Below are 113,362 nucleotides of genomic sequence, written 5' to 3' on the forward strand. Positions count from 1 at the left end.
CAATCTGGTCGTACGCCATGAACGTGGCGCCGCCCGTCTTCGCCAGCACCTTGGTGATGGCGGCCGTCAGCGACGTCTTGCCGTGGTCCACGTGTCCGATCGTGCCGATGTTCACGTGGGGCTTGTTGCGCTCGAACTTCTCCTTGGCCATGACCTCTCCTCACGGGGCAGCCGGTCAATGACCCGGCGCGCGTCTCAATCTCGGGAAACAACTTCGAAGGTGCTGCGTCCTGCTCCAAACGTGCCGCAACGTCAACTGAAATCGCCCGGCGAGCACTCCGCCAGACGCACCGCGGTCACCGGTTGAGCGCCGACTTCGGCGCGGGCGCGTAGTGACTGAACTGCATGGTGTACGTCGCCCTTCCCTGGCTCTTGCTGCGCAGGTCGGTCGAGTAGCCGAACATCGCGGCCAGGGGCACCTGCGCCTGGATGGCCTGCACACGGCCCGGCCTGGGCACCATCCCCAGCACCTTCCCCCGCCGGCCGTTCAGGTCGCCGATGACGTCGCCCATGAAGTCCTCGGGGGTGACGATCTCACAGCTCATGATGGGCTCGAGGAGCACGGGGGTGGCGCTGCGCACGGCGTCCCGGAAGGCCATCGAGCCGGCGATCTTGTACGCCATCTCGCTGGAGTCCACGTCGTGCATGGAGCCGTCGTAGGCCTCCACCTTGACGTCTACCATGGGGTAGCCGGCCACCGGGCCGTTCTGCATGGACTCGGCGACACCGTCCCGTACCGCGTCCACGAACTCCTTCGTCACCGCCCCGCCCGTGACTTTGTTCTCGAAGGCGAAGCCCTTGCCCGGCTCGTTGGGCATGACGCGCAGCCAGATGTGGCCGTACTGGCCGCGGCCGCCCGTCTGGCGGATGTACTTCCCTTCCGCCTGGGTGGAGGTGGTGACGGTCTCCCGGTACGCCACCTGCGGCTTGCCGATGTTCGCGTCGACCTTGAACTCACGCAGGAGCCGGTCGACGATGATTTCGAGGTGCAGTTCGCCCATGCCGGCGATGATGGTCTGCCCCGTCTCCTCGTTCGTCTTCACGCGGAACGACGGGTCCTCCATCGCCAGCCGCTGCAGCGATTGGATGATCTTGTCCTGGTCCGCCGTGGACTTGGGCTCGATGGCGATGTCGATGACCGGCTCGGGGAACTCCATCCGCTCCAGGATGACGGGCTGCTTGTCGTCGCAGAGCGTGTCGCCAGTGGCAGCGAGCTTCAGGCCCACCACCGCACAGATGTCGCCGGCGAAGCACTCGGTGAGCTCGTCCTTCTTGTCCGCGCGCATCTGCACCAGGCGGCTGACGCGCTCGCGCTTGCCCTTCACCGAGTTCCACACCGCCGTGCCCGCCTCCAGGCGGCCGGAGTAGACGCGGAGGAAGGTCAGCGTCTGCGATTGGAACGCCGGGTCGTTCATGATCTTGAACGCCAGCGCGCTGAAGGGCGCGTCGTCCTTCGTCTCGCGGATGGCGTCCTCGCCCTTGGGCGTCTTGCCATGCACGGGCGGGATGTCGAGCGGGCTGGGCAGGTAGTCCACCACCGCGTCCAGCAGCGGCTGTACGCCCTTGTGGCGGAACGCCGAGCCGCAGAACACGGGGAACAGCTTCAGCCCGACGCAGCCCTTGCGGATGGCGCCGCGAATCTCTTCCTCGGTGAGCTCCTGGCCCTCCAGGAACTTCTCCGTGAGCGCGTCGTCCTGCTCGGCCGCGGCCTCGAGCAGCTCACCCCGGGCGGCCTCGGCCGCCTCACGGTACTCCTCGGGGATGTCCACCTCGTCGTAGCGGCTGCCCTGCTCCGAGTCCTGGAACACCAGCGCCTTCATCTTCACCAGGTCGATGACGCCACGGTGCTTCTCCTCGGCACCCAGCGGCAGCTGCATGCGCACGGCGCGCGCGCCCAGCTTCTCCTTGAGCGTGCCCACGGACATCTCGAAGTCCGCGCCCACCCGGTCCATCTTGTTGATGAAGCAGATGCGGGGGACCTTGTACTTGTCCGCCTGGCGCCAGACCGTCTCGGACTGCGGCTCCACGCCATTCACGCCGTCGAACACGGCGACGGCGCCGTCGAGCACGCGCAGGGAGCGCTCCACCTCGATGGTGAAGTCCACGTGACCCGGGGTGTCGATGATGTTGACGCGGTAGCGGTTGTCGCGCCGGGTCCAGAAGGCCGTAATCGCGGCGGAGGTAATGGTGATTCCGCGCTCGCGCTCCTGCACCATCCAGTCGGTGGTGGTGTTGCCCTCGTGCACCTCGCCCATCCGGTGGATGGCGCCGGTGTAGAAGAGGATCCGCTCGGTGGTCGTCGTCTTGCCGGCATCGATATGCGCCATGATGCCGATGTTGCGGTAGCGCTCGAGGGGGTACTCACGGGCCATGACTCAATACCTCTTCAGGAAGAGGGGCGGGCCTCCGGGCCACGTCACCCACCGACCAGACGATTTCAGAGAACCTGCGCCAGCTAACAAAAAAACCGCCCGGATGCAGCATCTGCATCCGGGCGGCAACCGCGAAGCCCCGAGGGCCTACCAGCGGTAGTGAGCGAAGGCCTTGTTGGCCTCGGCCATCTTGTGCGTGTCTTCACGCTTCTTCACCGCGTTGCCGCGGTTGTTGGCGGCGTCCATGATCTCACCGGCCAGCTTCTCCTGCATGGTCTTCTCACCACGCGCCTTGGAGTAGGTGATGATCCAGCGCATGCCGAGGGCCACGCGGCGGTCCTGACGGACCTCGACGGGAACCTGGTAGGTGGCGCCACCGACGCGGCGGCTCTTCACCTCGAGCACCGGCTTCACGTTGTCGAGGGCCTTCTTGAACGTCTTGAGGGGGTCTTCCTTCGCGCGCTCCTCGATGAGGGCGAAGGCGCCGTAGCACACGCCCTCCGCGATGGACTTCTTCCCCTTCCGCATCAGGTCGTTGACGAACTTGGTGACCAGGCGGTCCTGGAACTTCGGATCCGGCAGAATCTTGCGCTTGGCGACTACGCGACGACGAGGCATCTCTTCTCTCTTCCCTTACGCCCCACTCCCACTTGGAGAGCACAATCAACGGGGCTTCATGAGCTGCTTGGAGGAACCGCACGGGACGCTCCCCAGGGTGTGGGGCGAGACGTCCGAAACACTGCGAGACGAAGGTGGTCGGCGTGACGAGCGATCAGCTCGGACGCTTGGCTCCGTACTTGGAGCGGCTCTGCTTGCGACCCGCGACGCCCACGGAGTCCAGCGTGCCACGGATGATGTGGTAGCGGACGCCCGGGAGGTCCTTCACACGGCCACCGCGGATCATGACCACCGAGTGCTCCTGGAGGTTATGGCCCACGCCGGGGATGTAGGACGTGACCTCGATCCCGTTGGTCAGACGAACACGGGCCACCTTGCGGAGGGCCGAGTTCGGCTTCTTCGGGGTCGTGGTGTAGACGCGCGTGCAGACGCCACGCTTCTGGGGGGACTCCTTCAGGGCAGGGCTCTTGCCCTTGATCACGAGCTTCTCGCGGCCCTTGCGAACCAGCTGGCTGATGGTCGGCAACTGATACCTCTTCTTCGGGGTTGACCGCCGCCGGATACACTGGGCGGCGCATATCTACCTACAGGACTACGGAAAGGGCCGCGAGTATAGGGAGGGACCCCTCCGTGTCAAGCACGGCCTGACCCTTGCCTATGAACCGGCACAGGGCCCCGGGTCCATTCCCCGACGCTCGGAGCGCCAGAGCACGGCTGGTATACGGCGGGGCGCTGCTCTACTCCGCGTGTGGCTAGAAGTCGAGGAGCATGACGATGGCGTCCTCACCCTCGTCCACGTAGTAGTTCGGCCGGATGCCCACCGGCCGGAAGCCCAGCGAGCGATAGAGCTGGAGCGCGGCCTCGTTGCCCCGGCGCACCTCCAGGGTGGCCAGGGTGCAGCGACGGGCCTTGCCCCGGGCGAGCACCTCGTCCATCACCGCCCGGGCCACGCCGCGGCGCCGGTGCACGGGCGCGGTGGCGACGTTCAGCACGTGCACCTCGTCGTGGACGATCCAGAAGATGGCCAGCCCCAGCAGCTCCGCGGGGCCCTCCGCCCTCTCCTCCTCCACCAGGAGGATGGTGGACCACTCGTGCTGGAGCTCGCGCTGGAGCAGCTCCGGCGACCAGGGGTTCTTGAAGGCCTGCTTCTCCAGCGCCATCACCGCCGGCATGTCCTCCACCATCATCTGCCGGATGATGAAGTCGTGCTTCCCGCGAGGCGCGGAATCGTCGCGCATCCGCCTCATCGCCTCGCCTCCCGCGCGAAAGGGGCCACCCGGCGCACCTGCGCCGAGGACCGCACCTGGAGCAGTTCCTCCGCCGCCAGCGCGCCGTAGCGCTCGCGAACCAGCTTCTCCCGGATGGCGGCCCGCTCCGCCTCGTAGCCCGCGGGGTGCTCCGCCTCGTGCTGCTCGAAGTAGCGCCGGACCTCCGTCTCACCCACCTGGGCCCGCAGCCGGATGCGACTGTCCAGGATGCGCTCCGCCCGCAGCCCCCGGGCCAGCACCGTCTCCAGCCCGGCCAGGTCCACGTCGTGCCGGGCCAGGAAGCGACGAAGGGCCGCCTCGCCGCCGACCCGGAGCTGGAACACGGCCAGTCGCGCCTGCACCTCGGCGGGCTCGGCGGGGAACGCCTGGAGGCGGTCCGCGTTCAGCACCTGGACGCGCTGGTTGATGATGAGCTCAAGGGCCCCCCGGAGGGTGTCCTCGTCGAGCGGGGCCTCCAGGGCCTGCATGCCCCCTCGCTGCACGAGCGCGACCCGGGCCTCGAAGCGCAGCTCGCTCAGGGTCAGCACCTGGCCCTCGATGACGGCCACGACCCGGTCGACCACCCGGCCCGTCGCCTCCTGGGAGGGCGTGGCCCGAGAGTCTGCCTGCGCGTCTGGCGGAGGCGCGGCCCGGGCCCCAGCGACGGGCACGAACAGGAGCCAGGCCGCCAGCCACAGGGTACCCGCTCCAGTCTGGCGCGGCGCTTCCATGGCCTCCCTCATCTTCCGGCGACTTTATACATCTCCCGCCAACCGGGCACTCCGTGCTGGCGCGCTCCCACCGGCTGGTTACGTTCAGTCAGGTACACCACGGCGGGAACAAATGGCGGAAGACTATTACCAGATTCTCGGAGTCGCCCGGGGCGCTTCGCCGGAGGACGTCAAGAAGGCGTACCGCAAGCTCGCGCGCAAGTACCACCCGGACGTCAACCCGGGAAACAAGGCCGCCGAGGAGAAGTTCAAGCAGGTCAGCTCCGCCTTCGAGGTGCTGTCAGACGCGAAGAAGCGCAAGCTCTACGACGAGTTCGGCCCCGACGCGGAGAAGATTGGCTTCGACGAGAAGAAGGCGGAGGCCTACCGCGCCTACAAGTCCGCGGCCTCGAGCGGCGGCACGGGCGGGGTGCCCTTCGGCGCCGAGGGCTTCGACCTGGGCGACCTCTTCGGTGACCTCTTCGGTGGACGGGGGGGCGGCGGGGGGTCGGGCGGCTTCGACGCCGCCGACATGTTCGGCCGGCGCCGGGGCTCGGGCCCGGAGCGCGGCGAGGACCTGACGGCCCGCGTCCAGCTCACCCTGAAAGAGGCCGTCACCGGCGCCGAGCGCACGCTCTCCATCGCCCGGCCCGGGCGCTGCTCGGCCTGTAGCGGCCGGGGCGATTCCGGAAAGATGGGCACCTGCCCCACCTGCAACGGCACCGGCCGGCCCCGGCGGGCGAGCCTGTTCGGCGGCAGCGGGGTCTGCCCCAACTGCCAGGGCACCGGGCGGGCCCTGGAGCCCTGTCCCCAGTGTGGCGGCGCGGGCATCAAGGAAGAGACCACCCGGCTGACGGTGAAGATCCCCGCGGGCGTGCAGACGGGCTCCAAGGTCCGGCTCAGCGGCCAGGGCGCCGCCGGCCCCCGGGGCGGCCCGCCGGGCGACCTCTATATCGAGACGGAGGTAGCAGAGCATCCGCTGGTACGCCGCGAGGGGGACGACCTGCACATCGACCTCCCGGTGACGGTGGCCGAGGCCATCCTCGGCGCGGAGGTCCGCGTGCCTACCTTCCAGGGTGAAGTCACTGTGAAGGTGCTCCCGGGCTCCCAGTCCGGCAGGCGCATGCGCCTGAAGGGTCGGGGCGTGCCTTCGCTCAAAGGGGGCTCGCCCGGGGACCTCTACCTGCACCTCCAGGTGAAGGTGCCGGAGGAGGCCTCCGAGGAGGCTCGTGCCGCCGCCGAGACACTTTCCCGCGCCTATCGCGACGATGTCCGCCGCGAGCTGACGCTCTGATCCTCTTGTCACTTGTCCCCGGCGCCGCCTCGGCATAGACGGCGCCTGCCACCTTCAACGATTCCGCAGGAAACGGAGCCGACGCACACATGGGCCTCTTCGACATCTTCACGGGCGGCTCGGGGCCCGACAAAGCCCTGAAGCTCAAGTCCAAGGTGACCCAGAAGTATGGGGACCCGTCGACACGGCAGAAGGCCATCGAGCAGCTGGGAGAGATGAAAATCCCGGAGGCCGTGGGCGTGCTGCTCGCCCGCTTCACCATCACCGTGGACCCGCTCACCACGGACGCGGACGAGAAGGAGCGCACGTTCGACCTCATCCGGAGCTTCGGCAAGGACGCGGTGCCCCCCATCACCGAGTTCCTCCAGAGGAACGAGGCGGCCACCTCGTGGGCGCTGCGCCTGATGGGTGAGCTGCTCTCGGAGGACGAGGTGCTCGGGGCCTGCGTGGGCGCGCTCCAGCACCTGTCCGCCCACTACACGAAGAACCCGGAGAAGAAGGTCGTCCTCCTCCACCACATCACCGGCAAGCAGGACCCGCGCATTCCCCCGGCGGTGCTGCCCTTCCTGGAGGACATGTCGGACGACGTGAAGATCGCCGCGCTCAAGGCGCTGGGGTCCTTCAAGTACGAGCCGGCGCGCGAGCCCATGTTGAAGCTGCTCACCGCCGACGAGACGGCCCGCCGCGTCCAGACCTCCGCCCTGGCCGCGCTGGTCGAGGGTGGATTCAACGTGGATGGCTACCGGGAGAAGGTGGAGCCGCTCCTCGTGGAGCCGTACGCCCTGGGTCAGGACGGCCGCATCCAGCGCCGGGCCTGAGGCCCGGGCTGTCGGACAGGAGACACGGCCACTGTCCTTTGGAAGGCCCTGACGCACAGGGCCGTTCCCTCGCGCGCGGCTCATGAAGCAGGATCCGACCGTGCGCTCGAAGAAGAAGGGGCCGCTGGCCGAGGTCGTGCCGCTGCGCCCCGTTATCAAGACCGTGAAGAAGCCCGCTCGACGGGCCGCGAAGCCGGCCCTGCCGGTGGACCCGGAAACCGCCAACCGCGCCCTGCTGGAGATGGCGCGTCACCTGACGGACAACGCGGGGCCCACCGAGGCGCTTCGCTCCCACCTGCAGACCATCCACACGCTGCTGAAGCCGAAGGTCTGCTACGTGGCCCGCCACTTCCCCTCGCGGGAACAGCTCCACGTCGAGCACGTGCGGGGCCGCTACGACGACCGCGTCACCGCCGCCGTCCCGGGCGAGGGCGTGGTGGGTCGCGCCTTCGCCACGAAGACGCTGCTGCGCGAGGCGGACACCGTCGCCGTGCCACTGGAGAGCCCCCACGGCGTCACCGGCGTGCTGGTGGTGCTCGGCGCGCGGCGGGAGCCCTCGGACACCCTGCTGGAGTCGCTCGCCGCCCAGCTCACCGCCGCCTACGAGGTGGCGCGCCTGCGCGACGACAGCGCCCGGCGCAACAAGGACCTCCAGACGGCCATCGCCGGCCTCAAGAGCCTGGAGCAGAACCGCGAGGAGCTGCTCGGCAACGTCTCCCACGACTTGAAGAACCCGCTCACCACCATCAAGTCCTACCTGGCGATGATGGGGCGCGAGAAGCTGGGGCCCCTGACGGACTCCCAGCGCCGCGCGGTGCAGATCTGCGACCGGAACTCGGACCGCATGCTGCGCATGGTCAATGACTTGCTGCTCATGTCCCGGCTCCAGTCCGGGAAGATGCAGCTCAACCAGCGCCCCTTCGGCCTCAAGGCCGTGGCGGAAGAGGTGGTGCGCGCGCTGGGCCCCCTCTCGGAGCACTGCAAGGTGCGGGTGGTGATTCCCCCCTGCTCCGAGGTCTTCGTCCGGGGAGACCGCGAGCGCATCTCCGAGGCCATCCACAACCTCATCGAGAACGGCATCCACCACAGCGAGGCGGAGGAGTCCGTGGAGGTGCGCGTGTCCGCCGAGGACGGGCTCGCCACGCTCACCGTCAAGGACAGCGGCGCGGGCATGTCCGCCGAGGCGCTGGAGCACGTCTTCGACGCCTTCTACCGCGCGCAGCCGGGCATGCCCCGTCCGCCGGGCGCCGGCCTGGGGCTGCCGCTGGTGGGCAAGATTGTCGCCCTGCATGGCGGGCGCATGGATGCCTCCAGCGTGCTCGGCGAGGGAAGCATCTTCCAGATGGTGCTGCCGATGTTCGCCGGGGCCGTCAGCCTGCCGGAGATGGCGCAGGCCGCGCCCAAGTCCGGCGGCATCCTCCTGGTCGAGGACGACGCGGACTGCCGCGAGGTCCTCCAGCAGGTGCTGGAGCAGGAGGGCTACCGGGTGATGGCCACCTCGGGGGCCTCGGAGGCGCGCTCCATCCTGTCCCACATCCGCCCGGCCATGGTGCTGCTGGACCTGCGGCTGAGCGAGGAGGACGGACAGTCGGTGCTGCGCTTCATCCGCGGTACCGAGTCGCTGGCCGACATCGTCGTGTACATCATCTCGGGAGCCAGCGAGGTGGCGTCCCTCACCTCGGGCCAGGGGCTGGAGCGCATCGACGGCTTCTTCGAGAAGCCGCTGCAGTTGCCCAAGCTGCTGGACACGGTTTCGGCGGTGGTGCGGCCCAGCCGCCGGGCACCGGCCATACCCTGAGTGACGGAATAGACCTGGGCGCGAACAAGAGGTGGCCGGAAGGTGCCTCGGTTTGTCTAGTATCCGCGCGTTCCCATGAGCTCCTCCGTCTACTCCCGATACCGCGCCGCATTCGCCCAGGGGCTCGCCACGGCCCTGGGTGTGCCCGCCTCCGAAATCGAAGCGCAGATCAAGCCCGCCGAGCCCGCGCACGGTGACTTGAGCTTCGCCACCTTCCCCCTGGCCAAGGCCCAGAAGAAGGCGCCGCCCGCCATCGCCGCCGGGCTCGCCCAGTCGGTCAGCGTGCCGGGGCTCGAAATCAAGGCGGTGGGCCCGTACGTCAATGCCCGCTTCGCTCCCCTGCCCTTCACGGCCGAGGTCATCGACGCCGCGCGCTCGGCGGGGCTGGCCTACGGCGGAGACCTGGACGCGGGCCGTGGGAAGACGGTGGCCATCGACTACTCGTCGCCCAACATCGCCAAGCCCATCGGCTTCCACCACATCCGCACCACGTTCCTCGGCCACTGCATCGCCAACATCTACCGCGCGCTGGGCTGGAAGGTGGAAGGCATCAACTACCTGGGCGACTGGGGCAAGCAGTTCGGCCTCGTCGCGGTGGGCTTCCAGGAGTACGGCGACCCGGCGCGCATCGACGACATGGCGCACCTGGTGGACGTCTACGTCCGGGCCAACAAGCGCGCGGAGGAGGAGCCCGAGTTCGACGAGAAGGCGCGCGACTTCTTCCGCCGCATGGAGGCCGGTGACGCCGAGGCGCTCAAGCTCTGGAACCAGTTCCGCGAGACGAGCATCCGCGGCTTCAAGAAGATCTACGAGCGGATGGGCATCGAGTTCGAGCACATCGAGGGCGAGAGCCGCTACCAGGGGAAGATGGACGCGGTCATCGACCAGATTGCGAAGAAGCCCGGCGTGAAGGAGTCCGAGGGCGCGCTGGTGGTGGACCTGCCCTACGCGGACAACGAGCCCCCCATCCTCCTGAAGAAGAAGGACGGCAGCACGCTGTACGCCACGCGCGACCTCGCCGCCGCGGAGGACCGGTACGAGCGCTTCCACTTCGACAAGTCGCTGTACGTGGTGGCGCAGGACCAGGCGCTGCACTTCCGTCAGGTGTTCCGCACGCTGAAGGAGATGGGCCACCCCTGGGCCGACCGCACCGTGCACGTGGCCTTCGGCCGCATCCACGGCATGAGCACGCGCAAGGGCCAGGTGGTCCAGCTCAATGACGTGCTGGACGAGGCGAAGGAGCGGGCCTCGGCCAAGGTTCGGGAGAACATCGAAGCCGGCCGCATCCACACAGGCGATGCGGAGCAGCTCTCCGAGCAGATTGGCCTGGGCGCCATCGCCTTCGGAGACCTCAAGCACAAGCGCGCCAGCGACTACACGTTCGACTGGGACGAGGTGCTCAGCTTCGAGGGCCACACAGGCCCCTATCTCCAGTACGCCCATGCGCGCACCGTCAGCGTGCTGCGCAAGGGAGGCAGCGCGCCCGGCAGCTACGACGCGGCCCTGCTGACGCTTCCCGAGGAGCAGGCGCTGCTGCGGGAAATCATGCGCCTGCCCGAAGTGGTCCGCGACGCGGCCGAGCAGTACGAGCCGAGTCTCGTGGCGCGGCTGCTCCTCGACGTGGCCGCCGCCTTCAGCCGCTACTTCACGGCGGGCAATCAGGAACGCGAGAAGCGCATTCTCGTCGAGGACAATGACGCGCTGCGTGCGGCGAGACTCGCCCTGACGGACGCCACCCGGGTTACGCTGGCCGCTGGCCTGACGCTGCTGGGCATTCCGACGCCGGACAACATGTAGCCGGGGGGGCTACCTTGGACACCGTGCTGACTCAGACTGGGAATCAGGGAGAAGCCTCGCTGAAGGAAGAGTTCGGCCCCATGGGCCGGGCGCTGGGAGCCCGTTACCTGGACGGGGTCCACTTCTCCGCGGAGACCGAGGACGAGCTTCGGTCCCTCCACGCGAAGGGCTTCGTGGTGCACGTCATGCGCACCACGGCGTGGGTGAACTTCCTCTATCTGACGTGGGCCATGGTGCGCCGGGCGCTGCCGCCCGTGCGCGCCGTGTCCAACCTGAGGCCGTGGTTCACCCGGCCCTGGCGGCAGACGAAGCACCGCGGCGACTACGCGCAGCGCTACGAGTACGCACGACAGAATGGCGGCAGCGGGCTCGTCTTCCTGCGCCGCACGGCGCTGCTGGCCCCGTCCGGGAAGGAGACGCGCGAGGACCCCTTCCCCGCCCTGGTCGCCATGGCGCGCCAGTCCGACCGGCCCGTGTACCTGGTACCGGAGCTGTTCATCTGGGAGAAGCGCACCGCCCGGCTCAAGCCCAACTGGGTGGACATCGTGTTCGGAAGCCCGGAGGCGCCGGGCTTCCTGCACTCGATGCTGGCCTTCTTCCGCAACTACAAGCGCGCGCAGTTCCGCGTAGGCGAGCCCATCGACCTGCGGCGCTTCGTGGAGCAGAACCCGCAGGACTCGGATGACGTGCTGGCGCGCAAGGTGCGCAGCACGCTCCATGTCCACCTGGCCCGCGAGACGCGCGCCGTCTTCGGTCCGCCCGTGAAGCCCTCGTCGCGAGTCATCGACGAGACGCTGCGGGACAGGCAGCTGCGCAAGATCCTGGACGAGCACGCCGCCGCTACCAACCGCAAGCAGGAGAGCGTGCTGCGCGAGGCCCGGCGAAACCTCGTGGCCATCGCCGCGCGGCCCAGCCCCACCACGCTGGCCTTCATCTCGCCCGTGCTCGAGTGGGTGTTCAACCGCATCTACGACGGCATCGAGGTGGATGAGGCGGGCCTGCACCGCGCGCTCAAGGCCGCCGGCAAGGCGCCCCTCGTCCTGTGCCCCAGCCACAAGAGCCACGTCGACTACCTGGTGATGAGCTGGATTCTGTGGAACCGCGGCTACACGGTGCCGCTGGTGGCCGCGGGTGCCAACCTCTCCTTCTGGCCGCTGGGCAGCATCTTCCGCCGCTGCGGCGCGTTCTTCCTGCGACGCTCGTTCAAGGACGACAAGGTCTACTCCGCGTCCTTCAAGGCCTACGTCCGCAAGCTGGTGCACGACGGCACGCACCAGGAGTTCTTCCCCGAGGGTGGCCGCTCGCGCACGGGCAAGCTGCTGACGCCCAAGCTGGGCATGTTCACCTGGCAGGTGGAGTCCGTGCTGGAGGGCGCGCGCAACGACCTCATGTTCGTGCCGGTGGCCATCGACTACGAGAAGGTCGTGGAGTCCGGCAGCTACTCGAAGGAGCTGGCCGGCGGGGAGAAGAAGCCCGAGGACCTGAAGGCGCTCCTGAGCACGCCCAAGGTGCTGGCGGCCCGCTACGGGCGCATCCACCTGGGGTTCGATGAGCCCATCTCGCTCCGGGAGTTCATGCAGGCTCGCGGCCTCAACCCCGACGAGCCGGTGACGGACGAGCAGAAGAAGGGTCTGGTGCGCGCGCTCGGCAACCGGGTGATGTACGGCATCAGCAAGGTGTCCACCGTGACGCCGCACGCGCTGGTGAGCACGTCCCTGCTGGCGCACCGGAGGCGAGGCCTCACGCAGCGGGAGATGGCGGACCGCATCAGCATCCTGCGCCGCATCGCCCTGGAGGATGGCGCGCCGCTGCCCGTCGAGCTGCGCAACGCCCCGAGCAACCCGGAGACGATGGGGCCCATCCAGGACGCCATGCGCACCTTCATCTCCGACGAGATGGTGCGTACGCAGGAAGCGCGCGGCGAGGTCATCTACCAGGTGGAGGACTCACGCCGCCCGGAGATGTCCTTCTACAAGAACACGCTGATGAACCTGGTGGCCGCGCGCAGCCTCGTGGCCAACGCGGTGCTCGCTGGCGGCTCACCGGCGCAGTACGACGCCGTGAAGGCCCGGGCGCTTTTCCTGTCGCGCCTCTTCAAGGTGGAGTTCATCTACCGGGTGGGCATCACCTTCGACACCATCTTCGCGGAGACGGTGGAGCGGCTCGTCCGCATGGGCCTGGTGATGCACGAGGGCGACACCCTCAAGGTGGCCCCCGAGCCCCATGCACGCCCGGAGCTCGAGTTCCTGGCGGACATGCTGCGCGACTACCTGGAGGCCTACCTGCTGGCCGCCCTGACGCTGGAGGACGTGGCCTCCGGCGCGACGCAGGACAAGAAGGCCTTCATCAAGCTCGCCCTGGAGACGGGCCGCGCGGAGTACCACGCGGGCCGCATCACCGCCGCCGAGTCGCTCGCCAAGGTGACGCTGGAGAACGCGGTGGCGTACCTCCAGGACCAGAAGCTCCTCGTCGAGAAGGACAAGAAGCTGGAGCTGGGCCCGGCCGCGCAGGACGCCGCCGCCCGGAAGCAGCTCGCCGACGGCATCCGCGAGTACCTGAAGCGGGCCTGATGCGGCCTCTCGGAAAGCACGGTGCGGTAGGGCGCGTTACCGTGTGAGGATGACCGGCATGCCTCGACGCATGCCGCTGCTGTCGCTCGTTCCGATGGTGCTCTGCTCCGCCGCCCTGCCCTCCTGCCGGAGTGCGCCGGCCTCGGCTCCCGAGGTCCGTGCTCCCCGCGCCTGTGGCACGTCCATCGAGGACGTGGCGTGGATGGAGGGACGCTGGCAGGGCCCGTCAGGCCCCGGGACGGTGGATGAGCATTGGACCCATGCGGCGGGGGATTCCATGCTCGGCATGAGCCGCTTCATCTCGAAGGGCCGGACGGCGTTCTTCGAATACCTCCGCATGGAGGCGCGGCCCGACGGGCTCTATTACATCGCCCATCCGAAGGCCCGCCCCGGCGTCGAGTTCAAGCTCGTGCGCTGCTCGGAGCGGGAAGTGCTCTTCGAGAACCCCGAGAATGACCACCCGAAGCGCATCCTCTACCGGCGGGAGTCGGCGGACAGGCTCACAGCCCGCATCGAGGGCGACGAGGGCGGCAAGCCCGTGTCGGAGGACTTCTTCTACACGCGGATGTAGCGGGGACTGACGCGGCTGGGGTGAAAGCGGGCGCGGGCTTGCAGGTGGAAGACGTCGCGCAGCGCATCGGCATTGGAGGACGGATGCGCCGACGCGACAGCAGCACCGGGTCCTCCGGCGTGGTGCCACGCCACGCGCGAATCTGGTACGCCTGCGCCTCGGTGCGCGCCTCCACCTGGATAGGCCCCCCCAATGCGGGCAGTTCTGCTTTTCGCGTCAAGGAGATGAACCGGTGGAAGACTCCGCTCCCAGCGACTCACAGCCGCCGCAGCCGCCCGAGCCGCCCGCGCACGGGAAGGCGCCGACGAGCCCGCGCACGCTGGCGGTGGCCGGCGCGGCGCTCGCGCTGGCGCTCTTCGTCACCGTGGGCGCCTTCGTGCAGTTCATCAACCCGTCCTTCGGCATCTGGTTCACGGAGCTGTTCGTCTTCCTGGGCCTGGGCTGGGTGATGCTGCGCTTCAGTGGGTGGCGCCCCACCGTCTACACGGGGCTGACGCCCGCGCCGCGCGCAGCCACCCTCTTCGGCTTCCTGCTGGGCGTGGCCAACTTCTTCGCGCTGGTGGTGCCCATCCAGTACGCGGCGCAGTCCCTGGCCCCCGAGTGGCTGACGAAGCTGTTCGATGGCACGCGCCTCTTCGAGGGACAGACGTCCGTGGAGCTCGCCCTCATCCTCACGGGCGTGTCGGTGGCCGCTCCGGTGTGCGAGGAGTTCTTCTTCCGCGGCATCTTCCAGAAGGGGATTACGCCCAGCGCCCCGGCCTCGCCGGTGCGCGCGCTGGTGGTGTCCGCGGTGGTGTTCAGCGCGTTCCACCTGGACCCGGTGGGCTTCGCCGCGCGCACGGAGTTGGGGCTGCTCTTCGGGTATCTCTACCTGCGCACCGGCTCGCTCTGGCCGAGCATCGGCGCGCACGCGGCCAACAACCTCGTGTCCTCCGTGCTCTTCCTCGCGGCGAAGGCGCTGGGACAGGACGCCAGCGACTCGGAGACGGACCCGCGCGCCGTGCTGGCGCTGGCGGGCGTGGGCTTCGCCGGACTGTTCGGGCTGCTCTCCGCCGCGCGCCACTACCCCACGCTATGGGGCGGGCAGGCCCGGGCCACGGAGGAGGAGGCACGAGAGCCCCTCCCACGGCCGTCCCTGGCCCGGCTGCTGCTGCCGTGGGTGGTGGGCGCCACGCTGGCGCTGGGGGCCCTGGGCGCGGTGGATGCGCGCGGCATCTCCCTCAACTTCCACGACGCGCAGTACCCGTTGCCGGACCTGGAGAAGGACGCGCCCCCCGGGCTCCTCGCGGAGCGCGAGGCCCTGCGGGTGCTCCGTGCCTCCGCGCGCCGGGGCGAGACGCCGATGGAGGCCTACTACGAGGAGCGCGACCGGCAGCGGCGTGCGCACCGCCAGGCCCTGGGCGAACCGAAGCAGCCCTGAGCCGGCGAGGCGTCCAGCCTGCCTACCGCCTCGGACGAAGCGGTAGGAGCTGACGTGGACCACAGGGGCCCCACAATCCGTGGAGCGCCCTGCCCTCCTACCGCCTCAGACGAAGCGGTAGGAGCTGACGTGGAACACCGGGCCCACCATGGCGCTGGTGAGCGTGTCCCCGTCCACACGGCCCTCGGCTTCGATGCGCTGGCCGTCCTGCTTGATCTTCCGGTCGCCGCCCGCGAGCTGGTACGTGGTGCCGTCGTCGCCCTCCAGCACCCATACGCCCGTCTCGATGTCGCGGAAGACGACGCGCCCGGTCAGCTTCACGCATCCTCCTTCTTGAGCATCGCCCGCGCGATGACGAGGCAGATGACCGTGTTGAAGCCCAGCCAGGGCTTCGCCAGGAAGGTGAACGGCATCCACGCCAGCGCCGGAGCCCCCGCCCACGCGGAGTACGCCAGGAAGCCCGCGAACCCGAGCGCCAGGCCGCCCGTGGCCGCACGCAGCCCGCGCCACTTGATGGACGGCAGCGAGAGCAGCAGCGGGATGAGCGCGCTGTAGAACAGCGGGTTCACCGTCTTGCCACGGCCGAAGATGATGCGCTCCCAGTCCGGAATCGGCAGCGAGGCCACCTGCACCACCTCGCCAGCCGCGCTATCCGAGCCGCCGAACCAGGTGCGCAGGAACCAGGCGCCCACCGTGGACATCAGCAGCGGGATGAGGAACGCGGGCTTGAACAGCACGTTGAGGAAGCCCGGCCGGGCGCCCCCGCGCATCGTCAGCAGGACGAACGCAAGCAGGGCCAGTGCCCAGTACAGCGGCGGCCACTGGGACATGCCGCCGCGCACAGACGCCAGCGAGGCCTCCGCGTTGAGCAGGCCGTGGCCGTACTGCTCGCTCCACGCCTGGTCCGCCATCTTCTTCGCGCCCGCGTAGAGCGCCTTCTCCACCTCGTCCGGGCCCTTGGCGCCAGCCGCGTACAGCATGGCGGCCACCGCGGCCACGTGCGGAGTGGCCATGCTGGTGCCCTGGTATGAGGCGTAGACGGACTGCGCCGGATTGCGCGGGTCGATGGTGTTCTGGAGGATGCCGCCCTGGTCGCCGCGGCGCTTGTCACCGCCCGGCGCGGCGATGTCCAGCTCCTTGCCGTAGGACGAGTACGGCGCCAGCACCCCGTCCGGGCCCACCGCCGACACGGCCACCGCGCCCGGGTAGGCCGCGGGGAACTCGACGCGCGCGCGACCGCCGTTGCCGGCCGCCGCCACCACGGTGACGCCCTTCTTGCGCGCGTACTCCACCGCGCTGGCCATCACCTGCGAGTAGCCGCCACCGCCCAGGGACATGTTGATGACGTTGGCGCCCTTGTCCGCCGCGAAGCGGATGGCGTCCGCGATGTCCGCCGTGGTGCCGCCACCGAAGTGGTTGAGCACCTTCACCGGCATCAGCGTCGCCTCGAAGGCCACGCCCGCCACGCCTTCGTTGTTGTTGGTGGCCTGGGCGATGGTGCCCGCCACGTGCGTGCCGTGCCCGTGGTCGTCGTTCGCGTGCTCGTCGTCGTTCACGAAGTCGAAGCCCTTCACGAACTTCGCGCCCTTGAGGTCCGGCACCTGCTTGAACTCGTCGTAGTCCTCGTAGGCAATGCCGGTGTCGAGCACCGCCACCACCACGCCCTTGCCGTGGTTGCGATCCCACGCGGTGGGCATGTTGATCATCCGCAGGTTCCACTGCTCCGAGTACTTGGGGTCGTTCGGCGTGAAGCTGGCGCGGACCTCCATCAGCGGCTCGGCGGCCTCGACGCTGGGGTGCTGACGGATGCGCGCGAGCACGCCGTCGACGTCATCGATGCCCACCGCCAGGGTGAGGGCCTCGTCGGCGCTCTCCACGGAGTTGAGCTCCAGGTCCACGCCCCAGTCGGCCTCCCAGGCGTCAAACTCGGCCTTGGTGGTGCCGTCCTTGAAGTCGACGACGATGGCGCCATCCACCACGTCCATCGGGTCTAGCGCCGCTTCGGCGGGAGGGGGCGGCTCCTGCTCAGGCGAGGGAGATGTGCACGCGGTCGCCAGCGTCACGGCCAGCACCGCGCCACCCAGGGTCCATCGCACCATCCGCATCGGGCTACTCCTTGAGGAACGAGGCTCTTCCAGAAGAGCCCTACGAACGCACGGCGAAACGATTGGGTCTGCACTCACAGTCTGTACGCCCCCTCTCCCGGCGTGCAAGGGCCCCGGGGTAAAGAAACGTGAAGAAGTCCAAAGGGTTACGCGGCATCGGTCATCCGCCCGAGAGTTTGCGCAGCCAGACGGCCACGGCCCGTCCGACCTGGGGGAGGTTGCGCTGGAAGGTGGGACCGGCATCGTCGATGACCTCTAAATCGCCTCCCGCCTGGATGACAGCAGCCGACACCTTGGCCCTGGGCAGGCGGGCGTCCTCCTCGCCCTGCACCACCAGGAGCGGACAGGTCACCCGGGACAGCACTTCCGGGGCCACGTCCGCGGGCGCCACCAGGCACAGGCCTCCGACGGCGGGGTACTTCGCCTGGAGCGCCAGGGCCACCTGGGCCCCCCCATGGAGCGCCGCCACCGCCACGGCCGACGTCCCGGCGTTCTCCAGCAGCATCCGCATGGCTGCCTCGGCGTCCTCCAGGAGCGCCAGGTCCTTGCCCCGCGTGCCCTGGCTGGCGCCCACGCCCCGGTGGTTGAAGCGCAGTGTAGGGAAGCCCGCATTGGCCGCGGCCCAGACGAGCTCCGCCGCGAGGACGTGGTCCATGCCGCCGCCCTCATCGGGACGGGGTGGGATGACCAACAGCGGCGGCGCGCGGGTGCCCCGGTGGGCGGTGCCCTCCATCACCTCGCGGCCGACCGGCACCAGCGTGGCGCGCTCCAGGAACTGACCTTTCTGGACCATGCCCCCACCTTAGAGCCCCTTCCCCCACCCCGTGACAAGCGGAACGCCCGGCGGGCGGGGGATGGTGGACGTCCGGGACGCGCGCTCAGGCCCTTCAGCACGGGAGACGCGAGACGCCGGGGCGGAGAATCGTGGGCTTCCGGTGCGAGCGGTGGGTGGCCGTGGCCGATGGACTCCCGGGACGCACGCCCGTCAGCGCCGGGCCCTGGCCACCCGCTTCTGGACCGCCGTGCGCAGCGTGCCGTCGTCGATGAGCTTGCGCAGGTTCTTTCCCGGGCAGGCCGTCTCCGCGTGCTCACCGTGGCCGAGGATGCGCTCGGACGGGATGTCGTAGCGGTATGCGAGCCACGCGCTCACACGCTCCAGCGCCTCCAATTGGGCCGCGTTCGGCTGGCGCGTGTCGTAGTTCCCGAGCAGGTGCACCAGCAGGTGCCCATCCGGGTCGTACGCCGTGTTGGTGTCCCCCACGAAGCGCTCCTCGCGGTTGACGTAGATACGGCCCTGGTAGTCGATGGTGTAGTGGTACGGAATGTCCCCCCACTTCTTGTCCCGGAGGGACCAGCCCTGCAGACCCCGGACGCGCTTCCGGGCGTCGACGCTCCCGGGGAGTTCCTCCGCGGAGTGATGCACGGTGATGGTGCGGGGCATGTCCCTGTGCGTGGGCATGCGCTCCGCCTGCGCCGGGCGGGCCCCCCACTTCGCACGCTCCTCCATCACCGGCCGGAGGCGCTCTGCCACCGCATCGGCGCGTACCCGAGCGAGCCACGCGGGGGGCGCGGTGTGCTCCCACCCCAGCTCGACATGCAGGGCGCTCGCGGTGTCGAACACCAGCCGGAAGCGGCTGGTGCCGGGAATGCTCTCGAGGAGCGTATCGCGCTCAGCCGCGGACAGCTCGGGGATGGAGCGCCACGTGTCGCCAAGGCGCAGGGCGCTGATGCGCAGCACCCGGCCATGGAGGTTCGCCACCACGCGCAGCATGTCGCGGGTGTCGCGCGAGCACGCGGGCAGCAGCCGCACCGCCTTGACTCCAGCCTTGAGCAGTGGCTTCGACAGGCTCTCCAGGTTCCGGGCCACGTCGCACGGCAGGAGCACCGAGTCGGCGCCACCGCCGTAGTCGATGCCCGCCTGGGTGGCCTTCACGCGCACCCCGGCGACGGAGGCACAGACCTCGTCACCGGGCATGGAGGGCGCCAGGGCCGCCTCGGGCAGACCCGTGCAGACCGGCCCGGCTTCCGCTGCCGACACGGAGCCCACGGGAGCGAAGGCGGCGCCCAGGACGAGCGCCAGCCCCAGCCACCCGCGGACTCGCGAGCTCGCTACTTCTTCACGACCACTTGCATCCATCGGATGTTCGCACCGTCGAACTTCTGGGTCGCATTGACCTTCTCCAGAAGCTTGCGGGCGTCCTCCTTCGTGGCGCCAGCGTAGACGGCCATGAACTCGTAGGCACGGTTGGTGTTGGAGTACGACACCACCCCGTCACAGCCCGAGCGCGAGGTGAACACCTTGTTCTCCGGCAGCAGCGCCTGGGCGGCCAGCCGCGTCTCTTCGTCGATGAAGCCCTCGCAGGCCTTGCCGTCCTCGGCGGGCTTGGACTCCTGGCTCTTCAGCAGGACGGTGTAGAAGTTGGCCGAGTAGTACGGCATGCCCGACTGGAGCGCCTGCGGCAGCTCGAAGGGCAGCTCGTGCGGGGCGAAGGAGTAGGCCGCCGGGTTGACGGTGGCGACCGGCTTGCCGTCCGGCACCTTGTTGGTGCCGATGGACCACTGCTTCGAGCGCAGGAAGCGAGCCACGGCCTGGGGCGAGTCCACCGAGGTGAACTCGTTGATGTCGTAGAACGTGCCGTTGGCGTCGATGCGGAAGAGCACCCAGAGGTTCCCCACGGACTTGGGCGTCACGTAATACACGCGCGTCAGCTTGTTGCCCGTGTAGAGGAACACCTTGGCCTGGCTCGTGGCCCACCCCTTGGACTGGCTGTTGTCCTTGTCCGAGTAGTTGTGCACCGCGTAGATGTATTCCTGGCCGGACTTGCGCTTCTCCAGGGTGATGGTCTCCGGGCCGAAGCCGTCCGTGTCATCCACGTCCAGCTTCACCTGCGCCCCCGACTTGCGCTCCCAGTAGACGTGGCCGGTGCCGAACGACAGGTGCGAGTCCAGGTCCAGCGGCTGCTCGCCCCAGGTGAGCACCACGCGGCTGTCGGTGCCCCGGGCCATCTCCTCACTGAGCGCGTACGACAGGCCCTTGCAGGGGCACTTCACCACGAGGCTGCTGAAGCCCTGCTTCTCGATGATGAGGCTGACCGAGGCGTCGTCCTTCCCGCCGAAGGGCGCGGGAGAGAAGGTGACGAAGCCGAGCCCATCCGTCTCGCCCTTCACGGACGCCTGGCCGGGGGCCTGGAGCGTCACGGTGGCGCCGGCCACGGGCTGGTTCTTCCGGGTCGCGGAGAGGAGCTTGAGCTTGAGCCCGTCCTGCGCGAGCGCCGGGCTGGAGAGGACGGTCGCCGCGATGAGCAGCGCCGCCAGAAGGTGCGAGCGTGAGTGCATGGGAATCCCCCTGAATCCGTCGCCGGGCACCCTAATGTACGGAGGTCAACACCGGCAACGCTCCGGGCCCCTCGGGTATCCGCCGGGTCCACGACGGCGGGTGTCAGTGCCCACCCTCCCCGGAACTGGAATCGTACGCCCCCACGCAACTTCCGGAGGCGGTTGGGTGACAATGCGGGGAACGACGTACCCCGCCCTCCCCCGAGCAGCACGCAGGAGCCCCCACCATGAGCCTCATCGATCGCACCCGGAACCTCTTCCAGAAGGTCGGCACCGGCGCCCAGAACACCGCCGCCAAGGTCCAGACGGGAGCGACGCAGGCCGCGAACACGGTGAAGACGACCGCGCAGGCCGTGGGGCAGAAGGTCAACACGGTGGTGGACGGCTTCGAGAGCAAGGCCGCCACGGCGGCCAACACCGTGGCCGGCGTGTTCACCGCCCCCAAGGGCGCGAAGGACAAGGTGTACGACGGCAAGCTGGTGGGCGCGGGCGGCCAGACGTTCGAGCCCGGCACGCCGCTGGACCAGTTCCCCGCCGTCACCCCGCGCAACAACCCGAACGCGACGGCCACCGTCATCTACGTGAACGGCATCGGCACGGACAAGAACGGCCAGTCCAACGAGCTGCAGGCCATCGCGGACAAGTCGGGCATGCGCGCCATCGGCATCCACAACTCCACGGAGGGCATGGTCTCCGACCTGCTCCAGTGCGTGAAGGACAAGCTGGACAAGGGCCACAACCCCGCCGTCGACACGCTGGCGGACACCGTCTACTCGGAGCTGAAGGCGGGCCGCTCGGTGCACCTGATGGGCTACAGCCACGGCGGGCTCATCACCTCGCGGGCGCTCAACGACGTGGCGCGCCGGCTGCGCATCGAAGATGGGATGTCCAAGGCGCAGGTGGAGCAGACGATGAGCCGCCTCAACGTGGAGACGTTCGGCGCCGCCGCCTGCAAGTACCCGGACGGCCCCAACTACGTGCACTACGTCAACGACAAGGACCTCGTCCCCACCCTGTTCGGCATCGGCGGCAGCGGCAAGAGCCCGCTGGACCTCCTGCGTGACGCGGGCCGCGACGCGAAGGTGCACTACTTCTCCGAGAAGAACATGTTCAGCGGCGCCCACGCGCTGGCCGATACGTACCTGAAGCACCGGGCGCCCTTCGAGGAGGCTCGCGCCGGCCGCTTCTGACCCGAGTCGTGGTATGCAGTCGCTCATGACGAGTGAAGAGGCACAGCGACTGGTGCAGTCCTTCATGCGGTCCCAGGGCGAGCCGAATAGCCCGGGACTCAACCCGCAGGGGTTCGGCGGCCTCGCCAAGGGCGAGGCGCAGCTGTACTTCGAGTTCGTTCCCGACAAGGGCGAGCTCAAGTGCAGCGCGCTCATCTACCGCTTCCGCGACGCCCCCCGGCCCGGAGTCCTCGACGGCTTCCTCGCCGAGGAGAAGGCCGGCACGGACACCGGCGGTGGCGCGGTGGACTTCGAGAAGGAGAGCAAGAGCCTCTTCCTGAGCCGGACGTACACGGCTGTCCCACCGGACCAGTCGTTCGAGCTCGGGATGACGCGGCTGATGGACGCCAGCGTCGCCTGGGGCGGCCCGGTGTTCGAGCGCGTCGCCGCGCGCGTGATTCCCGCCAAGAAGTAGGCGTGGGGCTCGCGCTCCCGGTGCTGGGTGGCGGGGAGGCCGCCACCCAGGGCTTCGGGCCTCGAGGCCCGGCTACACCGACTGGAGCACGTAGAACTTCAGGTACTTCCCTTCCGGGAACTGCAAGCGCACCGGGTGGTCCGGCGGCTGGTAGCGCTCCTCCACGAGCGCCAGGTCCACGCCGGCCTTGAAGCCCGCCTCACGCACCGCGCCCATGAAATCATTCGGACTCACGCGCGCCGAGCACGACGCCGTGGCCAGCAGCCCGCCCGGCCGGAGGATGCCCAGCGCCTGCCGGTTGAGGGATGCGTAGCCGTCGATGGCCGCCTGCACCGCGCGCTGGGTCTTCGCGAAGGCCGGCGGGTCCAGGATGATGAAGTCGAAGGTGCGGCCCTCTTCCTTGAAGGACTGGATGATCTTGAAGACATCCGCCGCCAGGAAGTCGTGCTTCTCCGCGGGCAGCCCGTTGCGAGTGAAGTTCTCACGGGCCAACGCAATCGCATCCGGGTCCTGATCCACGGAGAACACGCTGTTGGCCCCGCCCAGCGCCGCATTGACGGAGAACCCGCCGCTGAAGCTGAAGCAGTTCAGCACGTCGCGGCCCTTCGCCAGCCGCCGGATGAGGAAGCGATTCTCCCGCTGGTCCAGGAAGAAGCCCGTCTTCTGCCCGCGCCACGCATCCACCAGGAACGTGGCCCCACGCTCGCGAATGGGGATGAGCTCCGGCGCCTCCTGGCCGTACAGCATCTTCCCCGTGCCGCGGCCCTCGTCCTCGTCCACGTCGTCGCGGCCCACCTCGTCGCGGCCGAGGATGCCCTTCAAGCCGGGCACTCCCGCCTTCAGCGCTTCGATGATGAGCGGCCGGTAGGGCGTCAGGCCGGCCGAGTACAGCTTCATCACCGCCCAGCCCGCGTAGAGGTCCACCACCACGCCCGGCAGCCCGTCCCCCTCGCCGTGAATCAGGCGATAGCTGTCCGTGTCGGTCAGGTCGACGAGGGCCTGGCGCTCGGCCAGTGCCTGCCGCACCCGGCGGGTGATGAAGGCCGCGTCCACCGATTCTCGCGGGTCTCGGGTGAGCACGCGCACGGCGATGGCGGAGTGCGGGTCGTAGTACCCGCGCGCCACGAACTTCCCGTTCTCCGTCAGGTCCACCACGCAGCCGGCGGGAATCTTCGGCACGTGCTCCAGCGCCTTGCGGAACACCCACGGGTGCCCGGCGCGCAGGTGGCGCCCCAGTCCTCGCGCCAGCTCCAGCTTCACGACATTCACGGTGTCACTCCTCAAAGGGCCGCGCGGGCCCGGCGGGCGAGAATGGCGCGAGCCAGTTCCTCGAAGCCCCGCCCCTCGGCCGCCCGGGTGATGAAGGCCGGCGGCGCATCAATCCGGTCCAAGACGGAGCGAACGTTGGCCACGCCCACGCCCAGTGCAAAAGCCTCGAACATCGGGGCGTCGTTGAAAGAATCCCCCGCGTACACGTAGCGCCCGTCCGCCGGGTCCAACCGCTCGCCCCACGCCACCTTCGCGAAGCGCCGCGCCGCGCTCAGCTTGTCGAAGCGGCCCAGCCAGCAGTTGACGTGCACCGATGAGCGCACTGCCGTCACGCCGCGCGCCGTCAGCAGCGCCTCGATTCGCGACGCCCCGGCGTCCCCCAGCCGCACCTCCTCGTTGTAGTCCACGGCCAGGTCCACCTCGGTGTACGCACTGTCCAGCGACAGCCGCGCCCCGGGCACCTGCCGCAGCACCCTCCCCACCTCCGCCTGGAGCCGCTTCCGGTTGGCCACGCGCGCGGCCGGGGCCTCCGAGTACACCTTCCGCAGCCGCCCGTGCTTCCCACGCAGGAAGAACAGGCCCCCGTTCTCGACGATGACGCCGTCCACGGGGAGCTGCCGCGCCCACGCCTCACCCCACCCCGCCGGCCGCCCGCTCACCAGCACCACGCGCAGGCCGGAGGCGGACAGGCGCTCGAGCGCCCGCACCGTGTCCGAGCGCAGCCGGTGCCCCGTGGTGAGCGTGCCGTCCACGTCCGTGAAGACGCCCCCGACGCGAGACAGGTCCGCCTCGCGCAGGGGGCGCGGAAGTGCCACCTTGCTGGAGGCCGCCATCACATCACGTCCAGCTGGGCCAGCAGCCCCTGGAAGCTCTCGATGGTGGAGCGCAGGTCCGTCGGGGAGAGCTGGCCAATCTGGAGCTTGCGCGCCTTGCGCAGGAAGGCGTCCAGCTCCGAGTCCCTGCCGTACAGGGACTGGGCGCTGCCCGCGGCCTCCGCCAGCGCGCGGGCGGCACCGGCCGGGTCCGAGCCCACCAGCGACAGGGCCCGCTCCAGCCGCACGCCGCAGGAGGCCCACACCTCGCGGTCATGGATGATGAGCACCTGCCGCAGATTCACGGCGGACAGGCCGCGCACGAAGGCCTCCAGCTCCTCCACCACGGCCACCAGCTCCGGCCGGGACGGGTTGGGGAGGATGGCCAGCCGGCCCACCTCGGCGCGCATCTCCACGATGTGGCGCTTGTCCTGCGCGCGCAGGTTCCGGTACGCGGCCGTGCGGCCGAAGGCGTCCAGCTCAGTCTGGGCCTGCTGGGCGTTCCACTGCACGTCCTCGGGCTCCGCCTCGCGGACCTTCTTGAGGCGCGCGGAGATGATGCGGGCCAGGTCGGACGTAATCGCGCGCACCGTCACCGCGGCCTTCACCTCGGCCTCGTAGCCGGGCACCACCTGCGCCCGCGTCACCTCGCCCAGGGTGCTCACCGACTCGAAGACGAGGTTGCTCATCTGCTCGCGGAAGCGGGCGCGGAAGCGCTGGATCTCCGACAGCAGCGTCCACCTGTCGCTCACCACCGACGGGTTGCGCATGGCCTCGCCCAGCTGGGTGACGCCCTGGGCAATCTGCTGCATGGCCTCCTGGAGCAGGCTGACGGGGTCCGGCGCCCCACTCCGGGCCGGGCCGGCCTCGTCCGCCGCCCGGCTCAGGGTGTCGGCGATGCCGCCCAGCGGGGGCACCGGGAACTGCTCCCGGATGACGTTGAGCAGCGCGTTGACGTCCATCACCGTGTCGCGGATGACGGGCGCCATCTCCTCCCACAGCGACAGGTCCGGGGACGAGTCCACGACGGGCGTCTCGTACTTCACCAGGTCCATGTCGCTCAGCCGGGCGATGGCATGGGCCGCGGCGGCGTACACCTTGCGCAGCCGGCCGGCGAACGCGCGGTCGGGGACGGACTTGAGGATTTCTTCGAGCCTCGGCGACAGGGAGGCCGGGGGGGTCTCAGCGGCTTCAGACACGGGGCACACACTCTAGCGCTCGACTTCCGCGCGGGGGAGTTCTAGCACTCGGCTTCTGGCATGGCCGCCGATTTGGGAGCGCTACGGGATGATCCAGGTCTGTCTGCTGAAGGACGGTAAGCTCCTCACCGGGGGTGAAGAGCTCCTCGGCCACGAGGGGCGGAAGTGGGTCGACGTACAGCAGCCGACCGAGGAGAAGATGGCGCTCCTGACCGAGCGCTTCGGCCTGCACAAGCTGGCCGTGGAGGACTGCCTCCACCTGGACCAGCGCCCCAAGCTGGAGGAATACCCCAACCACCAGTTCATCGTCCTCCAGGGCTTCACCGTCGCCGGCAAGGACGTGTGTGAGCTGACGCTGCACGAGCACCACTTCTTCCTGGCCCACGACTGGATCATCAGCGTCCACGAGTTCCCCTTCGCGGGGCTCGACCAGGTGAAGAAGCGCGTGATGGACGACCCGAGGGCAACGCTGGAGCGGGGCACGGACTTCGTCCTCTACATGCTGGCGGACGGGCTGGTGGATGCGCAGTTCCCCCTGCTGGACACGTTCAGCGATGAATTGGAGGACCTGGAGGCCGCCATCTTCGAGCGGGTGGAGAAGTCGCACCTGCAGCGCATCTTCGAGCTGAAGCGGACGCTGGTGATGGTCCGCCGGGTGCTGTCGCCACAGCGGGACGTGGTGGGGCTGCTGTCGCGGCGGGGCATCGTCCACATCCACGACAAGACGACGCTCTACTTCCGCGACGTGTACGACCACCTGGTGCGGCTGTACGAGCAGATCGACGCCAGCCGGGACATCGTGGGCAACGTGATGGATGGCTACCTGTCCATGGTGGCCAACAAGACGAACGACATCACCAAGCAGCTCACCATCTTCTCCACCCTCTTCCTGCCGCTGTCGTTCATCGTCGGATTCTTCGGGCAGAACTTCGAGGCGCTCTCATCCAAGGGCAACTACTACGCCATGTGGGTGATGATCATCGGGTTCCCGGTGGGGCTCATCCTGTGGTTCAAGCACAAGCAGTGGCTCTGACGTCGCGCGGAGGAAGACCATGCTGACGGTGACGGTGGATGGAATCCCGCTGCACTACCGGGACGTGGGCCAGGGACGGCCGGTGCTGCTGCTGCACGCCTTCCCGCTCAATGGTGACGCGTTCGACCCGCAGGTGAAGGCGCTGTCGGGGCGCTACCGCTTCATCATTCCGGATCACCGGGGCTTCGGGCAGAGCCGGATTGGCGACGGGCCCACGGAGATGGCGCGAATCGCCCGGGACTCGCTGGCGCTGCTGGACGCGCTGAAGCTGGACTCGGTGGTGGTGGGCGGCGTGTCCATGGGCGGGTACGCGGCCATGGCCCTGCTGCGCGAGGACGCGGGCCGGGTGGGCGGGCTGGTGCTGGTGGACACCCAGGCCACCCCGGACGACGAGGCGGGCAAGGCGCGGCGGGAGGCGTCCGCGAAGGAGGCGCTGGAGCAGGGCGTGGAGCCACTCGTCCAGACGCTGCTGCCCAAGCTGGTGGCGGCGGGCCCGGACTCGCCGGTGGGACGCGAGGTGGCGGCGCTGATGCGCACGGCCTCGCGCGAGGGCCTGGCCGCCGCCCAGCGGGGCATGGCGCTGCGCCCGGACAGCAAGGACATGCTGGCGCGCTACGCGGGCCCGGCGCTGGTGGTGGTGGGCGAGCACGACGCCATCACCCCGCTGGAGAAGGCGAAGGCCATGGCGGACCTCGTCTCCGGCGCGAGGCTGGAGGTGATTCCCGGCGCGGCGCACCTGCCCAACCAGGAGCAGCCGGAGCAGTTCAACGCGGTGCTGGACGCGTTCCTGTCATCCCTGTGAGTTGGTGCCAGGCCCCCGGGCATGGGAACATCCACGAAGGGTGTTCCCTCCCGCCAAGGAGCTGACCGTGGAGCGCATGTACCTGAAGGACGTCGAGGCGCACGAGTCCGACGGCCACTACGGCCAGATGATTCGTCGGGTCCGTGAGCTGGGCAGTCCCGTCCCGCAGATCTGGCACCTGCTCGCCTTCAAGCCGAAGATGACGGACGCGCTGTGCCGCTTCACCCACGAGGTGATGCGCGGCCCCTCTCCCCTGTCGCCGGGCCTCCGGGAGCTCATCGCCGCGTACACCTCGCGCGGCAACGAATGTCGATTTTGAACGGGCTCTCACGCCGCGGTCGCGGCGGAACTGCTGGGCAACACGGACATGGTGCACGCGGTGCTGGAGGACGCGGGCTCGGCGCCCATCCCCGACGCCGAGAAGGCGCTGTTCGCCTTCGTGGACACGCTCAACCAACGCCCGGCGGAAGTCGGCCAGGCGGACATCGACCGGCTGAAGGCGGTGGGCTGGACGGACGAGGCCATCTATGACGCCGTGTCCGTGTGCGCGCTGTTCAACTTCTACAACCGCTGGATTGACGGCACCGGCGTCCAGGGGATGAGCGCGGAGATGTATCAGCGCAGCGGGCAGCGGATTGCCCAGGGCGGGTACGCACCGCCGGAACCACCGCCCACGCCGAAGAAGTAGCCACGCCTGGCGCGCGCGGGCTCAGCGCCCGCGCCCCTGCCTCCGGGTGGCCGCTTCGAGCACGTGCTCCTTGAGCAGGTAGCCGAAGCCCGCGTTGCGCAGGCGGAGGACCAGGTCGTCCTCGGTGGCGCCGAAGCGCTCCGCGGCGTCCCGCAGCTTCCAGCCCGACAGGGCAAGCTGCTGGAGGAGGTACGCCCGCCGCGTCTGCGCCGCGGAGAGGCGGTACGTCTTGAGGTACTCCAGCGTGCCATCCTCGCGGACGATGGCCTCGCCCAGGTGGTTCTCCGCCGAGGGCTCGAGGCTCGTATGGAAGCGCTGGAGCATGAACGGCCCGGCCTCGTAGATGCGCTCGGACGTCACCTCGGCGCCGAAGAGGCCCCCCGCCATGAAGGCGTGAAAGTCCGCCCAGTCGCTCCGCATGCGCGCAACCTCCGCGCGCAGGTCGTCCAGGCTGGCAACGCGCGCGTCGTCCAGGGACAGCCCCAGCTCCGGCGCCGCGCCGAGGAAGCCGTACTGGAGGAGCAGCTCGCCGTAGAAGTCCTCCAGCAGCGTGCGGTGCAGCACGCGGTAGTCGTCCGGGTGCGAGACGACGAAGGCGGACAGAAGCACGTCCGCGTTGAACAGCAGCACGCCCACCTGCCGCTCGTGGACCTCGAAGGTGCGCAGCGCGCCGTCCAACGCGGCGCTGGCCCAGCCGGGCACCGCGCCCTCGATTCGGGGGTTCAACCCGTGGGACAGGGCCTCACGCGAGTACTCGGCCCAGGCGATGTCCGGCCCGCCGAAGTGCAGGGACAGGAAGCCCTCCATCGCCAGGTGCAGCGGCAGCATGCGGAGCTGATTCTTGTCCTCGCGGTGCACCATGCGGTGCAGGAGGCGGATGGAGAACGGCCCCACCTTCACGCGCTTTCCCTCCGGCGCCTGGAGCTGGGTGCCATAGACGGCGTCTGCCTGCCGCTGGCCCCACGTCATCACCAGCCCATGAGGAATGTACGAGCAGTACTTGAGGCCGGGCCGCGTCAGCTCGCCCTCCAGCGTGACAATGGCGAGGGCGTCGTCGTACGTCCGCCGGTTGAAGCGCAGGTCGTCCCGCACGGAGTCCCGCAGCACGGGCACCAGCCGGATGCCGCCCCACACCTGCGAGGGCGCCAGCCGCAGCCCGGCGGGCTCCAACCTCTCGAGCAGTCGCGCGTCCACCGTCATTCCCCCTCCTCCGCCACCGCCAGCTCCACCGGGGCCGCGAGGGCCGCGTCGCGCTGCCTCCGGCGGGCATCGCGCTCCAGAATCACCTTCACGCGCGCGGACAGGTAGTCCTCCAGCTCGGCCAGCGGGGCCGCGCCCTCGGCGAAGCGCGCGAAGCCCAGCACGGTGGGCAGGTCCTCCGCGTCGCGCACCCCCACGGTGGGAACGGCCGTTCCAAAGGAGCGCGGCGCGTACTCCTCCGCGTCGAACACCGGGTTGACGTGGACCAGCGCCGTGCGCCGCGCCGGGTCCAGCTTCGAGCGGAAGACGCGCGTCAGCTCGGCCACGGCCTTCGGCGGGTCGTTGTCGTAGCCGTCGGACACGATGACCACCACGTCCGCGCCCCAGGCCAGGGCCTCCAGCAGCGGCGTGGCGATGTCCGTCTGCCCCCGCGCGGTGACGAGGAGCGGGTCCTCCACCGGGCACGTCCAGAAGGCGCGGTAGTCGCGCGACGCGGCGGACAGCAGGTAGTGCGCGGCCAGCGCCACGCCCAGCGGCCGGCGGCGCTTCTCCAGCGAACCGGAGGCGGAGTAGCTGTCGTCCAGCACCGCGGCCACCCGGCCCAGGGCCACGGGCGCCCGGCCCAGCACGCGCGCCGCGGCCCGCTCCAGCGCCGTGTGCAGCGTGTCGCGCCGCTCCCGCCGTGCCTCGGGCTTCAGCGACAGGACGTAGAGGGCCAGCTTCGTCAGCGAGGCCCGCTCCAGGTCCACCGGCGGCGGCCTGCCGCCCTCGCGCGCCGCGGACTCCTGGAGGCGCAGGCGCTCCCCCTGGGTGAGGCGCGGCTCGATTCGCTTCAGGAACACGTCGCGGGGGATGCCGTGCTTCACGGCCAGGCCCTCGGCCACCGTGTACGGCAGCGCGTAGACGGCCTCCTGCGTGTAGTGGGCCTGACGGAACGCCTCCAGCAGGGGTTGGGTGTACTCGCGCTTCTTCCAGCCGTGGATGAGGAAGGGCCTCAGCTCCCCGGCGAGCTGCACGTGCCCGTGCACCACCGCCGCGCGCAGCTTGGAGCGGTACTTCACCGCGTCGAAGGCGAGGTCCGCGCGGCCCGCCAGGTACTCACGGACGATGGCCCGCGTCCTACGGTTGTTGATGCGGCGCGCGCGCAGGGACTCCAGGACGCGGTAGGCACGAGGCGGCGGCAGCGCCCTGAGCGTGGCGGCGATGAGAGCGCCCTCCTCCTTGCGGTCCTCCTGCGACGCCGGACTGCCGCAGGCCAGCAGGTTGAGGACGATCTGCGCCTGGTTGAAGTGGTTGATGCCAGCCGCGAGCGTGCGCGCGTAGAGGCGGCGGTAGTTGCCCAGGATGTACTGGTGCAGGAACTCGATGGAGACGGACTGGCCGCGCGCGTCGCCGTAGAACTCCCGCTGCCCCGTGCAGGAGAAGCAGGCGTTGACGAACATGACCAGGTCCTCGCGGGCGACCTGCTCGATGCGGACTTCCATCACCGCGGCCATGTCTCGCACTTCCTCCCCGGGCTCCGGGGGTGTGACGGAAGCGCCGCTCGGGGAAGAGGGATACGACCAGCGTGTCAGGCTCCAAAGGCTTGAATCGGAAGTCGCATCGGAGTCCCGCGAGCGGCGCTCTCACGCTACCACACGCCCGGGAGGAACAATCCTGACGACCCGGGGCGGTGCCCCGGGCTCAGGGCACCCAGCCTCAGGGCTGGCAGGTCACCTGGTCACCATTCACCGTGCACGCCGCGCAGCTGGCCGTCTCCTCCAGCACGCCCTGGCGGCACTCCAGGACGGCCAGGCCGTCCGCGCGGCACAGTCCCCGGCCCTCGGCGGTGGAGGCGCAGGCGTCGCCGACCCGGTTGTTGGACGTGTCGCAGCGAACAGCGTCGTCCGTCTCGCGGCAGCCCAGCGGCCCGCGGCAGGGCAGCTCCCGCCAGACGCCGCCCCGGCACTCCAGTGCGAGGACGTCTTCCTGGCAGACGAAGCCACTCCCCTCACAGTTGTCTCCCGCGCTCTGGCCACAGCCAGCGAGGAGGAAGGAGCCAACAACGGACACGGCGACGAGGAAGGAGCGGATCATGGGCTGCGGCCAATATTTCGAGCGTCCCGCTCCGGGTCAACCACCCAGTGTCTCCTGGAAGAAACGCCGGAAGTTTCCACCGACGACACGTTCCACCCAGGACTCCGGATGCCGGCGCAACAGGGCCTCGGTGAGCAGATGCAGGTCCGTGACGTCCTTCATCCCCTTGGGGAGGGGCACCATGCCGTCGTAGTCCGAGCCCAGGCCCACGCCCCCCTCGCCCATGACGTCCACCGCGTGCTCGATGTGGCGGACCACGTCGTCCACCGAGTCCCCGCCCAGGTAAACGGGGGCGAAGATAATGCCCACCACCCCACCCCGGTCGGCGATGCGCCGCAGGGACGCGTCGGAGAGGTTGCGCCAGCCGCCCCCCGCCGCCCGCACGCCCGTGTGAGAACAGAAGAATCGCACCGTGGGGTGCGCGAAGAGGTCCTCCAGTGTGCTCTCCGAGGCATGCGCCACGTCCACGCTCAGCCCCAGCCGGGCCATCTCCTCCATCACCTCCTGCCCCAGCGGCGTCAGCCCCCGGTTGCCCATCATCGGGAAGGAGGAGCCGCCCAGGTTGTTGTTGGACAGGTGGGTGAGCCCCATGAAGCGCACCCCGCGCCGGTGCAGCTCCGCCAGCCGCGCCACCCGCCCCTCGATGGCATGGCCTCCCTCCACCCCCAGCACCGCGGACAGGCGCCCGTGGGCGAGGTTGTCTTCCAACGCGGCCCCGGTGGTGGTGATGCGCGCCGTGTCCCCGGAGAGTCGGCAGAACTCCTCCATGCGCTCAATCTGCCAGAGGGCCCGCGTCCACTCGCTCGCGCGCGCCTCGCGGGGCCACCCCCGCCACGCGGCGAACACCGGGAAGCCTCCAATGAAGGGGAAGCCCCGGGTGACGATGGTGAAGCACTGCAGCTTCACCCCCGCTTCCCGCAGGCGGGGGAAGTCCACGTGTCCCTCATTGGAGCGGGCAACCAAATCCCGGTTCCACATGAGGGAGTCCGCGTGCCCGTCGGCCACGCACCAGCGCTGGTGGAGCTCTTTCACGTCACCCATGCGCGGCAGTCTGCCCGTCCGGGCGCGTGAGACAAGCGCCACCCGCGCCCGGGCGCCAGTGTCCGACAGGCACGAAGGCCCCCGGGCGTGCCCGCATCCCCTTCACGAGTCCCGAGGGGGCGCGGCCTTCCCAGAGGCGTCCGGGCGCACGGAGTCGTCCCACCGGAGCACGTCCGCGGAGCGGCGCCGGGAGCGGGCGTCGCGGCGCACCTGGGTGGCCTCGCGCTCGGCCTCACGCGGGCCGTAGGCGTAGCCCAGCCCACCCAGCACGCCGCGCAGCGCGTCCCGCACCTCCAGCCCCGACTGGAAGCGCTCCGCCGGCTCACGCCGCAGCAGCCGCGAGAGGATGGCGCGCATGGGGCTGGACAGCCCCTGCGTGGCGCGCTCCACGTGCTCCGGGGCGAGGCACGCCATGCGCGCGGCCATCAGCGGCGCCGGCAGCCAGCTGGGCACCTCCGCGAGGAGCGTCTCCGCCTCCGGGAGGGGCCCCGTCACCAGCGCGGCGCGCTCCACGTCCTCCAGGTCCAGCAGGTGCAGCCCGGTGAGCAGCTCCAGGAGCACCACGCCCAGGGAGAACAGGTCCGAGCGCCCATCCAGGGGCCGGCGCGCGAGCGCTTCCGGGGAGGCATACGCCAGGTCTCCCCGGACGACATGGCCCTCCGTGCCGACGCGGCCCGGCAGCCTCGCCCACGCCATGGAGAAGTCCGCCAGCTTCACCCGCCCGTGCACGTCCAGGCGCAGCGTGCGCGGGGACACGTCACGGTGGACGATGCCCAGCGGCTGGCCCCGCGCGTCCTCCAGGGTGTGGGCGTGGTGCAGCGCGTCCGCGACCTCCGCGCCCACGTACGCGCCGAAGGCCTCCGAGAAGGGCCGGCGCCGCAGCGCCGCGAAGCTGGTGAGCGTCTCCAGGCTGTGGCCTTCCACGTACTCCATCACCAGGTGGGGCGAGCCCTCGTGCACGCGCACCAGGAACACCTGGGCGATGGCGGGGTGGCTGAGCTGCATCAGCAGCTTCACCTCTTCCCGCAGGCGCGCGCGCCCCTGGGTGTCCCCGGCGTCCTGCAGCCGCTTGACGACCACGAGGTCCCCGGGCGTGTCCGCGTAGTGCCGGCGCGCGAGCAGCATCTCTCCCGGGCCCCGGGGGCAGAGGAAGCGCACCAGCTCATAGGACGTGGCCCCGGCGGTGAAGAGGATGAAGGGCTTGGAAGAGGGGTGCTCGGGGTGGTGGGTGGCCATATGCCTCCTGGGTAGGAAGTCCTCCCCTGGGTTGGGAAGGCGTGAGAAAACCTCACAGGTCCCTCCTACCACCCACGTCCGACACACCCTCCCCACCTGCCACCACGGATTCAGGTAAAAAAGGGAACGGCCCCCGCCGAAGCGGGAGCCGTCCGAGCCGGCCCGCGAGGAAACGGACCGACCACTGCTTCCTGGCGAAGCTACTGCTTCTTCTGCACCGGCTGCGTCACGGTCAGCTCGCGGGCCACCATGTCCTTGCCCTCCATGACGTAGGAGGCGCGAACCTGGGTCCCCTCGGTGATGTCGTCCAGCTTCACCGGCGCGTTGTTCTGCATGATGCGCGTCTGGTCGTTCGTCTTCAGCTTGATCTGCTTGTTGTTGCTGGTGTCGACCAGGGTGAGCGAGTCACCGCCGGTGGAGAGCACGCGGCCCTGGACGTTGGTGGCCGCCGCGGACGCACCGGCCATGCCGGAGCCGCCCTGCGCCAGGTCCTCGTTCGCCTCACGTCGGTCCTCGGCCAGATCCTCCTGCTGGCCGCGCTGGGCCTCGGCGAGGTCCTGCTCCTCCTCGCGGACGTCCTGCTGCGCGCTGGCGACCTCCTCCTGCGCCTCCTGCTGCGCGCCGGCGATGTCCTGCTGCGCGTCCTGACGGGCCTCCGCCGTCTCCTGCGTGGCCTCCTGCTGGGCCTCGGCGACGTCGCGGCGCTCCGACTCGACGTTGTCACGCTTGCAACCGGAAACCATCGCCAGACCCGCCACCGCAGTGACCGCCATCATGAGCTTGCGCATAAGTTCCTGCTCCTTTCCCTGTGAACCAGGGGAGCATGTCCCCCGGCGTTGGGCAGAAAGTGGGCGTCGTTCCCGTCCTTGCACAGGGCTTGCAAATGGACCGCGGAGACCTAGGGGCGGCTTCCTGGGTGCGGGGCGCCCGGCTGCTCGGCCGCTTACGGAGGAACATTGGCATCTGTTGCACCCGAGTGGGAACGCGGGTTCCCACCGGGTGTCGGGCACCGCCGTCGGCGCCCCCCGCGTCCATCAGGGCCGCGTCCGTCGGGCGGACACATCCATGGGCGAGCGCGTTGACAGCGCGGGGTGCCCCTTGTAGTGCGTGCCCAGGTCCCCGTCGCAAGGAGCCGTGACGCCGTGCAGGTCTGGGTCAACGGAGAGACACGCGAGGTGCCGGAGGGCGTCACCCTCTCGGCGCTGCTGGAGTCGCTCCAGGTGGGCGGCCCCGGCGTGGCCGTGGAGGTCAACGCGGAGGTGGTGCGCCGCGCCCGCCATCCCGAGCACCAACTCCATGCGGGCGACCGCGTCGAGATCGTCACCTTCGTCGGCGGCGGTTAGGAGTCAGCCAATGAGCATCCAGGACAAGCCCTTCACCCTCGCGGGCGTCACCTTCAACTCGCGCCTCATCCTCGGCACCGGCAAGTACCCGAGCCACGAGGTCATGAAGCGCTGCCACGAGTCCTCCGGCACGGAGTTCGTCACCGTGGCCGTGCGCCGCCTCGACCTGAAGGCCACGGGTGAGGCGTCGCTGATGAACTGGATCGACCGCAATCGCCTGCGGCTGCTCCCCAACACCGCGCTCTGCTACACGGCGGACGAGGCGGTGCGCACCTGCCGGCTCGCCGAGGAGCTGGGCATGAGCAAGTGGGTGAAGCTCGAGGTGCTCGGCGACGAGAAGACGCTCTACCCGGACGTCGAGGAGACGGTGAAGGCGGCGCGCATCCTGGTGAAGGAGGGCTTCACCGTGCTGCCGTACACCAGCGATGACCCGATTACCGCGCGCAAGCTCGAGGACGCGGGCTGCGCGGCGGTGATGCCGCTGGCCGCCCCCATCGGCAGCGGGCTGGGCATCCGCAACCCGCACAACATCCGCCTCATCCTGGAGACGGTGAAGGTGCCCGTCATCGTCGACGCGGGCGTGGGCACCGCCTCGGACGCGGCCATCGCCATGGAGCTGGGCGTGGACGCCATCCTGATGAACACGGCGATTGCCGGCGCCAGGGACCCGGTGCGCATGGCGGTGGCCATGAAGAAGGCCGTGGAGGCCGGCCGCGACGCGTACCTCGCCGGCCGCATCCCCCGGAAGGCCTACGGGTCCGCGTCCAGCCCTCTCGACGGCATCCACCACCAGTAGCCCCGGTGGCACCGCTCGCCCTTCCCCGCCTCGTCGTCATCACCGACTGGCGCCTGCCCCCCGAGCGGCTGCTGGGCGCGCTCTCCCGTGCGTTGGAGGCGGGCCCGGAGGTGGCCGTGCAGCACCGCCACCCCGAGGCCACCGGACGCCGCTTCCTCGAGGAGGCCCGTCTGCTGGCCGGGCTGTGCCGCGAGCGGGGCAACCCGCTGTTCGTCAACGGCCGCCTGGACGTGGCGCTGCTCGTGGGCGCACACCTGCACCTGCCCGTCCAGGGGCCCACGCCCGAGGACGTGCGCCCCCACCTGCCCGCCGAGCGGCTCGTCAGCGTGGCCGTCCATGACGTCGCGGAGGCCCGCGCTGCTCGCGGCGCGGACCTGGCACTTGTCAGCCCGGTCTTCTCCCCTGGCTCCAAGCCCGGGGACACCCGGGCCACGCTGGGGGCCAGGGGCTTCGAGACCCTGGCGGCCACCCTGCCCTGCCCCGCGCTGGCACTCGGTGGCATCACCCCCGAGCGAGCGGCAACGGTGCGCGGGGCGGCGGGCTTTGCCGTCATCTCCGCGGTGCTGGAAGCGGAGGACCCGGCGGCGGCGGCCCGGGCCCTGCTGGCCGCGCGCGCGGCGCAGGCTATGCTGCGCGTCCCGTGAGCCCCACCTCCGAAGTCTCCGAGCTGCGCCCCCTCGCCATGGGCGAGATGATCGACCGAGCCGCCACCTTCTGGCGCTCCCACCTGAAGCCGCTCTTCGTGCTGGCCTTCGGCTTCTCGCTGGTGAACTACATCGCGACGAAGGTCACCATGCTGAGCGGCCAGCGGCTGGCGCCGACGCTCTTCGCGGGGGACGCGCAGACGCGCGCGCAGGAGGACCCCTCGCTCGTTCTCGGTGAGGCGGGCCTCTCCATGGGGCTGTGGGCGCTGCTCCTGGTGTTCCTCTTCTGGAGCTACTGGATGTCCACGATGGCGACCGCCCGGTACGTGGTGTCGATGCAGCTCGGCGAGCCCGTGCAGCCTGTGGACGGCCTGCGGCGGGCCCTGTCCCGCATGGGCGCGCTGACGGGCGCCTACCTGCTGTCCATGGCGTGGGCGGTGTTGATGACGCTGCTGCTGCTCGGGCCTGGAGCCATCATCGGCGGACTGGCGGCGGCGGCCTCGGTGTCGGGCAACGGCACGCTGGCCCTGGTGCTGACGGTGGTGGCCATTCCCCTGGCCATGCTGGGGCTCATCGCGGCGATGCTCTGGTACTTCCTCCGCTTCCTGCTGCTGCCGCCAGTCCTGGCCATGGAGGACCTGGGGTCCTGGGAGGCCTTCAAGCGCTCCGGGGAGCTGCTGTCCGGCCGCATCGGACCGGGGTTCCTGGGCCGCGTGGTGGTGCGCGCGATGATTCTCTACACGGTGATGAGCCTCATCCTCATCTCCGTGCAGCTCGTGTCCGGCATCCCGTCGTGGCTGGTGATGGCGCCGTATGGCAGCCCCTTCGACGCGGGGACCATGGCGCGCACGCCGCAGCTCCTGCTGGTGCCCGCGGAGCTGGTGCAGGTGGTGGCGCAGTCGTGCTTCACCCCCATCTACTTCGTCTTCTGCTCCGTCTTCTATCTGGACATGCGCGTGCGACGGGAAGGGCTGGACCTGGAGCGCCGACTGGAGACGCCGTCAGCCCCCACGCTGGCCGTCTGACGCCCCCTCTTCCGCGAGCCCTCCGTGCCGAGCCTGTCCCTGCTGATGCTGCTGGCCGCCCTGCCCTGCGCCGAGCGCGAGGCCACCACGCGGCTGATGGAAGAGACGGCGGCCACGCGTCCCACGGCGCTGCCCGCGCTGGTGGACGGGCTGTCCACGCGCATGGGCGGCATGCCACTGCCCCCCATGGAGCAGGACGCGTCCGCGCCCGAGCGCGCGAAGCAGCTCGCGGGCTTCCTGGAGCGGGCCTGCGCGCTGGAGGAAGCGGAGCGGAGCGCCCCGGCCGCGCTGCCCGCCAGTGAGCCTGAGCGGCTGAAGGCCATCCTCGACCGGCCGGAGTTCTCCCGGGCGCGCCAGCGGCACGGCGACCTGGTGAAGCGGCTGATGCGCGAGTTGGAAGCGTGGATGGAGAGCCTCTTCGAGTCCAGCGAGGCCCAGGGCTTCGCGGTGGCCACGCGCGCGGTGATGCTCGGGCTGGCCCTGGCGCTGGTGCTGTGGGGCGTGCTGCGGCTGAGCGCACACCGGAGGTTCAAGCCCGCCGCGCCAGGTGCGCTGACCGCGGCCGAGGCGCCGCTGGTGCTCGACTCGCCGGGCGAGCACCTGAGGCGAGCGCGGGCCGCATTGGGAGCCGACGCGAGAGAGGCCATCCGAGAGGGCTTGCTGGGCCTGCTGTCGGCGCTGGAGCAGAAGCGGCTGGCGAGGCCGGACCGGGTGAAGACGAACCGCGAGCTCGCAGCGGAGCTGCCCGGCCGGGGAGCTCCCGCGCCCGTGGTGAGCGAGGTGGAGCGGTTGGTGGGCTGGTATGACCGGGCCTTCTATTCACTCGCGCCGGTGCCGGAGGACGAGGCCGCGCGCTTCGTCGCGGCGGTGGAGCAACTGAACGGCACGCTGACGTTGGTGGGCGCGCCGTGAAGAACCTCCGGACCACGGCCGCCTTCGGAGTCCTCATCGCACTGGCGCTGGCGGTGGGACTGGCCACCCGCGAGGAGGCGCCAGAGTCCCTTCAGCCCACCGTCGAGAACACCGGCGCCCAGGGGGCCCGCGCGCTCTACCTCTACCTGCGCGAGGGCGGCAGGAGCGTGGACGCGCACACCTCCTCGCTGGAGTCGCTGCCCGACGCCACTCGCACGGTGGTGCTGGCCGCGCCGCAGGGCCGGCCGGTGTCGAAGGACGAAGTGGCCGCGCTGGAGCGCTTCGTCCAGGGGGGCGGCACGCTGGTGTACCTGTCGCCGCGAGAGCTGGGGAAGCACCAGCCCGCGCTGGAGGACTGGCTGAGCCTGGAGCAGGGCCCACTGATGCCGGCGAGCAGCCGGGGCCTGGACTCGAAGATGGCGGACGCGGGCGGCACCACGGTGGACATCTGGCTCGGCGCCGGTCCGCTGAGGGGCCTGTCCGGGCTGCGCGTGTCACAGGACCGGGGCCTGCGCCTGCACCACGACGACGCCGTGCCCCTGGCGGGCCTGGGCGGCGCGGTGGCGGTGTGGCGCTGGTCGCTCGGCAAGGGCGAGGTGTACGTGCTCGCGGGCGCGGACCTCGCGGAGAACCGCCGGCTGGAGCTGCTGGACAACCTGCGCTTCTGGGACGGGCTCGCGGCCCGGGGACCGCTGCTGTTCGACGAGTTCCACCACCAGCTCGCGCCGCCGCCTCCGCTGTCGCGAGGCATCTGGGTCTTCGTCGCGCAGGTGCTGGCGGTGGGTCTGCTCTACGCCGTGTCCCGGGGCACCCGCTTCGGCGCGGCCCGTCCGCTGCGCCAGGAGCGGCACCGCTCCGCACTTGAGTACGTGCGCAGCATGGGCTGGCTGATGCGGCGCTCGAAGGTGGAGCGCGAGCTGCTCCCCGAGTTGGAGCGCGCGCTGCGCCAGCTCATGCAGGAGCGGCTGGGAATCCCCCTCGCGCTGGCGGACGCGGATGCAGCCCGTCTCATGGAGCGAGGGGGACAGGACTACCTGGACGCCAAGGCGGACCTCACCCGGACGCACGCGCAGCCGACCGTGCGTCCGGCCGACTACGCGCGCGTGGCCCGCCGCTACGCGCACCTGGAGCGCGTGGTGACGGGCCGTGAGTCAGATGCTCGCGAGAACGCGGCCTAGAGGTCCTTCCCGTCGGCCACGAGGGCGGCGCCCACGTGGTGACGGATCTCCTCGACGCGAGCGTCCCAGCTCTCGTTGAAGATCTTGTCCGCGCGCTCGCGGCTGGGGCCGGGGCCCTCCGCGAGGCACTCGTCCACCTTGCGCACGAAGTCCTCGGTGCCCGAGGCAATCTTGCACAGGCCCACCTTGCGGACCTCGGGCAGGTCCGAGGACACCACCGGCAGACCCGAGGCGAGGTACTCGCGCACCTTCAGCGGGTTCGCGTTCAGGGTCAGCTCGCTGAGCTTGAAGGGCATCAGCGCCACGTCGAACGCCTTGCTGTAGCCCGGCAGGTCCGCGTACGGCTTGCGGCCCAGCATGTGGATGTTGGGCTCGGCGCGCAGCTTGGAGTCATCGCAGTCCGGCGTCGTCTTGCCGATGATGACCACCGAGCCCTCCGGATGGGCACGCGCGGTGGCGATGATGGCCTCCTGGTCCACCCAGTCCGCCACCAGGCCGAAGAAGCCGATGACGGGCTTGGGCAGGTTGGCGATGTCCGCCGGAATCTGCGTGGCCGGATCACACGCCTTCACGAAGTGCGTGAAGTCCGTGCCGTGCCGCACCAGCACCGTGCGCGGGTTGATCTTCGACTTGTTCTCCCGCAGCCGCTCCGCGGAGGTGATGCAGAGGTCCGCGCGGCGCAGCAGGCGCTCCTCCAGCTCCGCGATGTGCTTGCCGTTGGTGTCGCTGAAGGCGGCGAACTCGTCCACGCAGTGGTAGACGACGAACTCCTCGCCCAGCGTGCCGGACACCGGCGCGGACGCCGGCAGGAAGCTCCAGGAGATGGGCTTCTTGAAGTTCAGCTGCTTCATCGCCCGCAGGACTTGAAGGCGCAGCAGGTGCCGGTTGGCGCCGCGCACCAGCTCCGAGCCGTAGAAGGGAATCGCCAGCGGCGACAGCACGAAGAGGTTGGGCTGCACCTCCTTGATGCCCTGGGTGAACTTCTCCAGCTTGCTGAAGATGCGCTTCGCATCGTGCGCGTTCGCCTTTGGCGCGCGGTTGCCGATGCTGTTCACCCAGAGGATGCGGTTCTCCCGGGAGAGAATCTTCATGATGTGGACCTTCGACAGCGGGTCCCCATCCCAGTCGTTGGAGAACACCACCAGGTCGCGCCCACGGAGCGCCCGGCGCGCCAGGTCCATGTCATCACTGCGCCGCATGTCTCGTCTCTCCTGTATCGAAGGCTTCGTCACGTGACTGCTTGAAAGGAATCGCCGGGCCCGGGACTGCCCCGGCCAGCTCGGTGTAGAGCGCGAGCAGCGCCGGCCCGACGTCCACCGTCGGGTGGAAGGCCGGCCCCGCCGCCACGGCCTCGAGCACGACGCGCGCCAGGGACTGCTCGTCACCCGCGGAGAACACCCGCGTCCCCTGGGGCCGGGTGCAGACATCACTGGCCACGCACGGCACGCCCAGGGCCAGCGCCTCGCGGACGGAGATGGAGTCCCCGTCATGCGTGGTGGGCCGGAGGAAGGCGTCGCAGCGGGCCATCAACCCGAGCGCCGCTGGATGCTCCAGCTCGCCCAGGACTTCCAGGCGGCCCGCGACGCCCAGCTCGCGGGCGTCGCGGATGAAGTCCTCGGAGTCCGTCCCCGGCCCGAAGAGGGCGAGCCCCACGTCGGGGTGCGTCTCCGCGAGCAGCTTCAGCGCGCGGAACGCCTGCTTCCGCCCGTACACGGGCGAAGGGTGGTGCGCCATGGCCAGCAGCGGCTTGCGCCGGGCGCGTGCCGCGTCCACCACGGGTGGCACCGGCCCCGGCCGCACCTGCGAGGAGATGAAGGCCGGCTGGACGACGACCTTCGCCTCCGGCACTCCGCAGGCGACGACGGCGTCCTTCACCGCGGTGGACACCGCCACCACGCGCGCGTAGCCGGCCAGCGCCACGCGAGCGAAGTTGCGCCGGGCCCCGGACTCCGCCAGGTAGTCCGGCAGCAGTCCCGAGTGCAGGGTGATGACACGGGCCGACCGGGACCCGGGCAGCCCACCCACCATGCCCGCCAGCACCCAGGACTTCGGGTTGTTGCCGCTCGTGTGGACGTGCACCGTCCACCCCGAGGAGATGAACCCCGCCAGCCGCAGGGCGAAGTGAGCGGGGCTTCGCGTCGGGAGAACGTCCGGAGCCGGCCGGCCGCCCTTCCCGATGTCCAGCACCTTCGCTTCGACCCCACAGCCGCGCAGGTAACCGTGTAGCTGTTGCACGTGGATGGACACACCGCCGTACGGAGGCGGGTAGTCCCCGACGAGGAGCACTTTCATGGAGCCCTCCCCTACTGCCGCATGGAAGCGGGGGGTGGCACCGCCGACAGCGGAGCGCGTGGGGGCAGCAGCCCCATCTCCCGCTGGTACGTGGTGAGTGGATCCGGGTCCTGGCGGATCACCTTCGCCGGGACGCCAGCCACCACCGTGCCCGGTGCCACGTCCTTCAGCACGACGGCGTTGGCGCCAATCACCGCGAAGTCACCGATGCGGATGTTGCCGAGAATCTTGGCGCCCGCGCCGATGCGCACGTAGTCGCCCAGCACCGGCGCACCCTCCAGCCCCGAGCGCCCGCCGATGGTCACCTGCTGCGAGATGAGGCAGTTCTTGCCCACCTTCGCCGCCTTGTGGATGACCACGCCGATACCGCCGTAGCCGAGCTGCGTCCCTTCCCCGATCTCAGCGTCCTCGGGGATGTACGAGCTGTGCAGATAGTAGATGGCCTTGCGAAGCACGGCCGGAAGCAGGGGAATGCCCCGCTTCTTCAGTCCGTGTGCGAGCCGGTACAACGTCATCGCGTCGACACCCATCACGCCTCCCTCACCCCATGTCCCGACGGCGAGGAAACTAGGTACCCCACCGTGGGGAGGGAAGTGCCCTCCACGCGTCTATTTCCCGACGCTCAACCCGGCCCGGCGTGGGCGCAGCCCCGCGAGGAGGTGGAGGGGCCGCACGCCCGTCGCATACAGCGCCGCCAGGTAGCCGGTGACGAACAGCAGGCCGGCCGAGGCCAGCGGCAGCACGCGCCAGAAGAAGCCCTCCGGCAGGTGGCTGAAGGCCCCTTCCGCCGCGGCCCTGAGCAGGAAGACGCCCACCGCCGCTGCGAACGCTGCCAGCCCGGCCTTTCCCAGCTCCCGCCAGGGGATGACGTCCTTCACCCCCAGCTTGAGCCGGGGCGTGGACAGCGCCGCCGGCACCCGCGTCAGCAGCATCGCCTTGCCCACCACCTCGGCCACCGCCCACGAGCCGATGCCGCCCATGAGGCCCAGGTGCTTCACGCCCAGCCACACCATGGGCACCGTCACCGCCGCCTTCACCGCGTAGGACGCGAAGATGGCGCGCGTCTGGCCCCGGGCGCGCAGCGTGCCATCCATGGGAAGGATGGACAGCACCACGCCCAGCACGCTCACCCGGAACACCGGCACCGCGGGCAGGAACTTCTCGCCGAACATCGCCCCGATGAACTCCGGCGCCGCCGCGAAGAGGAACGCCGCGAAGGGCAGGAAGACGTAGGACAGCTTCCCCGCCGCCTCGCGGAAGGCCTCCACGCCCTCCTCCAGGCGCCCTTCCCGCTCCAGCTCGCCCAGCCGCACCATCAGCACCTCGCTGGTGGGCGTGTAGAGCAGGTCCACCACCGGGAGCTGGAAGCAGCCGACGCGGTAGAGCGCGTACAGCGCCGGCGCCACCGCGCCCGCCACCATATAGAGGTGCGCGTTCTGCTGCGGAATCGCCAGCAGCATCGCCGCGCCAAAGGGCGCCGCATACGCCAATTGCTCGCGGAAGAGCTTCCGGTCCACCAGCGGCCCGGTGACGCCACTCAGCGACACGAACCAGGTGGCCACGTAGCGGAGCGCCGCGAAGCCCGCCACCGTCACCATCATCCAATACAGGGACGCGCCCAGCAGCGGCGGCACCACCATGACGGCCGCGCGCACCGCGTCCGACACCAGGTAGACGCCCGCGGACGCCTTGGTGCGCCCCTGCGCCGTGAGGGACACCTCCAGCGGGAAGCTGCCCAGCAGGAAGGCGGTGTAGGCCGCCAGCGGCAGCCGGTACTCCGTCAGCGCCGGGTTGGAGAACCACCCGGCCACGTACCCCAGCAGCGCCCACACGCCCGCCCCGCCCACGAGGCCCGCGGCCGTCATGAACAGCAGCGTCTGCCCCAGGTACGGCCGCTTCGCCTCCGCGCGGGGCAGGAAGTAGTAGAGGCTCTGCACCACGCCGAACGGCAGCACGTAGTAGAGCGTCGTGGCGATGAGGAACAGCTGGTAGTAGGTGCCGTACTCGTCCAGGTGCAGCACCCGGGCGAGGACGAGGGGAATGGACAGCGTCAGCCCGGCGGTGAACAGCCGGGCCAACACCAGGGGGCCGGCACGCCCGAGGAACGAACCCTGGGGCGCGGCCGGCGTGGGACTGCCGCTCACGGAACCTCCTTGACCGGCGACGACGCCGCCTCCGGGGCCAGGATGTTGGCCATGACGGCCGGGTTCGCCACTGCCGCATTGGCACCCTGGTGCGGGCGCTTGCCCGGAACCGGATGGTTCATGCCCAGCACCCCGAAGCAGTCGTCGAACTGGCAGGCGGTGAGCGACGACGAGTAGTCCCCCGTCATGCCCAGGCTGAAGTTCTCCCACAGCACCTTGCGCTTGAGGGTGAACGGGTCCCCACCGATGCGGTTGGCGAAGTCCTCCGTCGTCACACCCGAGCGGAAGCCGTTGGACGACAGCACGCGGATGACCTCGTCCGAGTACCAGCCGTTGCAGTAGGCGAAGTCGCGGACGGTGATGCCCACCTCGCGCTCGATGGTGTGCTTGGACTCGAGGATTTCGCGCTCCACCACCTGCTGCGGCTCCAGCGTCAGCACGGTGTGGCCCAGGGTGTGCGCGCCGAACTCGAAGCCGTCGCGCGCCATGCGGCGCACCTCGTCCCAGTTCATGACGTCGCCCTGCTCCGGCACCAGGTCCGGCCCGCCGCCGAGCTGCTGCTCCAGCGCGTCGATGATGTCCGTCAGCACGCGCGTGGGGTGCTCGCCGATGAAGTCGTCCAGCGCCGACGACACCGTCTTCTGTCCGGAGAGGATGGGCCCGAGCAGCTCCAGCGACGGAGAGGGCAGCGTGTCGTAGACAGGGCGGAAGCGGCGCTCCTGGACGCGGCGCAGCAGGTGGAAGAGCCGGTCATGGTTGAAGCGCTTGTTGGTGCCGATGAAGGCCGTGGGCAGGTACGTGATTGCCGGCACGCCCATCTGCTTCAGGACGGGGTACGCGTACCGGTACACGTCGCGATAGCCGTCATCAAACGTCACGACACACAGGTCCTTCTTCGCGACGCGCCGGCCGGACATGACGTCCACCGCGTCGCCGATGGAGGCCAACTCGTAGCCGGCCGCGTTCGCCTCCTCCAGGTGCTTGCGGAACGTCTCCTGGGAGATGAGCAGCCCGGGAATGGAGCGCTGCAGCTCCCCCGTGAAGTCGCTCACCACGCGGTGGTAGCTGACGATGAGGATGCGCCGCCCACCGGACTGGGAGCGGCGATACGCCGCCATCGCCCGCCGCAGCCCGCTGTAGTGCATCACTCCCGCCGCCGCCGCCTTGACTGCCCTGCGTACCACCTTGCCACTCGCCATCACGCCCTCCGCGCGGAGAAGAAACCTCCCGCCCGCCTCCTCCCTCGTTGGGGAGGAGTACCCACGCCGCGCCATTGCAGGGGGAATGCCATGCCGAAAGTAGGCACCCGCGCGCCTCCGGCAGAGGGACTGCCCAGGAGGCTCGGAGGGCTGCCGGGCGGTGGACGCTCCCTCCGGTGGAAACCCGACGGAGCGCACGGGCACCTACGACCACATGCAGGGGAAAAGCTTTCCCGATCCAGTGGCCCGCTCCTTCACTGACCGGCCGGCCCTCCGGGTTTCACTGGAGGACATTTCCATTTCCGGATACGAACGACGGCGCCGATGCCTCCCCTCCCCGCCGCCGCGCTCGCGCTGCACGACGTCAGCAAGCGTTATGGGCGCCGCTGGGCCCTGGCGCGTCTGACGTACGCGCTCCCCGCGGGCCGCTCCCTGTTGCTTACCGGACACAATGGCTCCGGGAAGACCACCCTGCTGCGCCTCGTGGCCACCGCGCTGAGCCCCACTGCGGGCCGCGTGGAGGTGCTGGGCCGGGACGCGGTGGTGGACCGGGACGCGGTGCGTCGCGACGTGGCGCTCCTGTCCCACGCCAGCTTCCTCTACGAGGACCTCACCGCGGAGCAGAACCTCACCGTGCTGGCGCGGCTGCTCGGCATCTCCTCGCCCCGGGACGCCGCCAGCGCGCTGCTCACCCGCGTGGGCCTCACCCGCCGCTCGGACACCCCGGTGCGCAGCTTCAGCGCCGGCATGCGCAAGCGGCTCGCCATCGCCCGGCTGCTGCTGAAGGCCCCCTCCATCGCCCTGCTGGACGAGCCCTTCGGCGAGTTGGACCCGCAGGGCATCCGCGACATGGAGGGCATCATCGCGGAATTGAAGGCCGGCGGCGTCACCGTCATCCTCGCCACCCACCTCGTCGAGCAGGGCATGTCCCTGTGCGAGGAGCGCCTCCACCTGCAGGACGGACGGGCGGTGGCCGCATGAGCGCCCCGGCTCCACGTCCCCGCGCCATCGGCCTCGTCCCCGCCACCCTGGCCCTGCTGCGCAAGGATTTGCTCATCGAGTGGCGCACCCGCGCGCGCCTCAACGCCATCATCTTCTTCGCGCTGGCCACGCTGCTGATGTTCTCCTTCGCGCTCGGGCCGGACACGAAGCTGCTGGAGAAGAACGCGGGCGGCTACTTCTGGCTCGCCATCCTCTTCGCCAGCGTGCTCGCCCTGGGTGAGTCCTTCCGCGTCGAAGCGGAGAACGCGTGCATGGACGGCGTGCGGCTCGCCCCCGCCGACGCGCGCGCCATCTTCCTCTCCAAGGCGGTGGGCAACGCCCTCCTCCTGACGGCCCTGGGCGCCCTGCTCGTCCCCGTCATGGTGGCCCTGTACGGCGTCCGCATCGTCACCAGCGTGGCGGACCTGGGCCTCATCCTCCTGCTCGGCTGCCTGGCACTCAGCGCGCCGGGTACCGTCTACGCGGCCATTTCCAGCAACGCCCGGGCTCGGGACGTGCTGCTGCCTCTGCTATTGTTCCCGCTCGTCATCCCGGCCCTCCTCTCCGCGACCAAGGCGACCACCCTGGTGCTTCAAGGAGACCCCATGAATCAGTTGAACTCATGGCTGGGACTGTTGGGCGGCTTCAATCTGATTTACTGGGGCGTAGGCTTCCTGCTGTTCCCGCGGATCATCGAGGACTGACCGATGAACAAGTTCATCAAGTGGGGCCTGCTGGCGCTCGGCCTGGGCCTGCTCGGTTATGGCTGGTGGCTGGGCCTGGCCTGGGCGCCGCCGGACCGGGAGATGGGGGACGTGCAGCGCATCATGTACGTCCACGTCCCGCTCCAGTGGGTGGCCATGCTGGCCATGTTCATCAACTTCGTGGCGGCGGTGGCGTTCCTGCTCAAGAGCAAGGCGAGCTGGGGGCTGGACTCCACGGCGGAGGCGTCGGCGGAGATTGGCCTGCTGCTGGGCACCGCGGGCATGATTACGGGCGCCATCTGGGGCCGGCCCACGTGGGGCGTCTACTGGTCCTGGGATCCGCGCCTGACGTCGGAAGCCATCATGCTGGTGACGTACGCGGGCTACCTGGTGCTGCGGAAGTTCGTGGAGGACCCGGACAAGCGCGCCACGTGGAGCGCGGTGGTGGCCATCATCGGCGCCATCAACCTGCCGATTGTGTGGTTCTCCGTGCGCTGGTGGCGCAGCCTGCACCAGGTGCAGTCCAGCCCCCGTACGGTGGACCCGGAGATGGTGCTGCCCCTGCGCGTGTCGGCCTTCGGCATGCTCTTCCTCACCCTCTTCCTGATGGCGGTGCGCTACCGCCAGGCCCTGGCCGAGCGCCAGGCCGAGGTGGCCCTGCCGGACGCGCTGCCGGGTGACATACCCGCGTCCCTGGCCCACAACCCCTCGAAGGTGGCCTGAACATGATGACGCTCTCGACGCTGATGGTCCTGGCCCAGGCGGCCCCGGGACAGGTGGGCAGCGGCCGCATCCAGGGTGGGTGGGGCTATGTCTGGGCCTGCTACGGGATTACGGTTGCCATGCTGCTTCTCTACTCGCTGTCCCTCTGGGTGCGTCGGCCCAGGGCCTCGCCCGACGCCAAGGAGTAATCGCCATGTCGCCTGTCGCCCGGAACCGACTCATCGCCCTCGGGGCCCTGCTCGTCGCGGGGGCCGGACTGGCCTTCGTGGCCTTCGGCAACATCGGGGAGAACCTCGTCTACTACTGGAGCCCCTCGGAGATGCTGGGCCAGGGTAACAAGGCCTACTCGGCCACCATCCGCCTGGGCGGCGTGGTGCAGCCGGGCAGCATCCAGTGGAACGAGCAGCACACCACGCTGCACTTCCGCGTGGCGGACGATGTCAAGGACGGCGCGCCCAGCGTGCTGGTGCGCTCCACGGAGACGCCTCCGCAGATGTTCCGCGACAAGATTGGCGTCGTGGTGGAGGGCACCTACGACAAGTCCGGCGTCTTCAGCTCCAACCGGCTGATGGTCAACCACTCCAACGAGTACCGCGCCCCCAAGGAGGGCGAGGACCCGAACAAGTGGCGGGAGACGCTCTCCGACGCCACCACCGCCAGCGTGGGGACGAAGTGAACGGAACCGTCGGATACGGCCTGGTGCTGGGAGGGCTCGCGTTCGCGGCCTTCGGCGCCATTGTAGGCCTGGCCACCGGGATGCGCCGCAGTGAGGCGGGCTTCCCGTGGGTGATGCGCGCGGTGTGGGGCTTCGCCGCCTGCATGGTGGGCGCGAACCTGGTCATGGTGAACGCGCTCCTCACGCATGACTTCAGCGTGAAGTACGTGGCGCAGGTGGGCAGCCGGGACACCCCGGTGCTGTACACGATTGTGTCGCTGTGGAGCGCCCTGGAGGGGTCCATCCTCTTCTGGGGGCTCATCATGGCCGGGTACATCGCCGCCTTCGCCTTCATCCACCGGCGCGAGCACGCGCGGTACATGCAACTGGCGCTGGGCACCATGCTGGCGGTGGGCGTGTTCTTCGCCTTCCTCATCGCCGGCCCGGCCAACCCGTGGGGCGCCGTGTTCCCGGTGCCGGCGGACGGCCCCGGCCCCAACCCGCTGCTGCAGAACCACATCCTCATGGTCATCCACCCGCCCATGCTCTACCTGGGCTACGTGGGCATGACGGTGCCCTTCGGCGTCGCGGTGGCGGGCCTGCTGCGCGGCGAGATTGGCGAGGCGTGGATGGCGCCCCTGCGCCGGTGGACGATGGTGGCGTGGGCCTTCCTGTCCATCGGCATCATCCTCGGCGCGTGGTGGGCCTACGCCGTGCTCGGCTGGGGCGGCTACTGGGCGTGGGACCCGGTGGAGAACGCGTCCTTCCTGCCGTGGCTGACGGCGACGGCGTTCATGCACTCCACCATGGTGCAGGAGCGCAAGCGGATGCTGAAGCTGTGGACGCTCAGCCTCGCGCTCGCGTCCTTCGTGCTGACGATTCTGGGCACGTTCATGACGCGCTCGGGCATCTTCAACTCGGTGCACTCCTTCACCCAGTCGGACATCGGGCCCACCTTCCTGGTGTTCCTCGGCGTGCTGCTGGTGGTGTGCATCGGCCTGCTGGCGTCGCGAGGCCACCTGCTGGCGCCGGAAGGCCGGCTGAGCTCGCCGATGTCGCGTGAGACGAGCATCCTGGTGAACAACCTGGTGTTCGTGGCGATTACCTTCACGGTGCTGCTGGGCACGCTGTACCCGCTGGTGTCCGAGGCCGTGCGCGGCGTCCGCGTCAGCGTGGGCGAGCCCTACTTCAACAAGATGGCGGTGCCGGGCGGCATCGCCGTGCTCTTCCTGATGGGCGTGGGCCCGGTGCTGCCGTGGGGCACGCCGGACAAGGCCACGCTGCGCCGGCAGTTCATCATCCCCGCGGTGGTGGGGCTGCTGGTGACGGCGGCCTGCTACGCCTGGGGGCTGCGCGGCGTCTACCCGCTGATGACGTTCGGCCTGGCGGCCTTCGTCACCGTCATCACCGTGCGCGAGCTGGTGTCGCCGGTGCGGGTGCGCATGTCCGAGCGCAAGGAGGGCCTCTTCACCGCGCTGGTGACGAGCGCCACCAAGGCGCAGCGCCGCTTCGGCGGCTACGTGGTGCACCTGGGCATCGTCCTCATCATCGTCGCCGTGGCGGCCTCGTCCGCGTACGTGAAGCACACGTCCGGCACGGTGCGGAAGGGCGAGTCGCTGGAGCTGGACGGCTACCAGATGAAGTACCTGGGGCTGGTCAGCGGCGAGGAGCCGCACCGCACCTTCGTGGCGGCGCGCCTGGAAGTCACCGCGCCCAACGGGAGCACGCTCGAGCAGCGGCCGCGCCTGAACTACTACGAGCGGAGCACGGACCCCATCGGCACCCCGGCGGTGCGCGAGACGGCGGCCGAGGACCTCTACATCTCGCTGATGGCCTTCTCCGAGCAGTCCGGCACGGCGAGCTTCAACGTCTGGGTCTTCCCGCTGGTGGGGTGGATCTGGTGGAGCATTCCCCTGCTGGTGCTGGGCACGCTCATCTCCATCTGGCCGCGCCGCAAGACGGCGGTGGCGATGGCCACGGCGCCTGGCGTGGGCGCGTCGCCTCCGCTGGCCGGTGGGGACGCGGAGCGGGGGGCGGCTTAAATGGGACGCTGGCGCTACACCCTGGGCTTCGTGGCCCTCAGCGTGGGCCTCATCGCCGTGCTCTACAAGGGCTTCGGCCGCAACCCGCACGAGGTGCCCTTCATGATGAAGGGCCAGGCCGCTCCGACGTTCGCCCTGCGCGCGCTGGACACCGGCGAGCGGGTGAGTCTGGAAGACTTGAAGGGCCGCCCGGTGGTCATCAACTTCTGGGCGTCCTGGTGCGGGCCGTGCCAGATGGAGCACCCGGTGCTGGAGTGGGGCGCCCGCGAGTTCGGCTCGCAGGCGGTGTTCCTCGGCGTCGTCTTCGAGGACACCGAGGACAACGCGCGCCAGTTCCTCCAGCGGTTCGGCGCCAGCTTCCCGCAGTTGGTGGACCCGCGCTCGCGCATGGCGGTGGACTACGGCGTGGCCGGCGTGCCGGAGACGTACTTCATCGACCCGAAGGGCATCATCCAGGGCAAGCACGTGGGCCCCATCGACCCGCAGACGCTCGCCACGCGCATCCGCGAGCTGACGGGGAGCGCGCCTTCCACCCCCGTCGAGGCGAACCGCTAGCAACCCCGAGTCAGTGAGGACGTACCCATGCGGTGCCCGGAGTGCGGCGAGGCCGGCGATGGCCGGCTGAAGTACTGCGAGAACTGCGGCGCGAAGATGCCGGTGTCCGCCCAGGCCACCGGCTCGCGTCCGGCGCTGCGCTCCTCGGGGCCCAAGCGTGGGGCCTCGGAGCCCGCGTACGCGGCGGAGATCCTCGAGGAGGTGGACGCCCACTCCCGGCCCTACCCCGTCGGCGAGGCCGCCGCCGCGCCCGAGCTGGACCCGGAGGACAAGACGGACCCCGGGCGCTCGCGGCCCGCGTATGACGGCCCGAAGTGGCTGGCCCACGTGCCCGCGCACTCGCCCACCGTGGCGGGCGTGGGGCTGCTGGCCGTGGCGCTGGTGCTGGGCATCCTCCCCTTCTTCTCCGGCCCGGGCGTGCCCGGCTCGCTGCTGGCGCTGGTGGCCGGCGCGGTGCTGGTGGCGCGCGAGCTGCGCGAGGCCGGCGAGGCGCCCGGCTTCACCGAGCTGGTGCCGGAGGTGCTGCTGCGCCCCGAGGCCGGCGCGCTGTCCACGGTGGTGCTGGCGGCCGTCGCGGTGCGGACGCTGGGCCTGGGCCTCACCCCGCTGCTGTGGCTGGCGGGCGCGGGGCTCGTCGTCCATTCGCAGTGGCGGAAGGTCATCGTCGGCGAGGACGGCGTGGCCCACTACTTCGAGCCGCGCCAGCTGCTGCTCATGCCCCGGCTGGTGGCGCTGGTGGGCGTGACGGTGTGCCTGCTGTCGCTCTTCACACCGTGGGGCGTGCTCAACCCGTCCCTGCCCACGCTCCCGGACAACGCCCCCGTGCCGCAGGGGCCTCCGGAGCTGCGCGTCATCAACGCCCGGCGGCCGTCGGACGACGTGCTCTACGCCGGGGCCAGCCGCGTCACCCTGTCCGGCTGGGACATGCCGGCGTCGGTGGTGGCGGAGCTGGCGCTGCTGGCCGTGCTCGCGCTGCTGGCGCTGCGCCCGGAGGTGGAGCGTCCTTCCTGGGCGCGCTTCGTGCCCGTGGGCGCGGTGGGCCTGGCCCTCGTCTGGGCGGTGGTGAATATCAGCCTGCGTCCGGGCCCCATCGGCTTCATCGTGGGCCTGGGCGCGGTGGGCATACTCGCCGTCATCGAGTTGCGGGAGGGCGGCCTGGCTGCAGTGGTGCCGGAGCCTCCCCCGCCCGAGTTCGATGACTCGGAGCAGGGGTAGCCCGGCCGCCTCCGCCTTCGCTATGGCGTGGTGAACTGGGTCAGCCAGTTCAGGTTGGTGCGCAGCGACCACGGGGCGGTGCCGCTCCGCCACGTCGAGTCCAGCGTGAGGCCGATGCAGCTCCCATTGCGCATGTAGCAGTGGTCTGCGTTGCCGTCGGAGACCTGCGTGTTGTCGATGATGTACCAGCCGCTGTTGTTGGCCTGGAGGCACGACGTCGCCAGCGGGCACGAGTAGCCCGTCAGCGTGGTGCTCTGGCTGCGCACCGCGGACTCGCCCGGACCAACGAAGGTGTCCTCCTCGCCGTTCACGACGCGGAGGCGGTCGCTCGGCAGGGTGCGGTTGCCGTTCGCGACGCAGGAGCGGAGGTCATAGATGGAGTACTGGACGCCCGCGCCCAGGCCGTAGGCCGCTCGAACGCGGGAGTCATGGTTCTTCGCCAGGATGGCCATGATGGAGCCCTGGCTGAAGCCCGACACCACCACGCCCTTGGAGCAGTCCGCCTTGGCCCGCGCACAGATGCGGCTGATGGCGCTGGAAGAGCGGCTCGAGTCATAGATGCACTTCGCGCGGCCCTGGAGCGTGGTGCAGGAGCCGAAGGTGGCGTTGTCATACTCCACGGTGGCCGCCACGTAGCCGCGGGCCGCCATCTCCTCCACGGCGGCCAGGGCCGATGAGTGGTCATAGGTCTCCGTGGTGCCCACCGTGTAGATGAACACAGGGTAGCGGCCCGTCGCCGCCGGCTCCCGGCCCCGGATGTTGTACGTCGTGCCGCAGATGAGGCCGCTGCCACCGGAGTACGTCCCGGTGAAGCTGCTCAGCGTCTGCGCATCGGCCGTGGGAGCAAACGCCAGCGTCAGGAACACACCCAGAAGGAAGCTCGAACCTGCACTCTTCATGACTTCTCCTCGTCGTTGGGGGGCACTGCACAGTCGGGTACCGCCAGCGCCGCGAGAGCGCGGCGCCGTCAGCTCATCAATCCGGCGTCTGTTGATACATTCTAATTCCCCAAAAACAGATTCTTGTCCATACCCGTTTTGAAAGTTGGGCGGGTTTTTCTTGTTTGATTCCGCAATGCGAAACATCGCCGGCCATGAGCAATGAATGTGTTTCGCCGTGCGAAATGAAGCCGTGAGTCCGCCCCTGATTCCGTCCTGCGGAACGCTCCGGGGCCTGGGTTCCGCGCAGCGAAACCAACCCTGGCATTCCGTTTCGCAATGCAAAATGACGCTCACATGACAGCGATTGCCAGAGCGCGTCATCGATTGCGCGACTGATTCAAGACAGACCCCGGGCGAGCCACGAGTCACGCATGACCACGGAAAGCCGGGGCTCTCAACGTGAGGGCTGCGGCTCGCGGGAAGCCGGACGGCCGGGCGACGGAAGGTCGACGCCCGGCCCTGGAGGTCTCATCCCAGGACTGTGACTGAGCGAACGAAACGCCTCGGCGCCCGTCCGCCAGCGATCAATCCCGCCGGACGGCTGGCGGGAGCAGCGTCGCCTCCCCGACCTGGGAGGTCCGGTTGAGTTAACCCAACCAACAAAACGAAGGATTCCGCTTTTCTTGCGTGCTTGAGCTTCCCCGGTCTTCGCGTACCTTGGCGCCGCCTTCAACACGGTACCGGCACCATCGCGAGTCCAGGCACGGGGGAGCGCGGAATGGTCAGCCCTAGGACGGCAGAGATCAGGACAGGAAGCACGAGCACCTTCACGCTCAAGCAGAAGCGCCTGCACCTCGTCCTGCTGGACCCACGCGAGGCGCCCTATGCCGGCCACGAGTACGTGCTCACCGTGGGCCGGACGGAGCACCGGGGCAGGACGGCCGCGGACGGCTCGCTCTCCCACGAGGTGCCCGCCCTCCCCAGCGGTGAGCTGGTGCTGAACCTCCCCGCGCCCCCGGCGCCCCCCGGGCCCACGCCCGCCCCCGTCTCGGTGGCCCCACCCGGAGCGCCACCACCCTACCCGCCCCCCGTCTCCGACACGGACTTCCCGGACGCGAGCCCCGCCCGCTCGAAGCGGAAGTCAGGGCCAGAGCCGGTGACGCTGCGCTGGGCGCTTCAGCTTCACCCGCTGATGAGCTTCGACGCGGACGCGCTTCGCGCCGCGCAGGAGCGCCTGCACAACCTGGGCTTCCCCGCCGACGGTGAGCGTGGTGCCCCAGGGCCTCGCACCCGGGCCGCGGTCCGCGCCTTCCAGCGCAGCCATGGCCTGCCGGAGACCGGGCAGCTCGCGGACGTACAGCGCGAGCTCATCCGCCACCACGACGCCTGACGCGCCCCATGCCTCGCATCGCGCTCACGGCCAGCGTCGCCCTCGCTCCGCCTGGAGGGAACAACCGGAACCGGCTGCGGCCCGCCAGCTTCGGAGTCACGGACTTCCGGCTCTCCACTCCGGGAGGCGCCTCGTCCCGGTGCCACCTCCCCACGCCCTTTCGCGCCCCCGACGGCGGAGAGGACGGCTTCCACTTCGCGCCCGAGCTGGAGCCGGTGGAGCTTGTCTACAGGTTGACCAACAGCGCCGCCCTGGCGCGCGTGGGCAGGCTGGAGCTCTTCACGCGCCACCGGAAGGCCCCGCTGTGGTCTCGCGAGCTGTCCTCGGAGGAGGTGACGTCGGGCGACCACCGCCTGCGCTGGGACGGACGCGTGGCCGTGTGCGAGGCCTTCCCGGATGGCGTCGTCACGGTGGAGCACTCGCCCTACAAGCTGAGGCTCACGCTCCAGGGCAGCGGCTGGGCGGAGTGCCCCGTGGCCTGGACGTACTTCCACGTGCTGGTGGATGGCCTGGAGCTGGAGCTGGGAGACCCGCGCGTGCTCGCGAAACAACGGGACCGCGAGCTGGCCCAAGCAGTGGGCCGGCTGCCCGCGCCCGGAGAGAAGGCGGAGGTTCGGCTCGTCGGCAATCTCTTCAAAGCGAAGCCCGAGGAGATGGCGGACGAAACCGACTTCCTGCAGCTCCGCGCCACCTGGGGCAACGGGCCGGACATCCCCATCTTCGCGCGCGCGTGGCTGAAGGACTCGGCGGGCCGCCGTGTGGATGCGCCGAAGGCCTTGGGCCGGGTGCGCTTCCTCTGGGATTGGGAGGACGAGGCCGAGGACCTCTCCGTCCATTCTCCGCACGCGCGCACCTACCTGGAGCAGACGCTGAACCGCCAGTGCTCGGCCTCGCGGCCCACGGGTGACAACGCGCACCGGGACGTCGGCGGCAAGCGGGGGTTGCCCTCCTCGGCGGTGTTCCCGAAGCAGGCGGGGTACGCGCCGCGAGACACCCCGCGCGACGGCGTCTTCCCCTTCCGCGTCGTCACCTGCGGGAAGCGCAAGTGGGCGGCGTACACCCAGGCGTGGACGTCCGGCGCCTTCGCGGGACGGACGGGGGTGCTGTTCCAGCCCTCGCGCATCGCAGGGGATGCGTGGCGCGTGACGGTGCAGCTCGCGTACGAGCGGCGCAAGGACGGCGCCGTGGCGCTGGACGTGGAGGACGCCGCGCCCCTGCCCGCCGCCGTGCGCGCCACCACCGGCACCTTCGAGACGTGGCGTGAGGTCCACCTCTCCCGCATCGTTCGCAAACACCCCACCGTCGCCGGCTTTGCACTGGCCCCCGTGCAGGCGCAGTTCGAGCGCGCATTCCTGCGACTCGTGGACCGCAGCGGCGGCGTCACCGACCTGGATGCGGCTGACTACAACAGGCGCATCGCGGTGGCGGTGAAGACGCTCCCCTGGGAGATCCAGGTGGCCATCGATCCCTCGGTGGACCAGTACGCCGCGGGAGGCCACGCGCTCACATTCCGCACGCATGCGGAGTTCCTGGTGGAGGCAATGCGGCAGAAGGGCGGTGACGAAGCCTCGCTTTCCAAGTTCGTCTCGTCCCGCAGCAACAAGACCCTTCTGACAAAGGAGACGGTCTACAACCTGCAATGCAAGGACTGGGCGAAGGAGCTCCTCGTCACCGCGTTCGACGACACCCCGAGCCGCGAGCCGGGCATCGTGATTCTCCAGTTCGCGGGCCTCTACAACCTGGAGCGCGCGCTCGGTGGCGTCGCGGTCAACGGCTTCTCCAAGGAGCTTCCTTCAAGCACGCGGACTCGCTGCGTGGTCGTCCAGTGCGGCTCGCCCACCAACTACTCCGGCAACTCCAATTCGCTGGAACAGACAATCGCTCATGAGCTGGGCCACCAGCTCTTCCTGCCCCATGCGCCCTTCCCCGTGCATCGGCTGCCGGGCGGTGCACTCGCGGCACGACATGACCAGGACGGACGTGACTGTCTGATGGGCTACGACTACTCCACGGAGCGGCGGCTGTGCGGACTCTGCCTCCTACGGCTGCGAGGATGGGACCCACGAAGGCTGAGCAGCGACGGGAGCCGGAACACCCTCCCATGAGCACGCACGCCTTGTTCTGTCCGGTGCTGCTCATGGTCGTCTCGCTCGCGGGCAGCGCCTCGGCGCGCCCGCCCCCGAGCCAGGCCGCGACACGCCCTTCCCCCACAACCGGAGGATCTTCCGTGCGCATCCAATTCAAGCTGCCCAAGGAGCGCTTCCTCGCGGCGGAGGAACGCAGCGTACGCCTCACCCTACGGAACCAGGGCACCGCCCCCGTGGAGCTGCGGGACCCGTTCAGGGACGCGGACCAGTCGCTGACCTACACCTTGACCGGGCCGGAGTATCCCGAGGGCCGGAGCGTCAGCTGGCGCTCGTTCGCGCTGATGGATCCGGCCTACAACCTCACGATGGACGTGGCGCCGCGAATCCGGTTGGACGCCGGGCAGGCCATCGAGTTCTTCGTCGACGTGCACACGTGGCTCCCCGCTACACGCCCCGGGCGCTACCGCCTGAGCGCCCAGCTGACCCAGGAGCCCCTCACCGCGACAGCCGCACCTGTCGAGTTCGACATCGTGCCCTCCTCGGCTGGCCCTGCCTCGCTGGGGGTCGACGTGGACGGCCACTTCACGCCCGGGGTCAAGGCGGCCTGGCTCCAGGACACGGGCGGACAGCCGCTGCTCCTGGCGGGCGGCTACGACGACTTTGATGCCGTGGAAACGGGAGGAGTGACCTGGAGACCGGCGACGGTGCTGGGCCCCGTCGAGCCTGGCTCCACGGACGCGATGTACCCCTGGTCGAATGACCCCCAGGGCCTGTCCTCCGTCCGGTGGACGACGTGGCGCAAGGGTGCCTCACTGCTGGCGCTGGCCTGGCCGGCCACGACGGAGAACCCCTTCCGCTTCGACCTGGGCGAGCCTCCCGAGCGCATCGTCCGTCCTCCCGTGGCGACCGTGGCCGGAGAGCTGTTCGTCGCCATGGTGGGTGCCGGAGGGAAGAACCTGCGGCTCATCCGGTTCCAGTCCTCCTCCGATGCCACGGAAGTCACTCCGGGCCGCGAGGTTGGCCGCGTCCCCCTGCCGGGAGTCCCCGTGGCCGCGCGCGCCACGGTGCAGCCCGCGTCGGTCGGCAATGGTCTCAGCGTGCTGGTCGTGGAGGAGTCCCTCGGAGGGCTGGACCTCCACCACATCCGCACCACCAGCACCGGCCGCCTCACCCGCGTAGCCAGCACCCTGCTCCGCGGCGTGCGCGCGATGCCCCAGTCGGAGCCGGGGCTGTGGATAGACCCGGCGGGACGGCTGCACGCCGCGCTGGTGACGGCCTCGCTGAAGAACCCCCGTCAGGCCGTGCTCGCGGAGCTGCGCTACCGGGCGGACGGGAGACTGGAAGCGCCGGCCCGGTTGACGCCCCTGGGGAGGCTGCCCGTGGCTCCTCGCGCCGCGGTGGCCCGCCACCACTCCAGGGCCCAGCGAAACGGAGAGCTGTCGTGGGCCATCCTCATGGAGGATGGCAGGCTGCTGCATCAGGGCACCTGGCAGGGCCCCATGACGACGAAGCACCCCCCGGCCCTGCCGCTGGAGCTATACCTTGGCGACGGTACCTACCTGCTCACCGTGGACCCCACCCTGGGCGCCTCCTTCGAAATGCTCCGCTGACTGGACGCCCGTCTCTCATGCGGCCCGGCAGGCATGCTGGAGGCCCTGCTCCCACACCTCCAGGGCGGGCGGTGGGACAGGCGCCCGGCGCGTAGGTTTCGCTGTCCAAGGAGGGCCCGGTAGCGCTACGTAGGGAGGGTTACCGGGAGCCCGATGACCGCAGCCCTCCTGTCACTCACCCTCGCCTTCAGCCTCTTCACCGGCCAGTACGCGCCCCAGCAGGGCGGGAGCAATCCCCTCAAGCCGGAGCTGGAGGTTCGCGTCCAGGCGCTCGGCAAGCAGCTGCGCTGCGCCGTGTGCCAGGGCGTCTCCATCGCCGACAGCCCGGCCTCCATGGCGCGCGCCCAGCTCGACACCGTGCGTGAGCTGGTGGCCGAGGGGAAGACGGACCAGGAAGTCGTCGACTACTTCGTCGCCCGGTACGGCGAGTGGGTGCTGCTGGAGCCCACCGCCCAGGGCTTCAACTGGTTCGTCTGGCTGGGCCCGGTGGCGCTCGTCGCGATTGGCGGCTTCGTCATCTGGCGACAGCTCCAGCGTGGGCCTCCCGAGGCGCAGCCTTCGCAGCAGACCGCGGCCCCGGCCGACCCGGCGGGGACTCCCGCGCCGGATGACGCAGACCCGTACCTCCAGGCCGTGCGCCGGGAGCTGGAGCGCTAAGCCATGCAGCCGCAGACGACCAACTGGTTGCCCGGAATCATCGTGCTCGCGGTCGCCTTCGTGGCCGCCGCCGTCTGGCTCCTCTTCATGCGCAGCCGGGGCGCGCTCGCGACGAACGAGCCTCGCGATGGCGCGATGGATGACCTGACCCAGCGCGCGCAGACGCTCATCGACCAGCTCCGCGCGCTGGAGGCGGACAAGCACAACCTGGGCGCCGAGCAGTACGCGGCGGAGAAGTCCCGCCTGGAGCGCGAGGCCGCCTCCGCGCTGCGCGCCAAGGACGAGCACCTGAAGCGCAAGGCGTCGGGCGAGGGCGCGCGGACGCGGGCTCCCGCTCCGGTGGCCACCGGCTGGGCGGCGCGCAACCCGCAGCTCATGGGCGCCGTGTGGGGCGCGGGCATCGTGCTGTTCTTCGGCGGGCTGGGCTACCTGCTCGTGTCCGAGCAGCAGCCGCGCACGGAGGGCCGCGAGGCCACGGGCCGGGTGCCGCCGGGTGGACCGCAGGAGCAGCAGCAGGGAGACGGCATGGGCGGGCAGCAGGAGAGCCCGGACATGGTGGAGGCCCGCGCGCGCCTGCAGTCGAACGCCGGTGACGTGGAGTCCGCCGCGCTGCTGAGCCATGAGCTCATCCGCCGCCAGGAGTTCGAGGAGGCGGCGAAGGTGGCCGCGAAGGGCCTGGCCGCGGACCCGTTCCACGTCGAGCTGCGCGTGCACCGGGGCGTGCTGCGCGCCACGCAGGGCGACCTGCCGGGCGCGGAGGCCGAGCTGACGGAGCTGGTGGACACGTGGCCGGACGCGCAGGAGGCGCTCATCTTCCTGGGCAGCCTCGCGCTGCGGCGCGGAGACAAGGAGAAGGCGCTGGAGCACTTCGAGCGCTTCGCCGTCGAGGTGCCGCGCAACATGCAGCCGCCGCAGCTGGGGCCCGCGATTGCCCAGCTCCGCGCCGAAGTCGCTGGCGGCGGCCTGCCGTGAGCTGACCCGGCCGCTCAGGCGGGCTCGAGGGCTCGCGACAGGCCATTCGCCTTGATGAGCTGCATGCAGGAGATGACGGCCGCGACGAGGATGGCGCCGCCATCCAGGTAGCCGCCCAGGACGAAGGCCGCCCCTCCGATGAGGACGTCGAACGCGAAGACGAACCAGCCCACCACCGTGTTCCGGGTGAGCGCCAGCAGGCCGGCAAGCCCGAGGTAGATGGCGGCGAAGCACGCACCTCCCACGAGCGCGTTGAGCTGCGTGCCCGAGGAAGCGCTCATCGAGCCCAGCAGCCCCGTGACGACCAGCCCTCCCGCGACGGCACCGTGAACCCAGGCCATGTCGCGCACGAGGGTGCGGCGGAGCCGTACCGGGTCCACGTCCCTCTCACGCTGTAGACAGGCAGGACAGTGCGTCCGCTCGGCCTCGAGCGCCTCCGGTAGACACGCATCACAGTAGAAGCCACCGCAGCGTGGACAGGTGCGCGTCTCCTCCACCTGCACATGTCGAGGACAGCGCGGCCCTGCGTCGACGGAAGGTGCACCGTCCGGGTGCACCGCCCCGAGAACGCCCCCCGGAGCCGCATCGGACGGCAGCGCCGCCGCGGACTTCACGGCCACGGAGGCCCCCGCGAGGGACGCGAGGCAGCTCGGGCAGAACTCCGCTTCACGCGGCGCCACCGTGCCGCAGGCGCACCGCGCGCGGCGGGAATCTCCCTCGTGAAGCGCGGACGGAGTCTCACGCCACGACGTCGCATCGAAGGGCTGGATGCCCGGCTGGAGGCTTTCGTCCATGCAATGCACGGAACCTCAAACGCCCCCGTGTGCACAACCGGGTCATGCCAGACAGCGACGCGGCCACACGCCGGGTCTCACCTCCGTGCGGAAAGTCGGAGCGCGTCACGCAAAGCCATCATGCGTTAGCCGCAGCCCGCCAAGGCGCGGCCCCTGGGTTGTTTGAAGGAGCGGCGCCTCGCGCGATGCGGTGGGGCCCGCGCGCAGGTGCTGTTCTCGCCACACCGCGCAGTTGCCTGCCTCACTCCACGCTTGCGTTCTCTCCTATTTCTCTTGAAATTCTTATTTTACCAATTTCAGAAGAGAGGACCCATGAAACCTGTCCGCATGCTCGTGCCGCTATCCCTTCTCTGCGCGGCCCTCGCTGGCTGCGGGGACGGGCACTCGCCTGGCTCCGAGCCCGTTCCAGAGGAGGTCTCGCAGCCCCAGGAGCTCGCCGGGGTCTGCGATGGCGTCACGTGCGGTGGCCATGGCGTCTGCAGGGACAACGCAGGCAGCGCTCTATGTGTCTGTGATGAGGGCTTCACGGGGCCAGCCTGCGCCACGCGCGGTGCCGACTACGGCGCGCGCACGCTGCTCATGCAGTGGCTGGCCGACCCTGACGTCTACAAGGAGCACGACGACCTGTTCTTCCTCACCGGCACCGGCAACGGGGTGCTGCTGCCCCTCTACGAGTCGACCGACCTGCGGAGCTTCCACTTCAAGCGCGACTACAACCCGTCGGCGGCCGACCCCGTCTACGACTACTGCTTCCTCTGGGCGCCGGACCTCGGCAAGTACAACGGCGCCTACCAGCTCTACTTCTCGGCCCACCGGGTGCCCAACGGCGCGGCGTGCCCGCCGGCTGGCCAGGAGGTGACGACCTTCGTCGCCACGGCGCCGGATTTGAACTTCAACTTCAGCGCGCCCCAGCCCATCAACGCCAACACCACGTGGCCGCGCACCTCCACCGGCACGGCGTGCCTGCCGCAGGGCTGCAACCGGAACATCCGCATCGACTCGGCCACGTACAACGACACGTCCGGCCGCTGGTTCTTCTATGTCTGGTTCGACCGGGGCAACAACATCTCCTCCTTCAACACCGCGGCCCCCGGCACCGTCTACAACCACGCGGGCCCCGCAATCTTCGCGACGCCGGCCCACGAGGAGGGCATCAACGAGGCCCCCGAGGTCTTCAAGCGCAACGGGCAGTACTACCTGCTCCTCAGCGGCGGTTGGTACAACAGCCAGTACGCCATGTACTACGTGATGGGGGACTCCATCCCCCAGCTCACGCGGGCGCGGGCGGTGCGGCGGCTCTCGCAGCCCCTGCGTAACTCGGCGGGCCGGCTGGTGCAGAGCCACGGCCACAACGTCATCGTCGAGCGCCGGGGTGAGTACTTCAACATCTTCCACGTCGGAGCCTTCGACGCCGCGGGCAACCTCACCTCGCGCAGCACGTACAAGCAGCGCGTCGCCTTCAAGCCGGACGGGTCGATGCACTCGCTCAACCAGGTGAACCTCCGCTGGAACAAGCTCACCGGCTACAGCTACTCGCTCGACGTCGTGCTCCGCGACGGAACAGTGGTTGGCCCGTGCCTCGCGGTGGGCGTGCTCGGCCAGTCCAACAAGACAGTGTTCGACGGCGTGTGCCGCAGCGCGGGGGACCGCGTGGTGACGAAGGGCGACATCGCCGCCTTCCGCATCTTCTATTCGAACAATGGTGTCTGGGGCGCCTTCGTCGAGCGGGCCTATGACGGCATCTCCGACGACGTCACCCTGGACCTGCCGGGCGGCTACACGCCCTTCGTGGACCTGAGCTGGAGCGAGGAGGAGACCGCCGCCCAGTACTCCATCGACGTGCAGCGGCGGGACAATGGCGCGTGGATTGGCCCCTGCATCGGCGTCAACTCCGTGAACAAGAGCCTCTCGTGGACCTACCTGGGGCGCTGCGACACGCCGGGCATCAACGTGCCGTACTCCAACATCCAGGCGTTCCGCATCTGCTCGGCCGTGAATGGAAACTGGGCCCAGGCCCGCTGCGGCGCCACGGCCTACGACGGGCGGAGCCTGCACTCGCAGATTGTCATTCCCTGAGCGTACCGCCTGGGGCGCGGACCTCCCTGGCGCGAGCAGGCGCGGAAGGAACAGTCATTCCGCGGGCAAGTCGCCGCCGGGGAGCCCCCTTGTACGGCAGGGAAAGAAAAGAACAGTGACAGGGATTGGTGCGGCGCCTTGGCTCACTCCACCGCGGCCTGGCGGCGGCGGAAGCGCCGCACCTTCTCCACCAGGGTGTCGGGCATCACCGCCTTGGCGCCGTTGCGCAGCTCTCGCGCCAGCTCCTCGGAGCGGGTGAACCAGCGCCCGGCCCAGGCGTCACCGTGCACGCGCACGGACACCGTGTGCCGCTGCTTCGTCACCCAGTCGGACTTGTACGTCTCCGTGCCCCGGAGGAAGTCGTACTCGGTGAGACCGGACGCCAGCGCGTCGCGGAACGTCTCGCCCACCAGCACCAGGCCCACGCTGCGGTTGCGCCACTCCGGGTCATACCCGGACTGGAAGTACACGAAGCTGTCGCGGTGGAGAATGCCGTACACCGACGCCACGGCCCGGCCGCCCACCTTCATCGTGTACATGCGCAGCCGGCCCCGCTCGGCCAGGAACTGCGTGGCATCCCGGTGGAACGCCTCCACGCCCGTGCCCTTGATTCCCTGCGAGCCGCCGTCCGCGGCCCACCGCGCCGAGTGCAGCCGGAAGAAGTCCGTCAGCGGCCCGGCCAGCTCGCCCGGCGCCTCCGTGCGCTCAATCCGGTAGCCCTCCTGCTTCTCCAGCCACTTGCGCCGCCGCAGGAAGTTGTCGCGCCGGCCCGTGCGCTTGAGGAACGCGTCGAACGGCTCCTTCGCGTCCAACGTGTCGTACGGGCACACGTAGCGCGCCGCCACGCGGACGTCTCCACCGGAGAACACCTCGCGCAGCACGTCCACCGTGGGCGAGCCCTCACGCAGGTCCGTGAGGTCCAGCACGTCCCACTCGTCGCGCAGCGCGTACAGCATCCGCGCGAAGGCGTGGGCCACGTCCCGCTCGTGGCCGCGCTTCGCCACCACGTCCAGGTAGTCGCTGCCCACGTGCGTCTCGCCCAGGAAGCTCAGGCGCCGCACCGGCACGCCCGTCACGCCCCGGTACTCCACGGAGAGCGGCAGCAACCCCACCAGCGCGCCCGTCCTGTCCCGCGCGGTGAGCACCAGCGGACGCCGGTTCGTGGCGATGCGCCGGCACCAGGGGTAGAGCCACTCCCAGGCGTTGAAGGGGCCCGCGTCGCTCGCGTCGAGCAGTGCGTCCCACTCCGCCCGCATGCCCGCCAGCGTGGAGGGGTTGCCCACGGCCCCCACCTCCAGCCACTGCGCCGCACGCGGCCCCTGCGTCAGCTCTTCCTCGCGAATCACCGCCCGTCCTCCCGGAGGGACGGACGTCCCTCCCCTTTCCCCTGTGGCCTGCTCAACCCGCGCGCTTCTTCGTCCGACGGTCCGACTTCAGTGCCTCGCGCACCGCCGCCGCCACGTCCGCCATGACTTCCGGCGACAAGTCCTGGTGGCACGGAATCTCCACAATCGACCGCCGCAATTGCGCCACCTCGGGGAACGCCGACGCGTCACACGCCGGGTGGAAGCGCTTCCAGAAGTCGATGGCGTCGATGCCCTGCGCCCGCAGTCGCGCCAGCACCTCCGCCTTGTCCTGCACCACCATCGGGTAGAACAGCGGGCAGGCCCCCGGCGGCAGCTGGTTGAACAGCGGCGGCGACACGTCGCGCAGCCGGCCCAGCAGGAAGAAGTAGTTGCGGCGGCGCTGCTCGACGATGGATTCCAAATCCTGCGCCAGGGCGATCCGCTTCGTCAGCGGGCTCATGCCCAGGTCCACGTGCTTGCGGTCGAAGTGCTGCGTGCCCGTGGCGACGCGTTCAATGCTGGCCGCCTTCACCGTGCCGTGTCCCAGCGCGCGCACCGTGCTGCGCAGCGTGCGGCCGAAGGCCCCGCCCCGCAGCTCCAGGTTCTGCAAGAGCGCGGACACCGTGTGGCTGAAGGTGGACGCGGACGGCGGCGCCGGAGGCTCCGGCAGGCTGTACTGGCGCGGGCCATTGACGACGAGCGCGCCACCATTGGGCACCGGCAGCGTCTTGTAGAGGCAGAAGATGCCCACGTCGCCGGTGGTGCCCAGCGGCACCGCGCCGTCCGACGAGAGGAGCGACAGCGCACAGTCCTCGATGAGGATGAGGCCATGCTGGTCCGCCAGCTTGCGCATCTCCTGCACGGGGCCCGGGAAGCCCGCGTAGTGCGTGAGGTACAGGGCCTTCGTCTTCGGGCCGATGCGGCGGGCCACGTCCTCCAGGTCCACGTCCCAGCGGCTGCCCACGCGGTAGAAGCGCGGCGTGGCGCCGGCGTCCACCAGTGCCTCCACCTCCACGCCGTGGTGGTAGGCGGGCATCAGCACCTCGCCCGCGTCCAGCCCCAGCATCTTCACCGTGAGCCAGATGGCGTTGCGGGCAAAGTAGAAGTAGCGGACGTTGGGCGAGGAGAACGGGGGCAGCGCCCCCGGCTTCGGCCGCGACATCAACATGTGCGGCCAGAGCGTCGGCAGGGAGGGGACGAACAGCTTCCCTGAGGGCTTCATCGCTTCCATCTCGCCACCACCTCTTTCATCGCGGGTCCCCACCGGAACTTGGCCGCGCAGAGCGCCCGGCCGAAGGCGGAGTCATTGAATACGTAGAGCCAGGTGTGGCGCCGGACCTGGTCCGTCCAGTCGCGCTTCCACACCATGTCCGGCCCCAGGAAGTCGAACTCGCCCAGGCCGCGGTCGATGCAGCTTCCGACGACCTCCTCCACGAGGAGCTGCCCAGGGCTGCACTCACGCAGGCTCTCGTCGTAGCCGGGCTTCAGCAGGAAGTAGCGCCCGCCGTATTCCAGGCCGTAGTGGAAGGCCACCGGCTTGCCGTCCACGCGCAGGAAGTACAGCGCCAGGCGCTTGCGGTAGGCCGCATCCCGCGCCAGCTCCGTGTAGAAGCCGCGCGTGCGCGCGTCCTGCGCCATGGCCGTGCCGCGCTCGCCCTTCCAGCCGCTCTGTTCGAGGAGGAAGCCCTGCTCCAGCGTGCCCTCCAGGTCGAGCCCGCCGTCCACCCGCTCGAAGGTGACGCGGCCCCTCTCCTCCAGCTTGCGCCGCCGCCGCCGGCAGTTGGCCTTGAACTTGGACTGGAGCTTCCCCTGGTACGCGTCCCGGGTGGACGGCAGGGGGATGTAGGGCGACTGGAGCGACTCCCACTCCCCCACCGGCATTCCCGCCTCGCGTGCCAGCGCGTGGAGCCGCCAGGCCGCCCCGCCGTCCGGCACGTCCGTCAGCCGCAGCACGTCCCACCCGCCCACCGAGCGCAGGTGCGCGAGGAAGGCCTCCGCGGCCACGTCCGGCTCGCGGGCCAGCAGGTCGAAACGGCACGAGTGCGCGTTGGCCATCGCGGACAGCTGCCGCGCCGGCACGCCGTACAGCGAGGTGCGCTCCTCCCACAGCGGCAGCGCCGCCGTCAGCTGGCCCTGCGCGTCCCGCAGCGTCAGCACGCGCGGGCGCGCACCGGGCGCGAAGTTGTCCAGCCAGATGCGGAGGAACTCGTGCCGGTAGAACAGCTCGTTGGAGGTGGCCTCCACGAGCGCGTTCCACTCCGCTTCCAGGGTCATGAAGGCCGCCCGGTCGGTGACTTCCACGACGGACGGCCGGGCGATGAGGTGTCTAGCTTCCATTATCGGGCGCCAAAGGTGGTGACGAAGTCTTCCGGCTACAAGCCGCTGCGAGCCATCTTCAGCAGGCAGGAGGCAACCTTGCGGCTGTCATGTCGGATCCTCGACCCCTCCTTGAGGAGGTCGGCCTGGACCGGCACCACGCCCGCGGCAATCAAGTCCCGGCGGTCCACCGGGACGACGAAGGAGCCACGCCGGGCGTAGCGCTTCATGGACTCGTCCGAGGGCGGGGCGCCATTGACGAGCACCGCGTCCAGCACGGGGCCCACATGGTCGATGACCGCCTGCACGTGGTCCAGGCACGTCATGCCGTCCGTCTCACCCGGCTGCGTCATGAGGTTGGACACCATGACCTTCAGCGCCCGCGTCTCCTTCAGCGCCTGGGCCACGCCGTCCACCAGCAGGTTGGGCAGCAGGCTCGAGTAGAGCGAGCCGGGGCCAATGGCGATGAGGTCCGCGGTGTAGATGGCCTCCAGCAGCCCGTCCACCGGCGGCGGAGAGCGGGGGCTGAGCGACACCCGGCGCACCCGGCCGTGGGCGCGGCAGATGTTGCGCTCGCCCACGACTTCCGTGTCGTCATGCATCTGCGCCACCAGCTGCACCGAGGACAGCGTGGAGGGCAGCACCTGCCCCCGCGCGCCCAGCAGCTCGCCGGACATGCGCACCGCCTCGAGGAAGTCCCCCTTCAGCTCGGCGAGCGCGGAGATGAGCAGGTTGCCCACCGCGTGCCCCGCCAGGCCGCGCGCCCCGCCGAAGCGGAACTGGAAGACGTCCTTCAGCGCATTCTTGCCACCCGCGAGCGCCACGAGGCAGTTGCGGATGTCCCCCGGCGGCAGCGCCCCGTGCAGGCGGCGGAGGCGGCCGGAGCTGCCCCCGTCGTCGCTCATGGCCACCACCGCGGTGATGTCCACCCCCGGGTCGCCGGCCTTCGGCAGCGCCCGCCGGGCCAGGCCGCGGAGCACCATGGGCAGCCCCGTCCCGCCGCCGATGGCGACGATGCGGGTCGGCCGCTCCACGTGAGGCTGCAGCAGCTCGTTGCGCTCCCGCTCCTGCTCCAACCGGCGCCGCGTGTCCTCCCAACCCTCCGGGAGCGGCGCTTCCATGTCCATTCCCACCATGACCCTACCCCCATCCACGACGCCCGAACCCGCCCTCCCAACTCCAGGCGGGGCCCGCTGCCCCAGCCCCTTCCAAGAAAGGGGCCAGGGCCGCGGTCCATCTCACTGCCCAGCCAATACGCTATCGAATGTCCTACCGAGCCCCACGACCGAGAAGAACATGTCTCACGGTGTGGAAGATGATTCCCACATCCAGGAACAGCGAGCCGTTCTTCACGTAGTACAGGTCGAACTCCAGCTTGTTCCGCGCATCCTCCACCGAGGCGCCATAGGGGTAGCGAATCTGCGCCCACCCCGTCAGGCCCGGCTTCACCGCCTCGCGCAGCCCGAAGAAGGGAATCTGCGTCTTCAGCTGCTCCACGAAGATGGGCCGCTCCGGACGAGGACCCACGAAGCTCATCTCCCCCATCAGCACGTTGAAGACCTGGGGAATCTCGTCGATGCGCGTGCGGCGGATGAAGCGCCCCACCCGGGTGACGCGGTCATCATTCGCCTTGGCCCACACCGCGCCATCCTTCTCCGCGTCCGTCCGCATGCTGCGGAACTTCCAGAGGTGGAAGGTGCTGCCCGCCAGGCCCGTCCGCTCCTGCCGGTAGAAGAGGGGCCCCTTGGAGTCCAGCTTGATGGCCACCGCGACCAGCAAGAGGAAGGGCGCGGCGGCCAGCAGCAGCAGCGACGCCACCAGGATGTCGAAGCCGCGCTTGAGCGCCCGCCGCAGCGGCGACACCGTCAGCTCGTCCGCGAAGGCGAAGTCGCTCGCCCGGAGGAACTGCACCGGAATGCGGCGCAGTACCCGCTCACAGAAGCCCGCCGCCTCGTACACCCGCCGCCCCTGCAGCCGGCAGCTCAAGAGCGACTCCACCCAGTTGGCCCCGCGCATGTCGTCCGCGGCCTGGATGACGTAGGACGCGTTGAGCCGGGCCGCCATCTTCTCCAGCGGCTCGGAGGCGTTGTTCCGCGGGTCCACCATGCCCACCACGCGGTAGCTGCCCTCGCCGCCCGCGTCGATGGCGCTCGCCACCGCCCGGGCCTTGAGGCCGTCTCCCACGAGGAGGACCCTGTCGGGCGCTCCCACCAGGGCGCGGATGGACACCCGCACCATGAGGGTGCCGGCCAGGGCGCCCATCGCCCCGCCCAGCAGCGTGCCCGGAGGCAGCGCCACCGGCATCACCAGCGGCACCACCAGCATCACCCCACCGGCAACCATCGCGGTGACGCCGGCGGCCTTGAGGAAGCGGTAGCCCCGCTCCCGGTCCTCCGCGGCCACGCGGAGGTCATACAAGTCCAGCAGGTACAGCGTGAATTGAAACGTGACGACGAATGCGGCGCCCAGTCCCAGCAACGTGGGCCACAACTCGAGAAGAGGGGGCCAGGTCCCCTCGGGCGCGAAGAGTGCCGCGCAGGCCGCCGCGCCCATCACGCAGGCCAACGCAATCGCCGAGCTCTCGGCGAGGAAGAAAGTCAGCTTCTTTGCAGAAAAGTAGTGGTGAAAAACGCGGAGCACGTGCCCCTCCAACCAACCCGCCCGACCCGCTTCCGCCTCCAGCCCCGCCCCCCGTTGCCAGGGAGCGAGGCAGAGGCCGCCCGTTGCTACTTCTTCTCGTAGTTTTTCAGGTACGGAGTCGCCTGCGTCTCCGCGCCGTTCAGCACGCACCCGACGATGGGCGCGCCGCCCAGGCTCTCCACCGCCTGGTGCACCGACTTGCCCGGCGTGACGTTGGCGCGGATGACCATCAGCACCCCGTCCACCTGGTGGCTGAGGATCGCCGCGTCCGCGAACGGCAGCGTCGGCGGCAGGTCCACGTACACCTCGTCGAAGCCCTCGCGCACGGCCTTGAGGAACTGCTTCATCCGCGCGCTGGCCAGCACCTGCGTGGGCTCCTCCGGCGTGGCGCCCGCGGGGATGACGGCCAGGCGCGTGGAGTTGAAGCGCCGCACCACGTCCCGCACCTCGCACTCCCCTCCCAGCAGCTCCGCCAGGCCCGTCTTGTTGCGCATGCCCAGCGTGGCCGCCACCCCGCCCCGGCGCAGGTCCGCATCCACCAGCAGGATGCGGCGCTCCGGGTTCGCCCGCGCCGCGGCGAGGGCCAGGTTGACGCTCGTCACCGTCTTGCCCTCACCGGGCATCGCCGAGGTGAGCGCCACCACCTTCATCGGCCGCAGGTCCCGCATCCGCTCCAGCCGGTAATAAAGACTGCGGTACTGCTCCGCCGCCGCCGAAGCCGGGGCCGTCAGCGTCACCACCCGTCGGTCCACCACGTTCCCGCCCGACGCGTTGTCATCCACTCGGGGGAGGAAGTTGCCCGCCCGCTCCATCGTCTGATCCATCTGTTGGTCCTCCGTCCTTTCTTCGGCGACTCAGTTCAACGACGTGGGGGAAGACACATTGTTTCGAGCCCCCGAAGCCGGCATCAACATCCGCCGCTCCGTCTTGCCATGCATATCCGGGACCACCGCGAGCACCGGCAGGGTGAGGCGCTCGCGCACCTCGGAGCCGTCTCGCAGGCTGTCGTCGCGCATCTCGAGCACCGCGCCGGTGAGGATGCCCAGGCCCAGGGCCACGAGGAGGGCGATGAGCATGCCCGTCACGCGGTCCGGCCGGGCCGGAATCGCCGGCACGCCCGCGGGGGAGATGACGTTGAAGAGGCTCTTGGCGCTCCGGGCCTCCAGCTCCTGCGCAATCTCCGCTTCCACCTTGCGGCTCACCACGCTCTGGTACTTGGTGCGGGTGATGTCGTAGTCGCGGTTCATCACCGACAGCTCGTGCGCCCAGCGGGGCGTGTTGGTGAGGCGGCCCTGATAGACTTCGGCCTGCTTCTGGAGGTCGACAATCTCGCCCTGGATGGACGTAATCAGCTGGGCCACCCGGGTGCGCTCGGCGCGCTCGGCCCACAGCCGGCCCTCGGCGTCCTTGCGCTTGCTCGTCATGCCGTCGAGCTCCGTCGACAGGCGCTTGATTTCAGGGTGGTCCTCCGTCCACTGGGTGCGGGCGTTGACCAGGGCGCGGGTGAGGCCATTCTCGGCGGCCTCGAGGCGACCGGCCTCGCTGTCCACGGCGTTGCGGGCCCGGGCCAGGTCGGAGCGGCGGGCCTCGGCCACGCGGAGCTCCTCGGACTTCGTCTGGAGCTGATGCGACACCCGCTCCAGCCCGCGCATGTTCATCTCCATCTGCTCGGGCAGCTCACCCAGGTGGTCCACCTTGAACTGGGCAATCTTGCGCTCCCAGGAGGTGACGGCGGTGCCGAGCTGGTTCATCTCCTCGTTGAAGAGGTCCGTGGCGCGAGCCGCCTGCGCCTGGCGGAGCTTCAGCGTCTCCGCGGAGAAGATGTCCGGCAGCCGGTTGGCCACCTGCGCGGCCACCTGCGGATCACGGTTGGCATAGGTGAGCTCGAAGGCCGTCTCACCCTCCACGCGCACCGTCAAATCCCTGCGCATCTGGGCGACCGCGGACTCCATGCCCTTCTCGGACACGATGTCCGGGTAGAGGTTCATCTCTTCGATGGCCTTCTGGAGCACGGGGCGGGCGAGCAGCTCCTGCCTCACCGTGAGCAGCCGCTGTTCGATGAGCTCGCTCACCGTGCGCTGCACCATCTCCTCGCCCGGCCGCTGCGGCTCCACGCGGACCACCACCGACGCCTCGTACATGCTCGGCCGGGTCATCACGATGGCCGCGCCCACCGCGAAGACCGCTGCTGCGATGGCTCCCACCAAGGCCTTGCGGCGCCACAGGGCAGCCAGCAGCTGGTCCGCCGTCATCCCTCGCTCCATGTTCCGCTCCTCCTCCATCCCTCTCGATGTTGCTACCAAGGCGTCACCACCAGTCGGACCGCGAAGACATTGCGCGTCAGGTCCGCCGCGCCCGCCGAATCCGCCACACCGACCTGAGCAATCCTGTCCACCGCACCCTGCGCGGAAATGCGCCGGTCAATGCGGTACTCCACACCACCACTCACTGCATAACCCTGCGACACCGTCGGCGAGCCGCTGAAGACGCCCCAGTCCTGGGACGGGGCCCGCCCGTTGCGGAAGAAGCTCGCCGCGCCAAACACGTTGAGCTTCTGGGTGAAGCGGCGGGCCAGCACCACGCCCGCGTAGTCCGCCCACAGCGCGTTGGTGAAGCCGCTCGCGCCCACCAGGTCGTGGCCCACCACCACGCCCACGTCGAGCAGCTCTCCTTCCCGCTGCAGCTCCAGCCCCACCCGCGGCACCCAGCCGCCCGCCTGGCCATCCGGCGCCAGGTAGCGCACCGGCCCCGCGCGGGCGATGAACGTCGTGGGCCGCGTCAGCCGGTAGCGCAACCCCGCCGCCGCGCCATGCGCCTGCCCCATGGACCTTTCGTAGAGAAACGCCTGATACCGGTACTCCAGGCCCAGGCTGAGCCGCCGCGTGGAGCGGTACCACGCCTCCAGCGACGGCGTATGCGCGTAGCCCGGGGACTGGCCCGACTCGAGGATGCGCACCGCCTCGAACTTGTAGCCGGCGCGCACGTCCAGCCTGTCCGTGGCGCGCGTCGTGAAGCCCAGGCCCGCCTGCGTGAAGAACGTCGGCGCCGTCGAGCGGGCCAGGCCGTCACGCGGCAGGGAGGACGGGTCCGTCACGCGGAACACGCGCACCGCCGAGTCCACCCGCAGCCGCCGCGTCAGCACGTGCCGGGCCTCCAGCCCCGCGCGGTGGTCCAGCGTCACCTTGCCGGAGCCGTGCCGCATCAGGAGGTCCGCCGCGTAGAAGCTGTTCAGCGTCAGCCGCCCGTCCTTCGCCTCCAGGCCCAGCCGCGGGGTCAGCTTCGTCATCAACTGCCCACCGGCCTCGCCGTCGCCCAGGCGCAGGTCGTCGTCGTAGCGCTCCTCCGCGGTCAGCCGCAGCCGAGGCTCGAAGACAGTGGCTCCCTGCGCGGCTGGCGCGGCGAGAATCAGACCCGCGAGCAGCCCCTTCTTCCAGTTGCCCTTCACCGTCGCCCTCCGTCCCACACGCCACCCACCGTCCCAGTCCACGACGCCCACGCCCCAAGAGCCCTTCACGGCACGACGATGGTGTCACCCGGCCGCAGGATGAGCTCCTGGCCCCCGTCGGGAGAAATCAGGTCGCTGTAGCGCACCGGAATCTGTCCGCCCTTGGAGTCGGTGCGGATGACGACGATGCCGTCCGAGTTGGCGAAGTCCGTGAAGCCGCCCGCCAGGGCGATGGCCTGGAGCAGTGACACACGGCCGCGCAGCGGGTAGGCGCCGGGGTTGGCCACCTCGCCGGTGACGAAGACGCGGCTGCTGTTGACCTCGCGGACAATCACCGTCACGCGGGGCTCCTGCACATACGACTGGAAGCTCTTCTTGAGGTCCTCGGCCAGCTCCGTGGGCGTCTTGCCCGCGGCCTGCACCTCGCCCACCATCGGAATGGAGATGAAGCCGTCCGGCCGCACCGGCAGGGTGCGCGACAGCTCCGGATCACGCCACACCGCGATGTCCAGCACGTCCTCGCGGCCGATGCGGTACGGCTGCTCCGAGTTGTCCACCTTCACCTGCGGCTGGTGGGCACACCCCGACAGGAGCACCACGCCCAACACCGTCCAGAACCCCGCGCTCGTCTTGCCCATCGTCTGCTCTCCCTCGCTGCGGATGTCTTGCACGTGGCCTGAAGTCTGATGCGCCACGCTTCCGGCGGCAGTCCCATAGCAGCGGGTGTGCCACGCGCCTCGGGGAGGGAAAGTCCATGGATCGTCGTGGGTTACGAAATGCCCTTTCGGGAGGGGTCGCCGGTTCCTGGAAATTTTTCCGGCATCGTACCGGCGTCCCATCCAGTGCTTTCTGCAGCCTGGGGACAGATCGGAGAAGAGGTTTGCCCACCCCGGGCCACACACGTTCCCATTCCATACGCGCTGTGCGTGGCACGCGTCTTGATAACGAAGACGGGCGAGGCAACCAGGTACACACAGCGGGCCGGGGGGCCCGGGAGAGAGGCGGATGAGGAAGGCGGCGGGGGCGGTGGCGGCGGCGTTCGCAATGGGCACTGGAGCCATGGCGGTGATGGGCGTGACGTTCGCCGCTCATATGGAGGCCGCGGTGCTGGGAGTCGTGGGGCTGGCCCTGTACGCGAGCAGCGCGCTGCTCAACGGCAAGGCAGTGGCCACGGCAACGCCCGGCGGCGTGGCGAAGCAGGCGTAGAGGTTTCACGGAGGCGGGCCCGGCCTGTAGATGTTGCCGGGTTCCGCCTCCAGGGCCGTGGCTCTACGGGGCCTCCGGCGGGCAGGGACTGGCGCGTCCTGCCGTCCAGTGAACATGCCCGCCAAGGCGGCATGGGGACTGCCCCCATTGATGGCGACGGCAGGGTACGCGTCCCCGGACAGACTGCTTGGGTGCTGACGCGCACCGAGGAGACGACGGCGTGAACCCGGTCCATTCCTCCCCTGCCCTTCCCCGACTTGGCTTCGAGTGGCCCGAAGGCCCGGACTTCCGCAAGGAGCTCGGCCACGAGTGGCTCGTCACCAATGGCCGCGGCGGCTACGCATCCGGCACGGTGGTGGGCTGCAACACACGCCGCTACCACGGCCTGTTCATTCCCAACCTGGAGAAGCGCGGCCGCACGGTGCTGCTGGCACGCCTGCTGGAGCACGCGTACGTGGGCGGGAAGGCGTACCGGCTGGACTCCGAGGAGCGCGCGGACGGCGCCACGGACGAAGACGGAGCGCTGCACCTGCGGGACTTCCACCTCGACGGGCTCATCCCCGTCTGGGAGTACCAGCTCGGCCCCGCACGGCTGCGACGCAAGCTGGTGATGGTGCACGGGGAGAACACCGTCTTCATCGCCTGGGAGCACGTGTCCGGGCCGGAGGTGGCCCTGCGGCTGCGCCCCTTCCCCGTGGACCGTCCGCACGACAGGCCCATCCCCGCCCGCCACCTCACTTCCACCGTCGTCCTCAAGGGCCCGCAGGTGGAGCTGCTGGTCGGTGACGAGGTGCCCCCCCTGCGCCTGCGCGTGTACGGCGGCAGCCCGTCACCCTTCGTGGGCCTGGAGCAGACGTCCGCGACGCAGCTCTACCGCGTGGAGAAGGCACGGGGCTACGAGCACACGGAGGTGCAGCACTCCCCCGGCTACTTCGAGTGCAAGGTCGCTCCGGGCGAAATGCTCGCGCTGGGCGTCACCACGGACAGCGCGTCCTGCCTGGAGAGAGCGCCAGCCGAGGTCTTCGCGCTGGAGCTGGAGCGCGAGCGGCGGCTGCTGGGCCGGGCGCCCGAGGAGGCCCGCACCGGAGTGCCCGCGCGGCTGGTGCTGGCGGCGGACCAGTTCATCATCGACCCGATGCGCGCCTCGGACGACGCCTGGGCACGCTCCATGGGACAGGACGCGCGCAGCGTCATCGCCGGCTACCACTGGTTCACCGACTGGGGCCGGGACACGATGATTTCGCTCGACGGCCTGACGCTGTGCACCGGCCGCTACCGCGAGGCGGCGGCCATCCTCCTCACCTTCCAGCACTACGTGCGCGACGGCCTCATCCCCAACTACTTCCCGGACGGCGAGAGCGAGGGCGTCTACCACACGGCCGACGCGACGCTGTGGTTCTTCCACGCGGTGGACCGGTATCTCGAAGCCACCAGGGACGAGGAGCTGCTGCGGACCATCTTCCCCACGCTGCGCTCCATCATCGAGCACCACCAGAAGGGCACGCGCTTCCACATCGGCGTGGACCCGGAGGACGGGCTGCTTCGGCAGGGCGCGGAGGGCTATCAGCTCACCTGGATGGACGCGAAGGTGGACGGCTGGGTGGTGACACCCCGGCGTGGCAAGGCGGTGGAAATCAATGCCCTGTGGTTCAACGCCCTGCGGCTGATGGCCACCTGGACGGAGCGGCTCGGGCACGACGCAAGGCCCTACCTGGCGGCGGCGGAGAAGGCCTACGGCAGCTTCAACCGGCGCTTCTGGAACGAGAAGCTCCAGTGCCTCTTCGACGTGGTGGATGGCGAGCACGCGAAGGAGGACGCGGCCATCCGGCCCAACCAGATGTTCGCCATCTCCCTGAAGCACCCGGTGCTGAACCGGGAGCGCTGGGAGCCCGTGCTGGAGGTAGTGCGGCGCGAACTCGTGACGCCGGTGGGCCTGCGCAGCCTGACGCCGGGGCACCCGGACTACAAGGAGAACTACGACGGCGACCTGCGCGCGCGGGACGCGGCGTACCACCAGGGCACCGTGTGGGGCTGGCTCATCGGCCACTACGTGGACGCGACGATGAAGGTGGACCCGGACGTGAAGGCGGCCCGCGCGCTGCTACGAGGGCTGGAGGAGCACCTGCTGCATACGGGCATCGGGCAGCTCAGCGAAATCTTCGACGCCACCGAGCCCTACCTGCCGCGAGGCTGCATCGCGCAGGCGTGGAGCGTGGCGGAGGCGCTGCGCGTCTTCCTGAAGACGCATGTGACGTGAACTGACCTCACCTGCCCGAGGCTCCGCGAGCATTTCTGAGAACGCATGTGACGTAGGCCCGTGCCCCCGGTGCCGGGGCGCGGAGCCCGCTGAAGCCGCGACGGCGACGTCAACCGGCCGTCGCGGGGGCGCTCTCCCGCCGGGCGCGGCGCCGTGGAAGGAAGGGCACCCACTGCCCCTGGCGCGCCGCGTACACCAGCAGCAACACTCCGGCGGTGGTGCACAGCAGCAGCGCCACTCCGCCCGCCTCCGCGCCGAATCCGCCTCCGGTCCACGCCTCGGGGCCTGACAGCCGACTCTCCAGCAGGCGGTCCACGTCCAGGCCCGAGACCGCGACGCCGAAGAGCGCGCCCTGCGTCCAGTTCCAGGCGATATGCACCCCGGTGGCGAACCAGAGCGAGCGGGTCAGCATGTACGCCGCGCCGAGCAGCACCCCGGCCTCCAGCGCGATGGCCAGCGTGGCGAACCACGTGGCATGCGGATTCGTCCCATGGACGAGCCCGAAGAAGGCACTGCTGACGAGCAGCGCCGCGGCCGAGCCCAGCCACTCCTCCAGCAGCCGGAAGGCGATGCCTCGGAAGGCCACCTCCTCGAAGAAGCCCGCCGCCGAGAAGATGGCTGCCCAGACGAGCGCGTCCCTCGCTTCCTCCTGGAAGGACTCCGGGGGTCCTTCCACCAGTTGGTACCAACCGGCCAGGGCCATCACTCCAATCACCGCGCTCATCAGCCCCAGGCCCAGCAGCAGGCCCCACCCGACGTCCCGGAGAGCGCCCTGCCACCCCAGGCCCAACTGCGCGAGCGTGCGGCGACCGATGCCCCACTCCACCAGCCACAGCGCCAGCACGACGGTGACGGCGTTCTTCAGCGCGAAGACTCCCGTGCGAAGGTTGGCGGACGGGAGCCGGTCCAGCCGGAGCACGGCGCCGAGCCAGTGGAACAGCGCGGAGAGCACCACCGCGAGCACGAGGCAGAGCACCAGCCGGGTGAACGGGTGATGCAAGACGCGGCGAAAGGTGGATTGCGAGTCCATGGTCATGGGCGTCCAGCGCGCCTCGCTCATGCTCGCACGCGGGCACCATGGCGTCACCCAGGACGTACGCAAGAGCGCGTGGACGCGGCGCTGAACCAGGACGTACGCAGGTGCGCGTGGAGGCAGCGTTGAACCAGGACGTACGCAGGTGCGCGTAGACGCGGCGCTGAACCAGGACGTACGCAGATGGGGAGAGGGTCGAGCCTGGCGACCTTGGCCTGGGCCGCGTGCTGACGCTCGCTCACTGCAAGGCCAGCAGCGAAGGAGCTCCGCTGCAAGACCGGCGGTGAAGGTTCTCCGCTGCAAGACCGGCGGTGAAGAATCTCCGCTGCAAGACCGGCGGTGAAGGCTCTCCGCTGCAAGGTCGGCGGTGAAGGCTCTCCGCCGCAAGGTCGGCGGTGACGACTCTCCGCTTCAAGGTCGGCAGTGAAGGCTCTCCGCCCCAAGGTCGGCGGTGACGACTCTCCGCTTCAAGGTCGGCAGTGAAGGCTCTCCGCCCCAAGGTCGGCGGTGACGACTCTCCGCTGCAAGGTCGGCGGTGACAACTCTCCGCTGCAAGGTCGGCGGTGAAGGCTCTCCGCCGCAAGCCCATGTAGTGAGCCGCACCCGACGACTGCCCCGGTCGCGAGTTCTCACAACCCGATGCGTTGGCCACAGTGCATCCCCATGTCAGACCCACCCGGTAGACAGGTCCTGGCGGAAGGAACGTTCATTCCTGCCGACAGCCGCCCGGGGCGGGAGGGGGACGGGGATGCGGATTCTGGAGATGATGCACGCCGAGGCCATGCGCGATGCGGCGGCCCTGCTGGCGCGGCGGGGATACGACAACGTGCAGGCCTGCGAGCTGGCGCGGGCCCTGCGCATCTCGGTGGGTACGTTGTACCGGTACTACGGCAGCAAGCAGGGCCTGGCGCTGGCGGTGCGCGACTTCGCCGAGAAGGAGCTCAGCTACCAGGCCGACGTCGCCTTCTTCATGAAGCATGTGCAACCGGGCGTGGACTTCGGCCGGGCCTTCCACGCCTTCTGGTCCGAGCTGGCCTGGTGGGCGCTACAGAATCCGGACCTGTTCAACTTCACCTTCCTGCACTGGCACGCGAATGAGTACGGGCCGCACTCGCCCCTTGCCCCCGGGCCTCGGGTGCCAGGAGCCCTCCTCCAGCAGCAGTCGAACGGAGGCGCAACCCGGGCGCTGGTCCGCCAGGTGCTGGAGTCAGGCGCGCGCGAGGGAATACTCATGCCCGGCTGCGTCCGGATGGGCGAGGGGCTCGTATGGGGGACGCTGGTGGAGCTTGCTCGCGCGGCGGTCCAGGCAGGCGCGCAGGTGGGCGAAGCCGACGTGCGTGCCTCGGCCCACGCTCTCTGGCGAGCCCTGGCGCGTGCAGAAGACTCCGGTCCCCGAGGCTCCGGCACTGCTCCCTCGGGCACGGATGGGCCCTCACTCTCGACGCCCGGTGGCCTCGCGACAGCGCCTGCGCCCGCAGTGACAGAAGGACTGGTGGCCGACTCGCCACCCTCGGGCGACCTGCGCCCCCCGCAGCCGGAAGCGTGGGGGGCTGACTCATGCCCAGAGGGCGAAGCGCCCCCGTCAGGCGATGGCGCGCACCACTCCGCCGTCCACTCGCAGCGCGGCGCCGTTGATGCCCGAGGACTTCGGGCTGCAGACGAAGGTCACCAGCGAGGCAATCTCGTCCGGCCGCTCGAAGCGCTGGAGCAGCGAGGAAGGACGTGCCGACTTGAAGAAGTCGCGCTCCACCGTGGCCACGTCCACGCCCTGCTGGTTCGACAGGTTCTTGAGGAACTCCTCCACTCCCTCGGAGCGCGTGGGGCCGGGGAGGATGGAGTTCACCGTGACGTTCGTCCCGACGGTGCTCTCCGCGATGCCTCGCGCCAGGGCAATCTGCGCCGTCTTGGTGACGCCGTAGTCGACCATCTCCACCGGAATCTGGATGCCCGACTCGCTGGAGATGAAGAGGATGCGGCCCCAGTTCTTCTCGCGCATGCCCTTCAGGTAGTGGCGGCTCAGCCGGACGCCGCTCATCACGTTCACCTCGAAGATGTTGAACCAGTCCTCGTCGGTGATTTCCTCGAACGGGTGCGGCTTGAACGCGCCCAGGTTGTTCACCAGGATGTCCACGCGCGGAACCGCCTGGAGCATCTTGCTCACGCCCTCGCGAGTCCCCAGGTCGCCCGCCACGCCCCGCAGCTTCGCGCCCGGCTGCTTCCCGCGAAGCTCCTTCAGCGCCGCGTCCACGCGCTCCTGCGTGCGTCCATTGACGATGACCTCTGCCCCCTCGCGCGCCAGCGCCTCCGCGATGGCCAGGCCGATGCCCGCCGTGGAGCCGCTCACCAGCGCAACCTTGTCCTTCAGTTCCAGGTCCATCCGTTCCACTCCCGCAGTTGGTCGCACGCTTTAACGATGGGCGCGGCCGGGCGCACGCTTCCGTGCAGAGGGCGCAGCCTGTCCCGGAAGCTCCACGCGCGCACACCACTTTCACCGCGAGTGTCCGCTCCCGGGCCCGGGCCTGGAGTCCGGGGCTCCCGCACGCGGCGCGACACATTCACCACTGGCCCTCGGCGCCCCGCCCTGCTCTATGTTCCGCCGCCATGGCGAAACCCCAGTACTGGCTCATCAAGAGCGAGCCTTCGGTCTACCCGTACGCCCAACTGGAGAAGGACGGGAAGACGGCGTGGACCGGAGTACGCAACTACGAGGCACGCAACAACCTCCGGGCCATGAAGCCCGGCGACCTGTGCCTCTACTACCACTCCAACGAGGGCAAGGCCGTGGTCGCCGTCGCGAAGGCGCTCACCGCCGCCGGCCCCGACCCCACCGCGCCCGGCGAGGACTGGGCCTCCGTGGACGTGGGCCCCGTCGTCCCGCTCGCCCAGCCGGTGGACCTGGCCACCTTCAAGGCCACGGCGGCGCTGAAGGACTGCCAGTTGCTCACGCGCAGCCGCATCAGCGTGGTGCCCATCACCGCGCCGCACTTCAAGCTCATCCTGAAGATGGGGAAGACCGCGCTTCCGAAATAGCCGGCGGTACCGGGGGCCGAAGCAGCGTCACCTTGGGCCCCGTGAAGGTGTGCCGCTGCACCAGTCCCCAGTAGAGCCCCAGCAGCACCAGCGCGCCGGCGAAGGTGTAGCCGGCGAGCTGGTTGGGCGGCAGCACGAAGAGCACCATGATGACCGCGCACCAGACGAGCGCCACCGCGTTGACCCAGGGAGATGCCCGGCCCAGGTCCCACGGCCCCTGGTGCGCCCACGTCCCGGAGCGGCGCGCCCTCCACCCCACCCAGATGGGCAGCGCATAGGACGCATAGAGGGCCAGCGTGCTCAGCGCCACCATGGCCGCGTACGCCTGCGCCCACAGCGCCACCACGAAGGCCGCCACCACGGACACCCACACCGCCACGGAGGGGCTCTTGAAGCGCGGCGACACGTGCTTCAGCCACCGCGAGCCGGGCAGGCCGTTGTCCCGCGCGAAGGCGAACAGCATGCGTGAGTTGGACGTCACCGACGATAGCCCGCAGAACCACATGGCGCCGATGGCCACCCACACCAGCGCGCCTCCAACAGACGGGCCCAGCGCGTTCGTCAGCACGAACAGGAAGGGGTTGGGCGCGGCGGCGGCCGTGGGGAGGTCTTGAATCGCGAGCGTCACCGCGCCCAGCAACACGTAGCCCACCACCGCGCTGACGGCCACGGACAGGAAGATGCCCCAGGGCGCGTTGCGCGTCGGGTCTCTCGTCTCCTCGGAGATGTGGGCGCTGGCGTCGTAGCCGGTGAAGGTCCACTGCGCCTGGAGCAGGCCGATGAGGAAGCCGTACATGTACCAGGAGGGGCTCTCCGCGCTGAAGCGCGTGAGGAGGAAGGACACGTCCTGCCGGGGCGCCAGCGCCGCGAGCGCGCCGATGAGCACCGCCACTCCGGCCAGGTGGTACCAGGCGGAGAAGTCATTGAGCCACGCCACCACGCGCACGCCCACGTGGTTGAGCACCGCGTGGGACACGAGGATGGCGGCGTAGAGCGGCAGCACCGCCCCGCGCTCGCGAGGCAGGCCGAGCATGTCCGCGAGGAACTCCGCCAGCCCGTAGTCGATGCCCGCGGTAATCGCGAACTGCCCCACCGTGTTGAGCCACGCGGTGAAGAAGCCCACCCGGGGCCCGCCGAGCATGGCGGCCCAGTGGTAGAGCGCGCCCGCCGTGGGGAAGGACGAGGCGAGCTGCGCGAGGCTCGCGGCCACCGCCAGCGTCATCACCGCCACCAGTGGCCAGCCCACGCCCATGACGTAGGGCCCGCCGAAGCGCAGCCCGTGGCCGTACAGCGTCACCGCGCCGGTGAGGATGGAGATGATGGAGAAGGAGACGGCGAAGTTGGAGAAGCCGCCCATGTCGCGCAGGAGCTGCTGCGCGTACCCCAGTCGCTGGAGCTGGGCGGCGTCCTCCTCGAGCTGACGCTCACGGTCTCTGGCCATGGCGCCAGGATACGCGGGCCCGGAGCAGTAGGCCTTGGAGGGGCAGTCACCCCGGGCCCGCGTCTGTCCGGAACGCTACGGCTTGCGCGGCAGCGGCATGACGCCCGGGCGCGGCTCGGCCTCCTCGCCGGGCGGGCCCCGGAGAATCTTGAGGCGCTTCTCGACGCGCATCGGCCCCATCTCCGCCTCCAGCTTCTGCCAGAGGTCCGGCCCCAGCAGCTTCTTGATCTGCACCATCAGCGTCAGCCGGTTGCGACGCACCGCCGTCTCGGCGCGGCCCACTTCCTCGGACTGCTTGAGGATGCCGCTCTCGTCCACCGTGATCGCACGCAGCAGCCGCTCCAGCCGGAGCTGGGCGCGCTTCAGGTCCGCTTCGAGCGGAATCAGCGCCTCGTTGGACTCGAAGGTGAGGTCCTGGATGCGCTGGGCCAGCTCGCGCGGCACGCCCAGCTTCTCCACCAGGTGCGGGGGGATGCCGTAGGCGGGCGCGGGCAGCGAGCCCAGCGGCATCGCCCCGGGCCCGCCCGAGAGCATCAGCGTCCGGGTGGGGCCGCCCGGCCCGGGGCCCTGGATGAGGACGTCCTCGTCCTCCGCCTGCTCCCGGGCCAGGGCGGGCGCCGCCAGCAGCAGGGCGGCCACGGTGGTGCTCAACAGCTTCGAAACGCGTGTCTTCATCGCTTCACTCCTGAGGATAGAGAACAGGCAGCACCGCCGTTCGGAACGGCGGCGTTTCCAGCGCGCGGGAATCGGGAGGGCGCAGCCACACGGCGAGCGTCCCGTAGGGTCGGTACGTCTCGTCGTGGACCACCAGGTCGCGGCGCGTGTAGCCGCGCACCTCGCCCATCAGGTTCATCAGGGAGCCCCGCGCGGCAACCAGCGTCGGCGCGGAGTCCTCCTCGGACTCGGAGAACGCGTCCTCGCGAGGCTCTCGCGCCAGGCCCAGCTCGGCGCGGGGCGCGGGCTCGCCCTCTATATAATGATACGGGGACGGCGCCTCCCCTTCCGGCACCGGCTCGGGAGGGCGCGGCCACAGCAGCAGGGCCGCCAGGCACAGCGACGCCACGGCTCCGGCGGCGACGCGGCGGCGGACGACGCGGCGGCGAACCTCGCCCAGCACGGCGTCGCGGGAGATGGGCGCCAGTACCGGAGGTGACGGCAGGCGCAGCGCGGAGGCGGAGGCGTGCAGCGCGGCCAGGGCCCGGCACTCCTCGCAGCCCTCCAGGTGCGCGGACAGCTCCGGCGTCCGGGACGCCTGCCCGTCCATGAGGGCGGCGGCCGCGTCGTGGCAGCTCATGGGGTGTCTCCTTCCAGTACGTCGGCGGCCTTCAGCTTCTTGAGGGCGCGGTAGAGGTGGATGCGGACGGTGCCCCGGCCGATGCGCATGGCCCCGGCGATGGCGTCCAGGTCGAGCCCCTCCAGGTAGCGGAGGGTGAAGGCGGTGGCCTGCTGCGCGGGGAGCGTCCGCAGCGCGCGGCCGAAGGTGCGCCAGCGCTCGGCCCCGGCGAAGTGCTCCTCCGGGGAGGGCTCCAGGGAGGGCCCGAAGTCCAGCGCTTCACGCACCAGCGTCCACACCCGGCGGCGGCGCAGGTGGCCCATGGCGCGGGACACCAGGATGCTCCGCAGCCAGGCGGGCCCGGCCTTCACGTCCCTCAGCGAGTGGCGCTTCTCGTAGGCGTCCGCGAGGGTGGCCTGCACCAGATCTCTCGCTTCCTCCCCATCCCAGACCAGCCGCCGGGCGAGGCGCAGCAGCCCGCCCTGCTCCGCCTCCAGGAGCGCGTCGAAGTCCACCGCGGCCGTGGCGCGCGGCGGGCTTGTCGGCTCTTCCAGGATGGCGGTGCCCTTCACGGTGAAACGACCTCCCATCGACTTCCACGCGAATGAGGACGCACGGGTGGGGAAACCGGCATACTCGAAGTCGTGAGTGCCCCAGAAATCCGCCGGATTCCCGCGGCCGAGACTCGCGGTCTCCGCCACACCGTGCTCCGCCCCAACCAGCCGCCCGAGATGGCCGTCTACCCGGGGGACGAGGACGGGGACACCCTCCACCTGGGCGTGTACACACAGGGCCGCCTCGTGGGCGTGGCCTCCCTCTACCGGGAGCCGCCCCCGGACTCCCTCCGGGCCACCACGGCCTGGCGCCTCCGGGGCATGGCGGTGGACAAGACGCTCCAGGGCCATGGCCACGGCGCCGCCCTCCTGCGGGCCTGCATGGAGCACGCCGCCCAGCAGGGGGGCTCCCAGGTGTGGTGCAACGCCCGCACGACGGCCTCGGGCTTCTACCGCTCGCTCGGCTTCTCCCAGAAGGGGGACGCCTTCGAGCTTCCCGGCATCGGCCCCCACCACTTCATGTGGCGCACCCTGGAGTCCTCCCGATGAGCACGATTCCCGACCTGGAGGCGGTGCGCGTCGCAATCGAGAGCATCGACGAGGAAATCCTCGATGCGCTCCGGCGGCGCATGGGCCTGGCGGACGATGTGGCGCGGGCGAAGCTGGCCGCGGCGGCGCCCTTCCGAGATCAGCGCCGCGAGGACCTGCTCCTGCGCCGCATCCGCACCCGCGCGGCGGAGCACGGGTTGGATCCGCACGAGGTGGAGCGCATCTGGCGCCTCTTCATCGACATGTCGGTGGCGCGGCAGCAGGAGCTCGTCACGCGGTTGGACACCACGCCGCTGCGCGTGGGCTACCCGGGCGTCGAGGGCTCCTACAGCCACCTGGCCGCGCGCCAGCGCTACGCGAATCGGCCGGGCGGCGTGCTGCTCACCGGCTTCGACCTGCCCCGCGAGGCCGTGGACGCCCTGCGCAAGGGTGAGCAGGACCTGGTGCTGCTGCCGATTGAGAACACCACCGCCGGCAGCATGAACGAGACGTATGACCTGCTCGCCGATGGGGGCGTGGTCATCACCGCCGAGCTGGTGAGCCAGGTGGCCCACCGGCTGTTGGGCCTGCCGGGCGCGAAGCTGGAGGGGCTGCGCGAGGTGCTCTCCCACCCGCAGGCGCTGGCCCAGTGCGAGGCGTTCCTCCGGACCACGGTGCCCTGGGCGCGCGCGGTGCCCGACCTGGACACCGGCGGCGCGGCGCAGAAGGTGCGCGAGCGGAATGACCCGGCGGTGGCCGCCATCGCCAGCGAGACGGCGGCGCAGCGCTTCGGATTGGAAGTGCTCGCCAGGGACTTGCAGCCCGCGTCGGACTACACGCGCTTCGTGGAGGTGGGCCGCGAGGCGACGCCGCTGGCGCCGGGCGTGCCGTGCAAGACGTCGCTCCTGATGGTGCTGGAGCACAAGCCGGGAACGCTGGGGGAGATGCTGCAGCGGCTCACCCTGCGCGGCGTCAACCTGAGCAAGATTGAGTCACGGCCGATTCCAGGCCGGCCATGGCAGTACCGCTTCTACCTGGACGTGGAGGGCCACGCCGCCTCCGCGCCGCTGATGGCGGCCCTGGAGGACATCCGTCCGCTGACGTCGTTCCTGCGCGTGCTGGGCACCTATGCGCGCGCCGAGGGTCCTCATGGCTGAGCCGAAGCGCCGCATCGCCTTCCAGGGAGAGCACGGCGCCTACGGAGAGGAAGCCGTGCGCGCGCTGCACGGCCCGCAGGTGGAGTCCGTGCCCTTCCCCACCTTCCGTGCCGTCTTCGAGGCCGTGGCGGAAGGGAGCGTGCAAGGCGGCGTGGTGCCGGTGGAGAGCACCCTCGGTGGCCCGGTGGCGGAGAACGTGGACCTGCTGCTGGAGCACGACCTCCAGATTACCGGCGAGCTGTCCCTGCGCATCCGCCACTGCCTGCTGGCCCCGCCGGGACGGACGCTGGACGGAATCGACCGCGCCATGTCCCATCCGCAGGCGCTGGCGCAGTGCGCGGGCTACCTGCGCAGGCGCGGCATCACCCCCGTGCCGGAGGCGAACACCGCCATCGCCGCGCGCCGGGTGGCCGAGGAGACGCCGCCCCGCACGGCCGCCATCGCCAGCCGCGTGGCGGGGGAGCTGTACGGGCTGGCGGTGCTGGACGTGGGCGTGGAGGACTCGCCGGACAACCACACGCGCTTCGTCACCCTGGGCCCCGCGCCCGAGCGTGCGTGGACGCGGAGGAAGACGGCGCTGGCCTTCACGGTGGAGAACACGTCCGGCGCGCTGTACCGGGTGCTGAGCGCCTTCTCGTCACGCGGCCTCAACGTGGCGCGGCTGGAGTCCCGGCCGCAGCGCCGCGCGTGGGAGTACGTGTGGTGCATGGACGTGGACGGCGCGCTGGAGGACCCACGCGTGCGCGAGGCGGTGGACGCCGCCCAGAGCGCCTGCATCACCCTGCGGGTGCTCGGCAGCTACGGCGTGGCGTGAGCCCCGTTGCCGGGCCCGCGCCTCAGGCGGCGGGGCAACCGCCCCTTGCTTGCCGGGAAACGAGCCCCGGTCTCCCGGGGCTTCAGTCACCCGCCGGGCCTGTGCGTCTCAGGGCCCGACGGGCGTGCTGCTGTCACCTGCCGTGAGCCTCAGGCCCCGGCGGGCTGCAGGCCGTCGCCGTTCTTCACGCCCGCGACGTACGCCTCGCGGATGATGCGCGTGTAGTTCTGGAGCGCCGGGAGCTGCGCCATGCGCAGGGCCTGCGGGCCGTCGCACAGGGCGGCATCCGGCTGCGGGTGGAAGTCCACCAGCACCATGGACGCGCCGGCGATGAGCCCCTGGCCGATGGCGTGGAAGATGTCCGGCAGCCCGTCCGGCGGGGGCGGGGCCTGGCCAATCGCGTGCGACGGGTCCACGCACACCGGCATGCGCGTCAGCCGCCGCACCACCGGCACGTGGGCGAAGTCCACCATGTTGCGGTGCGGGTCGCCCAGGTGCGTCTTCACGCCGCGGAGGCAGAAGACAATCTTCGGGTTGCCCTCGCTCGCCACGTACTCGCAGGCGTTGAGCGACTCCTCCAACGTAATCCCCATTCCGCGCTTGAAGAGCACGGGGAAGGTGCGCTGCTGGCCGATGCTCTTGAGCAGCTCGAAGTTCTGCGCGTTGCGCGTGCCCACCTGCAGCATGACGCCGGTGGCGTTGCCCGACTTCTCCAGCGCGTCGCGAATCTCGTCGATGTGGCGCGGGTGCGTCACCTCCATCGCGATGACCTTGATGCCGTGCTTGCCGGCGGACTCGAACACCCACGGGAGGCACGCGGCGCCCAGGCCCTGGAACTCGTAGGGGTTGGTGCGCGGCTTGTACGCGCCCATGCGCGTCGTCTTGATGCCGCACTGAGCGAGCGCGGCCATCATCGTGTCCACGTTCTCGCGGTTGTCCACGGCGCACAGGCCCGCGAACAGCTGCACCGACTTCTCATCGAAGGTGATGCCGTTGTACTCGAAGCCCGAGGACGCCCGCTGCCCCTTGTGCCGGCCGATGACCCGGTACTTCTGGGACACGCGGACGACCTGGCGCACGCCCGGTATCGCCTCGAAGGGCTCGGTGGGGACCTGCGCGGTGGGGCCGAGCAGGTACACCTCGGTGACCGTGTACTCGGCGCCCTCCATGACATGCGCCCGAGGAGTCACCCCCTTGAACTGCGAGGCAACCTTGAGGACGGTGGACACCACGGACTCAGGCGAGTCCGGCTCGAGCATGACGATCATTTTAGGGTTCTCCCGGGCGGCGTTGTCGTACCTACCGTGAAGAATAACGGATAAGGCCGCGCCGGGTGTAACACCCCATGGAGCCCCGAGCGTCCACCCCCCGGGTCAGCGGTGACGGGCCTCCTTCGCGAGTCACCGTCGAGCGTGTGGGGCGCTTGCACCCCTGCCCGCCCGCTCAGCCCGCGACGGGCCGGAGCCGGATGGCCAGCTGTGCGTAGTGGTCTCTCTGGGCGGTGTCCCCCAGGTGCTCCCAGACGTCCGCCAGGGCCTTGGCGGCCTCGACGTACGCGGGGGACAGCTCCAGGGCCAGCTCGAAGACGTGGCGGGCCTGCCGGAAGCGGGCCTTGTCGGGCCGGCGGGAGCCGCGCGTGAGCAGCGCGTTGCCCAGGGTGTAGACCTCCACGGCGGCGGCCTCGCGGTAACCGGGCTCCGGGTTGAGCTGGACGGCGCGCTGCATGAGCTGGGAGGCGGCCTCGGGCTCGCCCAGCTCGAGCTGGCAGAGGGCCGCGTCGCGGTGCGGGTCGGCCGCGGTGGGGTCCACGTCGATGGCCCGCTCGAAGCAGCCCAGGGCCTCCTTCCCACGGCCCAGCGCCACCAGGGCGGAGCCCTTCGCGGTGAGAGCCGGGGCGTGTTTCGGGTCCACGGCGAGCACCTTGTCGAACGCGAGGAGCGCGGCCTCATGGTTGCCGGACATGGAGAGCTTGACGCCCTCATTGAATGCCGCGAACAGCAGCTTGGACATCGTTCCCCCAGGCATGGTGACTGGGGCCGCGCGCCGCGGCCCGGGGGAAGCCTGTCACCGCGAGGGAGGGGCTGAAAAGGCGTCCGTCACGGTGGCTTGCGTCCTGCTGATGGGAACCATCGGTCCATCAGGCACGGCCGCGCAGTCACCGCGACGGCGTCACAGCCGGATACCGGCCTGCACGCCGGGCCACCAGATGAAGTGCTTGGGCCCCTGGCGGGAGAAGCTGCTCAGCGCGGTGGTGGCCTCGCCGTCCACGGAGTGCAGCAGGTTCATCGTGGGCCCGGCGATGATGGAGAAGTGCTTCGCCACCTGGAACCCGCCAATGACCCGGACCTGGTGCAGGAAGCGTTCGGTCGTGAAGCTCGCATCCCAGCCGTAGACGGAGTGGGTCATCCCATCCACGTCGACGAAGAACCGGTCCGTCACCGGGATGTGCCCACCAATGCCCGCGCCCAGCGTCCAGTGGCTCGGCCCCTGGGAGCCCGTGACGCGGCCCATGCCCACCGCCACCGTCGTGTAGAAGTGGCGGCTGCCCACCTTGATGGCGGTGTTGGCGAAGGTGATGTCGCTGCCGTACGCCTCGACGTGGAACTGGCCGTTCTTCACGATGCTCAGGATGCCCACCGGCACGCCGGACTCCACCTCCTTCGCCACGTTGATGATGCCGAGCTGCAGGCCGTTCATCTTCTCCGCGACGTTGATGAGGCCCAGCTGCATGCCCGCGACGTCCCCGCCCACGTTGAGGAGCGACACCTGCGCCCCGTGCGCCGTGGCCGCATAGTTCATGCCCACGGACATCTGCACGCCTGACATGCGCCCACGGACCATGTTGAGGCCCACGGTGCCCTGGTAGCCACCGAAGTCTCCCTGCACCCAGTTGGAGCCCACCGACAGCTGCGCGCCGTCCAGCGAGGTGCTCGACAGGTTGCCGCCCACGGCGAACTGCCCCGCGAGGCCGCCCTGGCGCGCGATGTTGAGGCCCACCGCGGCCTGCACGCCGCCCAGCGGGCCGGTGGCGTGATTCCCACCCACGGCGAGCTGCGCACCCGTCACGTCCGCGCGCGCCACGTTGCCGCCAATGGCCATCTGGATGCCACTCACGGCCTGCGAGGCCCAGTTCGCGCCCAGCGCCATCGCCAGGCCGTCCAGCCGCCCCGTGCGGCCCGCCCCCAGCGAGAACGAGAAGTGGTTGTCCACGGCGCCACCGAACAGCGCATTGGTGTCCACGCCCGGGAACAGTCCCACGTTGGCGAAGACGCGCCTGCGCGGCGGGCCCTCGTCCAGGGACAGGGCCGGGGCCGACAGCCCGCCACCGGCCACCGGGGCCAGGCCGTCCAGCCGGGGCGTGCCCCCGCCGCGCATGGCCGTCATCTCCACGCCCACCGGGCGGAAGGCGCTCTCCGCCAGCACGACGCGCCCGCCCTGGTCCAGCACCAGCTCCGCCTGCGAGCCCTCTCCGAGCGACTCGCGCATCACCGTGTAGCGGCCCGGCTGCAGGCCCAGCTCGGTGGCGCGGCCGGCGAACTTCTTCAGCTCGACGACGAGCCGCCCCGGCGCGTCGCGCACGTAGAGGCGCCCGTCGAGCATCTCCCCCAGCACCAGCACGGCGGCGGTGGAGCGCAGGTCCGTCATCACCAGCTCGCCCGTGCCTGCCAGCTCGATGTCGTAGGCGGGGTGCTGCGCGCCGGCCCGCGTCTTCTCCGTGCGCGCCAGCGTCTCGTGGAAGGCGAACTGGTACGCCTCGTGGAGCGTCACCCGGCCGTCGCCGGTGGCGTCCGCCGCGCCGCGCATGCCGGACACCAGGTTGTGGGTGAAGAACGAGCCGCCGATGCGGTCGGACTCCTGGGACACCTCGTCCTCGGAGGACGACGTGAGGATGGCGTGCCCGCGCACCGCGGTGGACGCGTCCACCAGGAAGGCCGGCCGCCGCACTCCGCCCTTCTGCCGCGCCAGCGTGCCCGACGCGCACGAGTCGAGGATGGCGATGCGCACGTCCGCGGGCAGCGACTCCAGCGCCTGCCGCAGCTCGCGGTAGCCGAAGCGGTCCTTCTGGAGCAGCAGCCCCTCCTCGTCCGAGTGGCCCGAGTAGTAGACGAGGGCCTCCGTCCGGCCGCCCGCGCCCTTCGCCGCGGCAATCATCGCCTTGAAGCGGGTCAGCGCGTTCTCCAGCTCCGCGCGGCCGCCCTCCATCAGCATCAGCCGGTCCTGGGGCTGGACGCCGCCCAGCTCCTCCAGCACGTCGCCGAAGGAGCGCGCGTCGGTGACGGCATAGCGGAGCCTGGCGCGGCCGGGGCCGCCGTCATTGACGCCCACCAGCAGCGCGAAGCGGCGCACCGACTGGGACGGAGCGGCGCCGGGCGCGGAGGCCGCACGGGGGGCGGAAGCCGCCAGGGCCAGCGTGGGAAGGAGCAGGAGCGAGAACAGGAGCGACCGCGTCATCACGGCACCTTCTCCAACGTGAAGGATGTCTGGGCCAGCGTAGCCGGCAGCGGGAGCGGCCGGGTGCGTGCTTCGGAGGGCTGGCGGGCAAGCGCGCGCGCCGCCTCCAGCACCGAGGCCACGTCCAGCGGCTGCTCGGAGGTAACGAAGAGGAAGCGCTCGAAGCCGGGGGCATCGTCCAGCTCGTAGGCGTGGCCCAGGGGCGCGGCCTCGCCCGGCGTCAGGGCCGTGGGGCTGGAGAGGGTCGCCGGGTGGTGCAGCGTCACCGCGCCGCGCCCATCCACCGACACCAGCACGCCATGAGGGCGGCCTCCAGACACGTAGCTGAGCTGGAGCACGTCGCCCCGGCGCGCGCGGGCATGGTCCTCGAGCTGCTCCGGCTCACCGGCGCCCTGCTGCCGGTGGACTCGCAGCATCGGGGTGCCCTTGATGCGCTCCCCTCCTGTCCAGACGATGGGAGACCGCACCGGGGCGGGCGCGGGCAGCTCCGGCTGGGTGGACAGGAAGAGCAGCGCGAGCGAGGCCGCCACCGGAATGCCGAGCGACAGGCCATGCCAACCACCGCGCTCGGGCTCCCCGGCGGCGGCAACGCGAGCGCGGGCGGCGCGGCGGCGCTCCACCTCGGCGGCCACGGCCTCGGGCGGGTGGCGCTCCAGGATGCGGCGCGAGTCCTCCTCCAGCCGGGCCAGACGGCCATCCCCCTCAGGCTCGCGAGCCAGCCGCGCGCGGGCGTCGGCCAGCGCGTCCGGGGACAGCTCGCCCAGGGCGACACGCTCCAGCAACCAGTGGGGGATACACAGGGCCATGCTCAGGGAGCCTCCAGCGCGGCACGACGCGCCGTCCATCGAACACCGGCGCCTGGAGGAACTGTCACCCGAGCACGACACTTCCACACGACGATTGTGTCCGCCCCACCCCGGCCCTCGCTGACAGGGGGGTGGAGCCAGGGTGCGACACTGTGCGCACGGCTTCGGCTCACAGGGGCATGCACATCAGCTCGTTGTCCACGGAGGCGCCGTCGAACCGCAGCGCGTTCGGCTCCACGCCGTAGGTCCGGAACCCGAGGGCCCGGTAGAGCTTCTGCGCCGACGCATTGCCCACCGCCACCGTCAGCAGCAGGCGCTCGACGCCGGGCATCCGCCGGGCCTCGTCGAGGAGCGCCGACATCAGCCGCCGGCCGATGCCGCGCGAGCGAACCTCCGGCAGCACGTACATGCCCCACACGTGGGCCTTGTGGGACTGCTTCCGCCCCGTGTCACGGTACAGGCCCGCCACGCCCACCAGCCGCTCCCCGTCAAAGGCGCCCAGCACCCACTGCGAGGGGCCCTCGAGCCGCGAGCGCACCCGCTCCATGGGAAGGACGGCATCCTCCTCGTACGACGCCCCGAAGGCCTCGGGGTGCTCCTTCAGCCCCCGCAGCCGCAGCGTCCAGAAGGTCTCCGCCTCGTCCGGACGCAGCTTCCGGACGGTGCGGGCTCCGGGCCCTCCGGCGCGGCCCTCGGACTCCAGCAGCGACGTGTAGCCGGCCACGTAGTCCGGGTAGCGCGGCCGCCACCCCAGGGTCTTCAGGCGTGCGTTGGACACCGCGCGGTCGCCCCGCACGGACTCGTGGAGTCTGTCCAGGGGAAGGCGGGGCGGCAGCGGCATGCCGAGCCGCTCGCACAGCCATGCGACTGGCTCCGCCTGGGGCGCGGGCCGGTCATCCGCGACGCAGTAGAAGGCCCCGGGCTCGCCCCACTGGAGCGCCACGCGGATGGCCTCCACCAGGTCGTCCACGTGGATGCGGGAGATGCGCCCTCCGCCGCTCTCCGGCAGCCGGACGGCGCCCGCCAGCAGCCGCGCGACCGGGCTCCGCTCCGGGCCATAGATTCCGGCGATGCGCAGCACCACCGCGCCCAGCGGAAGGAAGCAGGACTCCGCTTCGATTCGCGCGCGGGCCGAGGGCGACGCGGGCTCCACCGGGGTGTCCTCGTCCACGTGCCCGCGAGCGCCACCGTAGACGCCGGTGGAGGACAGGTAGACGAGCCGCGAGGGACGGTTCCGCGCGAGCGCCTCGGCGATGCGCGTGTCCAGCCCCGCGTCCGGCGGGACGGAGCTGACGACCCGCGCTCCCTCCGTCTGGGTCAGCGCGTCCTCCAGCGAGGTGACGCGGGCCCCGGCGCGCTCCAGCTCGGCGCGGCGCGCGGCGTCTCTCGTGGCCGCCAGCACGTCGCGGCCCGCCCGGGCCTCGGCCACGGCGAGCCGCGTGAGCGTGTAGCCACAGCCCAGGAGGACGAGAGGAGCAGTCATCCCCCCGCGATAGCGGGACCGCGGGGGGGAAAGCAAGCTGCTGCTACAGACGGATTACAGCTCCGCGCTGGAGCGCGGGTCGATGATTCCGCACTCCTTGATTTTGTACAGCAGCGCCTTGTAGCTGATGCGCAGCTTGGTGGCCGCGCGGCGCTTGTTCCACGCGGTGCGCTGGAGCATGGACAGTATCGCCTCGCGCTCGGCGAGCATCGCCGCCCGCTTGCCGATGTCCTTCAGCGACGGCTCCCCCGCCGGAGCAGGAGGAGGCGGCGGCTGCGGCACGTCGAACGGGTTCAGGTAGCGCGGCGTCGGGAGGACCGAGTTCGCGGGCTCCAGCATGACGGGCGCCGGAGCGGGCGCGGCGGAGGCCACCACCTGGGCAGCAGCACCGCGCGAGGGCATCTCCAGCACCTGCACGGACGAGGACGGCGGCGCACGCACGGGCTCGTCGTGCACGCGGCCATACGTGCCGTCATCGCCACCGTAGGCAGTGGGCAGCGACGGAGCGCTCGCGGGGGTGCGGCCTCCTGCGTTGAGCTCGTCCAGCACCAGCGTCGCGTCCTTCAGCACGCACAGCCGGCGCACCATGTTCTCCAGCTCGCGCACGTTGCCGGGCCAGTCGTAGTCCGCGAAGGCCTGGAGGACCTCGCGCGGCAGCTCCGACACGCCGGTGATGTACTGGCGGCCGTACTTCTTCAGGAAGTGGTCCGTCAGCGGCACCACGTCCTCGCGGCGCTCGCGCAGCGGCGGCAGGCGGATGGCCACCACGTTGAGGCGGTAGTAGAGGTCCTCGCGGAAGTTGCCGAGGGCAATCTCCTTCTCGAGGTCGCGGTTGGTGGCCACCACCACCCGGCTGTCCACGCGCACGCTCTTCTTGCCACCGACGCGGAAGAACTCCTCGTCCTGGAGCACCTGGAGCAGCTTGGCCTGGAGACGGATGGCCATCTCGCCAATCTCGTCCAGGAAGATGGTGCCCTGGTCCGCCAGCTCGAACTTGCCGGGCTTCTCCGCCGTGGCGCCGGTGAAGGCGCCGCGCTCGTGGCCGAACAGCTCGCTCTCCAGCAGCTCCGCGGGGAGCGCCGCGCAGTTGATCTTGATGAAGGGCTTGCCCTTGCGCTGGCTGCGCGCGTGGATTTCCCGGGCGATGACTTCCTTGCCCGTGCCGGACTCACCCAGCAGCAGCACCGGCACGTCCGTGTCGGCGATGCGCTCCACCAGCGCCCGCGCCCGGCGCATGGACGGGGACGTGGAGATGAGCACCCGCGCGTCCTGCGCCGTTTCCACGGCAGGCGACGCCACCCGGGGAGGAATGACCACCGGCGCCACCGTCTGGCGCTCCGGAGCGCGAGTCCCCAGGGCGCGCGCCAGCACGTCCTGCAGCTCGTCGTTGCCGAAGGGCTTGGGCAGGTAGTCGCTGGCGCCCATCTTCATCGCCCGCACCGCGTCGTCGGCGCCCGCCAGCGCGCTGAGCACGATGACGGGGGCGCTGCCTCCCGTCCCCCTGTAGCGGCGAAGCACCTCCAGGCCACTCATCTCCGGCATCACCACGTCCAGCAGCACCGCATCGAAGGAGCCACCCGAGAGCATCTCCAGCGCCTGGGCGCCGCTCGCGGCACAGCGCACCTGGTAGCCCGCGCTGCCGAGCAGCTCTGACAGGAACGTGCGCACCGACTCTTCGTCATCCACCACCAGCACCGCGATCCGATCCATCCCCACGCCTCCGCTCGCCCTGTGCATCGAACCTCCACCCATCCTCACACCGACAGTCGGGTTGGTCCCCCGACCATTCGACGAAATTCTCGCGTCCGTCTCAGCTCCTGGAGTGCCGCCGCCAGCAGCTGCGTGGGCGTGCCCACCGAGTCCGGGAAGCTCACCGCCCCCAGCTCCAGCGCCGTGCGCACCACCCGGCCCTCCACCTGGAAGCGCGCCGATTCGAAGCGGGCGCTCACCCGGGCCATCACCTCCGGAACCGACTCCGCGGGAGTGCCCGGCAGCAGCAGCGCGAACTCGCTGTCGGCCACCCGGGCCACCGCGTCCGCCTCGCGCACCGTCTGCCCCAGCACCACCGCGCTGTACACCAGCAGGCGCTCGGCCATGCCGCGCCCGAACTCCTTGCGGAAGGCGCCGTAGCCGCTCACCTCGGCCGCCACCAGGGAGAACGTCCCGCCGTACCGCTCCGCCCTGCGCACCTCCAGCCCGATGAGCGCCAGCAGGAAGGGTCGGTTGTAGAGCCCCGTCACCGGGTCATGCAGCGCCAGCGCCGTGCCGGACTCCTCGCCCGCCGCCGCCCGCAGCACCGCCGCCTTCAGCTTCAGCTGCGCGTGGAGCTTCATGGCCAGCTCCGCCCCGCTGATCCCGCGCGAGACGATGTCCACGCACTGCCCCTTCTCCAGGCAGTACCGGTACGCCTCCATGTCATGCGGGTCCACGAGGTAGAGCACCGGCACCGTGCCCCGGCTGACCTGCCGCAGCCGCCGCGCCACCTGCACCGCGCCGTAGTCCGGCGGCTGGGCGGCCATCAGCACCGCGTCCGGACGGATGACCTCGAACAGTGGCATCGCCGCGTCGAAGCGCGTCAGCGGCACCACCCGAAAGCCGGCCTCCCCCAGGAGCGTCCGGGTCCGCTCCAGGTCTTCCGCTCGCGGCTCCACCACGAGCACGGTGGGCGGCTGACCGGCCTTGCCCACCCGCTTTCGTCTCACGCCCACCGCGCCACCCTCCCCGCCAGAATTTTCTTCTTCACCGCGCCTCCGGCTCGCACCCTGATTTACAGTCCCGAGCCCTTCACCGACCGCTACAACTCCCTGGATTTACTTGAGATGGGCACTGGACTACCCATCCTGGGCAGCGGTTTTAGCAATGGCTGTGCCACCCTGGGCCTCGCGCAGGCGGGCTTCCAGCTCGGCCGGGTCCACGCGGTGCTTGAAGGCGGGAACGCCGTCGATGACGACCACGGGGATGTCGTAGCGCCAGGCGTCGAAGGCCGCCGCGTCCTCCAGGATGGAGATGATCCGCAGCTCGAAGGGGATGCGAGCTCGCACGGACTCCACGACGCTGGCTGCCTTGTCGCAGAGCGAGCAGTTGGGTTTCGAGTAGATATCGACTCTCATGCGGTGCAGGATGGTCGGTCCATGCGTGGCTTGTCTGGTGACTTTTCGACGATGCCCCTCAAGGACCTCGTCGTCTACCTCGGGAACCGAAGGGTCACCGGTGCGCTGAAGGTGGAGCGGGGGGACGTGCGCAAGCAACTGGAGCTGCGCGACGGCCACGTGGTGACCGCCAGCTCCAACCAGCCGCGCGAGTTCTTCGGTCAATTCCTCATCAACATGGGGCACCTGACGGAGGACCAGCTCGAGAAGGCCTTCGCCACCCAGGCCCAGACGCGCGTCTTCCTCGGGAAGATCCTGGTGATGACGGGCCTGGTGCCCGAGGCCACCGTCCGTAGCACGCTGAGTCATAAGTTCCGGGAGATGCTGCTGGACGCCTTCCACTGGGACGACGGCGGCTTCGCCTTCGACCCCTCTGACTCGGCGCCGGACATCCCCGGCCTGGACGTCAGCGTGGACCTGCTGGACATCCACCGCGAGGGCGAGTTCCGCGAGACGGCCTGGCAGGCCATCCGCGCCGTATTCCCCTCCGGAGGGGTGCGGCTGGCGGTGGACGAGCGCAAGCTGCCCGAGCGCAAGCCCGGCAGCATGGACGAGCGCATCGTCCAGCTCATCAAGGAAGGGCTCACCATCGACGGGCTGGCCCTGGCGCTGCACGCCACGGACTTCTTCCTCTACCAGCGGCTGTACGCCCTCTACCGGCTGGACGCGGTGAAGGTGTCCGAGCTGGAGCCCGAGCCGGAGACGGCCGTGGTGGTGGAGGAGGAAGAGGACGCGGGCGTCATCGGCTCGGAGTCCTCGTCGGACGAGGTGCTCCAGGCGGCGCAGCTCTTCCTGGACGCCGGCAACGTGCGGGACGCCGAGGCCCTGGCGCGCCGCGCGCACGAGATGTCGTCCTCCCCCCGCACCGCCGAGTTGCTGAAGGCGGCGCAGGAGCGGCTGGTGGTGGAGCTGCGCCGGGAGCTGGTGGAGCCGCCCCGCGTGCCCGCGCTGCAGGTGGCGCCCGCGCACCTGAAGACGCTCCAGCTCTCCGCGCCCGAGCGATATCTCCTGTCGCGCATCGACGGCCGGCGCGACGTGGCCGCCATCGTCCACGTGTCCCCGCTCCAGGAGCTGGACGCCCTGAAGTTCTTCCAGGGCTTCGTGGACCGGGGGCTGGTGAAGCTCACGGCCCGCTGAGGGCGGAGAGCCTCCCCCGCGCGTTCAGTGCTTGCCCGCTGCGGACGCCGGGGCCGTCAGCTCCACCGGCGCGGGCACCCGCTCCAGGCCCAGGCGGAGGGCCTCGCGGCCCAGCCAGGTGCCCCGGATGCGCCACTTCGGGTCATTCACGATGACGGCGGCCACGGCCACGCGCGGGTTGTCCTTGGGCGCGAAGCCCACGAACCACGAGTAGTCGCGGAACGGGTTGCGGTCCGCCAGCGTGCCCGTCTTGCCCACGGCGCCGTCCACGCGGAAGTTGCGCTCGCGGAAGATGCCGCGCGCGGTGCCGTGGGTGACAGTCTCCTCCAGCATGGCGGTGAGGTCCTTCGCCGCCTCGGGGGTGAGGACGGGCTCGCCCTCGGGGGGCAGCAGCGGACCGGAGTCCGGCTCCACCAGCACCGGGTCCACCCAGCGGCCATCATTGGCGGCCACGGACGCCACCAGCGCGCCATGCAGCGGGGACAGGTACACGTCGCCGAAGCCCGCGCCGGTGTTGGCCAGGCCGAAGGACTCCTCTGGAATCGACGCGAGCGACACGTCCACGGGGACGGGGAAGGTTATCTCGCGGTTGAAGCGGAAGCGGGCCGCCATGCGGCGCAGCGAGTCCGCGGTGAGGTGCTTGTGCGTCAGCTTGGCGAAGATGACGTTGGCACTCTTGCCCATCGCCAGCGCCAGCGAGTAGCAGGCCCCATCGCGCTCGCTGTCCTCCAGGTGCTTCTCGGACAGCCGCCGCTTGCCGCCGTGGAAGCACTCCTCCATGGACGGGGGGACGCCCGCCTCCAGCAGCGCGCTGCCGGTGACAATCTTGAAGATGCTCGCCGCGGGGAACACCGCGCGCACGGGCAGGCCACGCATCTCCGGCCGCGCCACCGAGTGCTCCGCCATCGCCAGCACCCGCCCCGTGGACGGCTCCAGCACCACGACGGCGCCATAAGGCACCTCGTAGTCGCGCATGATGTTGGTGAGCGAGGCCTGGAGCCCCGGGTCCACCGTGAGCACCTGCTTGCGGCCGTCCTTCCCTTTCACCACCAGCCGGTCGCCCTCCAGCTTCGCCCGGGCCAGCAGGTCCGCGGCACGCGGCAGCGGCTGCAGCTTCGCGATGGGCGGCGCCGACTGCCGCGAGGGCACCGGCACGGGCGGCACCAGCCCCGGTTCTGCTGCGAGCGCGGCGAGCCCGCCATCCGGTGGCGCCCCCCCGAGCACCGCGGCGTTGGCCGTGGCATGGGACTCGGGGCTGCCCGCGTCGACGGAGGCCTCGGCGGTGGCCTGGCCCATGCCTCCGGTGCCGGTGGCCGCGGCGACAGCCAGGCCCGCGCCGCCGGTGCCAGAGTCCACGGCGACAGCCAGGCCCGCGCTTCCGGTGCCGGAGTCCACGGCCACGGCCAGCGTGGCCTCCGGCTGTGGCTCATTGGCCCCGAGCAACAGGGTGAGGGGGAACAGCGCTGCGGCGGACAGGAGACGGCGGCGGATCGTCATTGCTGCGCAGGGGCTCCAGGGGGGCTCCGAGACTCGGTGACGAGCGCCCGGAGATGAGCTGAGCGCGAATCCTACCGGCTGGTGGCGCGCTGTCCACGTACGCTTCCCTGGCTGCTTCCCGCCGACCGCTGGCGTTAGAAACTTGGCGGACGGGTGCGCAACTCCGCTAGGTTCCCCCACACCTTGGACGGACTGAAAGAAACCCTGGTCATCTGGAGCGCCGAGCTGCGCCGGGCCGTGCGCAGTGGGCGCGCGGTGGTGCTGCTCGGCCTCTACAGCATGTTCTCCGCGCTGGTGTTGATGGTGGTGGGCTGGCTCGCGGCCCAGGTACGCGCGGAGGTGAACAAGCAACTGGAGTCCGCCGGCGCGGGCGCGGATGCCTCGGCGCAGGTCGGCGAGGAGATGCGGAAGGGCATGCTGGGCTTCCTCACCAGCAATGACTCCGCGATGATGGAGGCGCTCGCGCAGGTGCCGATGGAGGTGCTGGTGGTCTTCAAGATCACCCTCTTCTTCCTCCCGGCCTACGTCGCGCTGATGGGCTTCGACCAGATCAGCGGCGAGGTGGGCCCGCGCTCCATGCGCTACCTCACCGTGCGCGCGCGCCGCTCGTCGGTGCTGCTGGGCAAGTTCCTGTCGCAGGCGACGCTGCTGCTCGGGCTGGTGCTCATCATCGACCTGGCCATCTTCGTGTACGCCCGCATCGCCAACCCCACCTTCGGCTTCGCGGACGTGGCGCTCAACCTGCTCAAGTTCTGGCTGGCGGCCATCGTCTTCTCGCTGTCCTACGTGTCGCTCACCACGCTGTGCTCCAGCCTCTTCCGCGCCCCGGCGGTGAGCCTCGTCTTCAACTTCATCCTGCTGTTCGTCTTCTGGCTGATGGACACCATCGGCCGGTGGGCCGGAGAGGAGAGCGCGCTGCGCTTCCTGCGTTACCTGTCGCCCTCGTACTACGCGGGGAACCTGCTGCACCCCCGACTGGCCGAGTTCGGCGCCAGCGGAGCCGCATACGCGGGCTTCGCCACCATCTTCCTGCTGGGCGCCTACGCCGTCCTGCGCGCGAGGGACCTGTGAGCGACCTGGCGATTGAGCTGTTCGGAGTCTCCAAGCGCTTCGGCCCCAAGGTGGCCGTCAACGCCGTCAGCTTCGCCGTGCCCCGGGGCTCGGTGTTCGGTCTCATCGGCCCCAACGGCGCCGGGAAGACGACCACCTTCTCCATGATGTGCGGCTACCTCTACCCCACCGACGGCACGCTCAAGGTCATGGACGTGGACCCCGCGCAGCCCGGCGCCCTCAAGGGGAAGCTCGGCGCGCTGCCCCAGGACGCGGTGCTGCCCCCCGGCTGGGAGACGGGCGCGCTGCTCACCTACTGGGCCCGCCTGTCCGCGCTGGCCGACCCGGAGCGCGAGGCCCGCGACGCCCTGGAGCAGGTGGGGCTGATGGAGGCGTGGAACGTCCAGACGCAGGCGCTCAGCCACGGCATGGCCAAGCGCGCCGCCATGGCCCAGGCCCTCATGGGGCGCCCGCCGCTGGTGCTCCTGGACGAGCCCACCGCCGGACTGGATCCGCGCATCGCCGCCCAGGTGCGCCAGGTCATCCGGACCATGAGGGAGCACCAGCAGACGGTGGTCGTCTCCAGCCACAACCTCCAGGAGCTGGAGGAGCTGTGCGACGCCGCCGCCATCCTCGACAAGGGCTCGCTCGCGAAGGCCGGCACCATGTCCGAGCTCACCGGCCAGGGCTCCGAGTTCCGCGTGCAGATTGCCCGGGGCGACGTGCTGATTCCGGAGATTGCCGCCCTGGCCGACGTCACCGACGCGCGCATGGAGAGCGAGTCCGTGCTGCGTGTGCGCATCCGTGGCGGCGTGAAGCCCGAGGAGGTCATCAGCCGCGTGGTGGGGCACCTCCTCCAGCACGGCGTGCTCATCCTCGGCGTCAGCAGGGGCCAGCGCCTGGAAGACCGCGTCCTCCAGCTGCTCTGACGGGCCCGGGCTGGCCGGCCGGGGGGCCGCTCAGCCCGCCTTGCGCACCCACCCCACGTAGCTCTCCCCCCGGCGCTCCAGGCGCAGGAGCGGATTTCCGGTGGCCTCGCACCAGGCCGGGAGGTCTGCTTCCAGGCCCCGGTCCGTGGAGATGAGCTCCACCACCGTGCCCGGCGGAAGCCGCCGCATGGCCTTGGCGATTTCGAGGATGGGCATGGGGCACAGCGCCCCCGAGGTGTCCAGGCGGACCGCTTCGTCCATGATCCTCACTCTGACGGAATTTTTCCAAAAACTCCCATGTTTCCGGGCCCCTGAGGGGCCTGTACCCCCCGCAAAGGGCAGACCGGCTTGCTTGCGTGTCTGGAATTCCCTCTGTTAAGTACCCCGCCCTCTGCCCTCGTAAAAACCCCCACGCTCGGGCCCGGAGTCGGACCTATGGCGAAGGAGCATGACCAACCCATGAAGCCCAATGTCATCGTGGCCCTCATCGTGGGCCTGGTGCTCGGTTTCTTTGGTGGCCGCGTCGTTAGCGGCCCCTCGAAGACCGATGACGCCAAGCCCGCCGCGACCGCGCCCTCCGCACAGGCGCAGAACCGCCGCCCGGTGGACCCCACCGTCTTCAAGGTGCCCATCGACGGCGCGCCGGTGAAGGGCAGCCCCGAGGCGCTCGTCACCCTGGTGGAGTTCTCGGACTACGAGTGCCCCTTCTGCAGCCGCGCGGACGTCACCGTTCGCAAGCTCCAGGAGCAGTACGGCAGCAAGCTCCGCGTGGTCATGAAGCAGAACCCGCTCTCCTTCCACCCCCGCGCGAAGCCCGCCGCCATCGCCGCCATGGCGGCCGGTGAGCAGGGCAAGTACTGGGAGTACCACGAGAAGCTCTTCGCCAATCAGAAGGCGCTCGATGACGCGTCCCTGGAGAAGTACGCGCAGGAGCTGAAGCTGGACATCGCGAAGTGGAAGGCCGACCTGGCCAACCCGAAGTTCCAGGACACCATCCAGAAGGACCAGGCCCAGGCCAGCCAGCTGGGCGCCAGCGGCACCCCGGCCTTCTTCATCAACGGCCGCTTCCTCTCCGGCGCGCAGCCCATCGACAACTTCAAGGCCCTCATCGACGAGGAGCTGGGCAAGGCCGAGGCCCTGGTGAAGGGTGGCGTCTCCGCTTCCCAGGTCTACGCGAAGATCATCGAGAAGGGCACCGAGAAGGCCGCCCCGAAGCAGAACCCCGCGCAGCAGGCCGCCGCCGCCGTCCGCAAGGTGGACGTCCCGTCCGACTCGCCCTCCTTCGGCCCGACCAACGCCAAGGTCACCATCATCGAGTTCTCCGACTTCGAGTGCCCCTTCTGCAGCCGCGTGGGCCCCACGCTGACGCAGATCAAGGAGAACTACGCCAAGGACGTGCGCGTGGTGTTCCGCCACCAGCCGCTGTCCTTCCACAAGAACGCGAAGCTCGCCGCCGAGGCCTCCATGGCCGCGCACGAGCAGGGCAAGTTCTGGGAGTTCCACGACAAGCTCTTCGCCAATCAGAAGGCCCTGGAGCGCGCCTCCCTGGAGCAGTACGCGAAGGAGCTCGGCCTGAATGTCGGCGCCTTCAAGGCCGCCCTCGACAGCGGCAAGTACAAGGCGAAGGTCGAGGCGGACATGGCCGCCGGCAGCGCGGTGGGCGCCAACGGCACCCCCACGTTCTTCATCAACGGCCGTGAGTTCGTCGGCGCCCAGCCCTTCGACAACTTCAAGAAGCTCATCGACGAGGAGATCGCCAAGGCCGACAAGCTCATCGCCAGCGGCACCAAGGCGGAAGAGCTGTACGGCAAGCTGATCGCCCAGAACATCGCCGCCGCTCCCGCCGCTCCCGCGGGTGGCCCCCCGGGTGCCCCGGCCGAGCCGCCGGTGCAGAAGGTGGACGTCGGCAACGCCCCGGTGAAGGGCCCGAAGAACGCCCCCATCACCATCGTCGCCTTCTCTGACTTCGAGTGCCCGTTCTGCAGCCGCGTGCTGCCCACGATGAAGCAGATCGAGGACCAGTACGGCAACAAGGTGAAGGTGGCCTTCAAGAACCAGCCGCTGCCCTTCCACGCCAACGCCAAGCCGGCCGCCGCCGCCGCGCTGGCCGCCAACGAGCAGGGCAAGTTCTGGGAGATGCACGACAAGCTGTTCGCCAACCAGCGTGCCCTGGACCGCGCCTCCCTGGAGAAGTACGCCCAGGAGCTCGGCCTCAACATGGGCAAGTTCAAGGCGGCCCTGGACAGCGGCAAGTACACCGCGCAGATCGAGGCGGACGCCGCCGAGGGCTCGCGCCTGGGCGCCAGCGGCACCCCGACGTTCTTCATCAACGGCCGCACCCTCGTCGGCGCGCAGCCCTTCGAGGCCTTCAAGCGCGTCATCGACGAGGAGCTGAAGAAGGCCGGCGGCGCGGTGGCGGCGGACGCGAAGTAGTCCCCGCTCCAGCCCCCCGGGCTTGAAGCACGAGAGGCCGTCGGACCGTTCAAGGTCCGGCGGCCTCTGTGTTTTTCGGACGTCTACCAGGGCCCGCCGTGACGCGGGCCCCGGCGGGCGTCACCTCAGGACACGGCGATGGCGTCGATCTCCACCTTGGAGCCGCGCGGCAGCGCGGAGACCTGCACGGTGGCGCGGGCAGGGGGCGCGCCGGTGAAGTAGCGGCCGTAGACTTCGTTCACCCGGGCGAAGTCGCCCAGGTCGGTGAGGAAGATGGTGCAGCGCACCACGTGGGAGAAGTCCAGCCCGCCCGCGGTGAGCACGGCCTTCAGGTTCTCCATCACCCGCTCGGCCTGCGCGACGACGTCGCCCTGCACCATCTCCATGGTGGAGGGGTCCAGCGGAATCTGGCCGGAGAGGAAGGTCATCTTCCCCGCGTCCACCTGCACCGCCTGCGAGTAGGGGCCAATGGCCTTGGGGGCCTGGTCTGAGTGGATTGCCTTGCGAGCCATGAGGCGCACCTCGGAAGTAGAGGCGGCCGGAAGGGCCGCCCTGGGTTTCCGGGGCGCTCTAGCACGAAACGGCGGCCGTCAGATTCGCTCGACGGAGTAGACGCCGTTGAGACGCTCGATGGTGCGCATCAGGTCGGTGAGCTGCTTGAGGTCGGAGATGGTGACCTCGAAGGTATTCACCGCCCGGTCATCCCCCGTGGCGCGGCAGTTGGCCTGGGAGATGTTGACGCCCTTCTTCGAGAAGGTGTTGGAGATGTCCGCCAGCAGGCCCGGCCGGTCCGCCGTCAGCACGCGCAGGGTGACGGGGCGCTTGAAGTCCCCGCGTACGTCCCATGTCACGTCCACGCGCCGCTCGGGGTCCGTGGCCAGCGCCTTCTCACAGCCGACCGTGTGCACCGTCACTCCCCGTCCCCGGGTGATGAAGCCGGCGATGGGGTCGCCGGGGACGGGGTTGCAACACCGTCCGAAGCGCACGAGCACGTCGTCCACGCCGCCAATCTGCACGCCGCTGCGGTTGCTGCGGCCCACCAGCCGCTTGGCCAGGTCCGTGACGCGGGACAGGCCGGGCAGCATGGAGCTGCTGACGGAGTTGCCCCCGGGCACGCCGTTGCCGTCGCCGCGCGCCGCGGTCTCCGCCGCGGAGAGCTTCTCCTGCGGCACCAGCCGCTGCACCAACTGCTGCGGCGTCACCTTGCCGTAGCCGATGGCCACCAGCAGGTCGTCCTCGACGCGGAAGCCCAGCTCCTCGGCGACCTTCTTCATCTCCCCGGACTTGAGCAGCCGGTTGAAGTTGAGCTGGAAGCGCTTCAGCTCGCGGTCCGTCAGCTCGCGGCCCAGCTGGAGGCTCTTGTCGCGCTGCTGCTGCTTGATGAAGCCGCGGATGCGCTGCTGCGCGCGGCTCGTCTTGACGAAGGTGAGCCAGTCCTTGGACGGGTGCTGCTGCGGGCTGGTCAGCACTTCCACCGTGTCGCCGTTCTTCAGCTTGTAGCGCAGCGGGACAATCTTCCCGTTCACCTTCGCGCCCACGCACCGGTTGCCCACGTCCGAGTGGATGGCGTACGCGAAGTCCACCGGCGTGGCCCCGCGCGGCAGCGAGCGCACGTCGCCCTTGGGCGTGAAGACGAAGACCTCATCGGTGAAGAGGTCCACCTTCACCGTCTCGAGGAACTCCTTCGGGTCCTTCAAGTCTTGCTGCCACTCCATCAGCTGGCGCAGCCAGGCGAACTTCTCGTCATCCTTGGAGATGACCGCCTTGCCCTCCTTGTACTTCCAGTGGGCGGCGATGCCCTCCTCGGCGATCTTGTGCATCTCCGCGGTGCGGATCTGCACCTCGACGCGCTCGCTCAAGGGGCCAATCACCGTGGTGTGCAGTGACTGGTACATGTTGGGCTTCGGAATCGCGATGAAGTCCTTGAAGCGCCCCGGCACCGGCTTCCACATCTCGTGCACCAGCCCGAGCGCCTCGTAGCAGGCGGGCGCCGCGGGGGCGATGATGCGGAAGGCGATGATGTCGTGGATCTGGTCGAAGTCGATGCCCTGCGCCTTGATCTTCTTGTAGATGCTGTAGACGTGCTTGAAGCGGCCGCTCACCTCGCCCTTCAGCCCGCGCTCCGCCAGCTTCGAGCGGATGAGGTCGCACGTGTCCTCGATGTACTTCTCGCGCTCCTTCTTGCGCTTGTTCAGCTTCTCCTGGAGCGCGAAGAACTCCTGCGGCTTCACGTAGCGGAAGCTCAGGTCCTCCAGCTCCGTCTTGATCCACGAGATGCCGAGCCGGTTCGCGAGCGGCGCGTAGATGTCCAGGGTCTCCTGGGCGATGCGCGCCTGCTTCTCCTCGGACATGTGGTCCAGCGTCCGCATGTTGTGCGTGCGGTCCGCCAGCTTCACGAGGATGACGCGGATGTCCTGCGCCATCGCGATGATCATCTTCCGGAAGTTCTCCGCCTGCTTCTCCTCCTGGGAGAGCGTCGCGGACGCGGAGAACTTGGACAGCTTCGTGACGCCGTCCACCAGCTGGGCGACTTCCGCGCCGAACAGCTCCGTGAGCTCCTCGGCGGTGGCGAGTGTGTCCTCAATGGTGTCGTGGAGGAGGCCGGTGACGATGGATGCCTCGTCGAGCTTCAGCTCTCCGAGGATGCCCGCCACCTCGAGCGGGTGGACGAGGTAGGGCTCGCCAGACTTCCTCAGCTGGCCCTGGTGGACCTTGGCCGAGTAGACGTAAGCCTTCTTGATGATGTCCAGGTCAGGGTCCGGGTGATACGAGGAGACCCGTTGGAGGATGTCGTTCAGGCGAATCATCGAGGGAGCGGTAATCGTAACTTTGACCCCATGGGGGGGCAACGTTGCCCCACACTGAGGTGTTCCAATTCACGTCCGGGGCTGTCCGAGTATCCCACCCGGCGCGTTCGCTTTCGTTGACCCGACGTTTTACGGGCCCCTAGATTCGGCTTCTCCCATGTCACAGCTCCTGCTGTCCGCCCTTGCCGTGGTCTGCCCGAACTGTGACGGGTATAATCCGCCTCGCTCGGCCGCCTGTGTCCTCTGTGGGCAGGCCCTGGGGGAGGCCCCCTCCGCCCGCCCGCCTGCCCTGAAGCCGGCCGGAGGCACACCCCGTCCCGTCGCGCCGCCTCCCGGGCGTCCCGTGCCGGTGTCCACCTTCCCCGGCCCCAAGGGGGAGTCGGGCACTCCCCCCACCACTCCGCTGCCCCCGAGCGCCATCCCCCCGGGGCTGCGCCCCTCGGCGAGGACGCCTCCGCCCACCGCGGCGGCGGGACTGCAGGTGGAGCGGCCGGTTCCCGTGGGGATGCGCGCCACGGCCCCGGCCGGCGGGCCCGCGGCGCCTCCCGTGGCCGCGCGGGTGTCGGGAAGCCCGGCGCCGGTGCCTCCGGGCCCTGCCGTCACCCGGCCTCCGCCCCCGGTTCCGGACAGTGCGATGCCCTCCCGGTCGGGGATTCCCTCCGTGGGGGGGACGCCCCCCGTGGCGGCGCCTGGAGCCGCGCGCCCGGCGCCCCCGGCCGCCTCCCGCTTCGGACTGGCCGTCATCTCCGGCTCCACGCGGGGCCAGCGCTACAAGCTGCCCGTCACCGGCTGCGTCGTCGGCCGCCAGCGCGGCGCCATCCTGTTCCCGGACGACGCGTACGTGTCGCCCCTGCACGCCACCTTCCTGGTGAAGGACGGGGCCCTCTTCGTGCGCGACGAGTCGAGCGCCTCGGGCGTCTTCGTCGCCGTCGCCGGGACGGAGGCCCTCGCTCCCAAGACGCTCTTCAGCGCGGGCCAGCGGCTGTTCCGCTTCACCGGCCGGCTGGAAGTGGCGCCGCCGGTGGCGGGCCGCCCCCACGTCTACGGCGCACCCGTGCCGCTCGGGCAGGCCGTCTATGGCGTGGAGGAGGTCCTCGTGGGTGGCCGCGCGGGCCGCGCGGTGGTGACGGCGGCGCCACTGCTCACCATCGGACAGGCGAACTGTGACTTGAGCTTCCCGGGCGACGAGGGACTGGCCGGACGCCACTGCGAGCTCTCCCCCACTCCGACGGGCGCCCTGCTGAGGGACTTGTCGGGCGGGCTGGGCACGTACATCCGGCTTGCGTCGGGCGTGGAGCGCCCGCTGCGTCCGGGAGACCGCGTCCGCCTGGGCCAGCACGTGCTGCAGGTGGAGAACCTGGGCTGAGCGGCTGTCGCGCGCCGCCTCCCCGAGGCGGCGTGGGCCCGAGGTGACGGCGCCGGGCCGCGCGACGGACTTCATCCGCTGCCCGGCTTCAGGGCGAGAAGCGCGTCCTCTTCAGGGAGTGCCGGGCCGCGCGAGGGCCTCGCCGAGGCGCTGCTTGATGAGGTCGCGGGCCTTGGAGTCGGGCACCTCATTCAGGTGCCGCTCCCACCAGCCGCGGGCCTCGGCCATGTCCGGGTTGGGGCGGTTCCAGTAGGCGTCGCCCAGCTTCAGCGCCAGCTCCGGGTCCCCGCTCACGCCGAACGCATCCAGGTACTTCGTGGTCGCGAGGCCGATATCCAGCCGCTGCAGGGCCTGGTCCCCCTCCCGCGTGAGCTTCCGGGCGCGCTCCACGTTGCGGTCGTTCGAGGAAATCTGCCGCGAGTAGAGCGGCACATAGCCGCCGCTCTGGACGGAGCCCGAGCCGCCGCCGGGCACCGGCGCGTTCTTCGGCACGGAGTACGGCTGCAGGTCCTGCGCCCCGCTGCCGGGGCCCACCGTGAAGTAGTAGGCGAAGAAGCCCACGGCGGCGACCACCAGCAGGATGGTCAGCGACTTGAAGAAGAACGCAACGCCGCTCCCACCGCCCGAGCCCGGGTTGGTGGGCACCAGCGAGTCCGTCTGCTCGATGGCGACGGTGGGCATGTCGTGCGCGTTCGCCGGCAGGGGCGCGAGCACGCCCGGCAGCGCGCGCACCGTGGCCTCCACCGTCACCTCGTTGCTGTCCCAGCCCGGCACGGTGGCGTCCCGGCCTTCGTTCATCGGGCCGCCGGTGGACTTGCGCGGCAGCGGCGCCAGCACCGCGGAGGGCTGCGCGCGGCGGGGCGAGGCCTCGGCGCGGCGGCGCTCCTTCTCCGCGGCCTGCAGCTCCGCCTTGAAGGCCTCGGCGTTGGCCGGGCGGTCATCCGGGCTCTTCGAGAGCGCCCGGAGGATGAGCCGCTCCAGCCCCGGGGAGATGCGCGCATCCGGCCGGCGCCGCGTGGGCGGCGGAGGCTCCTCGGTGAGGTGCTTGGTGGCGAAGCCCACCGCCGAGTCGGACTCGAAGGGCAGCAGGCCCGTCATCAACTGGTAGAGGATGACGCCCACCGCGTACAGGTCCGAGCGGTGGTCCAGCTGCGCGCCCCGGGCCTGCTCCGGGGACATGTACTCGGGGGTGCCGCAGACGAAGCCCGCGCGGGTGAGCGCCGGCCCGTCGTCGGTGGAGTCCGTAATCTTGGCGATGCCGAAGTCCAGCACCTTCACGAAGTCACCTTCGTTGCGGCGCTGCTCCACCATGATGTTCTCGGGCTTGAGGTCCCGGTGGATGACGCCGGCGCCGTGCGCGTCCGACAGCGCGCTCAGCACCTGGCTGACGAGCTTCACCACCCGCGCCTCGCTCAGCGGCCACTCGCGGCTGAGAATCTGGTGCAGGTCCTGCCCCGCCACGTACTCCATGGCGATGAAGAGCGCGCCGTCCTCGGCCTGGCCGAAGTCCAGCACGCTGATGGAGTTGACGTGGTTGAGGCGGCTGGCGGCCTTCGCCTCGCGCTGGAAGCGCGCCACGGTGCGCTCGTCGGACAGCAGCGTGCGACGCAGCACCTTGAGCACCACCACCTTGTCCAGCGCGAGCTGGCGGGCGCGGTACACCTTGCCCATGCCGCCCTCGCCGATGAGGGCTTCCACCCGGTACTTCTGGGCGATGGTCATGCCGACGTACTCGTCGGCGTCGGCCGCGCGCACGATCGTCGCCCCGCATGCGGGACAGAAACGGGAGGATTCTTGGGCGTCAGCGCCGCAGGAGGGGCAGAACAAGTCAGCGTTCCACAGTCGGGTGGGGTCCGGACTTCATCACGTCGCTCGGGTGAGGGGCAAGCCGCGCACAAGGCGAGCAACCAGGCTCGGCCCCTGGTAGAACGCGGAGATCGCCATGGACGCCGTGGAATATTGCCCCCGCTGTGATACCGAGAATGCCCGGGACGCCACCGTCTGCCGGGCCTGTGGCTCGCCCCTGCGCTCCGGGACGATGGTGATGGCCGTCGCCAGCATCACCTCGCGCCCGCAGGTCTCCATCCGGGTGGTGCGCGCGGACGGAGGCCCCGAGTCCGTCGTCCGGATGCAGCGCGACACCCTCACCTGCGGCCAGCAGGGAGAAATCGCGCTGCCGGACGACCCCTTCATCATGCCCGTCCAGCTGCGCTTCTTCTTCTCCGGAGCCCGGCTGGCCGTGGAGGACGTGGGCGGCGCCAACGGCGTCTTCGTCCGCCTGCGCCAGGAGCGCGAGGTGTCCCCCGGCGGAGAGCTCCGCCTGGGACGTCAGCGCCTCGTGCTGGAGCCCATCCCCGCCGCGGCCACCGGCCCGGGCGGCACCCAGGTGTGGGGCTCGCCGGATCCCGGCTACCGCCTGCGCCTGGTGCAACTGTTGGAGGGTGGACTGAGGGGCGGGGCCTACCCCCTGCGCGAGGGAGACAACCTGCTGGGCCGCGAGCAGGGCGACCTCACCTTCCCCACGGATGGCTTCGTGTCCGGCCGTCACGCCGTTCTGCAGGTGCGTCAGGACCGGCTCCAGGTCCGCGACGTGGGCTCGTCCAACGGCACCTTCATCCGCCTGGCGGGCCCCACCTTCGTGGACAACGGGGACCACTTCCTCATCGGCCGCCAGCTGCTGCGCGTCGAAATCCAGGCGCCCGCGGCCTGAGGGGCGCCTGGCAGCCCGCGCCTGTCAGCTCGCGCCTGTCAGCTCAGGAGTCCGTGAGGGCCGCACGGGAGCTTCCCCGCGCGGCCCCTGGCGCCCCGGCGCTCAGCCGTAGGACTTCTCCTTCTTCTCCTGCTCCTCCTTGCAGCGGATGCAGAGGGTCGTCACCGGACGCGCCTCCAGCCGCTTGGGGGAGATGTCCTCCTCGCACCGCTCGCAGATGCCGAACGTCCCATCTTCGATGCGGGCGAGCGCCTTCTCGATCTTCTGCAGCAGGAACTTCTCCCGATCGCGCAGGCGGAACACCATCGACTGCGCATACTCGGAAGAGGCCAGGTCGATCTCGTCGGGGAGGTCGTCCGTGTCGAAGTTGGACTCCTCCACCAGGGTCTTCTTGGCGCTCTCGAGCAGGCTCGTCTTGCTGTCCTCGAGCATCTTCTTGTAACGCTTGAGATCTTTCTGGTTCACAGCCTTCGCTCCAGTCCAGCGAGGGTTTGGGGCCCTGTCCCCCAAAAAAAGGGCCCGAAAGCTTTATTCATGTAACCTTCGGTGTCAAGCTGACCTGGGTATACACTGTGGGTGTAGGGAGGGGTTCTTGTCCGAGAACACGAAGTTCGATCGGGAGTTCTTGCGCTCGGCCCTCTCGCTGGCGGGCAAGAGCGAAGTGGATCACTTCCTCTACATCTGTGACACACCCATTCCTTCCGAAGAGTTCCGGGGCCGGCCTGCTCGCAAGAAGCTCGTGTACGCGGTGACGATGCCGAAGCTGGCACAGGAACACCTCGCCAAGAAGGTACGCGCTCTTGTCATCCCCGCCTACGATTACTCGCGCACGGAGCGCGTGAAGGTGGCGCTCGTGTCCGCGCTGTCCCAGGGAGCGTTCAAGGAAGGCGACCTGGTGCTCTGCATGACGGGAAAGGTGGGCCGGGCGCCGGACACGCTGATGCAGATGCGCATCGGAGGCTCGCTGGACGACCGGCTGGCCATTGAAGGCGTGAAGCTGGGCGAGGAGTTCAACTCCCAGGTGGTGGACGCGCTCATCCAGCTCGCGCTGCAGATTGGCCAGGAGGGCTTCGAGGGCCACCCCATCGGCACCATCATCACCATCGGTGACCACACCACGGTGCTGGAGAAGAGCCGGCAGATGACCATCAACCCGTTCCAGGGCATCTCCGAGTCGGAGCGGAACGTGCTGGACCCGAAGATTCGGGAGGCCATCAAGAACTTCTCCGTGCTGGACGGGGCCTTCGTCATCCGCGAGGACGGCGTGGTGCTGGCCGCGGGCCGCTACCTCTCCGCCACGGACGACGCGGTGAAGATTCCGCTCGGCCTGGGCGCCCGTCACGCGGCCGCCGCCGGGATTACCTCCACCACGCAGTGCATCGCGCTGGTGGTGAGCCAGACGTCGGGCGCGGTGCGCCTCTTCAAGGGCGGCAACATCGTCCTGGAGCTGCACCAGACGGCGCGCCGCACCTGAAGCTTCAGCGCTCCTGCTCCTTCAGCTCCTCGCGGTAGATGTCCGCCAGGGCATGCGCGCGCTCCACCTCGTCGCGCGCGGCGTCCACCACCAGGGCCTGCTCGAAGCGGGCCACGCGCTCGCGCATGGCCTCGGTGACGATGCCGCCCACGGTGATACGGGCGGAGGCGCTCTCCCGCTCGCGGCGCAGCTCCAGCACCCGGTCTCCCAGCTCCGCCGCGGCCTCCAGCAGCAGCTTCCCGTCCGCGTCCGCGCGCTCCAGCGAGTCCCGCGTGGAGGCGAGCAGCGACTCCGCCTGCTCGCTGTCCTTGCGCAGCACGGCCATGGCCCGGGTGTCGCCGCGGCCTTCCGCGGTGGTGTGGCGCGAGGCGATGTCCTCCAGCCGGCGCGTGTACCGCTCCACGGCGCGGGTGAGGTCTCCCTTGAGGGCCAGCAGCGTGGCCGCGGACTTGCGGACCTGGGCCCCCTGGCGCTCCAGGTTCTCGATGAGCTGGTCCAGCGCGGCGAGCGGGTCCGCCGGCCGGGAGGGCTCCTTCTTCTTGCGATTCCACAGGCCGAAGAACATGGCGTGGCCGCAAGCCTAGCCGAACGGCCGGCACAACAGCCGTACCCGTTCCAGGGCCTCGCGCACCGGAAGCCCACCGGCGGACAGGGCGGACAGGTAGCGCGCCGGGGTGAGTCCGTACACGGACAGCAGGTGCTGCAACAGCACCACGCTCTCCGAGGCCCGCCGGTCCGCCGGGGCCAGCGAGGCCGCCTCCACCAGCGCGGCGAGGATGTCCACCACCCGGTTCACCACGTCCGGGCCCGGCGCCTCGCGGCTGGCCGGCGCGGAGGGCTCCTCCGGGAAGAGCGCGTCGAACGACGCGTCCACCGCCACCTGCGTCGGCGTGCCCCGCCCGGCCGCCACTGCCTCCAGCGCTTCCAGGTGGGGGGCCAGTTGCTCCAGGGCGTCCCCCGTGGCGGGCACGTCCCGGGGCAGCAGCGTGCGCCAGGGGGTGTCGAACTCGGTGCGCGCCCACAGAATCTCCTCGTCGGAGAGGTGGTGGTAGAAGGCGCGGCCTCCGGCGGCGCGCTGCTCCTTCACCAGCATGCGCAGGTCGGGGTTCTCCTCGCCCAGGGAGATGAAGCTCAGGGCGATGTCCAGCGCCCCCATGGGCGCGCGGGTGCGGCGGATGAGCTCCAGGTCCACCCGGTCCTCGCCGTCGGTGATGATGACCACGGTGGCGCGGGCGAGGTACGGGTCCCTCCCCTGCGCGGCGCGGATGGAGTCGAAGGCGGACATCAGCGCGAGGGTGATGTCCGTCTGCCCCTCGGCGGGTGACTCCCGGAAGAGCTTCTCAATCTGCCGGGTGGCCTCGACGGCGGTGTCCACGCGGGCCAGCTCGGTGGGCACGTCGTTGAAGAAGCTGAAGTAGAGCGGGTCGAACTGCTCGCCCCGGCGCGCCTTGACGCGCAGGTTGTTCAGCTCGGCGATGACGATGGCGTCACGGAAGCGGGCGCGGCCGCCGTGCATGGAGCCCGAGGCGTCACACACGTAGACGCGCACCGCGGTGCGCTTCACCTTCCGGGGGCGCGGCGGCGGCTCCTCCTCCAGGTACGTGCGCACCAGCTGGCGGCTGGAGGCCAGGTCCCGCAGCAGCATGCGCGGGTCGGTCAGCACGAAGTTGTGGACCTCGTGCAGGCTGCCCGTCGTCTCGTAGGTCATCGTCTGGGTGGGGTACGGCACGCGCCGGGGCACGGGCCGCGTGGCGCGGGTGTCCGCCAGGACGATTTCCTCGGACAGCGCGTCCTCCACGTCGAAGTACCGCGCACAGCCGGCCGCCAGCTCGAAGGTGGAGAGCTGCTCGGGCTTGAGGGAGAAGGCCAGGTCCGCCAGCAGCTCATCCGGCTTGGGCGGCGCGGCCTCGGGCTTCCCTTCCTCCTGCACCTCTCCGAACCAGTGCGCCAGCGAGTCCTGCTCCGCGCCCTCCAGCAGGGACGACAGGCGCGGCCGCGCGGGCAGCAGGGGCTCCAGGGCCGTGCGCGCGGCGTCCGCCAGCTGCTTGTCTCCTGCCTCCAGCGCCCGCTCGTACAGGGCACGCAGCGAGCGGTAGGCCACCTGGGGCTCGCGCCGCGCCGCATGCCTCACGTGCCGCACCAGCTCCTCCAACGAGCGCACCGCTGGCACCGAGCGCACGCGCTCGCGGGCCTCCACCACCTGCCGGCGCAGCGCGAGGCCCCGCTCCCGGTCATGGTCCGCGCCCAGGCGCAGCAGCAGCTCGTGCGCCAGGTCCAGGTCCCTGCGCTTCTGCACCACGTCCGCCACGTTCTCCCGGGCCCGCTCGGCGAAGTACTCGGCCGCGGCCATGCGGGCGCTGGTGGGCGGGCGGTCCTTCCGCGTCACGTCCGGCCGCACGTAGATTTCGAAGTCCGCGTCCGCGTCCACGTCGGCGGCGGGAGGCCGGGCGAACAGCTCCGCCACCTTCACCGCCCGCGCCAGCTGCACGAAGGCCCGC

Annotated in this window: 104 protein-coding genes and 1 pseudogene (1 of these 105 cut by a window edge); 47 read left to right on the plus strand and 58 right to left on the minus strand. The window is 70.2% G+C overall.

From position 1 onward, the window contains the following. From G4D85_RS24435 to G4D85_RS24460, 6 genes are all read right to left on the minus strand, one after another. Nucleotides 1-151: GTP-binding protein (locus G4D85_RS24435; protein WP_240359505.1), on the minus strand; the 151-nt coding region annotated here is incomplete at its 3' end. Nucleotides 152-296: 145 nt separating this feature from the next. Then, nucleotides 297-2,372, minus strand: coding sequence for an elongation factor G (gene fusA / locus G4D85_RS24440; RefSeq protein ID WP_164016131.1), 2,076 nt, complete (start codon nt 2,370-2,372; stop codon nt 297-299). Nucleotides 2,373-2,519: 147 nt separating this feature from the next. Further along, nucleotides 2,520-2,990, minus strand: coding sequence for a 30S ribosomal protein S7 (rpsG, locus tag G4D85_RS24445; protein ID WP_011553340.1), 471 nt, complete (start codon nt 2,988-2,990; stop codon nt 2,520-2,522). A 154-nt stretch (nt 2,991-3,144) separates the two neighbouring features. Next, nucleotides 3,145-3,516 carry a 30S ribosomal protein S12 gene (gene rpsL, locus G4D85_RS24450; protein WP_164016133.1) on the minus strand — a complete coding sequence of 124 codons (372 nt, stop codon included), beginning with the start codon at nt 3,514-3,516 and terminating at the stop codon, nt 3,145-3,147. Nucleotides 3,517-3,742: 226 nt separating this feature from the next. Further along, nucleotides 3,743-4,237 carry a ribosomal protein S18-alanine N-acetyltransferase gene (gene rimI, locus G4D85_RS24455; protein WP_164016135.1) on the minus strand — a complete coding sequence of 165 codons (495 nt, stop codon included), beginning with the start codon at nt 4,235-4,237 and terminating at the stop codon, nt 3,743-3,745. After that, a complete protein-coding gene (locus G4D85_RS24460) occupies nt 4,234-4,968 on the minus strand; it encodes a hypothetical protein (protein ID WP_205525683.1) in 735 nt (244 codons plus the stop codon). The genes rimI and G4D85_RS24460 overlap by 4 nt, the downstream gene beginning before the upstream one ends. 112 nt (nt 4,969-5,080) lie before the next feature. Between G4D85_RS24460 and dnaJ the strand changes: the two genes are divergently transcribed. The 7 genes from dnaJ to G4D85_RS24495 all read left to right on the plus strand — a co-directional run bounded on the left by dnaJ (nt 5,081) and on the right by G4D85_RS24495 (nt 15,215). Further along, complete coding sequence (gene dnaJ / locus G4D85_RS24465) at nt 5,081-6,241, plus strand: molecular chaperone DnaJ (RefSeq protein WP_164016139.1); 1,161 nt, start codon at nt 5,081-5,083, stop codon at nt 6,239-6,241. Between the two features lie 89 nt (nt 6,242-6,330). Next, nucleotides 6,331-7,059 carry a HEAT repeat domain-containing protein gene (locus G4D85_RS24470; RefSeq protein ID WP_164016142.1) on the plus strand — a complete coding sequence of 243 codons (729 nt, stop codon included), beginning with the start codon at nt 6,331-6,333 and terminating at the stop codon, nt 7,057-7,059. Between the two features lie 100 nt (nt 7,060-7,159). Beyond that, complete coding sequence (locus tag G4D85_RS24475; protein ID WP_164016743.1) at nt 7,160-8,857, plus strand: hybrid sensor histidine kinase/response regulator; 1,698 nt, start codon at nt 7,160-7,162, stop codon at nt 8,855-8,857. A 75-nt stretch (nt 8,858-8,932) separates the two neighbouring features. After that, a complete protein-coding gene (gene argS / locus G4D85_RS24480; protein WP_164016144.1) occupies nt 8,933-10,654 on the plus strand; it encodes an arginine--tRNA ligase in 1,722 nt (573 codons plus the stop codon). A gap of 80 nt (nt 10,655-10,734) precedes the next feature. Then, nucleotides 10,735-13,224 (plus strand): 1-acyl-sn-glycerol-3-phosphate acyltransferase, encoded by a 2,490-nt coding sequence (locus G4D85_RS24485; RefSeq protein ID WP_420821725.1) that lies wholly within the window; start codon nt 10,735-10,737, stop codon nt 13,222-13,224. A gap of 58 nt (nt 13,225-13,282) precedes the next feature. Beyond that, on the plus strand, nt 13,283-13,795 hold the full coding sequence (locus tag G4D85_RS24490) for a DUF6265 family protein (RefSeq protein WP_164016148.1): 513 nt from the start codon (nt 13,283-13,285) through the stop codon (nt 13,793-13,795). 232 nt (nt 13,796-14,027) lie between these two features. Next, entirely contained in the window at nt 14,028-15,215 is a 1,188-nt protein-coding gene (locus G4D85_RS24495) for a type II CAAX endopeptidase family protein (RefSeq protein ID WP_205525684.1), read from the plus strand. A 105-nt stretch (nt 15,216-15,320) separates the two neighbouring features. On the opposite strand, the gene G4D85_RS24500 is transcribed toward G4D85_RS24495, so the two are convergent. The 5 genes from G4D85_RS24500 to G4D85_RS24520 all read right to left on the minus strand — a co-directional run bounded on the left by G4D85_RS24500 (nt 15,321) and on the right by G4D85_RS24520 (nt 20,656). After that, the gene (locus tag G4D85_RS24500) at nt 15,321-15,536 is read right to left on the minus strand and encodes a DUF5818 domain-containing protein (protein WP_164016150.1); all 216 of its coding nucleotides are present in this window, start codon (nt 15,534-15,536) and stop codon (nt 15,321-15,323) included. After that, complete coding sequence (locus tag G4D85_RS24505) at nt 15,533-17,320, minus strand: S8 family serine peptidase (RefSeq protein ID WP_164016151.1); 1,788 nt, start codon at nt 17,318-17,320, stop codon at nt 15,533-15,535. Before G4D85_RS24505 ends, G4D85_RS24500 begins: the two co-directional genes overlap by 4 nt. Before the next feature lie 160 nt (nt 17,321-17,480). Continuing rightward, nucleotides 17,481-18,113: an alpha/beta hydrolase gene (locus G4D85_RS24510; protein WP_164016153.1), complete on the minus strand. Its 633-nt coding sequence runs from the start codon at nt 18,111-18,113 to the stop codon at nt 17,481-17,483. A gap of 192 nt (nt 18,114-18,305) precedes the next feature. After that, on the minus strand, nt 18,306-19,457 hold the full coding sequence (locus G4D85_RS24515) for a peptidoglycan recognition protein family protein (protein WP_164016155.1): 1,152 nt from the start codon (nt 19,455-19,457) through the stop codon (nt 18,306-18,308). After that, nucleotides 19,430-20,656, minus strand: coding sequence for a YfaP family protein (locus tag G4D85_RS24520; RefSeq protein WP_164016157.1), 1,227 nt, complete (start codon nt 20,654-20,656; stop codon nt 19,430-19,432). Before G4D85_RS24520 ends, G4D85_RS24515 begins: the two co-directional genes overlap by 28 nt. A gap of 227 nt (nt 20,657-20,883) precedes the next feature. On the opposite strand from G4D85_RS24520, the gene G4D85_RS24525 reads away from it, so the two are divergent. Together G4D85_RS24525 and G4D85_RS24530 are read left to right on the plus strand one after the other, a co-directional pair. Next, nucleotides 20,884-21,846 carry a hypothetical protein gene (locus G4D85_RS24525; RefSeq protein WP_164016160.1) on the plus strand — a complete coding sequence of 321 codons (963 nt, stop codon included), beginning with the start codon at nt 20,884-20,886 and terminating at the stop codon, nt 21,844-21,846. Between the two features lie 25 nt (nt 21,847-21,871). Beyond that, nucleotides 21,872-22,300, plus strand: coding sequence for a hypothetical protein (locus G4D85_RS24530; protein ID WP_164016162.1), 429 nt, complete (start codon nt 21,872-21,874; stop codon nt 22,298-22,300). Nucleotides 22,301-22,372: 72 nt separating this feature from the next. On the opposite strand, the gene G4D85_RS24535 is transcribed toward G4D85_RS24530, so the two are convergent. Genes G4D85_RS24535 through G4D85_RS24545 form a run of 3 tightly spaced genes read right to left on the minus strand, consistent with a single transcriptional unit; the run spans nt 22,373 to nt 25,589 of the window. Next, nucleotides 22,373-23,569 carry a class I SAM-dependent rRNA methyltransferase gene (locus G4D85_RS24535; protein WP_164016164.1) on the minus strand — a complete coding sequence of 399 codons (1,197 nt, stop codon included), beginning with the start codon at nt 23,567-23,569 and terminating at the stop codon, nt 22,373-22,375. A gap of 11 nt (nt 23,570-23,580) precedes the next feature. Continuing rightward, nucleotides 23,581-24,402, minus strand: a complete 822-nt coding sequence (locus G4D85_RS24540) for an HAD-IIB family hydrolase (RefSeq protein ID WP_164016166.1) — start codon at nt 24,400-24,402, stop codon at nt 23,581-23,583. Then, a complete protein-coding gene (locus G4D85_RS24545) occupies nt 24,402-25,589 on the minus strand; it encodes a hypothetical protein (protein WP_164016168.1) in 1,188 nt (395 codons plus the stop codon). Before G4D85_RS24545 ends, G4D85_RS24540 begins: the two co-directional genes overlap by 1 nt. A 79-nt stretch (nt 25,590-25,668) precedes the next feature. Here G4D85_RS24545 and corA point away from each other — a divergent pair, with 79 nt between their 5' ends. Genes corA through G4D85_RS24565 form a run of 4 tightly spaced genes read left to right on the plus strand, consistent with a single transcriptional unit; the run spans nt 25,669 to nt 28,103 of the window. Next, nucleotides 25,669-26,613 (plus strand): magnesium/cobalt transporter CorA, encoded by a 945-nt coding sequence (gene corA, locus G4D85_RS24550; RefSeq protein ID WP_164016170.1) that lies wholly within the window; start codon nt 25,669-25,671, stop codon nt 26,611-26,613. Between the two features lie 19 nt (nt 26,614-26,632). Beyond that, entirely contained in the window at nt 26,633-27,415 is a 783-nt protein-coding gene (locus G4D85_RS24555; protein ID WP_164016172.1) for an alpha/beta fold hydrolase, read from the plus strand. 40 nt (nt 27,416-27,455) lie between these two features. Further along, nucleotides 27,456-27,734 (plus strand): carboxymuconolactone decarboxylase family protein, encoded by a 279-nt coding sequence (locus G4D85_RS24560; RefSeq protein WP_240359475.1) that lies wholly within the window; start codon nt 27,456-27,458, stop codon nt 27,732-27,734. A 48-nt stretch (nt 27,735-27,782) separates the two neighbouring features. Then, nucleotides 27,783-28,103, plus strand: coding sequence for a carboxymuconolactone decarboxylase family protein (locus tag G4D85_RS24565; RefSeq protein ID WP_240359476.1), 321 nt, complete (start codon nt 27,783-27,785; stop codon nt 28,101-28,103). A gap of 21 nt (nt 28,104-28,124) precedes the next feature. Here the strand turns inward: G4D85_RS24565 and G4D85_RS24570 are convergent, their stop codons facing one another. The 6 genes from G4D85_RS24570 to G4D85_RS24595 all read right to left on the minus strand — a co-directional run bounded on the left by G4D85_RS24570 (nt 28,125) and on the right by G4D85_RS24595 (nt 34,444). Then, nucleotides 28,125-29,303: an ARPP-2 domain-containing protein gene (locus G4D85_RS24570; protein WP_164016174.1), complete on the minus strand. Its 1,179-nt coding sequence runs from the start codon at nt 29,301-29,303 to the stop codon at nt 28,125-28,127. Continuing rightward, the gene (locus G4D85_RS24575) at nt 29,300-30,799 is read right to left on the minus strand and encodes a hypothetical protein (RefSeq protein ID WP_164016176.1); all 1,500 of its coding nucleotides are present in this window, start codon (nt 30,797-30,799) and stop codon (nt 29,300-29,302) included. The genes G4D85_RS24570 and G4D85_RS24575 overlap by 4 nt, the downstream gene beginning before the upstream one ends. 202 nt (nt 30,800-31,001) lie before the next feature. Beyond that, on the minus strand, nt 31,002-31,379 hold the full coding sequence (locus tag G4D85_RS24580; RefSeq protein ID WP_164016178.1) for a hypothetical protein: 378 nt from the start codon (nt 31,377-31,379) through the stop codon (nt 31,002-31,004). A 36-nt stretch (nt 31,380-31,415) separates the two neighbouring features. Next, entirely contained in the window at nt 31,416-32,420 is a 1,005-nt protein-coding gene (locus G4D85_RS24585) for a dipeptidase (RefSeq protein ID WP_164016180.1), read from the minus strand. Nucleotides 32,421-32,522: 102 nt separating this feature from the next. Beyond that, a complete protein-coding gene (locus G4D85_RS24590) occupies nt 32,523-33,656 on the minus strand; it encodes a serine/threonine-protein kinase (protein WP_164016182.1) in 1,134 nt (377 codons plus the stop codon). Nucleotides 33,657-33,856: 200 nt separating this feature from the next. Next, nucleotides 33,857-34,444, minus strand: a complete 588-nt coding sequence (locus G4D85_RS24595; protein WP_164016184.1) for a hypothetical protein — start codon at nt 34,442-34,444, stop codon at nt 33,857-33,859. A gap of 354 nt (nt 34,445-34,798) precedes the next feature. On the opposite strand from G4D85_RS24595, the gene thiS reads away from it, so the two are divergent. From thiS to G4D85_RS24625, 6 genes are read left to right on the plus strand one after another with little or no spacing between them, the layout of a single operon-like run. Then, nucleotides 34,799-34,999 (plus strand): sulfur carrier protein ThiS, encoded by a 201-nt coding sequence (thiS, locus tag G4D85_RS24600; RefSeq protein WP_164016186.1) that lies wholly within the window; start codon nt 34,799-34,801, stop codon nt 34,997-34,999. A 10-nt stretch (nt 35,000-35,009) separates the two neighbouring features. Then, nucleotides 35,010-35,795, plus strand: coding sequence for a thiazole synthase (locus G4D85_RS24605; protein WP_164016188.1), 786 nt, complete (start codon nt 35,010-35,012; stop codon nt 35,793-35,795). 5 nt (nt 35,796-35,800) lie between these two features. Then, nucleotides 35,801-36,439: a thiamine phosphate synthase gene (locus G4D85_RS24610; RefSeq protein WP_164016190.1), complete on the plus strand. Its 639-nt coding sequence runs from the start codon at nt 35,801-35,803 to the stop codon at nt 36,437-36,439. Next, nucleotides 36,436-37,464, plus strand: coding sequence for a hypothetical protein (locus G4D85_RS24615; protein WP_420821722.1), 1,029 nt, complete (start codon nt 36,436-36,438; stop codon nt 37,462-37,464). The genes G4D85_RS24610 and G4D85_RS24615 overlap by 4 nt, the downstream gene beginning before the upstream one ends. 24 nt (nt 37,465-37,488) lie before the next feature. After that, nucleotides 37,489-38,376 (plus strand): DUF4129 domain-containing protein, encoded by an 888-nt coding sequence (locus G4D85_RS24620; protein WP_164016193.1) that lies wholly within the window; start codon nt 37,489-37,491, stop codon nt 38,374-38,376. Beyond that, entirely contained in the window at nt 38,373-39,554 is a 1,182-nt protein-coding gene (locus G4D85_RS24625) for a DUF4350 domain-containing protein (protein WP_164016195.1), read from the plus strand. The genes G4D85_RS24620 and G4D85_RS24625 overlap by 4 nt, the downstream gene beginning before the upstream one ends. Here G4D85_RS24625 and exoP read toward each other — a convergent pair. From exoP to exoL, 5 genes are all read right to left on the minus strand, one after another. Then, nucleotides 39,551-40,753, minus strand: coding sequence for a spore coat polysaccharide biosynthesis glycosyltransferase ExoP (gene exoP, locus G4D85_RS24630; protein WP_164016197.1), 1,203 nt, complete (start codon nt 40,751-40,753; stop codon nt 39,551-39,553). The two genes, G4D85_RS24625 and exoP, sit on opposite strands and share 4 nt — an antisense overlap. Further along, nucleotides 40,740-41,846 (minus strand): glycosyltransferase family 4 protein, encoded by a 1,107-nt coding sequence (locus G4D85_RS24635; RefSeq protein ID WP_164016199.1) that lies wholly within the window; start codon nt 41,844-41,846, stop codon nt 40,740-40,742. Before G4D85_RS24635 ends, exoP begins: the two co-directional genes overlap by 14 nt. Before the next feature lie 11 nt (nt 41,847-41,857). Then, nucleotides 41,858-42,376 carry a serine O-acetyltransferase gene (locus tag G4D85_RS24640; RefSeq protein WP_164016201.1) on the minus strand — a complete coding sequence of 173 codons (519 nt, stop codon included), beginning with the start codon at nt 42,374-42,376 and terminating at the stop codon, nt 41,858-41,860. Nucleotides 42,377-42,454: 78 nt separating this feature from the next. Then, nucleotides 42,455-43,990: a spore coat polysaccharide flippase ExoM gene (exoM, locus tag G4D85_RS24645; protein ID WP_164016203.1), complete on the minus strand. Its 1,536-nt coding sequence runs from the start codon at nt 43,988-43,990 to the stop codon at nt 42,455-42,457. Further along, a complete protein-coding gene (exoL, locus tag G4D85_RS24650; RefSeq protein WP_338052908.1) occupies nt 43,987-45,108 on the minus strand; it encodes a spore coat polysaccharide deacetylase ExoL in 1,122 nt (373 codons plus the stop codon). The genes exoM and exoL overlap by 4 nt, the downstream gene beginning before the upstream one ends. Nucleotides 45,109-45,513: 405 nt before the next feature. Between exoL and ccmA the strand changes: the two genes are divergently transcribed. From ccmA to G4D85_RS24690, 8 genes are read left to right on the plus strand one after another with little or no spacing between them, the layout of a single operon-like run. Continuing rightward, on the plus strand, nt 45,514-46,170 hold the full coding sequence (gene ccmA, locus G4D85_RS24655) for a heme ABC exporter ATP-binding protein CcmA (protein ID WP_164016207.1): 657 nt from the start codon (nt 45,514-45,516) through the stop codon (nt 46,168-46,170). Next, nucleotides 46,167-46,874, plus strand: a complete 708-nt coding sequence (locus G4D85_RS24660) for a heme exporter protein CcmB (RefSeq protein ID WP_164016209.1) — start codon at nt 46,167-46,169, stop codon at nt 46,872-46,874. The genes ccmA and G4D85_RS24660 overlap by 4 nt, the downstream gene beginning before the upstream one ends. 3 nt (nt 46,875-46,877) lie before the next feature. Continuing rightward, on the plus strand, nt 46,878-47,597 hold the full coding sequence (gene ccsA, locus G4D85_RS24665) for a cytochrome c biogenesis protein CcsA (RefSeq protein ID WP_164016211.1): 720 nt from the start codon (nt 46,878-46,880) through the stop codon (nt 47,595-47,597). A 2-nt stretch (nt 47,598-47,599) separates the two neighbouring features. Further along, nucleotides 47,600-47,785, plus strand: coding sequence for a hypothetical protein (locus G4D85_RS24670; protein ID WP_164016213.1), 186 nt, complete (start codon nt 47,600-47,602; stop codon nt 47,783-47,785). A 5-nt stretch (nt 47,786-47,790) separates the two neighbouring features. Continuing rightward, nucleotides 47,791-48,273, plus strand: a complete 483-nt coding sequence (locus G4D85_RS24675; RefSeq protein WP_164016216.1) for a cytochrome c maturation protein CcmE — start codon at nt 47,791-47,793, stop codon at nt 48,271-48,273. After that, complete coding sequence (locus tag G4D85_RS24680) at nt 48,270-50,294, plus strand: heme lyase CcmF/NrfE family subunit (RefSeq protein ID WP_164016218.1); 2,025 nt, start codon at nt 48,270-48,272, stop codon at nt 50,292-50,294. Before G4D85_RS24675 ends, G4D85_RS24680 begins: the two co-directional genes overlap by 4 nt. Further along, complete coding sequence (locus G4D85_RS24685) at nt 50,295-50,849, plus strand: TlpA family protein disulfide reductase (RefSeq protein ID WP_164016220.1); 555 nt, start codon at nt 50,295-50,297, stop codon at nt 50,847-50,849. 27 nt (nt 50,850-50,876) lie between these two features. Further along, on the plus strand, nt 50,877-52,064 hold the full coding sequence (locus G4D85_RS24690; protein WP_164016222.1) for a zinc ribbon domain-containing protein: 1,188 nt from the start codon (nt 50,877-50,879) through the stop codon (nt 52,062-52,064). Nucleotides 52,065-52,084: 20 nt separating this feature from the next. Here G4D85_RS24690 and G4D85_RS24695 read toward each other — a convergent pair whose 3' ends face one another. Further along, on the minus strand, nt 52,085-52,963 hold the full coding sequence (locus tag G4D85_RS24695; RefSeq protein WP_164016224.1) for a hypothetical protein: 879 nt from the start codon (nt 52,961-52,963) through the stop codon (nt 52,085-52,087). Nucleotides 52,964-53,723: 760 nt separating this feature from the next. Here G4D85_RS24695 and G4D85_RS24700 point away from each other — a divergent pair. The 5 genes from G4D85_RS24700 (at nt 53,724) to G4D85_RS24720 (ending at nt 59,661) form a co-directional block, all read left to right on the plus strand. Then, nucleotides 53,724-54,335, plus strand: coding sequence for a peptidoglycan-binding domain-containing protein (locus G4D85_RS24700; RefSeq protein ID WP_164016226.1), 612 nt, complete (start codon nt 53,724-53,726; stop codon nt 54,333-54,335). 8 nt (nt 54,336-54,343) lie between these two features. Beyond that, nucleotides 54,344-56,440 (plus strand): hypothetical protein, encoded by a 2,097-nt coding sequence (locus G4D85_RS24705; RefSeq protein WP_164016228.1) that lies wholly within the window; start codon nt 54,344-54,346, stop codon nt 56,438-56,440. A 122-nt stretch (nt 56,441-56,562) separates the two neighbouring features. Next, complete coding sequence (locus tag G4D85_RS24710) at nt 56,563-58,032, plus strand: hypothetical protein (protein ID WP_240359477.1); 1,470 nt, start codon at nt 56,563-56,565, stop codon at nt 58,030-58,032. Nucleotides 58,033-58,185: 153 nt separating this feature from the next. Further along, nucleotides 58,186-58,689, plus strand: coding sequence for a cytochrome c-type biogenesis protein (locus tag G4D85_RS24715; RefSeq protein WP_164016233.1), 504 nt, complete (start codon nt 58,186-58,188; stop codon nt 58,687-58,689). Nucleotides 58,690-58,692: 3 nt separating this feature from the next. Then, the gene (locus G4D85_RS24720; RefSeq protein ID WP_164016236.1) at nt 58,693-59,661 is read left to right on the plus strand and encodes a tetratricopeptide repeat protein; all 969 of its coding nucleotides are present in this window, start codon (nt 58,693-58,695) and stop codon (nt 59,659-59,661) included. A gap of 14 nt (nt 59,662-59,675) precedes the next feature. On the opposite strand, the gene G4D85_RS24725 is transcribed toward G4D85_RS24720, so the two are convergent. After that, nucleotides 59,676-60,455, minus strand: a complete 780-nt coding sequence (locus G4D85_RS24725) for a hypothetical protein (protein ID WP_164016238.1) — start codon at nt 60,453-60,455, stop codon at nt 59,676-59,678. A gap of 312 nt (nt 60,456-60,767) precedes the next feature. On the opposite strand from G4D85_RS24725, the gene G4D85_RS24730 reads away from it, so the two are divergent. Further along, entirely contained in the window at nt 60,768-62,531 is a 1,764-nt protein-coding gene (locus tag G4D85_RS24730; RefSeq protein ID WP_240359478.1) for a family 43 glycosylhydrolase, read from the plus strand. Between the two features lie 143 nt (nt 62,532-62,674). On the opposite strand, the gene G4D85_RS24735 is transcribed toward G4D85_RS24730, so the two are convergent. From G4D85_RS24735 to G4D85_RS24775, 9 genes are all read right to left on the minus strand, one after another. Next, nucleotides 62,675-63,877 (minus strand): GNAT family N-acetyltransferase, encoded by a 1,203-nt coding sequence (locus tag G4D85_RS24735; RefSeq protein ID WP_164016240.1) that lies wholly within the window; start codon nt 63,875-63,877, stop codon nt 62,675-62,677. 52 nt (nt 63,878-63,929) lie between these two features. Beyond that, nucleotides 63,930-65,099 carry a DegT/DnrJ/EryC1/StrS family aminotransferase gene (locus tag G4D85_RS24740; RefSeq protein ID WP_164016749.1) on the minus strand — a complete coding sequence of 390 codons (1,170 nt, stop codon included), beginning with the start codon at nt 65,097-65,099 and terminating at the stop codon, nt 63,930-63,932. After that, a complete protein-coding gene (locus tag G4D85_RS24745; RefSeq protein WP_164016242.1) occupies nt 65,096-66,214 on the minus strand; it encodes a GNAT family N-acetyltransferase in 1,119 nt (372 codons plus the stop codon). The genes G4D85_RS24740 and G4D85_RS24745 overlap by 4 nt, the downstream gene beginning before the upstream one ends. Before the next feature lie 35 nt (nt 66,215-66,249). Then, the gene (locus G4D85_RS24750; RefSeq protein ID WP_164016244.1) at nt 66,250-67,329 is read right to left on the minus strand and encodes a gluconeogenesis factor YvcK family protein; all 1,080 of its coding nucleotides are present in this window, start codon (nt 67,327-67,329) and stop codon (nt 66,250-66,252) included. 133 nt (nt 67,330-67,462) lie between these two features. After that, a complete protein-coding gene (exoE, locus tag G4D85_RS24755; RefSeq protein ID WP_164016246.1) occupies nt 67,463-68,833 on the minus strand; it encodes a polyisoprenyl-phosphate hexose-1-phosphate transferase ExoE in 1,371 nt (456 codons plus the stop codon). 86 nt (nt 68,834-68,919) lie between these two features. Beyond that, nucleotides 68,920-69,657 carry a CpsD/CapB family tyrosine-protein kinase gene (locus G4D85_RS24760; RefSeq protein ID WP_164016248.1) on the minus strand — a complete coding sequence of 246 codons (738 nt, stop codon included), beginning with the start codon at nt 69,655-69,657 and terminating at the stop codon, nt 68,920-68,922. 30 nt (nt 69,658-69,687) lie between these two features. After that, nucleotides 69,688-71,115 carry a GumC family protein gene (locus G4D85_RS24765; protein ID WP_205525685.1) on the minus strand — a complete coding sequence of 476 codons (1,428 nt, stop codon included), beginning with the start codon at nt 71,113-71,115 and terminating at the stop codon, nt 69,688-69,690. Between the two features lie 14 nt (nt 71,116-71,129). After that, nucleotides 71,130-72,278 (minus strand): porin family protein, encoded by a 1,149-nt coding sequence (locus G4D85_RS24770; protein ID WP_205525709.1) that lies wholly within the window; start codon nt 72,276-72,278, stop codon nt 71,130-71,132. Nucleotides 72,279-72,343: 65 nt separating this feature from the next. After that, the gene (locus tag G4D85_RS24775; protein ID WP_164016751.1) at nt 72,344-72,916 is read right to left on the minus strand and encodes a polysaccharide biosynthesis/export family protein; all 573 of its coding nucleotides are present in this window, start codon (nt 72,914-72,916) and stop codon (nt 72,344-72,346) included. Between the two features lie 367 nt (nt 72,917-73,283). Between G4D85_RS24775 and G4D85_RS24780 the strand changes: the two genes are divergently transcribed. Together G4D85_RS24780 and G4D85_RS24785 are read left to right on the plus strand one after the other, a co-directional pair. Beyond that, nucleotides 73,284-73,484, plus strand: coding sequence for a hypothetical protein (locus G4D85_RS24780; RefSeq protein WP_164016252.1), 201 nt, complete (start codon nt 73,284-73,286; stop codon nt 73,482-73,484). A gap of 220 nt (nt 73,485-73,704) precedes the next feature. Then, nucleotides 73,705-75,741 carry an amylo-alpha-1,6-glucosidase gene (locus G4D85_RS24785; protein ID WP_164016254.1) on the plus strand — a complete coding sequence of 679 codons (2,037 nt, stop codon included), beginning with the start codon at nt 73,705-73,707 and terminating at the stop codon, nt 75,739-75,741. Between the two features lie 109 nt (nt 75,742-75,850). Here the strand turns inward: G4D85_RS24785 and G4D85_RS24790 are convergent, their stop codons facing one another. Beyond that, nucleotides 75,851-76,771 (minus strand): CPBP family intramembrane glutamic endopeptidase, encoded by a 921-nt coding sequence (locus tag G4D85_RS24790; protein ID WP_205525686.1) that lies wholly within the window; start codon nt 76,769-76,771, stop codon nt 75,851-75,853. A 784-nt stretch (nt 76,772-77,555) separates the two neighbouring features. Between G4D85_RS24790 and G4D85_RS50805 the strand changes: the two are divergent. Continuing rightward, nucleotides 77,556-77,681: pseudogene (locus tag G4D85_RS50805) on the plus strand (helix-turn-helix domain-containing protein); the annotation flags it as partial. 675 nt (nt 77,682-78,356) lie between these two features. Here G4D85_RS50805 and G4D85_RS24800 read toward each other — a convergent pair. After that, nucleotides 78,357-79,151: an SDR family NAD(P)-dependent oxidoreductase gene (locus G4D85_RS24800; RefSeq protein WP_164016259.1), complete on the minus strand. Its 795-nt coding sequence runs from the start codon at nt 79,149-79,151 to the stop codon at nt 78,357-78,359. 224 nt (nt 79,152-79,375) lie between these two features. Here G4D85_RS24800 and G4D85_RS24805 point away from each other — a divergent pair, with 224 nt between their 5' ends. Further along, nucleotides 79,376-79,804, plus strand: coding sequence for an EVE domain-containing protein (locus G4D85_RS24805; RefSeq protein WP_164016261.1), 429 nt, complete (start codon nt 79,376-79,378; stop codon nt 79,802-79,804). Here the strand turns inward: G4D85_RS24805 and G4D85_RS24810 are convergent. The 4 genes from G4D85_RS24810 to G4D85_RS24825 form a co-directional block, all read right to left on the minus strand. Further along, complete coding sequence (locus G4D85_RS24810) at nt 79,767-81,245, minus strand: amino acid permease (protein ID WP_164016263.1); 1,479 nt, start codon at nt 81,243-81,245, stop codon at nt 79,767-79,769. The two genes, G4D85_RS24805 and G4D85_RS24810, sit on opposite strands and share 38 nt — an antisense overlap. A gap of 75 nt (nt 81,246-81,320) precedes the next feature. Further along, nucleotides 81,321-81,920: a hypothetical protein gene (locus G4D85_RS24815; protein ID WP_164016265.1), complete on the minus strand. Its 600-nt coding sequence runs from the start codon at nt 81,918-81,920 to the stop codon at nt 81,321-81,323. Nucleotides 81,921-81,924: 4 nt separating this feature from the next. Beyond that, complete coding sequence (locus G4D85_RS24820; protein ID WP_164016267.1) at nt 81,925-82,539, minus strand: hypothetical protein; 615 nt, start codon at nt 82,537-82,539, stop codon at nt 81,925-81,927. Then, nucleotides 82,536-83,108, minus strand: coding sequence for an RNA polymerase sigma factor (locus G4D85_RS24825; protein WP_240359479.1), 573 nt, complete (start codon nt 83,106-83,108; stop codon nt 82,536-82,538). The genes G4D85_RS24820 and G4D85_RS24825 overlap by 4 nt, the downstream gene beginning before the upstream one ends. Nucleotides 83,109-83,162: 54 nt before the next feature. On the opposite strand from G4D85_RS24825, the gene G4D85_RS24830 reads away from it, so the two are divergent. Genes G4D85_RS24830 through pheA form a run of 3 tightly spaced genes read left to right on the plus strand, consistent with a single transcriptional unit; the run spans nt 83,163 to nt 85,571 of the window. After that, nucleotides 83,163-83,621, plus strand: coding sequence for a GNAT family N-acetyltransferase (locus G4D85_RS24830; RefSeq protein WP_164016269.1), 459 nt, complete (start codon nt 83,163-83,165; stop codon nt 83,619-83,621). Next, entirely contained in the window at nt 83,618-84,757 is a 1,140-nt protein-coding gene (locus G4D85_RS24835; protein ID WP_164016271.1) for a bifunctional chorismate mutase/prephenate dehydratase, read from the plus strand. Before G4D85_RS24830 ends, G4D85_RS24835 begins: the two co-directional genes overlap by 4 nt. Next, nucleotides 84,750-85,571 (plus strand): prephenate dehydratase, encoded by an 822-nt coding sequence (gene pheA, locus G4D85_RS24840; RefSeq protein WP_164016273.1) that lies wholly within the window; start codon nt 84,750-84,752, stop codon nt 85,569-85,571. Before G4D85_RS24835 ends, pheA begins: the two co-directional genes overlap by 8 nt. Before the next feature lie 149 nt (nt 85,572-85,720). On the opposite strand, the gene G4D85_RS24845 is transcribed toward pheA, so the two are convergent. The 8 genes from G4D85_RS24845 to G4D85_RS24880 all read right to left on the minus strand — a co-directional run bounded on the left by G4D85_RS24845 (nt 85,721) and on the right by G4D85_RS24880 (nt 95,422). Beyond that, nucleotides 85,721-86,839, minus strand: coding sequence for a 3-deoxy-7-phosphoheptulonate synthase (locus G4D85_RS24845; protein WP_164016275.1), 1,119 nt, complete (start codon nt 86,837-86,839; stop codon nt 85,721-85,723). 175 nt (nt 86,840-87,014) lie between these two features. Then, the gene (locus G4D85_RS24850; protein ID WP_164016277.1) at nt 87,015-87,581 is read right to left on the minus strand and encodes a tetratricopeptide repeat protein; all 567 of its coding nucleotides are present in this window, start codon (nt 87,579-87,581) and stop codon (nt 87,015-87,017) included. A gap of 159 nt (nt 87,582-87,740) precedes the next feature. Continuing rightward, on the minus strand, nt 87,741-90,023 hold the full coding sequence (locus tag G4D85_RS24855) for a caspase family protein (RefSeq protein ID WP_164016279.1): 2,283 nt from the start codon (nt 90,021-90,023) through the stop codon (nt 87,741-87,743). Beyond that, nucleotides 90,023-90,829, minus strand: coding sequence for an ActD protein (locus G4D85_RS24860; protein WP_164016281.1), 807 nt, complete (start codon nt 90,827-90,829; stop codon nt 90,023-90,025). The genes G4D85_RS24855 and G4D85_RS24860 overlap by 1 nt, the downstream gene beginning before the upstream one ends. Before the next feature lie 169 nt (nt 90,830-90,998). After that, complete coding sequence (locus G4D85_RS24865) at nt 90,999-92,312, minus strand: GNAT family N-acetyltransferase (protein WP_164016283.1); 1,314 nt, start codon at nt 92,310-92,312, stop codon at nt 90,999-91,001. Nucleotides 92,313-92,366: 54 nt separating this feature from the next. Then, nucleotides 92,367-94,022: a sigma-54-dependent transcriptional regulator gene (locus tag G4D85_RS24870; RefSeq protein WP_164016285.1), complete on the minus strand. Its 1,656-nt coding sequence runs from the start codon at nt 94,020-94,022 to the stop codon at nt 92,367-92,369. A 44-nt stretch (nt 94,023-94,066) separates the two neighbouring features. After that, complete coding sequence (locus G4D85_RS24875) at nt 94,067-95,020, minus strand: GGDEF domain-containing protein (protein ID WP_240359480.1); 954 nt, start codon at nt 95,018-95,020, stop codon at nt 94,067-94,069. Between the two features lie 123 nt (nt 95,021-95,143). Beyond that, nucleotides 95,144-95,422 (minus strand): glutaredoxin family protein, encoded by a 279-nt coding sequence (locus G4D85_RS24880; protein ID WP_164016287.1) that lies wholly within the window; start codon nt 95,420-95,422, stop codon nt 95,144-95,146. A 21-nt stretch (nt 95,423-95,443) separates the two neighbouring features. On the opposite strand from G4D85_RS24880, the gene G4D85_RS24885 reads away from it, so the two are divergent. Then, a complete protein-coding gene (locus tag G4D85_RS24885; RefSeq protein WP_164016289.1) occupies nt 95,444-96,598 on the plus strand; it encodes a DUF4388 domain-containing protein in 1,155 nt (384 codons plus the stop codon). Between the two features lie 24 nt (nt 96,599-96,622). Here the strand turns inward: G4D85_RS24885 and G4D85_RS24890 are convergent, their stop codons facing one another. Next, complete coding sequence (locus G4D85_RS24890; protein WP_164016291.1) at nt 96,623-98,095, minus strand: penicillin-binding transpeptidase domain-containing protein; 1,473 nt, start codon at nt 98,093-98,095, stop codon at nt 96,623-96,625. A gap of 183 nt (nt 98,096-98,278) precedes the next feature. On the opposite strand from G4D85_RS24890, the gene G4D85_RS24895 reads away from it, so the two are divergent. Both G4D85_RS24895 and G4D85_RS24900 read left to right on the plus strand, forming a co-directional pair. After that, nucleotides 98,279-99,166, plus strand: a complete 888-nt coding sequence (locus G4D85_RS24895) for an ABC transporter permease (protein ID WP_240359481.1) — start codon at nt 98,279-98,281, stop codon at nt 99,164-99,166. Next, on the plus strand, nt 99,163-100,074 hold the full coding sequence (locus G4D85_RS24900; RefSeq protein ID WP_164016295.1) for an ABC transporter ATP-binding protein: 912 nt from the start codon (nt 99,163-99,165) through the stop codon (nt 100,072-100,074). The genes G4D85_RS24895 and G4D85_RS24900 overlap by 4 nt, the downstream gene beginning before the upstream one ends. A gap of 30 nt (nt 100,075-100,104) precedes the next feature. On the opposite strand, the gene G4D85_RS24905 is transcribed toward G4D85_RS24900, so the two are convergent. Continuing rightward, nucleotides 100,105-100,335, minus strand: coding sequence for a sulfurtransferase TusA family protein (locus G4D85_RS24905; protein ID WP_164016297.1), 231 nt, complete (start codon nt 100,333-100,335; stop codon nt 100,105-100,107). Between the two features lie 198 nt (nt 100,336-100,533). On the opposite strand from G4D85_RS24905, the gene G4D85_RS24910 reads away from it, so the two are divergent. Further along, on the plus strand, nt 100,534-102,507 hold the full coding sequence (locus tag G4D85_RS24910) for a DsbA family protein (RefSeq protein ID WP_164016299.1): 1,974 nt from the start codon (nt 100,534-100,536) through the stop codon (nt 102,505-102,507). Between the two features lie 125 nt (nt 102,508-102,632). On the opposite strand, the gene G4D85_RS24915 is transcribed toward G4D85_RS24910, so the two are convergent. After that, nucleotides 102,633-103,028, minus strand: a complete 396-nt coding sequence (locus tag G4D85_RS24915; RefSeq protein WP_240359482.1) for a RidA family protein — start codon at nt 103,026-103,028, stop codon at nt 102,633-102,635. Nucleotides 103,029-103,097: 69 nt separating this feature from the next. Next, on the minus strand, nt 103,098-105,314 hold the full coding sequence (locus G4D85_RS24920; RefSeq protein WP_164016301.1) for a RelA/SpoT family protein: 2,217 nt from the start codon (nt 105,312-105,314) through the stop codon (nt 103,098-103,100). Between the two features lie 157 nt (nt 105,315-105,471). On the opposite strand from G4D85_RS24920, the gene G4D85_RS24925 reads away from it, so the two are divergent. Then, nucleotides 105,472-106,680: an FHA domain-containing protein gene (locus G4D85_RS24925; RefSeq protein WP_164016303.1), complete on the plus strand. Its 1,209-nt coding sequence runs from the start codon at nt 105,472-105,474 to the stop codon at nt 106,678-106,680. A gap of 111 nt (nt 106,681-106,791) precedes the next feature. Here the strand turns inward: G4D85_RS24925 and G4D85_RS24930 are convergent, their stop codons facing one another. Further along, nucleotides 106,792-108,507 (minus strand): serine/threonine-protein kinase, encoded by a 1,716-nt coding sequence (locus G4D85_RS24930; RefSeq protein ID WP_164016304.1) that lies wholly within the window; start codon nt 108,505-108,507, stop codon nt 106,792-106,794. A gap of 115 nt (nt 108,508-108,622) precedes the next feature. On the opposite strand from G4D85_RS24930, the gene G4D85_RS24935 reads away from it, so the two are divergent. Continuing rightward, a complete protein-coding gene (locus G4D85_RS24935; protein ID WP_164016306.1) occupies nt 108,623-109,390 on the plus strand; it encodes an FHA domain-containing protein in 768 nt (255 codons plus the stop codon). A 102-nt stretch (nt 109,391-109,492) separates the two neighbouring features. Here G4D85_RS24935 and G4D85_RS24940 read toward each other — a convergent pair whose 3' ends face one another. Then, nucleotides 109,493-109,855: a TraR/DksA family transcriptional regulator gene (locus G4D85_RS24940; RefSeq protein ID WP_163999307.1), complete on the minus strand. Its 363-nt coding sequence runs from the start codon at nt 109,853-109,855 to the stop codon at nt 109,493-109,495. Between the two features lie 127 nt (nt 109,856-109,982). On the opposite strand from G4D85_RS24940, the gene G4D85_RS24945 reads away from it, so the two are divergent. Next, on the plus strand, nt 109,983-110,864 hold the full coding sequence (locus G4D85_RS24945; protein ID WP_164016308.1) for a DNA integrity scanning protein DisA nucleotide-binding domain protein: 882 nt from the start codon (nt 109,983-109,985) through the stop codon (nt 110,862-110,864). A 4-nt stretch (nt 110,865-110,868) separates the two neighbouring features. On the opposite strand, the gene G4D85_RS24950 is transcribed toward G4D85_RS24945, so the two are convergent. Together G4D85_RS24950 and G4D85_RS24955 are read right to left on the minus strand one after the other, a co-directional pair. After that, nucleotides 110,869-111,429, minus strand: coding sequence for a PspA/IM30 family protein (locus tag G4D85_RS24950; protein ID WP_164016310.1), 561 nt, complete (start codon nt 111,427-111,429; stop codon nt 110,869-110,871). Between the two features lie 15 nt (nt 111,430-111,444). Continuing rightward, a protein-coding gene (locus G4D85_RS24955; RefSeq protein WP_164016312.1) for a vWA domain-containing protein crosses the window boundary here: on the minus strand, nt 111,445-113,362 show its 3' portion. Its footprint extends 359 nt past the window's final position; 1,918 of the gene's 2,277 nt are visible here — the last part of the coding sequence; its start codon lies off the right edge, out of view — the gene reads right to left on this strand; it ends in the stop codon at nt 111,445-111,447.

This window comes from Pyxidicoccus trucidator (genome assembly GCF_010894435.1).
Taxonomy (GTDB): domain Bacteria; phylum Myxococcota; class Myxococcia; order Myxococcales; family Myxococcaceae; genus Myxococcus; species Myxococcus trucidator.

Bases quoted from the DNA above. Each gene is read 5' to 3' on its own strand.
- G4D85_RS24585 (WP_164016180.1), bottom strand. From the start codon at position 32,420: ATGGGTGACGTGAAAGAGCTCCACCAGCGCTGGTGCGTGGCCGACGGG.
- G4D85_RS24590 (WP_164016182.1), bottom strand. From the start codon at position 33,656: ATGGCCACCCACCACCCCGAGCACCCCTCTTCCAAGCCCTTCATCCTC.
- G4D85_RS24540 (WP_164016166.1), bottom strand. From the start codon at position 24,402: ATGGCGGCCTCCAGCAAGGTGGCACTTCCGCGCCCCCTGCGCGAGGCG.
- G4D85_RS24510 (WP_164016153.1), bottom strand. From the start codon at position 18,113: ATGGTCCAGAAAGGTCAGTTCCTGGAGCGCGCCACGCTGGTGCCGGTC.
- exoL (WP_338052908.1), bottom strand. From the start codon at position 45,108: ATGGCGGCGTATCGCCGCTCCCAGTCCGGTGGGCGGCGCATCCTCATC.
- rimI (WP_164016135.1), bottom strand. From the start codon at position 4,237: ATGAGGCGGATGCGCGACGATTCCGCGCCTCGCGGGAAGCACGACTTC.
- G4D85_RS24860 (WP_164016281.1), bottom strand. From the start codon at position 90,829: ATGGCCCTGTGTATCCCCCACTGGTTGCTGGAGCGTGTCGCCCTGGGC.
- G4D85_RS24870 (WP_164016285.1), bottom strand. From the start codon at position 94,022: ATGGATCGGATCGCGGTGCTGGTGGTGGATGACGAAGAGTCGGTGCGC.
- G4D85_RS24690 (WP_164016222.1), top strand. From the start codon at position 50,877: ATGCGGTGCCCGGAGTGCGGCGAGGCCGGCGATGGCCGGCTGAAGTAC.
- G4D85_RS24485 (WP_420821725.1), top strand. From the start codon at position 10,735: ATGGGCCGGGCGCTGGGAGCCCGTTACCTGGACGGGGTCCACTTCTCC.
- G4D85_RS24740 (WP_164016749.1), bottom strand. From the start codon at position 65,099: ATGAAGCCCTCAGGGAAGCTGTTCGTCCCCTCCCTGCCGACGCTCTGG.
- G4D85_RS24845 (WP_164016275.1), bottom strand. From the start codon at position 86,839: ATGATCGTCATGCTCGAGCCGGACTCGCCTGAGTCCGTGGTGTCCACC.
- argS (WP_164016144.1), top strand. From the start codon at position 8,933: ATGAGCTCCTCCGTCTACTCCCGATACCGCGCCGCATTCGCCCAGGGG.
- G4D85_RS24555 (WP_164016172.1), top strand. From the start codon at position 26,633: ATGCTGACGGTGACGGTGGATGGAATCCCGCTGCACTACCGGGACGTG.
- corA (WP_164016170.1), top strand. From the start codon at position 25,669: ATGATCCAGGTCTGTCTGCTGAAGGACGGTAAGCTCCTCACCGGGGGT.
- G4D85_RS24950 (WP_164016310.1), bottom strand. From the start codon at position 111,429: ATGTTCTTCGGCCTGTGGAATCGCAAGAAGAAGGAGCCCTCCCGGCCG.
- G4D85_RS24460 (WP_205525683.1), bottom strand. From the start codon at position 4,968: ATGGAAGCGCCGCGCCAGACTGGAGCGGGTACCCTGTGGCTGGCGGCC.
- G4D85_RS24660 (WP_164016209.1), top strand. From the start codon at position 46,167: ATGAGCGCCCCGGCTCCACGTCCCCGCGCCATCGGCCTCGTCCCCGCC.
- G4D85_RS24935 (WP_164016306.1), top strand. From the start codon at position 108,623: ATGGACGCCGTGGAATATTGCCCCCGCTGTGATACCGAGAATGCCCGG.
- G4D85_RS24685 (WP_164016220.1), top strand. From the start codon at position 50,295: ATGGGACGCTGGCGCTACACCCTGGGCTTCGTGGCCCTCAGCGTGGGC.
- G4D85_RS24520 (WP_164016157.1), bottom strand. From the start codon at position 20,656: ATGCACTCACGCTCGCACCTTCTGGCGGCGCTGCTCATCGCGGCGACC.
- G4D85_RS24530 (WP_164016162.1), top strand. From the start codon at position 21,872: ATGACGAGTGAAGAGGCACAGCGACTGGTGCAGTCCTTCATGCGGTCC.
- G4D85_RS24820 (WP_164016267.1), bottom strand. From the start codon at position 82,539: ATGAGCTGCCACGACGCGGCCGCCGCCCTCATGGACGGGCAGGCGTCC.
- G4D85_RS24880 (WP_164016287.1), bottom strand. From the start codon at position 95,422: ATGAGAGTCGATATCTACTCGAAACCCAACTGCTCGCTCTGCGACAAG.
- G4D85_RS24715 (WP_164016233.1), top strand. From the start codon at position 58,186: ATGACCGCAGCCCTCCTGTCACTCACCCTCGCCTTCAGCCTCTTCACC.
- G4D85_RS24565 (WP_240359476.1), top strand. From the start codon at position 27,783: ATGGTGCACGCGGTGCTGGAGGACGCGGGCTCGGCGCCCATCCCCGAC.
- dnaJ (WP_164016139.1), top strand. From the start codon at position 5,081: ATGGCGGAAGACTATTACCAGATTCTCGGAGTCGCCCGGGGCGCTTCG.
- ccsA (WP_164016211.1), top strand. From the start codon at position 46,878: ATGAACAAGTTCATCAAGTGGGGCCTGCTGGCGCTCGGCCTGGGCCTG.
- G4D85_RS24750 (WP_164016244.1), bottom strand. From the start codon at position 67,329: ATGGTGGGAATGGACATGGAAGCGCCGCTCCCGGAGGGTTGGGAGGAC.
- G4D85_RS24695 (WP_164016224.1), bottom strand. From the start codon at position 52,963: ATGAAGAGTGCAGGTTCGAGCTTCCTTCTGGGTGTGTTCCTGACGCTG.
- G4D85_RS24800 (WP_164016259.1), bottom strand. From the start codon at position 79,151: ATGGACCTGGAACTGAAGGACAAGGTTGCGCTGGTGAGCGGCTCCACG.
- G4D85_RS24905 (WP_164016297.1), bottom strand. From the start codon at position 100,335: ATGGACGAAGCGGTCCGCCTGGACACCTCGGGGGCGCTGTGCCCCATG.
- G4D85_RS24910 (WP_164016299.1), top strand. From the start codon at position 100,534: ATGAAGCCCAATGTCATCGTGGCCCTCATCGTGGGCCTGGTGCTCGGT.
- fusA (WP_164016131.1), bottom strand. From the start codon at position 2,372: ATGGCCCGTGAGTACCCCCTCGAGCGCTACCGCAACATCGGCATCATG.
- G4D85_RS24925 (WP_164016303.1), top strand. From the start codon at position 105,472: ATGTCACAGCTCCTGCTGTCCGCCCTTGCCGTGGTCTGCCCGAACTGT.
- G4D85_RS24815 (WP_164016265.1), bottom strand. From the start codon at position 81,920: ATGAAGACACGCGTTTCGAAGCTGTTGAGCACCACCGTGGCCGCCCTG.
- G4D85_RS24825 (WP_240359479.1), bottom strand. From the start codon at position 83,108: ATGGGAGGTCGTTTCACCGTGAAGGGCACCGCCATCCTGGAAGAGCCG.
- G4D85_RS24855 (WP_164016279.1), bottom strand. From the start codon at position 90,023: ATGACGCGGTCGCTCCTGTTCTCGCTCCTGCTCCTTCCCACGCTGGCC.
- G4D85_RS24515 (WP_164016155.1), bottom strand. From the start codon at position 19,457: ATGGATGCAAGTGGTCGTGAAGAAGTAGCGAGCTCGCGAGTCCGCGGG.
- G4D85_RS24605 (WP_164016188.1), top strand. From the start codon at position 35,010: ATGAGCATCCAGGACAAGCCCTTCACCCTCGCGGGCGTCACCTTCAAC.
- G4D85_RS24670 (WP_164016213.1), top strand. From the start codon at position 47,600: ATGATGACGCTCTCGACGCTGATGGTCCTGGCCCAGGCGGCCCCGGGA.
- pheA (WP_164016273.1), top strand. From the start codon at position 84,750: ATGGCTGAGCCGAAGCGCCGCATCGCCTTCCAGGGAGAGCACGGCGCC.
- G4D85_RS24760 (WP_164016248.1), bottom strand. From the start codon at position 69,657: ATGGATCAGACGATGGAGCGGGCGGGCAACTTCCTCCCCCGAGTGGAT.
- rpsG (WP_011553340.1), bottom strand. From the start codon at position 2,990: ATGCCTCGTCGTCGCGTAGTCGCCAAGCGCAAGATTCTGCCGGATCCG.
- G4D85_RS24505 (WP_164016151.1), bottom strand. From the start codon at position 17,320: ATGCGGATGGTGCGATGGACCCTGGGTGGCGCGGTGCTGGCCGTGACG.
- G4D85_RS24580 (WP_164016178.1), bottom strand. From the start codon at position 31,379: ATGATCCGCTCCTTCCTCGTCGCCGTGTCCGTTGTTGGCTCCTTCCTC.
- G4D85_RS24470 (WP_164016142.1), top strand. From the start codon at position 6,331: ATGGGCCTCTTCGACATCTTCACGGGCGGCTCGGGGCCCGACAAAGCC.
- G4D85_RS24920 (WP_164016301.1), bottom strand. From the start codon at position 105,314: ATGATTCGCCTGAACGACATCCTCCAACGGGTCTCCTCGTATCACCCG.
- G4D85_RS24595 (WP_164016184.1), bottom strand. From the start codon at position 34,444: ATGCGCAAGCTCATGATGGCGGTCACTGCGGTGGCGGGTCTGGCGATG.
- G4D85_RS24780 (WP_164016252.1), top strand. From the start codon at position 73,284: ATGAGGAAGGCGGCGGGGGCGGTGGCGGCGGCGTTCGCAATGGGCACT.
- G4D85_RS24765 (WP_205525685.1), bottom strand. From the start codon at position 71,115: ATGGAGGAGGAGCGGAACATGGAGCGAGGGATGACGGCGGACCAGCTG.
- G4D85_RS24525 (WP_164016160.1), top strand. From the start codon at position 20,884: ATGAGCCTCATCGATCGCACCCGGAACCTCTTCCAGAAGGTCGGCACC.
- G4D85_RS24835 (WP_164016271.1), top strand. From the start codon at position 83,618: ATGAGCACGATTCCCGACCTGGAGGCGGTGCGCGTCGCAATCGAGAGC.
- G4D85_RS24635 (WP_164016199.1), bottom strand. From the start codon at position 41,846: ATGAAAGTGCTCCTCGTCGGGGACTACCCGCCTCCGTACGGCGGTGTG.
- G4D85_RS24700 (WP_164016226.1), top strand. From the start codon at position 53,724: ATGGTCAGCCCTAGGACGGCAGAGATCAGGACAGGAAGCACGAGCACC.
- G4D85_RS24745 (WP_164016242.1), bottom strand. From the start codon at position 66,214: ATGGAAGCTAGACACCTCATCGCCCGGCCGTCCGTCGTGGAAGTCACC.
- G4D85_RS24675 (WP_164016216.1), top strand. From the start codon at position 47,791: ATGTCGCCTGTCGCCCGGAACCGACTCATCGCCCTCGGGGCCCTGCTC.
- G4D85_RS24775 (WP_164016751.1), bottom strand. From the start codon at position 72,916: ATGGGCAAGACGAGCGCGGGGTTCTGGACGGTGTTGGGCGTGGTGCTC.
- G4D85_RS24865 (WP_164016283.1), bottom strand. From the start codon at position 92,312: ATGACTGCTCCTCTCGTCCTCCTGGGCTGTGGCTACACGCTCACGCGG.
- G4D85_RS24490 (WP_164016148.1), top strand. From the start codon at position 13,283: ATGCCTCGACGCATGCCGCTGCTGTCGCTCGTTCCGATGGTGCTCTGC.
- G4D85_RS24850 (WP_164016277.1), bottom strand. From the start codon at position 87,581: ATGTCCAAGCTGCTGTTCGCGGCATTCAATGAGGGCGTCAAGCTCTCC.
- exoP (WP_164016197.1), bottom strand. From the start codon at position 40,753: ATGCGGCGCAGTGATGACATGGACCTGGCGCGCCGGGCGCTCCGTGGG.
- G4D85_RS24570 (WP_164016174.1), bottom strand. From the start codon at position 29,303: ATGACGGTGGACGCGCGACTGCTCGAGAGGTTGGAGCCCGCCGGGCTG.
- G4D85_RS24720 (WP_164016236.1), top strand. From the start codon at position 58,693: ATGCAGCCGCAGACGACCAACTGGTTGCCCGGAATCATCGTGCTCGCG.
- G4D85_RS24725 (WP_164016238.1), bottom strand. From the start codon at position 60,455: ATGGACGAAAGCCTCCAGCCGGGCATCCAGCCCTTCGATGCGACGTCG.
- G4D85_RS24805 (WP_164016261.1), top strand. From the start codon at position 79,376: ATGGCGAAACCCCAGTACTGGCTCATCAAGAGCGAGCCTTCGGTCTAC.
- ccmA (WP_164016207.1), top strand. From the start codon at position 45,514: ATGCCTCCCCTCCCCGCCGCCGCGCTCGCGCTGCACGACGTCAGCAAG.
- G4D85_RS24890 (WP_164016291.1), bottom strand. From the start codon at position 98,095: ATGACGATCCGCCGCCGTCTCCTGTCCGCCGCAGCGCTGTTCCCCCTC.
- G4D85_RS24885 (WP_164016289.1), top strand. From the start codon at position 95,444: ATGCGTGGCTTGTCTGGTGACTTTTCGACGATGCCCCTCAAGGACCTC.
- G4D85_RS24730 (WP_240359478.1), top strand. From the start codon at position 60,768: ATGAAACCTGTCCGCATGCTCGTGCCGCTATCCCTTCTCTGCGCGGCC.
- G4D85_RS24640 (WP_164016201.1), bottom strand. From the start codon at position 42,376: ATGGGTGTCGACGCGATGACGTTGTACCGGCTCGCACACGGACTGAAG.
- G4D85_RS24705 (WP_164016228.1), top strand. From the start codon at position 54,344: ATGCCTCGCATCGCGCTCACGGCCAGCGTCGCCCTCGCTCCGCCTGGA.
- G4D85_RS24575 (WP_164016176.1), bottom strand. From the start codon at position 30,799: ATGGCCGCGGTGATGGAAGTCCGCATCGAGCAGGTCGCCCGCGAGGAC.
- G4D85_RS24810 (WP_164016263.1), bottom strand. From the start codon at position 81,245: ATGGCCAGAGACCGTGAGCGTCAGCTCGAGGAGGACGCCGCCCAGCTC.
- G4D85_RS24790 (WP_205525686.1), bottom strand. From the start codon at position 76,771: ATGGACTCGCAATCCACCTTTCGCCGCGTCTTGCATCACCCGTTCACC.